This window comes from Clostridia bacterium (assembly GCA_017554615.1).
Lineage (GTDB): Bacteria > Bacillota > Clostridia > UMGS1840 > HGM11507 > SIG450.
The window spans coordinates 1-113,467 of sequence record JAFZHY010000022.1 but is presented as its reverse complement, the minus strand read 5'-3'; the positions used below and the strand labels follow the sequence as shown (position 1 = coordinate 113,467).

At 32.9% G+C, this 113,467-nt stretch carries 102 protein-coding genes, 2 tRNA genes, 1 other RNA gene and 1 other annotated feature; of the genes, 21 read left to right on the top strand and 84 right to left on the bottom strand.

Annotated features, from left to right (window positions below):
* Positions 1–137 precede the first annotated feature (137 nt).
* The 46 genes from IKZ35_05300 to IKZ35_05075 all read right to left on the bottom strand — a co-directional run bounded on the left by IKZ35_05300 (position 138) and on the right by IKZ35_05075 (position 48,441).
* The gene (locus tag IKZ35_05300) at positions 138–2,999 is read right to left on the bottom strand and encodes an S-layer homology domain-containing protein (protein ID MBR4893375.1); all 2,862 of its coding nucleotides are present in this window, start codon (positions 2,997–2,999) and stop codon (positions 138–140) included.
* A gap of 102 nt (positions 3,000–3,101) precedes the next feature.
* Complete coding sequence (locus IKZ35_05295; GenBank protein ID MBR4893374.1) at positions 3,102–4,091, bottom strand: ATP-binding protein; 990 nt, start codon at positions 4,089–4,091, stop codon at positions 3,102–3,104.
* A 17-nt stretch (positions 4,092–4,108) separates the two neighbouring features.
* Entirely contained in the window at positions 4,109–5,050 is a 942-nt protein-coding gene (locus IKZ35_05290; GenBank protein MBR4893373.1) for a DnaD domain protein, read from the bottom strand.
* A 1-nt stretch (position 5,051) separates the two neighbouring features.
* Entirely contained in the window at positions 5,052–5,651 is a 600-nt protein-coding gene (gene recR / locus IKZ35_05285; protein ID MBR4893372.1) for a recombination protein RecR, read from the bottom strand.
* A 23-nt stretch (positions 5,652–5,674) separates the two neighbouring features.
* Positions 5,675–6,028 (bottom strand): YbaB/EbfC family nucleoid-associated protein, encoded by a 354-nt coding sequence (locus IKZ35_05280; GenBank protein ID MBR4893371.1) that lies wholly within the window; start codon positions 6,026–6,028, stop codon positions 5,675–5,677.
* A gap of 12 nt (positions 6,029–6,040) precedes the next feature.
* Positions 6,041–7,879 (bottom strand): DNA polymerase III subunit gamma/tau, encoded by a 1,839-nt coding sequence (gene dnaX, locus IKZ35_05275; protein MBR4893370.1) that lies wholly within the window; start codon positions 7,877–7,879, stop codon positions 6,041–6,043.
* A gap of 34 nt (positions 7,880–7,913) precedes the next feature.
* An RNA gene (gene ffs / locus IKZ35_05270) (signal recognition particle sRNA large type) lies at positions 7,914–8,177 on the bottom strand.
* Positions 8,178–8,272: 95 nt separating this feature from the next.
* Entirely contained in the window at positions 8,273–9,790 is a 1,518-nt protein-coding gene (locus IKZ35_05265) for a 2,3-bisphosphoglycerate-independent phosphoglycerate mutase (GenBank protein MBR4893369.1), read from the bottom strand.
* Between the two features lie 18 nt (positions 9,791–9,808).
* Positions 9,809–10,558, bottom strand: coding sequence for a triose-phosphate isomerase (locus tag IKZ35_05260; GenBank protein ID MBR4893368.1), 750 nt, complete (start codon positions 10,556–10,558; stop codon positions 9,809–9,811).
* Between the two features lie 25 nt (positions 10,559–10,583).
* On the bottom strand, positions 10,584–11,771 hold the full coding sequence (locus tag IKZ35_05255; protein MBR4893367.1) for a phosphoglycerate kinase: 1,188 nt from the start codon (positions 11,769–11,771) through the stop codon (positions 10,584–10,586).
* 100 nt (positions 11,772–11,871) lie between these two features.
* Positions 11,872–12,360 (bottom strand): tRNA (cytidine(34)-2'-O)-methyltransferase, encoded by a 489-nt coding sequence (locus tag IKZ35_05250; GenBank protein MBR4893366.1) that lies wholly within the window; start codon positions 12,358–12,360, stop codon positions 11,872–11,874.
* A gap of 4 nt (positions 12,361–12,364) precedes the next feature.
* A complete protein-coding gene (locus IKZ35_05245) occupies positions 12,365–13,453 on the bottom strand; it encodes an aminotransferase class I/II-fold pyridoxal phosphate-dependent enzyme (GenBank protein MBR4893365.1) in 1,089 nt (362 codons plus the stop codon).
* 92 nt (positions 13,454–13,545) lie between these two features.
* The gene (locus IKZ35_05240; protein MBR4893364.1) at positions 13,546–14,040 is read right to left on the bottom strand and encodes an Lrp/AsnC family transcriptional regulator; all 495 of its coding nucleotides are present in this window, start codon (positions 14,038–14,040) and stop codon (positions 13,546–13,548) included.
* A gap of 9 nt (positions 14,041–14,049) precedes the next feature.
* Entirely contained in the window at positions 14,050–15,486 is a 1,437-nt protein-coding gene (locus IKZ35_05235; GenBank protein MBR4893363.1) for a nicotinate phosphoribosyltransferase, read from the bottom strand.
* Complete coding sequence (locus IKZ35_05230; GenBank protein MBR4893362.1) at positions 15,479–17,224, bottom strand: NFACT family protein; 1,746 nt, start codon at positions 17,222–17,224, stop codon at positions 15,479–15,481. Before IKZ35_05230 ends, IKZ35_05235 begins: the two co-directional genes overlap by 8 nt.
* 19 nt (positions 17,225–17,243) lie before the next feature.
* Positions 17,244–18,512, bottom strand: coding sequence for a transcription termination factor Rho (gene rho, locus IKZ35_05225; GenBank protein ID MBR4893361.1), 1,269 nt, complete (start codon positions 18,510–18,512; stop codon positions 17,244–17,246).
* A 15-nt stretch (positions 18,513–18,527) separates the two neighbouring features.
* The gene (locus IKZ35_05220) at positions 18,528–19,451 is read right to left on the bottom strand and encodes a magnesium transporter CorA family protein (GenBank protein MBR4893360.1); all 924 of its coding nucleotides are present in this window, start codon (positions 19,449–19,451) and stop codon (positions 18,528–18,530) included.
* 1 nt (position 19,452) lies between these two features.
* Positions 19,453–20,118: a CvpA family protein gene (locus IKZ35_05215; GenBank protein MBR4893359.1), complete on the bottom strand. Its 666-nt coding sequence runs from the start codon at positions 20,116–20,118 to the stop codon at positions 19,453–19,455.
* A 15-nt stretch (positions 20,119–20,133) separates the two neighbouring features.
* Complete coding sequence (locus tag IKZ35_05210) at positions 20,134–21,279, bottom strand: hypothetical protein (protein MBR4893358.1); 1,146 nt, start codon at positions 21,277–21,279, stop codon at positions 20,134–20,136.
* Positions 21,272–22,009 (bottom strand): tRNA pseudouridine(38-40) synthase TruA, encoded by a 738-nt coding sequence (gene truA, locus IKZ35_05205; GenBank protein ID MBR4893357.1) that lies wholly within the window; start codon positions 22,007–22,009, stop codon positions 21,272–21,274. Before truA ends, IKZ35_05210 begins: the two co-directional genes overlap by 8 nt.
* Positions 22,010–22,042: 33 nt before the next feature.
* A complete protein-coding gene (locus IKZ35_05200) occupies positions 22,043–22,831 on the bottom strand; it encodes an energy-coupling factor transporter transmembrane protein EcfT (GenBank protein MBR4893356.1) in 789 nt (262 codons plus the stop codon).
* Positions 22,828–23,688, bottom strand: coding sequence for an energy-coupling factor transporter ATPase (locus IKZ35_05195; GenBank protein MBR4893355.1), 861 nt, complete (start codon positions 23,686–23,688; stop codon positions 22,828–22,830). Before IKZ35_05195 ends, IKZ35_05200 begins: the two co-directional genes overlap by 4 nt.
* Positions 23,685–24,530 (bottom strand): energy-coupling factor transporter ATPase, encoded by an 846-nt coding sequence (locus IKZ35_05190; protein ID MBR4893354.1) that lies wholly within the window; start codon positions 24,528–24,530, stop codon positions 23,685–23,687. Before IKZ35_05190 ends, IKZ35_05195 begins: the two co-directional genes overlap by 4 nt.
* Positions 24,531–24,548: 18 nt before the next feature.
* Positions 24,549–25,418 (bottom strand): class I SAM-dependent methyltransferase, encoded by an 870-nt coding sequence (locus tag IKZ35_05185; GenBank protein MBR4893353.1) that lies wholly within the window; start codon positions 25,416–25,418, stop codon positions 24,549–24,551.
* An 87-nt stretch (positions 25,419–25,505) separates the two neighbouring features.
* On the bottom strand, positions 25,506–27,614 hold the full coding sequence (gene rnr, locus IKZ35_05180) for a ribonuclease R (protein MBR4893352.1): 2,109 nt from the start codon (positions 27,612–27,614) through the stop codon (positions 25,506–25,508).
* 85 nt (positions 27,615–27,699) lie between these two features.
* Entirely contained in the window at positions 27,700–27,933 is a 234-nt protein-coding gene (gene secG, locus IKZ35_05175) for a preprotein translocase subunit SecG (GenBank protein ID MBR4893351.1), read from the bottom strand.
* Positions 27,934–28,024: 91 nt separating this feature from the next.
* Positions 28,025–28,732 carry a ComF family protein gene (locus IKZ35_05170; protein MBR4893350.1) on the bottom strand — a complete coding sequence of 236 codons (708 nt, stop codon included), beginning with the start codon at positions 28,730–28,732 and terminating at the stop codon, positions 28,025–28,027.
* Between the two features lie 4 nt (positions 28,733–28,736).
* Positions 28,737–30,956 (bottom strand): ATP-dependent RecD-like DNA helicase, encoded by a 2,220-nt coding sequence (locus IKZ35_05165; protein ID MBR4893349.1) that lies wholly within the window; start codon positions 30,954–30,956, stop codon positions 28,737–28,739.
* 12 nt (positions 30,957–30,968) lie between these two features.
* Positions 30,969–32,609 (bottom strand): ABC transporter ATP-binding protein, encoded by a 1,641-nt coding sequence (locus tag IKZ35_05160; GenBank protein ID MBR4893348.1) that lies wholly within the window; start codon positions 32,607–32,609, stop codon positions 30,969–30,971.
* The gene (locus IKZ35_05155) at positions 32,606–33,064 is read right to left on the bottom strand and encodes a S24/S26 family peptidase (protein ID MBR4893347.1); all 459 of its coding nucleotides are present in this window, start codon (positions 33,062–33,064) and stop codon (positions 32,606–32,608) included. Before IKZ35_05155 ends, IKZ35_05160 begins: the two co-directional genes overlap by 4 nt.
* Positions 33,057–33,323 carry a PqqD family protein gene (locus IKZ35_05150; GenBank protein MBR4893346.1) on the bottom strand — a complete coding sequence of 89 codons (267 nt, stop codon included), beginning with the start codon at positions 33,321–33,323 and terminating at the stop codon, positions 33,057–33,059. Before IKZ35_05150 ends, IKZ35_05155 begins: the two co-directional genes overlap by 8 nt.
* Positions 33,324–33,336: 13 nt before the next feature.
* Positions 33,337–34,191 (bottom strand): hypothetical protein, encoded by an 855-nt coding sequence (locus IKZ35_05145; GenBank protein ID MBR4893345.1) that lies wholly within the window; start codon positions 34,189–34,191, stop codon positions 33,337–33,339.
* Positions 34,192–34,209: 18 nt separating this feature from the next.
* A complete protein-coding gene (locus tag IKZ35_05140; GenBank protein ID MBR4893344.1) occupies positions 34,210–34,884 on the bottom strand; it encodes a hypothetical protein in 675 nt (224 codons plus the stop codon).
* A gap of 11 nt (positions 34,885–34,895) precedes the next feature.
* The gene (locus tag IKZ35_05135) at positions 34,896–36,485 is read right to left on the bottom strand and encodes an S-layer homology domain-containing protein (protein ID MBR4893343.1); all 1,590 of its coding nucleotides are present in this window, start codon (positions 36,483–36,485) and stop codon (positions 34,896–34,898) included.
* A gap of 147 nt (positions 36,486–36,632) precedes the next feature.
* Positions 36,633–36,983: a hypothetical protein gene (locus tag IKZ35_05130; GenBank protein ID MBR4893342.1), complete on the bottom strand. Its 351-nt coding sequence runs from the start codon at positions 36,981–36,983 to the stop codon at positions 36,633–36,635.
* Between the two features lie 42 nt (positions 36,984–37,025).
* Positions 37,026–37,763, bottom strand: coding sequence for an amino acid ABC transporter ATP-binding protein (locus IKZ35_05125; GenBank protein MBR4893341.1), 738 nt, complete (start codon positions 37,761–37,763; stop codon positions 37,026–37,028).
* 24 nt (positions 37,764–37,787) lie between these two features.
* A complete protein-coding gene (locus IKZ35_05120; GenBank protein MBR4893340.1) occupies positions 37,788–38,432 on the bottom strand; it encodes an amino acid ABC transporter permease in 645 nt (214 codons plus the stop codon).
* Positions 38,433–38,527: 95 nt separating this feature from the next.
* Positions 38,528–39,346: a transporter substrate-binding domain-containing protein gene (locus IKZ35_05115; GenBank protein ID MBR4893339.1), complete on the bottom strand. Its 819-nt coding sequence runs from the start codon at positions 39,344–39,346 to the stop codon at positions 38,528–38,530.
* A gap of 145 nt (positions 39,347–39,491) precedes the next feature.
* Entirely contained in the window at positions 39,492–41,471 is a 1,980-nt protein-coding gene (gene ligA / locus IKZ35_05110) for an NAD-dependent DNA ligase LigA (protein MBR4893338.1), read from the bottom strand.
* A 13-nt stretch (positions 41,472–41,484) separates the two neighbouring features.
* Entirely contained in the window at positions 41,485–42,498 is a 1,014-nt protein-coding gene (gene holA, locus IKZ35_05105) for a DNA polymerase III subunit delta (GenBank protein MBR4893337.1), read from the bottom strand.
* Positions 42,495–44,495, bottom strand: coding sequence for a ComEC/Rec2 family competence protein (locus IKZ35_05100; protein MBR4893336.1), 2,001 nt, complete (start codon positions 44,493–44,495; stop codon positions 42,495–42,497). Before IKZ35_05100 ends, holA begins: the two co-directional genes overlap by 4 nt.
* A gap of 71 nt (positions 44,496–44,566) precedes the next feature.
* Entirely contained in the window at positions 44,567–45,442 is an 876-nt protein-coding gene (locus tag IKZ35_05095) for a C40 family peptidase (protein MBR4893335.1), read from the bottom strand.
* A 142-nt stretch (positions 45,443–45,584) separates the two neighbouring features.
* Complete coding sequence (locus tag IKZ35_05090) at positions 45,585–45,731, bottom strand: hypothetical protein (GenBank protein ID MBR4893334.1); 147 nt, start codon at positions 45,729–45,731, stop codon at positions 45,585–45,587.
* Between the two features lie 77 nt (positions 45,732–45,808).
* Complete coding sequence (locus IKZ35_05085) at positions 45,809–46,333, bottom strand: cysteine hydrolase (protein MBR4893333.1); 525 nt, start codon at positions 46,331–46,333, stop codon at positions 45,809–45,811.
* 19 nt (positions 46,334–46,352) lie between these two features.
* The gene (locus IKZ35_05080) at positions 46,353–47,399 is read right to left on the bottom strand and encodes a DUF3048 domain-containing protein (protein MBR4893332.1); all 1,047 of its coding nucleotides are present in this window, start codon (positions 47,397–47,399) and stop codon (positions 46,353–46,355) included.
* Between the two features lie 22 nt (positions 47,400–47,421).
* Complete coding sequence (locus IKZ35_05075) at positions 47,422–48,441, bottom strand: galactose mutarotase (GenBank protein MBR4893331.1); 1,020 nt, start codon at positions 48,439–48,441, stop codon at positions 47,422–47,424.
* Positions 48,442–48,702: 261 nt separating this feature from the next.
* On the opposite strand from IKZ35_05075, the gene IKZ35_05070 reads away from it, so the two are divergent.
* From IKZ35_05070 to IKZ35_05015, 12 genes are all read left to right on the top strand, one after another.
* On the top strand, positions 48,703–49,653 hold the full coding sequence (locus IKZ35_05070) for an L-lactate dehydrogenase (GenBank protein ID MBR4893330.1): 951 nt from the start codon (positions 48,703–48,705) through the stop codon (positions 49,651–49,653).
* A gap of 14 nt (positions 49,654–49,667) precedes the next feature.
* Positions 49,668–51,044 carry a class II fumarate hydratase gene (gene fumC / locus IKZ35_05065; GenBank protein MBR4893329.1) on the top strand — a complete coding sequence of 459 codons (1,377 nt, stop codon included), beginning with the start codon at positions 49,668–49,670 and terminating at the stop codon, positions 51,042–51,044.
* A gap of 33 nt (positions 51,045–51,077) precedes the next feature.
* Positions 51,078–51,863 (top strand): CoB--CoM heterodisulfide reductase iron-sulfur subunit B family protein, encoded by a 786-nt coding sequence (locus IKZ35_05060; GenBank protein MBR4893328.1) that lies wholly within the window; start codon positions 51,078–51,080, stop codon positions 51,861–51,863.
* A gap of 2 nt (positions 51,864–51,865) precedes the next feature.
* Positions 51,866–52,252: a 4Fe-4S dicluster domain-containing protein gene (locus IKZ35_05055; protein ID MBR4893327.1), complete on the top strand. Its 387-nt coding sequence runs from the start codon at positions 51,866–51,868 to the stop codon at positions 52,250–52,252.
* 14 nt (positions 52,253–52,266) lie between these two features.
* Positions 52,267–54,261 (top strand): CoB--CoM heterodisulfide reductase iron-sulfur subunit A family protein, encoded by a 1,995-nt coding sequence (locus tag IKZ35_05050; protein MBR4893326.1) that lies wholly within the window; start codon positions 52,267–52,269, stop codon positions 54,259–54,261.
* Positions 54,252–54,689 (top strand): hydrogenase iron-sulfur subunit, encoded by a 438-nt coding sequence (locus tag IKZ35_05045; protein ID MBR4893325.1) that lies wholly within the window; start codon positions 54,252–54,254, stop codon positions 54,687–54,689. Before IKZ35_05050 ends, IKZ35_05045 begins: the two co-directional genes overlap by 10 nt.
* Complete coding sequence (locus tag IKZ35_05040; protein ID MBR4893324.1) at positions 54,677–55,669, top strand: 4Fe-4S dicluster domain-containing protein; 993 nt, start codon at positions 54,677–54,679, stop codon at positions 55,667–55,669. The genes IKZ35_05045 and IKZ35_05040 overlap by 13 nt, the downstream gene beginning before the upstream one ends.
* A complete protein-coding gene (locus IKZ35_05035; GenBank protein MBR4893323.1) occupies positions 55,662–56,678 on the top strand; it encodes a 4Fe-4S dicluster domain-containing protein in 1,017 nt (338 codons plus the stop codon). Before IKZ35_05040 ends, IKZ35_05035 begins: the two co-directional genes overlap by 8 nt.
* Before the next feature lies 1 nt (position 56,679).
* Positions 56,680–57,510, top strand: a complete 831-nt coding sequence (locus IKZ35_05030; GenBank protein MBR4893322.1) for an FAD/NAD(P)-binding protein — start codon at positions 56,680–56,682, stop codon at positions 57,508–57,510.
* Positions 57,511–57,524: 14 nt separating this feature from the next.
* Positions 57,525–58,199: a 4Fe-4S dicluster domain-containing protein gene (locus IKZ35_05025; protein ID MBR4893321.1), complete on the top strand. Its 675-nt coding sequence runs from the start codon at positions 57,525–57,527 to the stop codon at positions 58,197–58,199.
* 13 nt (positions 58,200–58,212) lie between these two features.
* Positions 58,213–59,808, top strand: a complete 1,596-nt coding sequence (locus IKZ35_05020) for an FAD-binding protein (GenBank protein MBR4893320.1) — start codon at positions 58,213–58,215, stop codon at positions 59,806–59,808.
* A gap of 188 nt (positions 59,809–59,996) precedes the next feature.
* Entirely contained in the window at positions 59,997–60,356 is a 360-nt protein-coding gene (locus tag IKZ35_05015) for a four helix bundle protein (GenBank protein ID MBR4893319.1), read from the top strand.
* Positions 60,357–60,610: 254 nt separating this feature from the next.
* Here IKZ35_05015 and IKZ35_05010 read toward each other — a convergent pair whose 3' ends face one another.
* The 9 genes from IKZ35_05010 to IKZ35_04970 all read right to left on the bottom strand — a co-directional run bounded on the left by IKZ35_05010 (position 60,611) and on the right by IKZ35_04970 (position 76,591).
* Positions 60,611–61,042: an ACT domain-containing protein gene (locus IKZ35_05010; GenBank protein ID MBR4893318.1), complete on the bottom strand. Its 432-nt coding sequence runs from the start codon at positions 61,040–61,042 to the stop codon at positions 60,611–60,613.
* A gap of 18 nt (positions 61,043–61,060) precedes the next feature.
* Positions 61,061–62,368, bottom strand: coding sequence for a phenylacetate--CoA ligase (locus tag IKZ35_05005; protein MBR4893317.1), 1,308 nt, complete (start codon positions 62,366–62,368; stop codon positions 61,061–61,063).
* Positions 62,369–62,499: 131 nt separating this feature from the next.
* Positions 62,500–62,640: a hypothetical protein gene (locus IKZ35_05000; protein ID MBR4893316.1), complete on the bottom strand. Its 141-nt coding sequence runs from the start codon at positions 62,638–62,640 to the stop codon at positions 62,500–62,502.
* A gap of 21 nt (positions 62,641–62,661) precedes the next feature.
* Positions 62,662–63,963, bottom strand: a complete 1,302-nt coding sequence (locus tag IKZ35_04995; GenBank protein MBR4893315.1) for a hypothetical protein — start codon at positions 63,961–63,963, stop codon at positions 62,662–62,664.
* A 280-nt stretch (positions 63,964–64,243) separates the two neighbouring features.
* Complete coding sequence (locus IKZ35_04990; protein ID MBR4893314.1) at positions 64,244–67,669, bottom strand: DUF4962 domain-containing protein; 3,426 nt, start codon at positions 67,667–67,669, stop codon at positions 64,244–64,246.
* 13 nt (positions 67,670–67,682) lie between these two features.
* Positions 67,683–68,891 carry a copper amine oxidase N-terminal domain-containing protein gene (locus IKZ35_04985; protein MBR4893313.1) on the bottom strand — a complete coding sequence of 403 codons (1,209 nt, stop codon included), beginning with the start codon at positions 68,889–68,891 and terminating at the stop codon, positions 67,683–67,685.
* 13 nt (positions 68,892–68,904) lie between these two features.
* On the bottom strand, positions 68,905–71,796 hold the full coding sequence (locus IKZ35_04980) for an S-layer homology domain-containing protein (GenBank protein MBR4893312.1): 2,892 nt from the start codon (positions 71,794–71,796) through the stop codon (positions 68,905–68,907).
* Positions 71,797–71,812: 16 nt separating this feature from the next.
* The gene (locus IKZ35_04975) at positions 71,813–74,971 is read right to left on the bottom strand and encodes an S-layer homology domain-containing protein (protein MBR4893311.1); all 3,159 of its coding nucleotides are present in this window, start codon (positions 74,969–74,971) and stop codon (positions 71,813–71,815) included.
* 54 nt (positions 74,972–75,025) lie between these two features.
* Positions 75,026–76,591, bottom strand: a complete 1,566-nt coding sequence (locus tag IKZ35_04970; GenBank protein MBR4893310.1) for a glycoside hydrolase family 3 protein — start codon at positions 76,589–76,591, stop codon at positions 75,026–75,028.
* Between the two features lie 170 nt (positions 76,592–76,761).
* On the opposite strand from IKZ35_04970, the gene IKZ35_04965 reads away from it, so the two are divergent.
* On the top strand, positions 76,762–77,571 hold the full coding sequence (locus IKZ35_04965) for a helix-turn-helix transcriptional regulator (GenBank protein MBR4893309.1): 810 nt from the start codon (positions 76,762–76,764) through the stop codon (positions 77,569–77,571).
* Between the two features lie 56 nt (positions 77,572–77,627).
* Here IKZ35_04965 and IKZ35_04960 read toward each other — a convergent pair whose 3' ends face one another.
* From IKZ35_04960 to IKZ35_04930, 7 genes are all read right to left on the bottom strand, one after another.
* Positions 77,628–78,254 (bottom strand): manganese catalase family protein, encoded by a 627-nt coding sequence (locus IKZ35_04960; GenBank protein MBR4893308.1) that lies wholly within the window; start codon positions 78,252–78,254, stop codon positions 77,628–77,630.
* 20 nt (positions 78,255–78,274) lie between these two features.
* Positions 78,275–78,523: a spore coat protein CotJB gene (locus IKZ35_04955; protein ID MBR4893307.1), complete on the bottom strand. Its 249-nt coding sequence runs from the start codon at positions 78,521–78,523 to the stop codon at positions 78,275–78,277.
* 1 nt (position 78,524) lies between these two features.
* Complete coding sequence (locus IKZ35_04950) at positions 78,525–78,692, bottom strand: spore coat associated protein CotJA (GenBank protein MBR4893306.1); 168 nt, start codon at positions 78,690–78,692, stop codon at positions 78,525–78,527.
* A gap of 86 nt (positions 78,693–78,778) precedes the next feature.
* Complete coding sequence (locus IKZ35_04945; GenBank protein MBR4893305.1) at positions 78,779–79,345, bottom strand: indolepyruvate oxidoreductase subunit beta; 567 nt, start codon at positions 79,343–79,345, stop codon at positions 78,779–78,781.
* A 1-nt stretch (position 79,346) separates the two neighbouring features.
* Entirely contained in the window at positions 79,347–81,083 is a 1,737-nt protein-coding gene (gene iorA, locus IKZ35_04940; protein ID MBR4893304.1) for an indolepyruvate ferredoxin oxidoreductase subunit alpha, read from the bottom strand.
* A 14-nt stretch (positions 81,084–81,097) separates the two neighbouring features.
* The gene (locus tag IKZ35_04935; GenBank protein MBR4893303.1) at positions 81,098–82,735 is read right to left on the bottom strand and encodes an acyl--CoA ligase; all 1,638 of its coding nucleotides are present in this window, start codon (positions 82,733–82,735) and stop codon (positions 81,098–81,100) included.
* A 21-nt stretch (positions 82,736–82,756) separates the two neighbouring features.
* The gene (locus IKZ35_04930) at positions 82,757–84,292 is read right to left on the bottom strand and encodes a sodium:solute symporter (GenBank protein ID MBR4893302.1); all 1,536 of its coding nucleotides are present in this window, start codon (positions 84,290–84,292) and stop codon (positions 82,757–82,759) included.
* A gap of 85 nt (positions 84,293–84,377) precedes the next feature.
* Positions 84,378–84,619 (bottom strand) — a binding site (T-box leader).
* A gap of 227 nt (positions 84,620–84,846) precedes the next feature.
* On the opposite strand from IKZ35_04930, the gene IKZ35_04925 reads away from it, so the two are divergent.
* A tRNA-Met gene (locus tag IKZ35_04925) sits at positions 84,847–84,923 on the top strand.
* Positions 84,924–85,178: 255 nt separating this feature from the next.
* On the opposite strand, the gene spoVAE is transcribed toward IKZ35_04925, so the two are convergent.
* The 8 genes from spoVAE to IKZ35_04885 all read right to left on the bottom strand — a co-directional run bounded on the left by spoVAE (position 85,179) and on the right by IKZ35_04885 (position 94,116).
* The gene (spoVAE, locus tag IKZ35_04920; GenBank protein MBR4893301.1) at positions 85,179–85,535 is read right to left on the bottom strand and encodes a stage V sporulation protein AE; all 357 of its coding nucleotides are present in this window, start codon (positions 85,533–85,535) and stop codon (positions 85,179–85,181) included.
* Positions 85,536–85,548: 13 nt separating this feature from the next.
* Positions 85,549–86,550, bottom strand: coding sequence for a stage V sporulation protein AD (gene spoVAD, locus IKZ35_04915; protein MBR4893300.1), 1,002 nt, complete (start codon positions 86,548–86,550; stop codon positions 85,549–85,551).
* A 13-nt stretch (positions 86,551–86,563) separates the two neighbouring features.
* Positions 86,564–87,013: a stage V sporulation protein AC gene (gene spoVAC / locus IKZ35_04910; GenBank protein MBR4893299.1), complete on the bottom strand. Its 450-nt coding sequence runs from the start codon at positions 87,011–87,013 to the stop codon at positions 86,564–86,566.
* An 87-nt stretch (positions 87,014–87,100) separates the two neighbouring features.
* Positions 87,101–88,801: a [FeFe] hydrogenase, group A gene (locus IKZ35_04905; GenBank protein MBR4893298.1), complete on the bottom strand. Its 1,701-nt coding sequence runs from the start codon at positions 88,799–88,801 to the stop codon at positions 87,101–87,103.
* 3 nt (positions 88,802–88,804) lie between these two features.
* Positions 88,805–90,691 carry an NADH-quinone oxidoreductase subunit NuoF gene (locus IKZ35_04900; protein MBR4893297.1) on the bottom strand — a complete coding sequence of 629 codons (1,887 nt, stop codon included), beginning with the start codon at positions 90,689–90,691 and terminating at the stop codon, positions 88,805–88,807.
* Entirely contained in the window at positions 90,684–91,169 is a 486-nt protein-coding gene (locus IKZ35_04895) for an NAD(P)H-dependent oxidoreductase subunit E (protein ID MBR4893296.1), read from the bottom strand. The genes IKZ35_04900 and IKZ35_04895 overlap by 8 nt, the downstream gene beginning before the upstream one ends.
* A 222-nt stretch (positions 91,170–91,391) precedes the next feature.
* Positions 91,392–92,576, bottom strand: coding sequence for a stage II sporulation protein P (locus IKZ35_04890; GenBank protein ID MBR4893295.1), 1,185 nt, complete (start codon positions 92,574–92,576; stop codon positions 91,392–91,394).
* 7 nt (positions 92,577–92,583) lie between these two features.
* Entirely contained in the window at positions 92,584–94,116 is a 1,533-nt protein-coding gene (locus IKZ35_04885; protein MBR4893294.1) for a DUF3794 domain-containing protein, read from the bottom strand.
* Positions 94,117–94,229: 113 nt separating this feature from the next.
* Between IKZ35_04885 and IKZ35_04880 the strand changes: the two genes are divergently transcribed.
* The 6 genes from IKZ35_04880 (at position 94,230) to IKZ35_04855 (ending at position 97,624) form a co-directional block, all read left to right on the top strand.
* Entirely contained in the window at positions 94,230–94,556 is a 327-nt protein-coding gene (locus tag IKZ35_04880) for an N-acetylmuramoyl-L-alanine amidase (GenBank protein MBR4893293.1), read from the top strand.
* Positions 94,544–94,924, top strand: coding sequence for an N-acetylmuramoyl-L-alanine amidase (locus tag IKZ35_04875; protein MBR4893292.1), 381 nt, complete (start codon positions 94,544–94,546; stop codon positions 94,922–94,924). The genes IKZ35_04880 and IKZ35_04875 overlap by 13 nt, the downstream gene beginning before the upstream one ends.
* Before the next feature lie 59 nt (positions 94,925–94,983).
* The gene (gene lysA, locus IKZ35_04870; GenBank protein MBR4893291.1) at positions 94,984–96,285 is read left to right on the top strand and encodes a diaminopimelate decarboxylase; all 1,302 of its coding nucleotides are present in this window, start codon (positions 94,984–94,986) and stop codon (positions 96,283–96,285) included.
* Between the two features lie 43 nt (positions 96,286–96,328).
* Positions 96,329–96,403 (top strand) — tRNA-Arg (locus IKZ35_04865).
* Positions 96,404–96,476: 73 nt separating this feature from the next.
* Entirely contained in the window at positions 96,477–96,851 is a 375-nt protein-coding gene (locus IKZ35_04860) for a NifB/NifX family molybdenum-iron cluster-binding protein (protein MBR4893290.1), read from the top strand.
* A gap of 101 nt (positions 96,852–96,952) precedes the next feature.
* A complete protein-coding gene (locus IKZ35_04855) occupies positions 96,953–97,624 on the top strand; it encodes a peptidylprolyl isomerase (protein MBR4893289.1) in 672 nt (223 codons plus the stop codon).
* Between the two features lie 266 nt (positions 97,625–97,890).
* Here IKZ35_04855 and IKZ35_04850 read toward each other — a convergent pair whose 3' ends face one another.
* From IKZ35_04850 to serC, 3 genes are read right to left on the bottom strand one after another with little or no spacing between them, the layout of a single operon-like run.
* Complete coding sequence (locus tag IKZ35_04850; GenBank protein MBR4893288.1) at positions 97,891–98,340, bottom strand: CYTH domain-containing protein; 450 nt, start codon at positions 98,338–98,340, stop codon at positions 97,891–97,893.
* A gap of 49 nt (positions 98,341–98,389) precedes the next feature.
* Complete coding sequence (locus IKZ35_04845) at positions 98,390–99,547, bottom strand: phosphoglycerate dehydrogenase (protein ID MBR4893287.1); 1,158 nt, start codon at positions 99,545–99,547, stop codon at positions 98,390–98,392.
* Positions 99,548–99,573: 26 nt separating this feature from the next.
* A complete protein-coding gene (gene serC / locus IKZ35_04840; GenBank protein MBR4893286.1) occupies positions 99,574–100,656 on the bottom strand; it encodes a 3-phosphoserine/phosphohydroxythreonine transaminase in 1,083 nt (360 codons plus the stop codon).
* Between the two features lie 155 nt (positions 100,657–100,811).
* Between serC and IKZ35_04835 the strand changes: the two genes are divergently transcribed.
* Positions 100,812–101,255 (top strand): nucleoside deaminase, encoded by a 444-nt coding sequence (locus IKZ35_04835; protein MBR4893285.1) that lies wholly within the window; start codon positions 100,812–100,814, stop codon positions 101,253–101,255.
* A gap of 27 nt (positions 101,256–101,282) precedes the next feature.
* On the opposite strand, the gene hemW is transcribed toward IKZ35_04835, so the two are convergent.
* The 11 genes from hemW to IKZ35_04780 form a co-directional block, all read right to left on the bottom strand.
* The gene (gene hemW, locus IKZ35_04830; protein MBR4893284.1) at positions 101,283–102,380 is read right to left on the bottom strand and encodes a radical SAM family heme chaperone HemW; all 1,098 of its coding nucleotides are present in this window, start codon (positions 102,378–102,380) and stop codon (positions 101,283–101,285) included.
* Positions 102,377–104,179 (bottom strand): translation elongation factor 4, encoded by a 1,803-nt coding sequence (gene lepA / locus IKZ35_04825; protein ID MBR4893283.1) that lies wholly within the window; start codon positions 104,177–104,179, stop codon positions 102,377–102,379. The genes hemW and lepA overlap by 4 nt, the downstream gene beginning before the upstream one ends.
* 166 nt (positions 104,180–104,345) lie before the next feature.
* Entirely contained in the window at positions 104,346–106,103 is a 1,758-nt protein-coding gene (locus tag IKZ35_04820) for a Na/Pi cotransporter family protein (GenBank protein ID MBR4893282.1), read from the bottom strand.
* Between the two features lie 155 nt (positions 106,104–106,258).
* Positions 106,259–107,068, bottom strand: a complete 810-nt coding sequence (locus IKZ35_04815; protein ID MBR4893281.1) for a hypothetical protein — start codon at positions 107,066–107,068, stop codon at positions 106,259–106,261.
* A gap of 12 nt (positions 107,069–107,080) precedes the next feature.
* The gene (locus IKZ35_04810; GenBank protein ID MBR4893280.1) at positions 107,081–107,932 is read right to left on the bottom strand and encodes a hypothetical protein; all 852 of its coding nucleotides are present in this window, start codon (positions 107,930–107,932) and stop codon (positions 107,081–107,083) included.
* A 34-nt stretch (positions 107,933–107,966) separates the two neighbouring features.
* Positions 107,967–108,533: a hypothetical protein gene (locus IKZ35_04805; GenBank protein MBR4893279.1), complete on the bottom strand. Its 567-nt coding sequence runs from the start codon at positions 108,531–108,533 to the stop codon at positions 107,967–107,969.
* Between the two features lie 86 nt (positions 108,534–108,619).
* Entirely contained in the window at positions 108,620–108,886 is a 267-nt protein-coding gene (locus IKZ35_04800) for a hypothetical protein (protein MBR4893278.1), read from the bottom strand.
* Between the two features lie 318 nt (positions 108,887–109,204).
* Positions 109,205–109,813, bottom strand: a complete 609-nt coding sequence (locus tag IKZ35_04795; GenBank protein ID MBR4893277.1) for a hypothetical protein — start codon at positions 109,811–109,813, stop codon at positions 109,205–109,207.
* Between the two features lie 17 nt (positions 109,814–109,830).
* On the bottom strand, positions 109,831–110,094 hold the full coding sequence (locus tag IKZ35_04790) for a hypothetical protein (protein MBR4893276.1): 264 nt from the start codon (positions 110,092–110,094) through the stop codon (positions 109,831–109,833).
* Between the two features lie 49 nt (positions 110,095–110,143).
* Positions 110,144–111,883 carry an S-layer homology domain-containing protein gene (locus tag IKZ35_04785; protein ID MBR4893275.1) on the bottom strand — a complete coding sequence of 580 codons (1,740 nt, stop codon included), beginning with the start codon at positions 111,881–111,883 and terminating at the stop codon, positions 110,144–110,146.
* Positions 111,884–111,940: 57 nt separating this feature from the next.
* Positions 111,941–113,428 (bottom strand): substrate-binding domain-containing protein, encoded by a 1,488-nt coding sequence (locus IKZ35_04780; GenBank protein MBR4893274.1) that lies wholly within the window; start codon positions 113,426–113,428, stop codon positions 111,941–111,943.
* Positions 113,429–113,467 lie beyond the last annotated feature (39 nt).

Here is a 113,467-nt window from a genome sequence, read left to right as displayed (position 1 = left end):
TTCTATTATATTATATTTTAAATTTTAAAAAGTGTTAATTTGTATTATCAAAGTAAAATTTATATTTTAAATCCATATAGTGTTCAAAAATTACTGCACAAAAAAAGAGTGCATTTAAGCACTCTTTTTTAACTTTATTAATCTACTTTAATAATGTAAACTGCTTTAAGTGAATCATTTATTATAAATGTATATACATAATCATTAGAGTCCGGATACTCTTTGTAAGAGAAGATCTGTCCCATTGGATTTTCATCACTTGAAACGCCTTTTATAACTGTAATTTCATTTGAAGAATTGATAGTATAGAACATTGTTGAGGAGTTTGCAGCAAAACTTCTTATTGATGTTGGTTTATCAAAAATTCCATCTTCATCTTCATCGGTAGCAAATCCTGCATGACCTGGAATTAAATCAGTTAATTCAAAACTATTTTCAGAAACAGTATATGGTGTTGCATAAACATATGCATAAGCTGAAGAAAGTTCTTTTATAGATTTAATTTTATATGGATCTTTATAATCATCATCCATTACTACGCTACGAACAGGAGTTTTTGATGGCAATTCACCCTTATTGCTTACAACTTTAGGATGATTTCCGTCTTTTGCTTCGCTCATATCAAGATAAATATAAACGTTTTTATTAATATCCCCGTTTGTTTCTTTACCGAATCTGATAACATCCCCTACTTCTACATCTTTAACATATGAAGCATTTGCACAATAAGCTGTTGATTCAGCACCTGTCTGGAAGTTAATCAAAGTAAGTCTTGTTTTATCGTCACCATCAACTGAAACTACTTTCTTATCTTTAACGATATATGCTGGAGTGTTATAATAAACATCTTTGTCAACATTAGGTTCATATGCAAGAATTATACTTGCATAACCGGATTCTGTTTCTCCAATTGCATGAATTTCATAAGGATACTTATTTTTAAAGTAAGATACTGAACGCTTTGCATACCCTTTCGAATCAGATCTGTTAAGAGGTACTTCAATAATAACTGTTTTAGAGTCATCAATTCTGATTTCTTCATCATCTACATCAAAGTATTTATTTGTTGAATAATATACACTGTTAACATTATGCAATATACCCTGCATTGTTTCATCATCTGTTGACTTCACAGTGATAATGTCAGTAATTTTACCCTGATTATTCAAAATATACTTAATAGGCTGAGCATAATCAAGATGAGTACCTGAAGCATCTTCAAGTTTTGAAGCGGCTTCTTCTAAAGCGGCAAGAACTTTTTCAAAATCAGTTTCAGAGTCCCCTCCGTTAATTTTAACACGAGTGTGGAAATCTAATATTTTTACTGTTCCTGTATTATAATCAAATATTTTAATACTTGCTTCGCTTTCATCTCCGGCTGCATTGATTACATATCCATATTTATATGTTCCTCCGGCAGTAAACTCAGCATATGCTATTTCACCAAATGAATCTAAATAGAATGTTCCGCTTTGTCCATAGACAATTTTTGAACCAAGTTCTGTGCCTTTGATTGATGCAGAAATTGAATATTCTTTGTTTTCAATTTTTACATAAGATTCGTCTTCTTCTGTAATTTTACCTGTTGCTTTATTATCAGATACTAATACTTCGATATTCTGAATACCAACCTGTTCTTCAGGAATAGTTTTTTTAACTGAAATTATATTGCCTTTTTTAATACTTGAAAGAGCAATATCTTTATCATTCTTTTTAATTGAAACAGAATAATCTATTGTTTTATCAACAGGAACATATAATGTAGCCTCAGAAGTATTCACTACTGAATTATCAAGATAAATTAAGTATTCACTGCTGTCAACAGATTTAACAACATAGTTTTTATAACTTTCAATTTCAATGTAATCATATTCTGAACCTGAACCAACAAGTGTTACAGAACCGATCTCTGGAATCGCTAAGTCTTCTTCAAAAAGATAATCTTTATCAATAGATTTACCGTTATACATGTATACAGCAGAATCACTGATTTTATAGTCTGTTGTTCTGCCTGTATTTTCATTTAAAACTCTTAATTCAGAAGAATCAAAGCTAACTATATCTTTTGTCTCATCTTGTGTTGAAATTTCAATCTTTTCAATGTTAGATTTAGGCATCATATGCTGAATAATTTTGTTGATATTGTAGTCATCATATTTAACATATGCAATAATTGACAAACCAATCATATCTTTTGCTTCGTAAAAATTACCAACGATATATCTATTTGCAACGCCTTTTTGTGTAATTTCAATCTCATCATCTGAAAGTTGACTCTCTAAATTATCCAATCTTGTTTTAGAGTTGGCAGTAACCATACCTTCAATTTTTTCAAGTCTCATATAATCAGTCATAAGATTATGGCCATAATTTATATAATAAGATTTAGATTCATCATTCAAACTGTTTTTCTGTGCCATAAGGTCTACTTCTAATGAGTTGTATAAAATCTGAGCAATAATGCCACGAGGGGCTGGTTCAGATTGTGCCATCTGAGCACCTTTTAGAATACCTAAATCTCTGGCTTGTGCAATATATCCGTCAGGCCAGCCACCTTTATCTAAAGCCTGGATTTCATATCCCAACATACATACAACCATTTTAACTGCCTGTTCGTATGTAACTGAATCTTCAGGACCGAATAAACCTCCGCCGTAACCGTTTATAATCTTCATTGTACTTGCAGTTTTTATATCGTATACTGCCCAGTGGTTATTGGCAACATCTGTATAACCTGAGTCTAAAACAGAAGTACCTGAAATGCTTAAGTTAAGAAGTCTCATAAGAAGAGTTGTCATTTCAGCCCTTGTAATAGTTTTTTCAGGCATAAACACACCGTCTTCATAACCTTTGATGATACCTAAAGATGATAACACGTCAATCGCTTCGCTGTTTTTGTTATCACTTGTAACATCTTTGAATTCCAATGCAAAAACCTGCATTGAAAGCAGTAGAGATACACATAAAATAACTGATAAAACTTTTTTAATGTTTTTCATTTTTCTTCCTCCTTAGTGTATATATTATATAGGTCATATATTGTTATTTTAACATATATTTTTACCTTATTCAACAATTATTTTTAATTGGTAAAAATAATATTATTTGGCAAAAATGTTTTTAATTCTTAGGTCTTCGCCTGTAAATTCTAAAATTAAAAATTCGCCGATAAATCTTGAAAAAAGTCTTTCAGAATATACTTCTTTTAATTCAAGAACAGAAAGATTAGTTGAAATTATCATCTTTTTATTATTTATAAGTCTTGAATTTATAAGTTCAAAGAGTGCTGTTAGAGTATAAGAAGTTTTAAACTCTGTTCCTAAATCATCTATTATAAGTAAATCTATTTCGTATAAATCTTTTATAATACTTTTGGTATCATACATAGCGTTTTCACGGTTAAACTTGTATTCATCCAAGACTTCTGAAAGTTTTATGCAAGATTGGTATAAAACATTTTTACCGTTATCAATAAGTGTTTTTGCTATGCATCCTGATAAATAAGTTTTCCCCACACCTGTACTGCCTGTAAAGAGCAGTGATTTTGTACCGGCATTATCAAAGTTATCGATAAAATTTTTAGTATGATTTAAAATATTTTTCATATTATCTTTTGGAGAAATACCGCTATCATCCGGCTTGTCTGAAAACATATTTAAATCAAAATTTTCAAAGTTTTTCTTATCAAGAACATATGATAAATTCGATTCATCCGATGCAATTTCTTTTAGTATTTTTTCTAAACAACTGCATTTTTTGGATGCAATATACCCTGTATCTTTACATTCATTACATTCAAATATATCGTCAAGATAATCTTTAGGATAACCGTTTTTTACAAGTAATTCAGTCTTTTTCTGTTCGGCTTCTTTTATAGTTTTTTTAATTTCCTCATTTTTTTCGGGGCTGTAAACACCCATATTTTTAACACACTCACCAAGAAGTTTTATAACCTCTTTTTTAAGTGTTAAATATTCAGGGATTTTATTATAAATTTCTTCTTTTCTTAACTCAAGAATTTGCTTGTTTTTATCCCTTTTTTCCTGTAATTTTTCATAAGCCTTTTTAAAAATCTTACTGCTGTATGACATAAAAACACCTCATCAGTTTAACTGTTCTGTTTTTTTCTTAAAGCATTAAGTACATCTTTAGAATCATACTCTCTTTGTTTAAAATTATTTAAACCGATATTTTTACTTCCCCTCTTTAATTCAACTGTCTTATCATTTGTAAGAACTTTGTTAAGATACGGGAAAGAAAGTTTACCTGTATTTAAAATAGTTGATTCAAATGCTTTTTTTATATCATCTAAAGTTTTATGTTTGTTATAATACCAGTCTTCTATGAAAGTTTTTTCTACATCAAACAGTTCTCTTTTTAAACCGAATATTTTTTTAACATTGTTAAACAGTTTGTCAGAATCTAAATTTTCGTCTGTAATATATTTTTCACAACTTTCATAACTGTTTAGCCCCAACTCTTTCCAGTTTAGGGCAACCTTGGAAATATAATTAAAACTCTTTTTATTTTTAGAAGCAGAGTATTCTATTGCACATATTAAAACATCATACGGGATTTTATAATTGGTAAGTAAATCGTATATCTCCAAAATATCATTTTGGTTTAAGTCTTTTCCGTAAACGTCTTCTATAAAACCTATTTTTTTCTTGAAATCTTCATCAAATTTTATAGATTTTGATTTATCCTTGATTTCTTTTTTTACTTCTTTACTGCCCATCTTAAAATAGTTTTTATAAAACTCTTCAAGATTTACAAGTTCAAAATCATTTGTACTATCATTTAAAGATATAAGTCCGTATTCTTCAAGTTCTATGTAACATTCTTTTACAGAAGAAGTGTCAAGAGATAATTTCTTTGCGATATCTTCTTCACTTATTTCGACTTCTCCAAGAGAACAAAGATACATAAGGTACATATATATTTTAACAGTGTTGGCAGAAAGTAGTCTGAAATGGTTTTCAAAAAAATCAAAGGGTAATTTAAGCGAAGAAACAGGTTTAGATTTCCCAAGTTTAATTTTCGTTTGCATATTAAACTTTTCTCCTCCCCTCAAACGCATTAAGAAGCGTACTTTCATCTGCATATTCAATATCGGAACCAACAGGCAGACCATTTGCAAGACGGGTTATATTACTTACGAAATTAGACAAAAGTTTTGCAATATACATCGCAGTTGTTTCCCCTTCAACATTAAGATTGGTTGCAAGTATAACTTCTTCTATATTTCCCTTTGCTACCTTTTCAACAAGTTCTTTGATTTTTATATCATCAGGACCGATTTCGTTAAGAGGACTTATGACACCGTGAAGAACGTGATAGACACCGTTAAATTCATTTAAATTTTCCATTGCAATAACATCTTTAGGGTTTTCAACAACACATATCACATTCTGATTTCTCTTAGGGTCATGGCAGATATCACATACTGCTTTATCTGTAACATTAAAACACTTCTCACAAAAATTAACCTTTTCTTTAACCTCAATTAAGGCATCAGAAAAATTCTTCACATAAGAAAAGTCTTTAGAAAGAATATAAAAAGCCAGTCTTTGTGCAGATTTTTTACCGATACCTGGAAGTTTATTAAATTCATCAATTAGTTTTGCAAGAGGTGCAACAAAATAGTTCATAATATCCTCCGGTTATTTTTATTTTAGAATAAGCCCCCAAAATTGCCCATTCCTCCGGTTAGTTTACCTAATTTTTCACTCTTTTCTTTTTCAACCTTTTTAATCGCTTCGTTAAATGCACTCATAATAAGGTCTTCAAGCATTTCAACATCATCAGGGTCTACAACCTCTGGGTTGATTGAAATTTTTGTTATTTGGTTATTTCCGTTTATAGTAAGATTAACAGCACCGCCACCTGCAGAAATATCGTATGACGCTTCTTCTATTTCCTGCTGTGCTTTAACAAGATTTTCCTGCATTTTCTGTGCCTGTTTAATCATATTATTCATATTTCCACCGCCGGGAAATCCTCCCATTGGAAATCTTCCTTTTGCCATAATAGTTCACTCCTAATCTTCAAAATTAAATATTACCTGATTTTGTTCTGCAAGTTTAAATAAATCGTCTAACGGGTCAGAAGCGATTTCTTCATCTTCTGTAACATTGTCCTGTCCTTTAAGTTTAACAGAAACCTCTATACCGTATACATCATTTATTGCTTCTTTTATAAGTTTATCATATTTACTGCCAAGAGCAATATCAAGTTTTGTTTTATTGTCAAAATCAAATACAATGCCTGTATCATCAAGTGATATAACTGTTGAGAGCATTATATTGTCAAACCCTATATCTTTGTTTTTTATATTTACCAAAAAATCTTTAAAGTTAAGTTTGATATAAGATAATATTTCTTTACTATCAACTTTTTCTTCAATTTTTGTATCAATTACTTTATTTTCTGTATTATCATTTAAGATTGCATTTTCAGGCATATCATTAATAGTGAAATTATCAATATTAACTTCATTTGGAATTGTATAACCCTCATAGTCATCTTCTTCAGAGTACTCTGAAGAAAAATCATATTCTTCATCTTCTTTAATTATATCCTGTGCAATCTGGGTTATGGAACTTTCTTTTAAATCATCTGTTTCTTCTTTTTTGGTTTCTTCGTTATATTCTAACGGAAAAACTTGAGGTGCAGTATTTTTATTAAATTCAACTGACAAATTTTTACAAGGAATGTTTCCCTGTGATAAATCTTTTATTTTTTCTTCTAATTTTTCTAATCTGTCAAGAAGAGTTTCAATATCTGTGCTTGTGTTTTTTGATGCTATTTTTAAAAGTGCTGTTTCAAATGCAAGTTTTGGAGATGCAAGATATTTGGAATTATTCTGCGCCTCAAACAGATTTTCGATAATTTTAAGAAGACGGGATATTGTTAATTTACTGCATTGTTCGTTGTATTTTTTTATAACTTCTTCTTCGTTATTTATTATAAGAGAATAATCATTTGAAGTTTTAATCATCATAAGGTCTCTGAAATAATCAATAACGTCTGTAAAAAGCCTTAACGGGTCTATACCCATATTAACACCGTCGTCTAAAAGTTTATACGAGTCGCCTATTTTTTCATCTATGATAGCATCACAGAATTTAGATAAAAACTCAGGGTCAGAAGCACCTATAATATTGGCAACATCTTTATAATCAATTTTAGTAAGCCCTAATGCAAGGCACTGGTCTAATTTACTAAGCCCGTCTCTTAAAGAACCGTCTGCTGCTTTAGCAATAAGTTTAACAGCAGATTCAGTAACATCTATGTTATCTGCCATTGCAACTTTGCGAATTCTTTTAGCCGTGTCATTATATGTAATTCTCTTAAAATCAAACTTCTGGCAACGGGATATAATAGTTGCAGGAATTTTATGAAATTCGGTAGTTGCCAAAATAAAAATAACATACTGAGGAGGCTCTTCCAATGTTTTTAATAAAGCATTGAATGCTTCGGTTGTCAGCATATGAACTTCGTCTATAATATAAACTTTATATTTACAGTTTGCAGGTGGGTAAACAACTTCATCTCTGATATTTCTGATATCGTCAACCTTATTGTTGGATGCACCGTCAATTTCTATAACATCAAATATACTGTTATTTATAATGCCAAGACAAGTATCACACTCGTTACAAGGATTACCGTTAACAGGATGCTCACAGTTTACTGCTCTTGAAAATATTTTCGCTGTAGAAGTTTTACCTGTACCCCTTGAACCGCAGAAAAGATAGGCATGAGCTATTTTATTTGTATTTATCTGATTTTTCAAAGTATCAACTATATGATCCTGACCGACAACATCTTCAAACACTGACGGTCTCCATTTTCTGTATAAAGCCTGATATGCCATATTAACCTCCACAACAAGAATATTTAATAAAAAACCGTACAATCAGAACTCGAATATCAATAATATGCGGAACTTTTGCAGCCGGCTCGGATTCGGCTACCTTAGGGCACATACACGAAATTGCTTATCGCTGCTTCGTTCCCGACCTGACGAGGTTCACAATACAGTATTGCATAAGACCAAATCTTCATCACTACTTACAAACACCAGCCACACTATCAATACCCTCATAATGATATTCACCCCTGCTATAGCGGATTGCAGGTACAGGGCACCGCTAACTCCCCGGCTAGTACGGATTGGTATATCAACCTGAAAAAAAATTCAGGATAATATCATATTATAATTATACTATATATATAATATTTTTACAAGTTATTTTACCTAAAAAGTTTATTTTACAATCAAGGAATTTCCTGTCATTTCTTCCGGTTTTTCAATGCCCATAATATCAAGCATTGTAGGACATAAATCGGAAATTCTTCCTTCTTTTAATGTAATATCACCGGCACCGATTACGATTAGCGGAACAGGATTTGTAGAGTGCGCTGTAACAACGCCCTGTTCTTCGTTCCACATAAGGTCAGCGTTACCGTGGTCTGCTGTGATAAGCACAACACCGTCTTTTTCAAGAATTTTTTCAACCACCTGGCCCACACAATCGTCAACTGCTTTAACGGCTTTGACACAAGCATCAAAATCGCCTGTATGACCAACCATATCACAGTTGGCAAAATTTAAGATAATAACGTCATATAAGTCTTTTTCAATTCTTTCTATAACATTATCTTTAACCTCATATGCAGACATTTCAGGTTTTAAATCGTATGTTGCAACTTTAGGAGATGCGATAAGGCATCTGTCTTCCCCTTCGTATACTTCTTCTTTACCACCATTGAAGAAAAATGTTACATGGGCATATTTTTCAGTTTCGGCAATTCTTAACTGTTTTAAGCCTTTTTTGCTTATAATTTCTCCAAATGTGTTAACAAGTTCTTCAGGTTTAAATGCAACTGATACATTAGGCATTGTTGCATCATATTGTGTTAAGCACACATAGTAAAGAGGGAAAAATCCTTTTTCTCTTACAAAACCGTCAAAATTTTCGTCTACAAATACTCTTGTGATTTCTCTTGCTCTGTCCGGTCTGAAATTAAAGAAAATAACTGATGAATTTTCGCAGATTGCTTCAGCACCGTCTATAACGCAAGGAACAACAAATTCGTCAACTACTTCTTTTTTGTAAGATGCTTCAACTGCATCAACTGCTGTTTTTGCAGTATCTCCTTTTAAAAGAACCATAGCTTCATACGCTTTTGAAACTCTATCCCATCTGTTATCACGGTCCATTGCATAATATCTGCCCATAACAGTAGCAATTTTACCAACGCCGATTTCAGCAATTTTTTCTTCTAATTTTTTTACATATTCCAAGCCACTTGTAGGAGGAACATCTCTTCCGTCTAAAAGTGCATGAACAAAAACTCTGGTAAGGCCATTGTCTTTTGCAAGTTTTAAAAGTGCATAAAGATGCTCGTTATGAGAGTGAACTCCACCATCAGAAACCAAACCTATAAGATGTAGAGCACTATCATTTTCTTTGCAATTTTTAATTGCCATAAGGAATTCTTCCTTTTTAAAGAAATCTCCGTCTGATATAGATTTAGTAATTCTTGTAAGTTCCTGATATACTATTCTTCCTGCACCGATATTGGTATGTCCAACTTCAGAGTTCCCCATCTGACCGTCAGGAAGACCAACATCCATACCACTTGCTGAAAGTAATGTATTAGGATACTTTTTAACATATCCTGTAATATTACCTTCTCCTGCAGCAATAATTGCATTACCTTTTTCAGTTTCATTATACCCATATCCGTCAAGGATCAATAAGGCAACCGGTTTTTTCATATTACTATTTCCTTCCTGTTAGCAAAAATCTATAATAGTTACAAAATCTTCTGCTTTAAGTGATGCTCCACCAATTAAACCACCGTCAATATCAGGCTGTTTTAATAATTCGTCAGCATTTTTTGCATTCATACTGCCACCATATAGTATTTTTATATTGTCTGCTACATTTTTATCATATAATGTTTCAACGCAGTCTCTTATAAATTTACATACTTCGTTAGCCTGTTCGCATGTTGCAGTTCTTCCTGTGCCTATTGCCCAGATTGGCTCATATGCAAAAACTACTTTTTCCATATCGGAAGAAGATACACCCTCAAGTGCTTTTACTACCTGATTTTTAATAATATCAAGTGTTTTATTTGCTTCTCTTTCTTCTAAAGATTCACCAACGCAAACGATAGGAATAAGATTTTTTTCTATCGCTTTTAATATCTTTTTATTAACAGTTTCGTCTGTTTCGTTAAAATATTCTCTTCTTTCAGAATGGCCGATTACAACATATGTTGCACCTGTTTCGCATAGCATATCTGAAGAGATTTCGCCAGTATACGCACCACTTTCGCAAAAATGCATATTCTGTGCGCCGATTTTTAACTGTGTACCCTCAACAAGTTCTACTGCGCTTACTAAGTTTGTAAAAGGAACACACATACAAACATCACAGTTTAAAGTTGTGATTTTTCCTTTTATATCGTTTATAAGCGCTTTAGTTTCGCTTAGGGTTTTATTCATTTTCCAGTTTCCTGCAATAAGTTTTCTTCTCATTTTAATCTTCCTTTCCTTAAAGGTATTATTTATCGTTTAATACATCAATTCCTGGAAGAACTTTTCCTTCTAAGAATTCTAATGAAGCACCGCCACCAGTAGAAATATGTGTCATCTGGTCTGCATAACCTAACTGTTCAACTGCTGCAGCTGAGTCTCCACCACCGATGATTGTAACAGCATCTGCTTCTGCAACGATTTTTGCAACTGCTTTTGTTCCGTTTGCAAAGTTAGAAAATTCAAAAACGCCCATAGGTCCGTTCCAGATAATTGTTTTTGCATCTTTTAATGTATCTTTAAATAATTCAACTGATTTTTCGCCGATGTCAAGGCCCTGATATCCGTCAGGAATAAAGCCTGAATCAGCCATAACGATATTTGCGTCGTTACTGAATTCGTCAGCACATACGTTATCAATAGGAAGAAGAATTTTAACGCCTTTTTCTTCTGCTTTTTTAAGAAGTTCTTTTGCTAATTCAATTTTATCATCTTCGCAGATTGATTTACCGATGTTGCCACCCATTGCTTTTGAGAATGTGTAAGCCATACCACCACCGATAACCAAAGCGTCAACTTTTTCAATTAGGTTTGTGATAACGCCAATTTTATCAGAAACTTTTGCTCCACCTAAAATTGTAACAAAAGGTCTTGCTGGGTTAGATAATGCTTTACCCATAATATCAATTTCTTTTTTGATAAGATATCCGCAGGCAGATGGTAAAAATTCTGCAACACCTGCAGTTGAAGCGTGTGCTCTGTGAGCAGTTCCAAATGCATCGTTAACATATAAATCTGCCATTGATGCTAATTCTTTGGAGAATTCTCTGTCATTATCTGTTTCTTCCTTGTGGAATCTAACATTTTCTAATACTAAAACTTCTCCGTCTTTTAACTCGCTTGCAAGTTTCTTTGCAGATTCGCCTATAACATCGTCTGCCATTTTAACTTCCTGACCAAGAAGCTGGGATAATCTTTTAACAACAGGTTTTAGGCTGTATTTTTCGTTAAATTCTCCCTTTGGTCTTCCAAGATGGCTGCAAAGAATAACTTTTGCATTGTTATTTACTAAGTATTTAATTGTAGGAAGTGCTCCAACAATTCTGTTATCATCGGTAACGTTTTTATTTTCGTCAAGCGGAACATTAAAGTCCACACGAACTAAAACCTTTTTACCGTTAACTTGTAAATCTTCTACTGATTTTTTGTTTAACATAATATCACCTCATAATTTATTTACATAAAAATCATACTTTTTTATTTTACTATATTATTTTTATAAATTCAACATAATATGTTAAAAAATTAACATCTTTTTAAAATTTTGTAAGTTTTCCTGTATTTTTAAGCATCCTAAAATTATTTTGTCTCATGGCTTCATATGCTACTATTGCAACCGAATTAGATAGATTAAGACTTCTTGCATCTTCTACCATAGGGATACGAAGAGTATATTCCATATTGTTATATAAAAGTTCTTCGTCTAACCCCTTTGTTTCCTTACCAAAGAGAATGAAACAATCTTCTTCATATTCTATATCGCAATATGTTTTATCAGCCTTAGTGGTTGCAAAATACATTTTCTTACCTTTATTAACATCGAGAAATTCCCCTATATTTTCATATGTTTTTATAGTAAGAAGATGCCAGTAATCAAGACCTGCTCTTTTAACATGCTTTTCATCTATTGAAAACCCTAAGGGTTTAACAAGATGCAGTGTTGCACCTATTGCAGCACAGGTTCTTGCTATATTACCGGTATTCTGCGGAATTTCAGGTTCTACGAGTACAATATTTAAAGACATTTTATCATTCCTTATTTAATGAATTAACAAAAGATTCTATTTTAATTAATGCTTTCTTTATTTTTTCAAGAGAATATGCATAAGAAATTCTTACAAACCCTTCTCCTGATTCCCCGAATGCAGAGCCAGGGATAACTGCAAGTTTTTCTCTTTTTAATAGTTCTTCACAGAATTTTTCCGAAGTTAAGCCCGTTGATTTTATAGACGGGAACACATAAAATGCACCCAAAGGCTCAAAACATTCAAGACCAATTTTATTAAGCCCGTCAACAAGAACTCTTCTTCTTATGTCATATTCATTTTTCATCATTTCAATATCGCTGTCTCCGTTTTTTAAGGCTTCAATGGCAGCATACTGGCTTGTTGTAGGAGAAGACATTATTGCATACTGATGAATTTTAATCATAGCACTTATAATATCCTTATGGCCCAGTGCATAGCCAAGTCTCCAGCCTGTCATAGCGTAAGCCTTGGAAAAACCGTTAATGATAATAGTTTTATCTTTCATTTCAGGAAACTGAGCAATTGATGCATGTTTTTTTCCATATGTAAGTTCTGAATATATCTCATCAGAAATTACCATTATATCTTTATCCTTTATAACATCCACAATTTTTTCAAGGTCTTCTTTAGTCATAATAGCACCCGTTGGGTTATTAGGATAAGAAAGAATTAAAAGTTTTGTTTTTGGTGTTATTTTTGAAATAAGATTTTCTGGTGTAAGTTTAAAATTATCTTCCTGGGTTGTAACAATAGGAACAGGAATTCCACCTATTAAATTTACGCAAGGTTTATAACACACAAAGGAAGGCTCAGGAATTAAAACTTCATCTCCCACTTCAACAAGTGCACGAATTGCAGCATCTACTGCTTCGCTCCCCCCTACGGTTACAAAAACTTCATCTTTAGGGTTAAATTTTAAACCGTATTTTCTATCATAAAATTTAGAGATTTCTTCTCTTAATTCAATAAGTCCCCAGTTGGATGTATAATATGTATGCCCGTCTTTTAAAGATTCAATTCCTGCATTTCTTATATGCCACGGTGTTACAAAATCAGGCTCACCTACACCAAGAGAAATTGCATCTTCCATTTCGTTTACTATATCAAAGAATTTTCTTATGCCTGACGGTGGGATATTTCTTACCACTGAAGAAAGAAAATCCTTAGGTGTTTTAGAATTACTCAAAGGGAAATCACTCTTCTTTCGTCATTATTTTTTTTATTAAGGATTATCCCGTCCTGTTTATATTTTCTTAGTACAAAATGAGTTTTTGTTGAGATAATACCGGGCATAGGAGATATTTTTTCTGCAACAAATAAAGCAATCTCTTTCATACTGTTTCCGTCTATTTCTACAAGTATATCAAACCCGCCTGACATTAAAGTTACGCAACTTACCTGAGGAAATTCTCTTATAATGTTATCGGCTACTTTTTCAAAGCCCATTCCCTGCTCAGGTGTTACATTAAGTTCAATATACGCAGTAACTCTGTCTTCTGCGATTTTATCCCAGTCAATCAAAGTTTTAGAGCCGAATATAATCTTTTCCTTTTCAAGTTCTGCCATAATTTTACTTACATTTTCTTCATCAGAACCTACCATAACTGCTATTTCGCTATTTGAAAGTTTTGCGTCTTTTTCCACGATAGAAAGTATTCTTTTTTTAAGTTCCATAATATTCTCTCCTTATTTAGAATTTTCTTCTAAAAGTTTTTGTTTTATAGTCCATAATTTATCTGATAAATCTACATAATATTTATGAGGATTTTCAAATCTTTTTACTTCATCCCAGATTTTATCAAGTTCGTTTTTGGAATACTCTTTAATATCTTCAAGTTTTGGTAAATCGTATACAAGTTTTCCTTTATCCATTATTTTAACAAGCAGTTTTTCTGCTTTAAAATCTGTAATTGTTTTCTTCTTCCATGTGTATTCAGGGTCAAACAACACATAAGGCTCGTTTTCGCAAATTTCCTCATCGTGCAGGGTTATTACATCGGCAATCGCTTTGCCTGTACTTTTATCATAAAGCCTGTAAAGATTTTTAAATGACGGGTTAGTAATTTTCCCAACATTTTCGCTTATCTTTATTTTAGGGTATTCCCTGCCATCTTCAAACACTGACACCAACTTATACACTCCGCCGAAAACCGGCTCTGATTTTGATGTGATAAGCCTTTCGCCTACACCGAATATGTCAATACATGCTCCCTGATACAAAGTATCACGGATAATATTTTCATCGAGTGAATTGGAAACAATAATATTAACATCAGAAAATCCGTTTTCATCAAGCATTTTACGAACTTTCTTGCTAAGATAGGTTATATCGCCACTGTCTATACGCACTCCCTTAGGCCTGAAACCTTTAGGCAGGATAACTTCATTAAATACTTTTATAGCATTTGGAAGACCTGATTTTAATACATTATAGGTATCTATAAGCAAGGTACAATCTTTCGGAAATGCATTTGCATATGCCTTAAAGGCATCGTATTCTGTATCAAACATCTGAACCCAACTGTGCGCCATAGTTCCAAGGGCAGGAATGTTAAACATTTTATCGGTTATAGAACAGGAAGTGCCGACGCATCCTCCGATATATGCTGCTCTTGCACCGTAGACTGCTCCGTCTTTCCCCTGAGCACGTCTTGAGCCAAATTCCATAACTGCTCTTCCCTTGGCTGCTCTTACAATTCTTGATGCTTTTGTAGCGATAAGGGACTGATGGTTTATCGATAATAAAACCATTGTTTCAATAAGTTGCGCCTGAATAACAGGTCCTTTTACAACCAAAATAGGTTCATTCGGGAATATAGGTGTACCCTCTTTGACTGCCCATACATCACATTCAAATTTAAATTCTTTAAGATAATTTAAAAACTCCTCGCTAAATAAGTTTTTACTTCTTAAATATTCTATATCGTCGTCATAAAACTTAAGGTTTTTCATATATTCTACAAGTTGCTCAAGCCCTGCGGCAATAGCATATCCGCCATTATCAGGAACTCTTCTGAAAAACATATCAAAAACTACTGTTTTATCTTTAAGGTTATTTTCAAAATAACCCTGAGACATTGTGAATTCATAGAAATCGGCTAACAGTGATAAATTTTTAATCATTAAGATCTTCTCCGTTTTGTTTGTTTACAATTATTGTTTTATAGTTTGTATAGTTAACCATTCCCGGTTTTCCACCAGGCATTTTTTTAACAAATTTTATCATAGTATAATCAACAGCCACCTTAGCATTTGAATCTTTTGAATAACAGGCGGCAAACTCTGCGGCTTTTAAAATTGCCTTATCGGAAAATTCTTTATTTGTTTTCTTTAATACAACATGAGAACCAGGATAGTCTTTTACATGAAACCAAAGGTCAGACCCTTTGGATAACTTAAAGGTTATATTCTCATTCTGTCTGCTGTTTTTACCGATAAGTATTTCAAAACCTTCATCTGTAATATAGGTTGTACACTCTGATTTTGTCTGTTTCTTTATTCCCTTATCAGTTTTTTTATTATCTATATACCCTTCCTTTGAAAGTTCATCTTTTATATCGTCGATATCTTTCTGAGAACGGGCATTCTCTAAAAAGGTAAGTTCGCTTTCAAGGTAATACAACTCTTTTTTTGCTTTTTCTATTTGCTCTAAAGCCATTTCCATTGCTTTCTGGCCTTTTTTATACAGTTTAAAATATCTGTCAATATTCTTTGCAGGTGAAAGAGTTTTATCAAGGTCTATTAAAATATCAGAGTTATCATAATAATTGAATACTTTAATTTTATCTTCATTGCCTTTTATAAGATATATATTGGCAGATAATAACTCCCCTTTTAATCTATATTCTGAATATTTATCTTTATTTAATAATATATCATTATGAATTTCTATTTTCTTTCTTATTTTGTCTATATGATTATTTATAGTTTTTACAAGTGATAAACTTCTTAATTTAATTTTTCTTGCAAAGTGTAAGTCGTTATAAAATAAATCTATCATTTTACTCGGACTTTCAATATAAACTTTTTTATAAAGGCTTCCGTATTGCTCTAAATCAACTACCGAAAAGAATTTTGGCATAGATTCCTTATCATACAAAATGTTTGGACTAAACTCAAACTTAGATACTTTTTCAAAAAAATTATTTATGTTATTTAAAAAGTCTGCTTTAGGTATCAGGTCTGATTTCAATAAAAACGTTTTTGAAGCCTTAAATGTTTTAAATGCAATTTCTCGTGATACTATCGGTGAAATACCTACAAAATTATCCATTAAAAATGAATCTGCATTTATTTCATCATAAGAGTACAGTTTTTCTCTTAAACTGTTAATATCAAAACTATTAAAATTCTCTTTTTCCTGAGCAGGTGCACTCTCATACAAAAGGCCCGGTAGTAACTGACGCTTTGATGAAACAGTAAAGTCAACACGCTTTATGGAATCTATAATAACATTCTTTTCGTCAATTAAAATAATGTTACTGTGTCTTCCCATAATTTCAACAATAAGATGTTTTTCAACCATATCTCCAAGTTCATTATACGAACTTACAGAGATTTTTAAAATTCTGTCTGACCCTTCTTGAGAAAAGGATAAAATCTTGCCGGATGCAAGATGCTTTCTTAAAAGCATACAGAATAAAGGTGGTTTATCAGGATTTTTAAAATTATTTTCTGTTATATTTATTCTCGGATAATTGGAATCGGCACTTATAAATAATTTATAAGTTTCTTTAAACCCTCTTAAAGATAAGACAATTTCATCCTTTTCAGGCTGATAAATTTTATCTATTCTAAGGCCTGAAAGTTTATTATCAAACTCATTTATAAGCGATTTTAATACCAATCCGTCAAATGCCACCTAAGTTTTCTCCTTATCTTTAAAATTCTTTTGAAATTAAGTTTACCAATTCGTCATTATTTTTAGTAGAAATAATTTTATTTATAAAGTTCTGGGTTACATCAGAAGTATTCTGCTCTGACAACGCTCTTCTTAAATTCCATGTTGCAAGAAGTTCTTTTTTTGTAAGAAGCAAATCCTCTCTTCTTGTACCAGATTTATTTATATCTATTGCAGGGAAAATTCTCTTTTCAGAAAGTTTCCTGTCAAGATGAACTTCCATATTACCTGTGCCTTTAAATTCTTCAAATATTACATCATCCATTCTGCTTCCCGTTTCAATCAAAGATGTTGCAAGGATGGTAAGCGAACCACCGTTTTCTATATTTCTTGCTGCGCCGAAGAATTTTTTTGGTTTGTGAAGTGCTGCAGGGTCAAGACCCCCAGACAGAGTTCTTGCAGACGGTGTAATTGTTAAATTATACGCTCTGGCAAGTCTTGTTAAACTGTCAAGTAAAATTACAACATCTTTATTATGCTCAACCAAACGCATGGCTCTTTCAAGCACCATTTCTGCAACTACTGTGTGATTTTCAGGAAGTTCGTCAAATGTTGAATATATAACTTCTGCGTTTATACTTCTTTTAATATCCGTAACCTCTTCAGGACGCTCGTCTATTAAAAGCACAATTAAAGTTATTTCAGGGTTATTGGTTGTTATACTGTTTGCAATATCCTTTATAAGGGTTGTTTTACCCACTTTAGGAGGAGCAACTATCATTCCCCTTTGCCCTTTTCCTATCGGCGCAATTAAATCGATAAGACGCATAGGATATCCGTTTTTTGATACTTCAAGTTTTAATCTTTCGTCAGGGAAAATGGGAGTAAGAGAGTGAAAGTCCTGCCTTTTAATTGCAACAACCGGCAAATCGTCATTTATTTTATCTATATAAATAAGTGCTGCAAATTTTTCTCCGTCTCTTTGCATTCTGCTTTTTCCAAGTATCCAATCCCCTGTTTTTAAATTGAATTTTCTTATAAAAGTAGGCGAAACGAATACATCATTTGCACCTGAAAGATAATTATCGCTTCTTACAAAACCATAACCGTCGTCTAAAACTTCAAGTATCCCTTCGACAACCGAATGTGATTCATTCTCTGTCTTTATTTCTTTTGATGATTCGCAATTTATTATTAAATCAATTAGGTCATTCTTTTTACATTTAGTGATATTCTCAATATTAAGTTCTTTGGCTATTACCTTTAAATCGTTTACTGTAAGTTTTGACAATTCACTTTTTGTTTTCATCTAATAAATTCCTTTCTATAACATTCCTCTTTTATTAAGAAAGAATGCAACTACAACAGTTGTTACTACTGATAATCCAAACGGAAAATAGAAGTTTGCAAAAGGAAGGCTTGAAACATTCATTCCGTAAAATGAGGCAATCATAGTAGGCACTGCCATAAGAATAGTTATTGAAGTAAGAACTTTCATTACGATATTTAAGTTATTAGATATAACTGATGCAAAAGCATCCATTGTACCACTTAGAATACTGCTGTAAATATTAGACATTTCAATAGCCTGTTTTGTTTCTATAAGTACATCTTCAATAAGTTCTTCATCTTCTTCATACATATTTACATAAGATGCTCTTTGTAATCTTTTTATAGTAGATTCATTCGCCTTTAGGGAAGTTGAAAAGAACACCAAACTTTTTTCAAGGTCAAGAAGCTGGATGAGTTCTTTATTTTTAAGTGATTTATGAAGTTCTTTTTCTATATTTGCACTTCTTCTGTCAATCTGTTTTAAATAGAATAAAAATCTTGTTGAAACTTTATAAAGAATCTGCATTAAAAAGCGTGTTTTTAAATTGGTATAAACATTTCTGACATTACCTTCTATAAAACTGTTTATAGAAGAAGTTTCTTTAGTACAAACCGACACAAAACAGTCTTTAGTAATAATAAGCGCTAAAGGAAGGGTTTCAAACACTACTTTATTATCGTTAGTTTCAGTAGTTGGAACGTCAATAACCACAAGAGTCTGGTCGTCTTCTGCTTCCACACGCGAAGTTTCTTCAATATCCAAAGGTGCTTTTAAAAAGCCCATATCAATATTATGAGATTCGCTTAAATATGTGAGTTCTTCATGAGTAGGATTAACAATGTTGATCCAGCACCCAGGCTGAAACTCATCGATTTGTGTAATTTTTGAGTCTAAAGTTTTATAATATTTATACATTTTACTCACCAAGCCTTTCCGGATATATTGGTTGTATGCCAAACAGATTTATCTGCTCATTAAACATAAATTTTGAAATATAAGATTTTTCCATATCTTCTGCCACATATGTATATATTTTGGAAGCGGGAAAAAAAGATATAACGCATATTATGAGATAGGATATTAACACTCCCTGAAAAAAACCTAAAATCGCTCCCAAAATCTTATTGATATGCCCTACTATTATTATCTTGTTTATAAACTTTGCTAACTTCTTAATAAAGAATGAGCAAATAAAAAGGGATATAAAAAGAAGTATTATACTTATTACATTGACGACAAAAACTGTAAAAATCTCTGCCATTGATGTTGCAGTATGACCTATTATATTTTCTGTTGATAAAACCACCGTATCGTGTATAAATGATGGCAGATTAACAAATGTTTCTTCTGATATATTTACACTGCTTGTAAAAGTCGTAACAAAATAATCATAAATTGTATCTTTTAAACGAGTGTTCATAAGTATTTTTGCAAGATGGGGATAAAACGCACCTGTTAACCCCATTACCAACACCAGAGAAAACACATCAAAGACGGTTTTTATAAACCCTGACTTCCATCCCCACACAGTAAAAATTAAAATAATAAGAAGAATAATCAAACCTACTAAGGATATATTCATATTAAATCACACCTTTTAGTCAACAATTCTAATTTCTGAATTTGCGATAAATACAAATTTATTATTTAAAAAGAATGCCTGTTGCAAATCTTTATTATACTCTATTGTTCTTATAACTCTTCCTCTTTTGGTAAGCAGTGTAACATCTCTTAGGCCACTTAGAAGAATATGATTTTTTGTTGCATCGATGCTTATAATTGCTTCTTCGGTTTCATATCTTCCAAGAAGTTTCCCGTCTTTATTTATAACTTCTACAACCGAGCCGTTACCACTTTGACTGCCAAATACAAAAGCCATATTACCGTTATTTATCTTTTTATACGAATTAAGCATTTTATTATCAAACGAATATGTATGTTTATGCTGGCCTGAGTCATTAAAATAATATGTTCCCATATCGCTTAAAACAACTAATTTGTTTTTTGAATAGAAATTTACATTTGTAAAAAATGTATTCTCAAATATCGTTTCACTATACGGATCCTCACTGCCTATATCAAAGAAAATTATTTTAGAATTAAGCACCCCTGTTGAAAGTTCAGTAGTAATAATTACAAGTTTATTGGTTTTATCCATAAATGCTGCGTCAACTATATTATTAACTCCTGAATGCCATATAAATTTCTGGTTACCGTCAGAAGAATATAATATAACCTGATTTTTAGCATCATCATCTTCAGCGATTACTATAAACTCTCCGTTGTTAAACGGTTTTGCAAATATGATATTCGATTTTTCTGATAACTGGGTTATTATTTTATCATTATTAAAAAGCACCAAGTTTGTACTGCCTTTATCATAAGCAATAATATAATTATCACATGATTTTATATTAAGATTGGTATAATGAGATGTTAAGGCAGTAATTTCAGAATATTTATTAAAGTCAACATTCTCGCCTTTAATATCATATGCGGATATATTATTACCAGAATATTTAATAAGAAGGTTTTTGAATGTTAAAAATTTAGGGGTTGAGCTATCGCTCAAATTAATAACTGTATTATTTTCCGATACAGGGTCGTTATACTTATAATACAATGATTTTATAAACTGATTATTTACTAAACAGTATCCGCAAAAAGCAATAAATAAAACTAACAGGATACTTATTAAAAGTCTTTTTTTATTTTTATCGTTTTGTACTCTTTTTTTAGTCATAAATAACCTCTTTAAGATATAATCCGTGGGCAGGAACTGTCATCCCTGCGTTTTCCCTGTCTTTACTTTTTATAATATAATCTACATATTCAGGATCAAATTTAGAGTTTCCAACATTTATAAGCGTTCCAACAATAATTCTTACCATATTGTATAAAAACCCGTTTCCGCATACTTCAATTTCAATTAAATCGTCTTTTTTATTTATATCAATACCGTATACTGTACGGACTGTATCAACAATGGGACTTCCCTGTGCCATAAAGCATTTAAAATCTTTTGTGCCCTCAATGTATTTTTTTGCTTCTATCATTTTATCTATATCAAGTGGAATTTTATAATTATATGCAAATCTGTTATAAAACGGATTAGGATATTTGGATGTATGAATAAGATATTTATAAGTTTTTCTTTTTGCTAAAAATCTTGAATGAAAACTATCGTCAACTTCAACACATCTTAAAAAAGAAATATCATAAGGTGTAACGGTATTAAGAGCGATGGGAAATTTATCACACGGGATACTGCTGTTGGTTTTAAAATTAAGTGTATAATCTATTGCATGGACTCCAGCGTCCGTTCTTCCGCAACCGATAATATCAACATTTTCGCCTGTTAATTTATAAACACCGTCTTTTATAACTTTTTCTATTGTTATATAGTCTTTCTGAATCTGAAAACCGTGATAACAAGTTCCGTCATAGGATATATTAAACCTTAAATTTCTCATATCCGTAACCTTTCATCAGTAGTAAATTAAATCTTAGAAAATAATTGCCAGAGCCATAAAAAGAGAAAATATCAAAAGTGCGTATAAATCTTTTATACCCGGTTTTGAATTTCTAAGCCTTGTTCTGTTAACTCCACCGTTATAACATCTTGACTCCATGGCTATTGCAAGTTCATCGGCACGTCTGAATGCGCTTACAAAAAGCGGAACAAGAACAGGGATAACTGCTTTTCCTCTTTTTATAAGACCGCCTGTTTCAAAATCTGAGCCTCTTGCTTTTTGTGCTTTTATTATTTTATCTGTTTCTTCTATTAAAGTAGGGATAAATCTTAATGCAATACTCATCATCATTGCAATTTCATATGCAGGAACACCTAATTTAACAAACGGTTTTAGCATTTTTTCTATTCCGTCTGTCAACATAATATGAGATGTAGTATATGTTAAAAGAGAACTGCCTATCATTAAAAATATTATTCTTAATGCCATAAAGGCAGACATATATATTCCCTCATAGGTAATATCCCAGATAATAAATGTAAATGCCTTTTCCCCTGTTGTCATAAAAAGATTAAGAAGTGAAGTTAAAACAACAAAGAATAAAATGGGTTTTAACCCTTTTAAAAGAAACATAAATGGTACTTTAGATGCTTTAACTGTTACAATTAAAAACAAAAGAATAATTCCAAAGCCCAGAAAACCTTTTACAAAAAATATGGTTACCATAAAAATAAGGGTTATAAGTATTTTGGTAAGAGCATCTAATTTATGCACAAATGATGAGACAGGATAGTATTGACCTAAAGTAATATCTGTAATCATATACTTCCCCCCCTTTTAAGGAGATTTAAAATGACTTCCTTTGCTCTGTCAATGGTATACACATCATCAGGAATATCATACCCCTTTTTTTTAAGTTTTGAAAAAACTTTTGAAACTTGAGGAACACTAAGACCGATTTTTTCAAGTTCTTCACTTCGTGAAAACACTTCTTTTTGAGAAGCGTCCATAACAATTTCTCCATTATTCATTACAACAATTCTGTCAACATTGTTTGCAATGTCTTCCATACTGTGAGAAACTAAAATAACCGTCATATTTGTTTTTTTATGAAGTGTTTTTATACTTGATAATATCTTCTTTCTTCCTTTCGGGTCAAGCCCTGCTGTCGGCTCGTCAAGTATAAGAATCTCAGGCTTCATTGCGATAACACCTGCAATTGCCACTCTTCTTTTTTGCCCACCTGATAAATCAAAAGGCGATTTATCAAGATGCTCATCTTTTATTTCACATAAAGAGATTGCCTCATTAACCCTTTCTTTAACTTCTTCCTCGCATAGACCCATATTACGAGGGCCGAATGCTATATCATCAAAGACTGTTTCTTCAAACAACTGTGCTTCGGGATACTGAAAAACCAGCCCAACTCTAAAACGAAGACTCTTGAGTGTGTTTTTATTTTCAAAAATATCTTTACCGTCAAGTAAAATTTGACCGTCATTACCTTTTAAAAGACCGTTTAAATGCTGTATTAAAGTAGACTTACCTGACCCACTGTGTCCTATGAGTCCGATAAATTCTCCCTGATTAACGGTAAGATTTATATTTTTTACAGCGCTTGTGGAAAAAGCAGTGCCGGGCATATATGTGTGAGATAAATTTTTAATCTCTAATATCACTTTGTTCCCTCCAATAATTTTGTAAGTTCCATAACGCATTCATCAACTGTGAGATTTTCAAAAGAAACTTTTACACCGTCTTTATACAGTTCGTATAAAAGTTCTGTTGTCTGAGGAACATCTAAACCAACCGATTTTATCAAAGCCACATTTTCAAATATCTTTTTAGGAGAGTCATCAAGAAGTATTTCACCGTTATCTAAAACGACAACTCTGTCTGCTTCTATTGCTTCCTCCATATAGTGAGTTATTAAAATAATAGTAAGCGAATATTCTTTATTAAGCCTAATCAGTGTATCTATAACTTCTTTTCTGCCTGACGGGTCAAGCATAGCAGTAGGCTCATCAAGAACAATGCACTGAGGACGAAGTGCAATTACACCTGCGATAGCAACTCTTTGTTTCTGCCCTCCTGATAATTTATGCGGGGCATCCTTTTGCCTGTTAAATAAACCAACCGACTTTAACGCCTCGTCAACCCTTTCTCTTATAACTTCAGGCTCAACACCAAGATTTTCAAGAGCGAAGGCAACATCATCTTCAACTGTTGTAGCAACAAGTTGATTATCAGGATTCTGAAAAACCATTCCCACATTTTTTCTTACATCAAAGATTTTCTTTTCGTCTTTAGTGTCAATACCGTTAACATAGCATACTCCGCCACTTGGAAGAAGTATACCGTTAAAATGCTTGGCAAGTGTAGATTTTCCTGAACCGTTATGACCTAAAATACAAAGGAATTCTCCTTTTTTTACCGATATATTAAGTTTTTCAAAAACAGTGGTATATTCTTTTTCGTTATACCCATATGTTAAATCTTTGGTTTCTATGATATTATCCAATTTATAAGCCTCCGGTTTTTATAATGCTTCCCATCTTCCGGTTGAACCGCAAGGAAGTATATAAGGGGAATTTTCAACAGGAATTCCAAGTTCCTTAGCAGTAACTTTGCCTTTATATTTTTTATTAACTGTCATTGATAAAATATTGTAGAGCACAGTAGGTGCAAAACCTGTTGTGTATGAATTTACAATAAAGAACAACGGGTTGTCTGAAAGAACATCTGTTAAAAGCGCTGTTAAGTCATAAATTTTATCTTCCAGTTTCCAAATTTCTCCGTTAGGCCCTCTTCCGTATGACGGAGGGTCCATAATAACTGCATCATATGTATTGCCTCTGCGGATTTCCCTTTCAACAAATTTAACTGCATCATCAACAATATATCTTATTTTTCTGTCTTCAAACCCATTAGCATATACGTTATCTTTGCACCAGTTCATAATGCCTTTTGATGCGTCAACATGACATACACTTGCGCCTTTGGATAGTGCTGCAACTGTTGCTCCGCCTGTATATCCGAATAAATTAAGAACTTTAACTTCCCTGTTGGCATTTTCAATCTTTTCCATAATGAAATCCCAGTTTGCTGCCTGTTCAGGGAAAAGCCCTGTATGTTTAAACCCAGTCGGCTTAACAATAAATTTAAGGTCTTTATAGGATATCTTCCAACTGTCAGGAAGTTTTTTTGCGCTTATATCCCAACTGCCTCCGCCTTTACTGCTTCTTATATATCTTCCATGAGCACTTTTCCATAAAGATTCGTTATTTTTTAAGTTCCAGATAACCTGAGGATCAGGACGGATAAACACATATTCCCCCCAACGCTCAAGTTTTTCTCCGTTACATGTATCAAGTATTTTATAATCATTCCAATTATCTGCCAACCACATACAAAAACCTCTTTTTTAAATGGTAATATATTGATAAAATATTATAACATAAAAAAGCCTTAAATAAAAGGCTTTTTTAAAAAATTCTTATATTTTTTTTATAAGTTCAAAGTCTATTTCCATAAGTTGCGGATTAGAATTTATAACTTTAATTAAAACCCTGTCTCCTATGGTATATCTTTTGCCTTTTCTCTCTCCTGTTACCGAGTGGTTTTTTTCGTCATAAATGTAGAAATCGTCATATATATTTTCGTATCTTACAAGCCCTTCAACAGTATTATCAAGTTCAACGAAAATTCCAAAACCTGTAACAGAGGAAACAATCCCTTCAAATTCTAAGCCTATTCTTTCGCTCATATAAATTGCTTTCTTAATATCTTCCGTTTCTCTTTCGCTTTGCTCTGCAATTCTCTCTCTTTCAGATGTGTGCTCGGCTGCTTTATCTATATATGAAGTGTACCTTTCAATTTCATTTTCATTTAGTTCATTATTTAAAATTTTCTTTAAAATTCTGTGAACTAAAAGGTCAGGATATCTTCTTATAGGAGATGTAAAATGACAGTAAAATTTACTTGAAAGGCCGAAATGCCCTTTATTTTCAGGCGAATATCTCGCTTTCATCAAAGACCTTAACATAATTGTCTGAATAATTTTTTCACTCTTATCCCCTTTGATTTTTTCCAATAGTTCCAATAGAGTTTTTGGATGAATACCGTCATTGCCACCCTTTAATGTGTAGCCTAAATTTTTAATAAAAACCTTGAATTTATCAATTTTTTCAGGGTCAGGCTCTTCGTGAATTCTGTAAATCATAGGTTTATTCTGCCAGTAAATATACTCTGCGACAGTTTCGTTTGCGAGAAGCATAAACTCTTCGATTATATAGTTTGCAATAGTTAAATTATACTTTGTAATCTCCACAGGGAAATTATTTTCATCATATATAATTTTACATTCAGGAAAATCAAAATCAAGGCTTCCTCTCATTTTTCTTTTTCGCCTTAGAATTTCAGCCAATGACTTCATATTCGAAAGAAGAGAATAGAGTTTTTTATCACACTTTTTCCCGTTTTCCAAAATATCTGTAACTTCTTTATAAGTCATTCTGTATTTAGAATTTATAACAGTTTCTTTAAAGTCATAATTTATTATATTACCCTTACTGTCAACCGTCATAAAAACTGACATAGCGAGTCTGTCAACCGACGGATGAAGACTGCATATTCCATTGGAAAGTTCTTTGGGAAGCATAGGGACAACTCTGTCTGCAAGATATACACTTGTTCCCCTTTTATACGCTTCTTTATCTATTTCGCTTCCCTCTTTAACATAGGAACTTACATCTGCTATATGAACGCCAAGGATATAGGTGTTATCTTCAATTTTTGATATGGATATTGCATCGTCTAAATCTTTTGCATCTTCTCCGTCAATAGTAATTATAAGTTTATCCCTTAAATCCAGTCTTTCTTTAATTTTATCAACGCCAACTTCTTTATTTATAATCTTTGCATCTTCTATAACTTTTTTCGGGAATATATACGGTAAATCATACTTTTTAATAACCGAGAGAACATCATTTCCTTTATCAAAAAAATCGCCAATAACTTCAACAATTTTCCCTTCAGGTTTTCTTCCCTCTTTACCAAAATCAATAATCTGACACACCACTTTATCCTTGTCTTTTGCATAGGAACAATTCTTTTTTGATATAAAAATATCCTTATCAAATTTCTTATCGTCTGCTATTACAAAGCCAAAATTTTTATTCTTGCAAAATGTGCCCACAACTGATTGGTTTTTTCTCTCTAAAACGCTTACAATTTCTGCTTCTGCGCGTTTTTCGTCTGATGCCTGTCTTATAATTTTAAACTTTACAACATCTTTATTTAAGGCATTCTTTCTGTTTTCTTTAGATACAAAGAAATCTTTTTCAAAGTCTTTTGATACAATAAAGCCATACCCTTTATCGTGGCCTATAAATTCTCCATCATATAAATCGTTTTCTTCATTGTATTTATATCTTTTCTTCTTGGTAAGAGTTACCTTTTTATCGGAGAGAAGTTCATCTAAAAGTCTGGTAAGTTCATATAAATCTTCTTCTCTTACATCAAGCATCAAAGCCAGTTCATTATATGAAAAAGGTGTAAACTTATTATCTTTTATAAAATTTAATAATTTTTCTTTTCTTGTCATATTTCTCCTTATTTTTTAAAAACAAAAAAGCTTCATCAGGACGACGAAGCTTATAAACACAAAATTATTTTTCCGGACTTATAAATTATTTAGAAATTAAAGTTAAAACTAAAGATAAAACAACAAATAAAACGGCAAAAACTTTTGTAAAAGATTTGAAAATACCGTTTAATGTTTTACTTTTTCCTTTGCCGAAAAATGTTTCAGCGCCGCCAGCAATACTTCCGGATAAACCAGCTGAATTACCTTCCTGTAATAATACACTGATTATAAGAACTAAACATACTACTATCTGAATAACATAAAGAGCAGTTACCATAATATATACCTCCATAAAAATTATCAACTTAAAGTATTTTATCACACAATTTATAAAAATACAAGTAATTTTTAAAAATTTTTACATTTTTTTAGGATGCTATACATAATGTTGACGATACAACCGAAAGTGCTCCTGCTTTTTTAAGCATTTTTGCACATTCGTCGGCAGTTGCGCCTGTTGTTAAAATATCATCAATAAAAAGGACACGCTTACCTTTAAGTTCATTTTTATATTTTTCATCAATCTTAAAGACGCCTTTTACATTCTTATATCTCATTTTACCACTCATAAGACTTTGCTTTTCATTATCTCTCGTTTTAAGAATACATTTATTTAACATTTTTATATTAAGTTTTTGGGATAGTTCTTTAGCAATAAGTTCTGATTGATTATAACCTCTTTTATAAAATGTCTTTTTATTTATTGGTGGATATACAATACAGTCAATATTACTTACCTTATCCTTTATTTCTTCATATAAAAAGCAAGAGAAAGGCTTAAAATACCACATTTTACCCTTGAACTTATATTTTAAAAGAGCCTCTTTGATAAGACCTTTATATACAAATACAGGATAGTTTGCATCTATATATCTTTTATGCTCCTTACAATGAGCGCAAAGTTTACTTTCTCCAAATAACTCTCTTCCGCATATAAGGCATCTTTTCTCCTCAACAAACGGTAATTTATAGTAACATTTTAAACAGTAGTATTCTTCATTATTATCTATAAGTTTACCGCAAAACATACATCTTTTCGGATAAAATATATTAAGGAAAAATTTAAAAATATTCATACTTTTACTCTGCTCCAAAAATTTTGTTATTTATTATTTTATCCTTTAAGGAAGTAAGTCTTTTTGCTTCAATGTTATTATCAATCATAAGTTTTACGACATTTTCGCTTCCAACTACTACAACAAGGCTTTTAGCCCTTGTAAGTGCTGTATAGAATAAATTTCTGTACATAAGATTTTTAGGCCCGTAATATGACGGAATAATTATAGCGTCAAACTCACTACCCTGACTTTTATGAACAGTTATAGCGTATGCAAGGTCTATATCTTCAAGATTTGAAAATTCATATTCTGCAATTTTCCCGTCATAAAATTCAATAACAATATATTTTTCTTTATTATTTATTTCTTTTATTGTCCCTGTATCTCCGTTAAATACACCGATACCTTTTTCTCCCCACGGAGTTTGCCATGGGATATCATAGTTATTTCTTGTCTGAATTATTTTATCGCCCTCTCTTAAGATATATTTTCCCCACTGTTTTTCTTTTTTATATTTGGAAGGCGGGTTTAACTCATTTTGCAAAATATTATTAAGAGATATTGTGCCAAGATGAGTTTTTTTCATAGGCGATAAAACCTGAATTGACAGTTCTTTTTTTCCTTCAAAGTAATTAGGAAGCCTGTCCTTACAAAGAGAAATAATTTCTGAAATTATATCTTGTGTTTCGCTTTTTTTAATCATAAAATAATCAGAATTTTTACCTGATGTTTCAGGATACTCTCCCTTTAAAATACCGTGTGCATTATTAACTATCATACTTTCTTTTTCCTGACGGTAAATTTCGTCAAGATATACACAATTAAATTTATCTGAATTTATAATATCTTTTAATACATTACCTGCTCCTACTGACGGAAGTTGGTTTATATCTCCCACAAGAACAAGGCGTGTGGTGTTCTTTACTGCTTTTAAAAGAGAATTAAAAATAAGAACATCCACCATACTCATTTCATCAACTATTAAAACATCTGTATATATAGGATTTTTTTCACACTTAACAAACTTATCATTTGATAAGCCATTATTAAATGTTACCTCCAATAGTCTGTGAATAGTTTTTGCTTCTTTATTACATATCTGCGCCATTCTTTTTGCTGCTCTGCCTGTCGGAGCAGTTAATGTAACCTTTTTGCCTAACTTTTCAAATATGGAGATTATAGAATTTATAACAGTTGTTTTACCTGTACCAGGGCCTCCTGTAATAACTGTTATTTTATTAGACAATACTTTTTTTACTGCATCTTTTTGTTTATCGGCAAGTGTTATATTATTAAGAGAATATATATCATCATACACTCTTTCATAAAACAAATTTTTAGATTTTGTGATATTCATAAAAAGAAGTTTATTAGCAATATCATTTTCTGCCATATAATAAAGAGGAAGATAATAAAGTGCTTCGTCTTTTACTTCTTTTATAATTTCCCCCTCGGTAACAAGAGTAAAGAGAGCATTTATAATTTCAGTTTCTGACACATTAAGCTGACTCTCACAATACGAAACTATCAGTTCTTCATTAAGGTATGTATGCCCATTTAATGCGCCTTTATGAAAAACATATTTTACCCCTGCTTTTATACGCTTTACATTGTTTTTTAAAAAGCCCATTTGAGAAGCAATAGAGTCTGCAGTTAAAAAAGATATACCGTCAATTTTTTCGCATAATATATACGGGTTATCTTCAATTTTATTTATAGGAGAATTTCCTAATACTTTGCTTATTTTCATCGAAAGGTTAATTGATATATTATATTTTTGCAAAAACATTATTATATCTGTAACGCTTTTTTTCTCTTTGTATGACTCGCCAATCTGCAAGGCTTTATCATATGATATTCCCTTTATTTGAGATAAAAGCCCTGGATTTTCTTCTATAATATCCAAAGTTTTTTCTCCGAATTTATCCACTATTTTTTTAGCAGTAGCGCATCTTATCCCGCGAATTATTCCTGAGGATAAAAAGGCATATATAGAACTTTTGGTTTTAGGCATATTTTTTATATAGTATTCAACCTTAAACTGCTCGCCATAGTCCTGATGGTTTGTAAAATTACCCATCACTTTAAGGTTTTCTCCCTCGTAAATGTAGGGCAGAATTCCTACAATGGTAATCGTTTCATCCAATGTTAAAAATTCTGCCACAGTGTATCCGTTTTCTTCATTTGTATATATAATTTCGTTAACTATGCCTTCAAATTCTTCTAATTTGTTTGCGGTCAAAATATCACCTTGTTAAAATTTAATTGTTTTATCACATATATCAAACGCTGCTTGTTTGTGGGATATAATTATACAGGTTTTACTATGTAATTTTTTAACTTCACATAGAAAGTCTTTTTCTGTTTGTTCATCAAGTGCAGAAGTTGCTTCATCAAGCAGTAAAAACTGAGCATCAGAAATAAGCGCTCTTGCTATTGCAACCCTTTGAATCTGCCCTTCAGAAAGCCCCACGCCTTTTTCTCCTACTATGGTTTTAAGACCGTCAGGTAAATCACATAGAAAATCATCCACTTTTGAAATTTTACATACCCTTTTAATTTCATCTTCTGATACAGAGTCGTTAAAAAATCTTATATTATCTTCTATTGAGCCTGATAAAACCATATTCCCCTGAGGAACATAGGAGAATAAGCCTCTTGTTTTTTCGTTTATATAAACTTTTTCGCCATTTTTAAGTAAAAAATAAATTTCCCCTGTCAGTGGTTTTATAACACCTAAAAGAAGTTTTAAAAGTGTACTTTTACCTATGCCTGAAATTCCGCTTATGGCAACAAATTCGCCCACACCTATTTCATATGAGAAATCTTCAATTACTGTGTTTCTATCGTCATATTTAAAGTTTACAGACGAAAATACTATTGACTTGATTTCGTCTTTAAAACTGTTTATATATTCGTCAGAGAATGATATTTCATCTTCTTTTAAATCCTCGATTTCCATAATTCTTTCACTGGATGCAATAGCATGGAAATACTGAGGAATTATTCCTGAAAGACCTTTTAGAGGAGTTTGCACCTGCGATACTAACTGAAGCATCGCTGTTAGAGTACCAACAGAAATTAAATTTAAAGATAATTTATATGCACCCCAGCCAAGAGCAAAATAATATCCGAATGTAAATGCTATATATACAAATATATTGGCAACTATACTGATAGTGTTTCTTTTTAATTTATAATTGTAATTAACCTTCTGAATATCCAATGTTTCTTTCGATATTGCATTTTCTGTTTTAAACGCTTTAATAACAAGAATGTTTGAAAGCGCTTCCTGAATGTAAGACTTAACCTTTCCATCAGTTTCCTGACATTTTTTATGAAGAGATTTCATTTTTTTGCTGTAAATCTGAGTGGTAAGAAAGAATAATGGACCACAAACAAGATAGATAAGTGCAAAATATTTATCCAGCCAGAATAACATTATAAATGCACCTGTAAGCCTTGTAACAAGAGAAACAAGAAGAGGAACTATATTAACAAAAGAATTTGTGATAACTAAAGTATCCCCTGTAATTCTGTTTAATAAATCGCCTGTATGATAATTGTAGATAGCCGAAATATCCTTTTTAAGCAATTTATTAAAAACATTGGTTTTAATATTCATTTCAAGTTTACCGCTTATTTTAATACTAAGACGGCTGTATGCAACATGCAATATAAGTTCTAAAACAATAAGGAATATAAGACATATGATATTATTTAAAAAATTCCCATGAGATGACTTGGTAGCAATATCTACAACCTGCTTACTAAAATATGTAAAACCTACAAGGCAGACAGCAGTCAGTGCGCTTATCAATGTTAACAAAACCAGTTGAATTACAACTGATTTTGAATTATTTATTATCCATTTTAGCGCAGATTTACTTTTCATCTTTTAATAAACCCCCAGATTTTTAACAATGCTTTAATAACAGGTTTTCTTACTTTAAGGAGAAAACACCAGAAAACTGCATAAAACTTACTAATAAAACTATCGGCTTTAATGCTTTTGCCTTTTCTTACAAAGGAAGTAACTTTTCCCATAATCTGGTCTTTGTAAATCGGATATTCTATGAGTATTTGATTATCTCCGCAAAGATAAAAAATCTCATCTTTTACTTTTACCACACGGTGAAGCACTAATTCCCCATTTTTTCTAAGATAAAGAATTATATCATATTTCTTATAATCATCAGTTCTCTTTACTGTAACCGAATCTCTTAAATGTTTAAATAAAGGGAACATACTGTTCCCTGTAACTGTAAGTTGAACACTTTTATTATTTTCCAACATTTCTTTAATAAACGGTGCCAGTTCTTTTGTTGTTTTATAAATTCTATTATTCACAAATTGCTCCTATTGTTTTAAGACTACTCACAAACTCGTCTATATCGGCACTGACAACTTCCCTGTCAACATTATATTCTTTTAAAAATTCATCTATAAGTTCATCTTTTGTAATATCATTTTGCATTTTATTCCACATAAAATATCCGGTTTCGTTAAGGGTAATCATTCCGTTTAAATCTACTGTTTCAACACCTGTCGGGATAACTATATAACTACCGCCTATTTCACTTAAAACAAATGTATCTTTTATTTTCATTTAAATTCTCCTTTTATATTAAATCAAGTTCCTTAGCAACCACTTTCGGTGCTTCGTCAGATATTGTGCATTTTAATCTGTATATAGGCACTGATTCAACCATTTTGGAAATATTTCCAAGTGCTTTTTTTGCAATATCTTTATATGAAGCAACAATAGTTTGTGAAATTATTTTAAACACAGATTCAGGTGCATAAATTCTTTCAATTTCGTTTGTCTTGCCTCTTTCGAGAAAAACAAGTGCTTTAAGAGGAACTCTTTTATTAACGTTAATTTCCGTTTTACCGCTCCAAGGGCATCCGTATAAATACCACACACCGTCAACCATACGGATAACAGGCATATCATCATTTATTATTTCCACTCCGTCAAAAACCTTCATCCATAGCCTTGTATGAGTGGACTTACCTGTACCCGAATCGGCAGAAAACATAATACCGTTATTTTTATATGATATTGAAGAAGAGTGAAGAGACATTCCTAAGTGGTTTATCATAATATACTTAACAATATGCCCTATCATATTAAACTGACGGATATTAAGCGATGCACCACCCAAATCTTCAACATCGAACAGTTCACAATCAATACTTGTCCAGTTTTCGTTAAAGCGAATTATTGCAGAACAGGTTTCTTCTTTTAATAAGTCGTAATAATAATAGCAGTTATCCCCTTTGGCAAAGACTTTGTAATCTTTTTTTTCCATAATTTCGCCGTCAGGAATATCAATTTTATCACTTTGTTTATATCTTACAATAATATCGCATTCTTTATCTTCAGGAATAATATAGTTTCTTAATCTGTATTTTAAATAGTCATACATTACTCCTTCAAGTTGGATATTAATATCCGCTATACATATCTTCATATTTTTTACCTTTTTAATTTATTTTTCGGCATTATTATCAGCGTCAGAATTTTCTTTAGATTCATCACCCTGTTTAGGATTTTCGCCCTCAATTAAAGACTGCTGGAATTTCTTTTCAGCACTCTCAACACAATAAATACCAACAATAACAAACACCTGAGAAACCATTGCAGAAATAAGAAGTGTAACATTATATACAGTTGACTGAACTCTTATCGCAATTGGAATACTAAGCCCTACAAGTACAACAGTAAACGCTATGCATATACGAATTAGTGCATCTAATTGATACAACTTATCTGCATAGTTCTTTGCTCTTAGTGCAAATCTTTTCTGGTTTATAAGATTGGACATAAGAATAAGAACCAAAAGTGTAATAGTAGAGTGGAAAAGGAAATAATAAGCCATTTCCTTATCTATAAGCAATACTATAATACTTATAAATATGTACGGAATAAGGTATTTCGAGAATGTTCTTGCTGACCTGTCATACTCATAACCCATTGCAAAATATAAGCACCAAACGATAAGTAAAAGTCTTGATATAATACATGGGATAAGTGCCTGAGTAACATAGTAAAAGTCAACTCTTAAAATTCTTGTACCGATACATAAAACTACAAAATTGGTTATAATTGTGGTAATACACGCTAAAACGCCAAATAGTTTGTTAGTCTTTTTTAAAAACTCCATATTTTTACTCCTTATCTAAAAAATAAATCTGTTTTATTAAGTGCAACTTCTACAAAGTATGATGAACCTGAAACAATCTTTTCATCAACCGGTATAACAAGGTCATCACCGAATACTTCGGTTGTGGTTGCATCCTTTGCAATATAAAGCACCTTACATTCTATTCTTAATACGAACTCGTTTTCTGATGCCCATACCAAAGACGGATAAACAAGAATTTCTGATTCAATTCCATAATTTGTTCTTAAGTATGATGCATAATTTAAAACTTTTGAAATAAAAAGTTCTCCATACTCTCTTGCAAAATCATATGTTTCTTCAGGGTTATCTCCCTCAATAGCCTTTTCATATATTCTGTTATCTATACCGTCTACAATACAGGCAAACTTGTCCTTTGTTGACGGATATAAAGAAATGTTTTTATTTAATTTTGCATCATATTTAATAAACTGATTTATTCCGTTTCTGTTTGTAGAAAAAATTGTTTCCAAACCAATCAGTGCGTCATACTGAATAAGCAACGCTGCTATATCCTTGTGAGTAACATCCCTTAAAGCGCCGATAGTATCGTCTGCTTTAAGTTTAATTCCTTTTTCATACGCAAAGGTTAAAAACATATTCTTTTTGATTTCAATATCTTTCGATACATCTTTATATGTATTATTAATATTACCGTAAGTGATAAGTTCATTTGCTTTTTCTAATGCAGCGAATGAAAATGCAGCAACAGTATTTTCAATATTTGCATTTAAATCTGCCATTTCTTTATTTGCTGCACCTTTTTTAATACAACGGTCAAATATAATTAATAAATCTTTATAATACTTATGGTCAAAATAGGTTGATACAGGATAAGAACTGTATGTAAGATTAAATTCATCCTCTAAAAGTCTTAACGCTGCTCTTGCCATCTCGCCGTTTGTAATAGTTGCATCGGGCGAGTAACTTCTATTGTCATCAAATAAATTATAACTTTCAAAAACAGTTTTCATTGTGCTTTCTGAAACAATATCTTTAAAATCAGACTGCGGTTTGGTAAAATCAGTTTCCCTTGTTCTTATAATAAGTGTTGCCGTTTCTGCTCTTGATAAAGTATCATTAAGCCTTAAGTTAAGACCGTCATCCCCTATCATAACTTTATAGTTATACGCCCAGGAGATGGCATCTTTATTTTGAGGATACTGCTCAGTAATAACACTTGGTGCTAAAACTCCTGTTTTTGAGCCATGTCTTTTCCATAAAAGTTCAATAGTTTCTCCTCTTGTTATAGGTAAAGACGGATAAAAATTATTACCTTCTGTTTCAAAACCTGATGTCATAATATATTCATATGCCCAATGAGTTTTTGAAACATCTTCAAAATCTGAGTCTCTTCTGTCTGGACCACAGCCTATCATTTTAACAAATTCTGCTCTTGTAACAGTATTTGCAGGTTTAAAAGAACCATCTTCATATCCTTTGACAGTTCCGTCATTAACCAGTTTAATAACATTAGGATACGCCCAGTGATTTTCATCCATATCGTTAAAAGAAACTTCTGCCGCTACCGGTATAGATATAAATGAAATCATAAGTATTATTGAAAGTATTTTCTTAAACAAAAAACCACCTCATAATATCAAATTTAATCTTCAGTTTATTATAACAAAAAAAATATTTTATTTCAATATATAATACTAAATTATTTATATAATTTAATATACTAAAAAATATCCTCCGAAAGTATTATGCTTTCGGAGGTTTGGACTCTATTTTTTTATTTCATCAACAAATTCTTTTATACTGTAAACATTAAGATACGGTTTATCATTTTTTAATATTTCAAGTAATTCCATTGTTTTATCGGTTGAGCCTAAATCTATTACTGATATTTTTCTGTTGTAAGCACCGTTATCGTCTTTTAGCACCTTTAAAAGCAGCGAATGAACAATATTTTCGACACGGTTTTCCTCATTTTTTACTGCAACAACGGTATAAACTGTTTTATCTTTAAATACTCTTCTGTCCCCTATGTAAGAAAAAATGTTGATTATAGTCTGCACAAGACCGTAGATTGCAAAAAAACTTAAAAATACTCCAACCAAAAAATCTAAAAACATAAAATTACACCTCCATATTTTAATATATGAAGGTGAAATTATTTAAGTTACTCGTTTTAAGAATTGTCTTGTTCTTTCATTTTTAGGGTTATCTATAACCTCACTCGGAGTGCCGTCTTCTATTATATACCCTCCGTCCATAAATATTACACGGGTTGCAACCTCTCTTGCAAAATCAATTTCGTGAGTAACAACTATCATAGTGTTTTTTTCCTTTGCAAGATTAGTCATAACATTTAAAACTTCGCCTGTAAGTTCAGGGTCAAGAGCACTTGTAGGCTCATCAAAAAGAAGCAGTTTAGGATTCATTGCAAGTGCTCTTGCAATGGCAACCCTTTGTTGCTGCCCTCCTGAAAGTTGAGACGGATATGCATCAATTTTAGATATAAGCCCCACTGTATCAAGTATTTTTTTTGCTCTTTCTATGGCTTCTTCTTTATTTTCGCCATTTACCTGAATCGGTGCTTCAATGATATTCTGAAGAACTGAAAGTTGAGGGAAGAGATTAAAATTCTGAAAAACCATTCCCATCTTCTTGATAGTTTTTCTTATTTCTTTATCGCTTTTATATATACCGTTTTCGCAGATAACATCTCCATCAACATAGATAGAGCCTTTATCAACCTTTTCAAGTTTGTTTAAACATCTTAAAAATGTACTTTTACCTGAGCCTGAAGGGCCGATTATAGCGACAACTTCCCCTTGCCCGATTTCTAAATTTATTCCTTTTAAAACTTCAAGTTTCCCGAAGTTTTTATATATATTTTTTGCAACTAACATCGACATAAATAAATCTCCTGATATTTAATCATAGTAACTGAGTTTTTTCTCTATGTATGAGAAGAGTAATGTTAATATACCGTTAAAGGCAAGGAAGTATAACCCCGTAGAGAAAAGCGGCCATATAAGCCCTTGTTTTGAAAAGCGTTCTGCAACCATTAAAATTTCAATAACGCCTATAACTCTGGCAAGTGCTGTATCTTTTACAAGAGTAATAATTTCATTCCCCATAGGAGGCACAATTCTCTTAACTACCTGCATAAAGATAATTCTGAAAAACACCTGTACTTTTGACATTCCAAGAACATGCCCTGCTTCATACTGCCCTTTAGGTATGCTTTCTATTCCGCCTCTGTATATCTCTGAAAAATATGCAGCATAATTTATTGAAAATGCAATAAATGCCGCCATAAGACGATCTCTCATAGGAACATCAAAGAGAAGTCCAGGAGCATACAAAACAACAAATAACTGAAGCATAAGAGGTGTTCCCCTTATTATCCAGACAAATGTTTTCATAAGATATCTTAAAGGAGTAAACTTAGACATTGTGCATAATGTAATAAGAAGCCCTAAAGGTATTGCTATTATCAATGTTACAACAAACAATAAAAAATTTGTTTCAAACCCCAAAAAGAGTGATGAAACAATCATAGATACTTTATCCATAAAAATTACTTATCCACTTTCTTAAAACATAAAATTTTTCAGTGGGAGATATTTTCTCCCACTGAAATAATTATAAACTTATTGGGTTATAAAAGTTATTTACTAACCATAACTTGTTTATTCTGCATATAAGGAACTGAAATACTCATATTTTCCTGTCTTTCAGGTGTAATTGTCATACCATTCCAGATACAGTCAATATTTTTAGAGTTAAGTTCAATTTCTTTTGAATTCCAGTTGATTTCAACAAATTTAGGAGTAACGCCTAATTTTTCGCAAACTGCTGTTGCAAATTCGGTTTCAAAACCGATTAATTTACCGTTTTCATCATTATAGTTCATTGGAGCAAATAGTGTGATACCGATAATAAGTTCGCCTTTTTGTTTAATATAATCTAAATCACCTGCAACAACTGCATCGTCATATGCTTTGCCATCTTTAATAATTAAATCAGCAAGTTTATAAGTAGATGCAATTTTATCCATTGTTCCTTCATTTGCAAGTTCTAAAATCGCTTTGTTAACTGCAGGAACGATATCACTGCCTTTTCTGAATGCAATACCGTATTCTTCAGGATTAAAGTCTTTACCTTCTACAACTTTAAGGTCAGCAAAATCTGTGCCTTCTCCGATAGAGCCGATAGATGTAACATAGTCAACTATCGCTATATCTGCAGAGCCGGATTTAACATCCATAAGCGCTGTTGCCATAGAATCAACTGCTGTAAATGTTGCGTTTTTAAAGAATTCATCTTTTGTTGCCAATTCTTCCCCTGCAGAACCTGCTTCAGCAACAATAAAAGCATTATCAACTGATTTTGAATAATCATTTAAACCGTTTTGTGCCTGATTGTTACAACCTGTAATAGCAACGATAAGCACTAAACTTAATACTAACGCAATAACTTTTTTCATTTTAAATAACCTCTTTTCGTTTTTTTGTTATATTTACATTATACTTTATCAATTTAGCAAAGTAAAGTGTTTTTTGAAATTTTACTTAATTTTGTAAAAAATGCACAAACGACTTTTAATCATTTGTGCATTTTAATATAAAGATTTATTTAATCATATCTAAGAAAGCATCTTCGTCTATAATATCTATACCCAACATTTTTGCCTTTTCAAGTTTGCTTCCTGCCTCTTCCCCTGCTAAAACAAAGTCTGTTTTTTTAGAAACGGAGGAAGAAGTTTTACCGCCGAAACTTTCTATAATCTTTGTTGCTTCATCTCTTTTTAAAGTTGGAAGCGTTCCTGTTAAAACAAAAGTTTTACCAATAAACCTGTCATCTTTTATCACATCGGTTGACTCCATATTTACTCCTGCAACCTTAAGTTTTTCTATAAGTTCCAAATTTTTATCATCACTAAAGAAATCAATAATACTTTTTGAAACCTTTTCGCCGATATCGTCAATGGATATAAGGGTTTCGTAATCGGCACTAATAAAGTTATCCATATTTTTAAAATACTTTGACAATGACTTTGCAGTTTTTGAGCCTACAAATCTTATACCGAGTGCAAAAATAAGTTTAGATAAGTCGTTATTCATTGATTTATTTATAGCAGATATGATATTTAATGCAGATTTTTCTCCCATCCTGTCAAGAGGCGATATGTCTTCACTCTTTAAATAATACAAATCAGCAAAAGAGGATATAAGATGATTATCTATAAGCGAAGAAACAACAGACGGACCCATACCTTCAATATCCATAGCATCACGGGATGCAAAATGAATAATTGTTCTTAAAAGTTGAGCAGGGCATGAAGAATTTATACACCTTGTTGCCGCTTCATCTGAAAGCCTTAATGTTTTTTCGCCACAGGCAGGACAAAATTCGGGCATTTTATATATAGGTAAATCCTCTTCTCTTTTTTCTTTACTTGATGAAACAACTTCAGGAATAATATCCCCTGCTTTTCTTACAACAACAATATCACCTATTCTTATGTCCTTATCAATAATATTATCAATATTATGAAGTGTTGCTTTTCTTACTGTTGTTCCTGCAAGTCTAACAGGCTCTAATATTGCATTAGGGGTTAATACTCCTGTTCTTCCCACCTGAACTATAATATCCAAAAGTTTTGTTTCTTTTTCTTCTGCAGGGAATTTATAAGCAACTGCCCAGCGGGGAGTTTTTGCTGTGCTTCCCATTTTTTCTCTTTGAATAAGGGAATTTAGTTTAATAACTACTCCGTCAATTTCAAAAGGCAATTCCCCTCTTAATTCGCTTATTTCAAGTATTCTTGTATAAACATCTTCAATATTATTAAAAACCCTATAATGCGGAACAACCTTAAATCCGCATTCTTCCATATACTTTAATGTTTCATAATGTGTTTTAAAAGAAGGCAAAGAAGTTCTCTGGATGTTAAAAACAAACATCGAGAGGTTTCTTTCCTTTGTAATCTTAGAATCAAGTTGCCTTAAAGAACCTGCAGCAGCATTTCTCGGATTGGCAAAAAGTTTTTCTCCGTATATTTCCTGAAGTTCGTTAAGTTTATTAAATACATTTGTACTCATATAAACTTCCCCTCTTACTTCCAAAGAGGAGGAATTATTTATATTCTCGGGAACATCCTTTATTGTTCTTAAGTTTTCGGTAACATTTTCTCCTGTTAAACCGTCGCCCCTTGTTGAGCCTGTTACAAACTTTCCGTTTTCATATTCTAACGATACGGAAAGACCGTCAATTTTAAGTTCCACCACATATTCATAATCTTCGTTAAGATATGATTTAACACGCGCGTCAAATTCTATCAGTTCTTCTTTTGAAAAAACATCCTGCAAACTTTCCATTGGAACGATATGCTTAACAGGACCAAATTTTAATGATGCTTCTCCCCCAACATGCATAGTAGGAGAATTACTCGATTTATATTCAGGAAACTGTTTTTCTAAATCTTCTAATTCGCGAAGAAGTTTATCATACTCCATATCGCTTATTTCTGGAGCGTCGTTATTATAATATAAGTTATTATGATATTCTATTGTTTTTTCCAATTCTCTTATTCTGGACTCAAAAAAATCCATAACGTTTCTCCTTTTAAACTATTGCTATTATTTGTTCAATTGCATAATAAGGGTCTGTCATTCCGTTTTTTACTTTGAAATCTAAATCACTAAGAAGTTTTATAATTTCTCTTAATTTCTTAATTTCTATTTTGCCCTTTTGTCTTAAATATTTATTTATAAGAAAACTTCTACCGTTAAGTTCTAACATAGAAAGTGTAACATCCTGCGAAACTCTGTCATTATTATTTAAAATAACAACATATAAATTCATAAAATGGTCACATATTATAGAAAATATTTTTCCCGGAGGATGCTGATTCTTTAAAAGTTCAAGATCTGATAAAATTTCATATGCATTCTTTTTATCTTTATTTATTATGGCATCAGACAAGGAAAACACACGGTCTTCTATTGATTTTTTAACGAGTAAATCAATAACATTACGCGTTACTTCTTCCTCTTCATTAAGATATGCTGATATAACCTCAACCTCTCTTAAAAGACTGTTAATAGACGGTTCGCATATAGAAATAAGATATTCAAGGTCTTCCTTTCTTATTCTTTTTTTATTATTTGCAAACTGACGGTTAATAAAAGTCATCATATCTTTTAAATCAAGTTTATCGCATAAAATATCAACACCGTATTTTTTAATAAGAGTTAACATCGGTTTTGATATTTTCTTAGTATCAGTTTCCTTTTCTCTAATGATTATAACTGTATATTCCGGAATATCCTCAATAATTTCACATACAGTATCTTTAACTTCCTTTTTAGAAGATGTTGACACAATATTTAAACCATTTAAAAACACTATCTTTTTCTCACACATAACAGGGGCTGATTCAACTGCTTCTATAAGTTCGTTTTTATCCGGCATATCGTCAAACTGAGTAAAATTCATACCCATAATATCATTTTCAAGAACAATAGATTTTATCTTTTCGATATATGTGTCTTTAATATAATCTTCTTCTCCATAAAAAAGATAGAGATTATCTATTTTACCATCAGAAAGTCTTTTAGATAGTTCTTTTGAGTTCATATTTTTATCCTTTCAACATCATAAGAAAAGTTATTTAAAATAGATTTATCAGTTAAATATTTTTCAATCATATAGTAATTTACAATGTATTTAGCGCCATATTTATACTCGTCAATATCTTCCATAACAGTTATATATTCTTTAGAGTTTGCAACTAAAGATACCTTAGAAATATTATACTCATCTTTAGGTTTAAGTGTCAAGTTAAAATCATAAATTTGTACACTTATTGTATCGTTTACAGGGATTATTTCTCTTGCCTTTTTATCCATTATATCTGTAAAATACGGGTTAGTTAAAAACTGTGCAGGAACGTATATTTTATCTATGGTAAAGTCTTTATTTTTAATATATTTTATACACTCTCCGTTAAACGCCACATAAATATCAAAATGAGAGTTACACTCATTTTCTATCAGATTATAATTATACTGACCCTCCGTTGAAGAACCGTTTATAAAAATAGATTTATCCTTATACAGCATTATAGATTTACCACTGTTTTCCCCCTGGAAAACATACATATACCCATAAGGAAGTACTGCTCTTTCCAAAGGATAGAATAAATTAACCAGAATATATAAAATAAGAACAGATGATATAACATATTTTAAAACCCCTGACGGTTTTATAAGTATAAAGAAAAGTGCTGTATAATATATACTTATATAATAGACGCTAATGGATAAAGTTTTAAAATAACCAAAAGGAATAGTACCCATAAAGTTAATTAAATTTACACATACACTTAAAATTATATCAAGGGGTACACCTATAAAATATCCAAGTTTAATACTTATTAAAGATATAAGAATAAGTATTATACCGTATATCATAACAACAGTGATTAAAGGCACTATTAAAAGGTTTGCTAAAACTGACATTAAGGGTAAGCCTCTGAAATAATATAAGATAAAGGGAATGGTTAAAACAGTTGCCGAAACTGAAACTGAAATATTATCTTTAAAAAAGCGAGGAATAAATTTTATTTTGTCATTTATTTTTTGGCTAAACAGTAAAATACCCGCCAAAGATGTAAAGGAAAGTACAAATGCAACATTATGTATATAATAAACATTAAATAAAAGCATTATAAGGGCTGTTAACATAAGAAGATAAATATCCATTATTTTCTCTCTGTTGGTTAAATCTGCAAAAGAAAGGATAACAGTCATAATAAGAACTCTTATTACAGACGGTGTAAACCCTATAAAAACAGCAATAAAGAATGATATTATAACAATAATTGCAGAGGACAATTTCCTGTTAATCTTAAGTCTTCTCATTACATAGATAAGCACCATTGAAATAATACTAAAATGCATACCAGACACGCTTACTATATGAGACAAAGAAAGTTTATTAAGCGAATCGTTAAACTCATCCGTTCTTAAATCATCATCCCCAACAAGTACGCCTTTTAAAAACATTGCACCGTTAAAAGAAAGAGTGTTATCTAAAATGTATATAACCTTATTCTTAAAATCATAAATAGATTTTAAAAAGCCTTTTCCACTAATAATCTCAGAGTTTTTATCATAGGATATAACATTATAATATAACCCTTGAGAATATCTTGACTTATAGTTTTCTTCTAATGAATATATATCCCCTTTGATTCTTATAGTGTCATAGTATGAAATATAGGGCGTATCATACAGGGTAACCCTTGCTTTTTTATTATATTCTTTAACATAACCATTAAATGTAATAACTGAAGTATCATATTCAGGCTCTGATAAAACTGTAATATTAAGTGCTACATCTTTATCATTTATATCTTTTACACTGTTTAGAGTATAAAAATCATAAACTATATAATAAAAGAAGCCTATAATAAAAAGAATCACAAAAACGAGAACTTTTTTAAAATTAAGTTTCTCTTTATATTTAATTAAAAGATAAATTAAAATAATAATTGCCAGACAAAAAGAAATTAAATCGTTAAATATTCCAGCAAAAATTATACCAAATAAAACTGACAAAATGCCAAACATATCAAACTCTCCAAAAAACAAAAAGGACTTTGCACTCTATTAAAATGCAAAATCCTAAAACTCAAAAAACTTTATAAAACTCTACGCGCTGTATAATAATGAGTATTGTGATATCCTGATGTAATCGGTGTATATGTAACATTACCAGCACCACTTGATGCGTGAATCATTATTCCGTCTGCAACATATATACCAACATGGCTTACAACCCCACCGTCTTTAAAGAACACAAGGTCTCCTGCCTGAAGATTTTCACGAGGAACATAATACCCTGCATTAACCTGTGTGTAAGAAGTACGAGGAAGTGAAATCCCAAACTGAGAGAATATATATTTTGTATATCCTGAACAGTCAAAAGAATTAGGACCGTTTGCTCCGTATACATAAGGTTTTCCTAAAAACTGTTTAGCAAATTCAACAATCTGATTTGATACACTGCTTACATACTGAGGAACTTCCCCAATGGTAAGATATTTATCTGATATGTAACCATACTGACCGTTATATAAAACTTTTACCCATCCGTTAGTATTTTCATATACACTAAACTGAACATACTGAGGAATCTGACAGATAACTGAAGAATCCTGAGACGGACCGCTTCTGAAATTTAGAGAAGTAGCAGTTGTGTACCCTTTTTGTTCATATGATGCATCGGGACGCTCAACACTGCTTCTGTCCACAGGGTTATCATTTCTAACATTAAGATATCTTGATGCAACATAACCTGTAAGACCGTTATATTCAATTTTTGACCATTCACTGTTTATATTTTCTGTAATATTAACAACTGTTCCATAAACCACTGTTGTTGAAATACCGTAATTTGTACCAGGACCGGTACGAACGTTAAGCACATCGGCATTAACAGAGCCACTTGCTGCATACGCAGATACGCCAACTGACATCAATAATAAAACAGAACAAACTAATTTTTTAAAATTCATATTTTCCTCCGTAATAAATAACTGCCACAACACATATGTACTGTAAAAAATGTTATTTGTAGTATTATAAAAAATGTTAGTTAAAATAAATTATAAAGTATTCACATTAAAATACGACGATAAAGTTACCGTCGCATTAAAATTATTTCTTAGTAGATTTAAGTCCAAAAGTAGTGATACCACTAAACAAGCCCTCTATATCCTCCCATTCGTCAAAGGAAAAAGCGCTTGTGCATTCAGTAGTAATAATGTCGTTTAATTTTAATTCAGGTTTAATATATTCTTTCATACTAAAACTCCTTAACAAACATCTTCGTCATCATTATACATCATATATTTTTATATGTCAATACAATTTTTAAAAATCTATAAAATATTTATCTGGCACGATTTTAAAACTTCTATTGCCGCTTCATGCTTCTCCGGTGTAACCCCTGCCATACAAGATTTATAAGCCGAAATTTTTAATTCAGGATAGAATGCTTTTAACAAAAGTGCATTGGAAACAACGCATATATCAGTGCATATACCGATAAATTCAACCTCAATATTATCAGTATTAAAATTATCTTTTAAAAATTGAGGAAGGTCTTTTGAGCCAAAGGTTGTCTTTTCAATTACATCATAATTTTTACCGTTTAGGGCATTTTGAATTTTTGAGTTTAATTCCCAGCCTCTTGTGCCTTTTATACAGTGTGCAAAAGGAAGATTTCTACCCTCCTGGGTATCAAGATAATTTTCAAAATGGGTATCATAAGTAACTATAATATCCCCTTTAAAATTATTTATTTTTTCAACGCAGTTATCCACAATAAGTTCTGCTTCCTTTGTTCCCAGCGCACCGTCAATAAAATCATTTTGCATATCAACAACAATAAGAACTTTCCTCATTTTTTTACTCCTTAAAAATTTATTCTATAACTAATTCATACGACGGACTTATAAGATTTATAATTGTTTTTCCCGGATTGATTACAAGTTCACTTCCGTCATTCTTTTTATATACAGTGTTTGCTCTTCTTGAAGATTTTGACCAGGTTATTTCCTCTACCTGTCCGTTTGTTATGTAATATCCTTTGCCTGTTCCCACAGTATTTATATTTCTTCTTGCAGTACCGTCTCCTAATGCTGTATCGTGTATAAGTTCAATAATAATATTTTTAAATTCAACAGGGTTTGAATTCTGCATTTTATAAATCTTGTTGTCTACTATTTTTGAATACACCTTTTTTCCTTCATTATATTCATATCCTGTTTTGTAATTATATGAATAATTCAATATAATTTTTGTAGCATTTTTTGAAGAATCTAAATCAAAATATTTATCGGCATATTTTATAGAGTTTTTATGCTTTGTTGTAAGATTGTAATTTTTATCTTCAGCAATTTTCAAGATTTTTTCCATATTGGTATAAGCACTGTGCCAGTCGCCTTTATACTTTTCTTCACGCCAGAAAATATGCCCGTCGCTTCCTAAAACACCGTTGATGTTATTTATGCCGAAACTTGATATATCAGTAGTAGCCTGAGGGCTCCATCCAAAGTGGGTATATATTGCATCATTTTCCATAACAAAATCTAAGAAATAATGTCTGGAAGAACGAACAGGCCCTATTTTTTCTATATTTGTGTTGTTATATAATGCCATAAATCTTGTTGAACCGCCTTCAACAACCATCTCATATACTAAATATGCTTCGTCAAGCCCTGCCTGAGGACGCGCACTCTTATCATCATTATCTATCATAACTGCAACAGGACGGCTGTCAGTGTCAACATATTTACTGAAAAATTCTTCTATTTCGGCATCTTTTTCATCAATGATATTAACAACAGGCTGGTCCGAATTATTTTCAGCACCAGGCTTATTTCCCTGTTCATTTACATCTTTTGGTGCACATCCTGAAATTAAGCATAATGATAACACCAAAATTAACGCAGTAATAAATTTTTTCATAGTAATTTCCCCTTTTGTAATTTTATATAAATTTATATTCTGTTTTGGTTTCATACACTTCCCCTTTTTTTATAACAGAATATGGAAAGTGAGAAAATTTTAAATTGTTTGGAAAAGCCTGAGTTTCCAAGCAAATACCACCGTGCACCTTATACCTTGACTTATCCTTATAAACTCTATCTGTTTTTATATGATTTGCCGTATAAACCTGTACTGCAGGACGGTCAGTATACATATTCATTTTAATACCTGTAATATCCCCCGTAAGCGCAGCACATTTTCTATAACCTCTCCCAAAGAGAGCAAAATTATGGTCAAGTCCTCCAAACATCGATATCTGCTTATCCTGACTTTTAATACTCAAATTTAGTTCTTTTTCCTTAGTAAAATCAAAAGGTGTATCTTTAACCGATAAAATTTCGCCATAAGGAAGACACTCCTTAGAGTTAGGAGTATAAAATAAACTGTTAAGCCATAATTTATGAGAATAAACATCTCCGCTGTTATGTCCGTTTAAATTAAAATAACTGTGGTTGGTAAGATTTATAACAGTATCTTTATAGCTTATCGCATGATAGGATATTTTTAGCGAATTATAACTTGTAAGAGTATACGTTACATTAACCTTAACCGTTCCTGGAAACCCCTCTTCATTATCAGGGCTTATACTAAAAAGAGTAATTGCAGGTTCATTTGAATTTAGAATTTTTACATCCCATATCTTTTTATCAAAAGATAAAATGCCCCCATGAAGATTGTTATTTTTGTCATTAGCATTTAATTTATACTCTGTACTGTCAATAGTAAACCTTGAATCTTCAATTCTATTGGAATTTCTGCCTATCATTGCTCCGAAATATCCGTAGTTATCCAAATAATCATTAAAATTATCAAAGCCAAGAACAACATCTATGTCTTTATATTCAAGTCTTTTGATTATTCCGCCATAATTTATAATCTCAGCCTTAAGCCCCTTTTTATTATCAAGCGTATATAAAAAAACTTCTTTTTTTCCTGAAATACCCAACAGCGTTTTTTTCACATACATAATATTTCTCCTTTTATTGTATACAAATATTTATATATAGTCAACATATTTATTATATGTCATAAAATGAACTAAATGACATTTTTATTGCATATATATACTTTATTAAAAAAAATAGAAAAAAAGATTGTTAAATACTTGTCAAACCTTTAAACATATGATATAATGTTGTAAGTTTTCGCAGAAATATGCGAATTTGATAATTTTTTAACAAAGTGTATTAATTTATTTCATTTTGGAAAGAGGTAAAAAACTATGAACAAAATTACTATCATCGGAAGCGGAAGTGTTGGGGCAACAATAGCATATACACTTACAGTTTCAGGAATCTCATCTGAAATCGTGCTTATAGACATTGCGCAGGAAAAAGCACACGGTGAAGCGCTTGATATAAAACAAGGTCTTCCCTTCTTAAATCCTTGCACTGTAAACGCAGGAGGTTATGAAGATGCAAAAGATTCTGACATTGTAATTATAACATCAGGTGTAGCAAGAAAACCCGGTCAGACAAGACTTGACCTTGCTAAGACAAATATAAATATATTAAGAAACATTATGCCTCAGATTACAAAGAGCGCTCCGAATGCAATATATCTTATCGTAAGTAACCCTGTTGATATTTTAACATATGTATTCTGCAAAGAATCAGGAATACCTGAAAACAGAATTATAGGTTCAGGAACAATTCTTGACACATCAAGACTTCGTTCCCGTCTTTCTGAATATTTTTCAATCAGCCAGAAAAATGTTCACGCATATGTATTCGGCGAACATGGAGATTCATCTTTTATACCATGGTCTTTAGCGAATGTATCAAACGTTCCTATTGCTAACTGCGATAAATCATTCGGCTTAAGAAACGAAGAACTTCCTGAGTTTTCCACCGAAGCAGTTGAAGACTATGTAAGAAAAACTGCAGCAGTTGTTATAGAAAGCAAGGGTGCAACATTCTACGCAGTATCAGCATCCGTTTGTTATATATGCAAATGTATCTTAAGCGGAATTGATACAACAATGACTGTATCAACAATGATGCACGGTGAATACGGAATTGACGATGTATGTTTAAGCACACTTTCTATTATAGGAAGCACAGGTATAAGAGGAATGGTTAACCCTCCTCTTACAGATGAAGAAATTGCTAAACTTAAAAACAGCGCTGATAAATTAAAATCAATAATCAAAGATGCTGAAATAAATAAGTAAGGAGAATAAAGATTATGGAATACCGTATAGAACACGATTCAATGGGCGAGGTTAAAGTACCTGCCGATAAATTATGGGCTGCACAGACACAAAGAAGCCAGGAAAACTTCCAGATAGGCGTTAATATAGAAACAATGCCTAAGGAAATTATCCACGCATTCGGCATACTTAAAAAAGCAGCGGCTCAGGCAAATAACGAACTTAAAAAAGAAAAAATGACAGATGAAAAACTAAGCGCAATAGAAAGTGCTTGTGATGAAGTAATTATGGGAAAATTAAATGATAACTTCCCTCTTGTTGTATGGCAGACAGGTTCAGGCACACAGTCTAATATGAATGCAAATGAAGTAATTGCCAACAGAGGTAATATGATTTTAGGCAAAAAACTTCTTCATCCGAACGATGATGTTAATATGAGCCAGTCTTCAAATGACACATTCCCTACTGCTATGCATATTGCAGCAGTTCTTATGTTAGAGGATAAACTTATCCCTGCTGCAAAAACACTTATAGAAACATTTAAAAGACTTGAAAAAGAAAACGAAGGTATTGTTAAAAGCGGAAGAACACATCTTCAGGATGCTACTCCTATTACATTCAGTCAGGAAATAAGCGGATGGAGATCAAGTTTGGAACGCGATGTTGAACTTATTGAGCGTTCAATATCCCCTCTTTTAGAACTTGCGCTTGGTGGTACAGCAGTTGGAACAGGTCTTAACGCGCCTAAAGAATTCGGCGAAGTAGTTGCTAAAAAAGTTGCACTTCTTACAGGTAAAAACTTTGTTACAGCAGAAAATAAATTCCATGCACTTACATCAAAAGATGAATTGGTGTTTGCACACGGTGCAATAAAGGCTCTTGCTTGTGATATGCTAAAAATTGCAAACGACATCCGTTGGCTTGCAAGCGGACCAAGAGACGGTCTTGGCGAAATATTTATTCCTGAAAACGAGCCTGGTTCTTCAATTATGCCTGGTAAAGTTAACCCTACACAGTGTGAAGCAGTTACAATGGTTGCTGTTCAGGTAATGGGTAACGATGTTAGTGTCGGTATGGCTGCATCTCAGGGTAATTTTGAACTTAATGTATTTATGCCTGTATGTATCTATAACTTTTTACAGTCTGCAAGACTTTTATCAGAAGCGATTATTTCCTTTAACAATAACTGTGCAGTTGGCATAAAAGCAAACAAAGAAAAAATGCATCACAATCTTCACAATTCACTTATGCTTGTTACTGCTCTTAACCCATACATAGGATATGAAAATGCAGCAAAAACTGCAAAAAAAGCATTTAAAGATAACATTTCTTTAAAACAGGCTTGTGTAGAACTTGGTTTCTTAACCGAAGAAAAATTTGACGAAGTGTTCCATCCTGAACAGATGGTTTAAAAAATTCTGCTTACTTATGAGGAGGAAAGGTAAATGAAAGTATCCTACTTTCCCGGATGTACTTTAAAAACAAAAGCGAAACAATTAGATATATATGCAGTAAAATGCGCCGAAAAACTTGGCGTTACTTTAGAAGAAGTTGAAAACTGGCAATGTTGCGGCGGTGTGTTCACAAACACTAACGACGAAATTGCAACAAAACTTTCTTCAGTAAGACTTCTTACTTACGCAAAAGAAAAAGAGCAAATGCTTGTTACTGCTTGTTCTGCATGTCATAACGTAGTTAAACAGACAAACTACGCAATGAAAGAAGACAAGGACTTTAATTTTAGAGTAAACCAGTATATAAAAGAAGATAAAGAGTATAACGGGGAAACTCAAGTTATACACTATCTTGAACTTTTAAGAGATTACATAGGGTTTGACAAAGTAAAAGAAAATTCAGTAAATTCTTTAAACGGTAAAAAAATTGCCGCATATTATGGATGTTTACTTCTTCGCCCTGGCAAGATTATGAAAACAGACGATGTAGAAAACCCTTCAATAATTGAAGAGATGATAAAAGCAATCGGTGGCGAGGCTATTATTTACCCTATGAGAAACGAATGTTGCGGAGGGTACATATCTTTAGAAGATAAAGAAAGTGCGAACAAAAAAAGTTCAAAAATATGGGAAAGCGCTGTTAAATTAGGTGCCGAAATGATTGTTACCCCTTGCCCTCTTTGCAAGTATAATCTTGAAAAAAACGGTTGCCCTGTGCCCGTTAAATATTTTACAGAAATTCTTGCAGATGCATTTGGCATAAAGGAGGATAATTAAGTATGACAAATAAAGATATACAAAACGAAATTATCCGTACAAGCAAAGTTAATGTGAAAAAATGTATGCGTTGCGGAAAATGCAGTGCCACCTGCCCTGCATATGACGAAATGGAATATCATCCGCATCAGTTTGTCTATATGGTTGAATCAGGCGATATTGAACCGTTGATGAATTCAAAATCTATATATAAATGCTTAACCTGTTTTGCGTGTATTGACAGATGCCCAAGAGGCGTAGAACCTGCAAAACTTGTTGAAGCAATAAGACTTTCTGTGATAAGAAAGCAAGGCAATAACCATCTTAAAACAGATGACATTCCCGCTTTAATTGACGACAAAACACCTCAGCAGTTAATCGTGAGTGCATTAAGAAAATATACTAAGTAAAGGAGGAGCAACTTATGCAAAGAATAGGCGTATTTGTATGCTGGTGTGGTACTAACATAGCAGGTACAGTTGATGTGGAAAAAGTGTCCGATGCCTTAAAAAATGAACAGGGCGTTGTATTTTCTACAAATTATCAATATATGTGTTCTCAGGCAGGTCAGGATATGATTATTGATGCTGTTAAAGAACATAACCTTACAGGAATTGTTGTTTGCTCCTGCTCACCAAGAATGCACGAAGCAACTTTTAGAAAAACTGCTGAAAAAGCAGGTATAAATCCATATATGGTTGAAATTGCAAACATAAGAGAACAATGCTCATGGATACATAAAGATATGGAAGATGCAACCAAGAAAGCAATAATATTAGGTAAAGCAGCAGTTGCAAAAGTTAATCTTAACGCTCCTCTTACACCAGGGGAAACTCCTGTAACCAAAAGAGCACTTGTAATCGGCGGAGGTATTGCCGGTATTCAGACTGCACTCGATATTGCAGATGCAGGTTTTATGGTTGACATAGTTGAAACAAAGCCGACAATAGGCGGAAAAATGGCTCAACTTGATAAAACATTCCCTACCCTTGACTGTGCTGCTTGTATTCTAACACCGAAAATGGTGGATGCAGGTCAGCATGAAAACATCCGTATTTTTTCTTACAGTGAAGTTGAAGAAATCGGTGGGTTTGTAGGTAATTTTGATGTAAAAATAAGAAAAAAAGCGCGTTTTGTTGACGAAACAAAATGTACAGGCTGCGGTCTTTGTACTGAAAAATGTCCGCAGAAAAATGTTCCTAACGAATTTAATATGGGAATGGATAAAAGACGTGCAATATATATTCCTTTTGCACAGGCTGTTCCAAAGGTTGCAACCATTGATGCTGACTATTGCACAATGCTTAAAACAGGTAAATGCGGAGTATGCTCAAAACTTTGTACTGCAGGTGCAATAGACTACACACAAAAAGACGAAATAATTGAAGAAAAATACGGTGCTATTGTTGCAGCGACAGGGTTTAACACAATAAACCTTGATAAGTTTGACGAATTTGCATATAACCAGTCTAAAGATGTTATAACCTCTTTAGAATTTGAAAGACTGACAAACGCAGCAGGTCCGACACACGGAAAACTTCTTCGTCCGTCAGATAATGAACATCCTCATACCATTGTGTTTGTTCAGTGTGTTGGTTCAAGATGTTCTTCATGTGCCGAAAAAGGCAAAGAATACTGTTCAAAAATATGCTGTATGTACACTGCAAAACACGCAATGCTTGTAAGGGATAAATATCCTGATACAGAAGTTTATGTATTCTATATCGATGTTCGTACTCCTGGTAAAAGTTTTGACGAATTTTACAGACGAGCAGTTGAAGAATACGGCGTTCATTATATTAAAGGTATGGTTGGTAAAGTTTGCCCTGAGGGTAATAAACTTATGGTTCAGGCGTCCGACTTACTTTCTAATAAACAACTTCATATAGAAGCAGACCTTGTAGTTCTTGCAACTGCGATAGAACCTGATAAATCTGCACGTTCACTTGCAACAAAACTTACTGCAAGTATGGACACTAACGACTTTTTCACAGAAGCGCATCCTAAACTTCGCCCTGTTGAAAGCCCTACTGCAGGAGTTTTTCTATCAGGTACATGTCAGGGGCCTAAAGATATTCCTGAAACTGTATCTCAGGCAAGTGCTGCAGCATCAAAAGTTATAAGTCTTCTTGTAAAAGATAAACTTAAAGGAAATCCTTGTGTTGCAAGTTCTGACGAACTTATGTGTAACGGATGTTCTATGTGTGCTAATGTATGCCCATATGGTGCAATTACATATAACGAAAAAGAATTCCGTATGCCAGACAGAACAACGAAGATGCGTCGTGTAGCAAAAGTTAACCCTGCAGTTTGCCAGGGATGCGGTGCTTGTACTGTTGTTTGTCCGTCAGGTGCTATGGACCTTAACGGATTTAAAAATTCACAAATTATGGCGGAGGTGGATGCAATATGCAAGTAAATAATGAATTCAAACCAAATATAGTTGCTTTTTGCTGTAACTGGTGTTCATATGCAGGGGCAGACCTTGCTGGTAACAACAGACTTAACTACCCCGACAATGTAAAAATTATAAAAGTTCCTTGTTCATGCAGAGTTAACCCTATGTTTATTCTTCGCGCATTCCAGAAAGGCGCAGACGGAGTAATTCTTTGCGGATGCCACCCAGGAGACTGCCATTACACATCAGGAAATTACTATACAAGAAGAAGAATGGCGCTTTTATTCTCTATGCTTAACTTTTTAGGAATTGAAAAAGAAAGATACCAGGTTGAATGGGTTTCTGCAGCAGAGGGTGCAAAATTTGCAGATACAATGAATAATTTTACCGAAAAGGTTAAAAAACTTGGAAAAAATAAAAGACTGGAGGACTTACGATGCAGAAAATAACACGCGAAATGCTTATAAATAAAGCAACATCACTTTTATCAGATGGCACCGTAAACCGAGTTCTTGGCTTAAAGGCCGGTGAGTTTGGCTATGATGTTACTCCATATGTCTTTTATGATAAAAACTCTATTGAAAAGGACTTTGTGTGGAACGATTTTTGCGCAGCAAACCTTTCAAAATATCTTATAAAAGAAACGCTAAATTCAGACGGTAAAATTTTAGTATTTTTAAAGCCATGCGATACATACAGTTTTAATCAACTTCTTACAGAACACAGAATAGACAAAGAAAAAGTATATGTTATAGGCGTTGGCTGTGATGGAATGGCAGATATCAAAAAGGTTAAAAATCTTTCAGGCGACGGAATTTTAAGCATTACTTCAGAAAACGATAAAATAAAAGTATCTACTCTTTATGAAGATGATAAATATATTGACATAACTGATGTATTATGCGAAAAATGTATGTCATGCAAAAGCAAAAAACACGTTTACTATGACGAACTTTTAGGCGACGACGGAGAAGTTTTAGATTCTGACCGTTTTGATATGGTTTCAAAATTAGAAAATATGACAGAAGACGAACGCTTTTTATTCTGGCAAAATGAACTTTCAAAATGTATAAGATGTAACGCTTGTCGTGATGTCTGCCCTGCTTGTACTTGTGAAAACTGCGTGTTTGACAACCCTAAATCAGGAATTGCCAACAAGGCTGCAGCAGACAGTTTTGAAGAAAAAATGTTTCATATTATAAGAGCATTCCACGTTGCAGGAAGATGTACTGACTGTGGAGAATGCTCAAGAGTATGTCCTCAGGATATCCCTCTTCACTTATTAAACAGAAAGTTTATTAAAGATATAAACGAATTTTATGGCGAATATCAGGCAGGAGAAGAAGTGGGTTTACGAGCTCCGCTTGTTAACTACACCGTAGATGATGTTGAGCCATCAGATGCTGTAAGGAGGGAAAATAATGTTTAAATGCAGTTTAGATAAACTTAATGATGTGTTTTTTACTATCAGTAATAATTACTCTCTTTACCTTCCTGTTGACAACAAAGACTATGCAGAATATAAAAAATGGGAAGAAGGCGTTAAATTAAGCGAAAGACTTAATACCAATAAAAGCCCTAAAGACTTTTTCTTCCCACAGACAGAAGATTTGGTTAATTTTAAAACTCAGGGTAAAAACATAGAGATTTTAGATTTAAGAGAAGAATGTGAAGATTTTGTTATATTCGGTGTAAGAGCGTGTGATGTAAAGAGTTTTGAAATTCTTGACAGAGTGTTTTTAACCGAGCCTTTCGATTCATACTATGCAAACAGACGAAATCACGCAGTTATAGTTTCTCTTGCTTGTACAAAGCCAAGCGAAAGTTGCTTTTGTAATACATTCTCAATAGATGCAACTTCCCCTTCGGGCGATGTTGTATGCTATATTGAAAATGATGAAATTTTCTTTGATGCAAAAACAAAAAAAGGCGAAAAACTTATAAGTTTAATTTCTTCACTTCTTACAGAATGTGATTCTTCAGTTGTTGAAGCACAAAAAGAGCGTACAAGAGAAATTATGAAAAAACTTCCTCTTGCTAATTTGAGCGCCGAAAAATTCGGAAGTGGAAAAACAAACGAATTTTTTGATTCTCCAAAATGGGATGAACTATCCCAAAGTTGTTTAGGTTGCGGAACTTGTACATTCGTCTGCCCTACCTGTCAGTGCTATGACATTAAAGATTTTAATACAGGAAATAAAGTAATAAGATACCGTTGCTGGGATTCTTGTATGTACTCTGACTTTACAAAAATGGCTCACGGAAATTCAAGAAACTCTCAGAAAGAGCGTTTCCGTCAGAGATTTATGCATAAACTTGTATATTACCCAACAAATAATGACGGTATGTTTAGTTGTGTAGGTTGCGGAAGATGTCTTAACAGATGCCCTATCTCAATGAATATAGTTAAAGTAATGAAAGAGTTAGGAGGAAATTAAAATGAATAATTTTGAAGCATTGATTCCAACAATCGGTGTTATAACTGATGTAAGAATTGATACACCTGATGTAAAAACATTCAGAGTTGTTACTCCTGACGGTAAAAAAGCATTTGACCATAAACCAGGTCAATGTGCAATGCTATCCATTCCAGGCGTTGGAGAAGCGATGTTTTCTATCACATCATCCCCTACCAACACCGAATATATGGAATTTTCTATTAAAAAATGTGGTTGTGTAACCGAATGGCTTCATCAGGCTGAAAAAGGTCAGCAGATTACAATAAGAGGTCCTTACGGAAACCCTTTCCCTGTTGAAGAAGTATTTAAAGGTAAAGACTTATTATTTATTGCAGGTGGTATAGGTCTTGCTCCTCTTCGCTCGGTTATAAACTATTGCAGACATTATAGAGAAAACTATGGCAAAATAGATATTGTTTACGGTTCAAGAAGTAAAGAAGATTTGGTAGATTATGATGAAATAATCAACGAATGGATAAAGGATGACGGTATAGACGTGCATCTTACAATAGACCGTGAACAGGATGGCTGGGACGGACATGTCGGCTTTGTTCCGAACTATGTTAAAGAATTAGGTTTTGATACCAATAAAACAGTTATCGTATGCGGTCCTCCTATAATGATAAAATTTACATTAGAAGGTCTTATTTCCATGGGTTATGATAAAACTCAGGTTTATACAACTATGGAACTTAAAATGAAATGTGGCGTAGGAAAATGCGGAAGATGCAACATTGGAGATAAATATGTGTGCAAAGACGGCCCTGTTTTCCGTTGCGACCAACTTGACGAATTACCTGATGAATATTAAGGAGGATTACCAAAATGGAAAAAATGGTTAATATATTCTTATTCGGCAAAAAGTATCAGGTGCCGGAAAATCTTACAATTATGACTGCTATGGAATACGCAGGTTACCAGCTTAAAAGAGGTTGTGGATGCCGTAACGGTTTTTGCGGTGCTTGTGCAACTATATACAGAGTTTATCCGCAGACTGAATTAAAGGCTTGTCTTGCTTGTCAGACAAAGGTAGAAGACGGAATGTATATTGCAACTCTCCCATTCTTCCCTCTTGTAAAGAAAGTATATGATATGGATAAAATTTCTGTAAATGAACAGATAATGATGCAACTTTATCCTGAAATATATGCTTGTATCGGATGTAACGCGTGTACAAAAGCGTGTACTCAGGAACTTAATGTTATGCAATACATAGCATATGCGCAAAGAGGCGAATTTGAAAAATGCGCAGAAGAATCTTTTGACTGCGTAATGTGCGGAGTGTGTTCTTCCCGTTGCCCTGCAGGTATCTCTCATCCTCAGGTAGCAATGCTTGCAAGAAGAATTAACGGAAAATACCTTGCTCCAAAATCTAAACATCTTGAAAACAGAGTTAAAGAAATAAAAGACGGTACATTTAATGATCTTATAGAAGCATTGATGGATAAACCTATTGAAGAAATAAAAGAATTATATAACAACAGAGAAATAGAAAAATAAGGAGGTGGATGCAATGTATAGCGAAAAATTTACAGAGTCTTTAAAATTGGTTGAGAAAGCAAGAGAAAATAATATTAAACTTGAGCCAACAAGAATGACTGCCAAGGAAAAAGAAGATTTACTTAAGGCATTCCATCCCGATTATAAAGAAAACGAATTTGCAACTTTAAAAATCGGCCCTAACAAAGGCGAAAAAGTGCCAAAAGAACTTGCAGCATCATTATCTGCACACAGCAGAATAAAATCAGACAGTGTAGACCTATCTAAACCTGACTACGATGTTGATGTTCTTATTATAGGCGGAGGCGGTGCAGGAACAAGCGCCGCAATAGAAGCGCACGAAGCAGGTGCAAATGTTATGATTGTTACCAAACTTCGTATGGGTGATGCCAATACTATGATGGCAGAAGGCGGAATTCAGGCAGCAGATAAGGAAAACGATTCCCCTGCTATTCACTTTGTTGACGCTTTTGGCGGAGGACATTATGCAGCAAAAAGAGAACTTTTGTCAAAACTTGTTTGCGATGCTCCTGATGCTATATACTGGCTTAATAATCTTGGCGTTGAATTTGATAAAGATGAAGAAGGTAATATGATTACTACTCACGGTGGAGGAACATCAAGGAAAAGAATGCATGCGGCAAAAGACTACTCAGGTGCAGAAATTATGAGAACTCTTCGTGATGAAGTTATAAACAGAGAAATTCCGGTTGTTGATTTTACTTCTGCAATAGAACTTATACTTGACGAAAATGGTAATGCTGCGGGTGCTGTTCTTTTAAATATGGAAACAGACGAACTTCTTGTGGCAAAGGCTAAAACTGTTATTATTGCAACAGGTGGCGCAGGAAGAATGCACTATCAAGGCTTCCCTACTTCTAACCACTATGGCGCAACTGCAGACGGTCTTGTTATCGGTTACAGAGCAGGTGCAAAACTTCTTTATGCAGATACTCTTCAGTATCATCCAACAGGTGCAGCATATCCCGAACAGATTTTCGGAGCGCTTGTTACAGAAAAGGTGCGTTCACTTGGTGCTAAACTTATAAATGCAAAAGGCGAAGCATTTATGCACCCTCTTGAAACAAGAGACGTTTCTGCAGCATCAATTATCCGTGAATGTTACGAAAGAGGAAACGGAGTTGAGACAGGTAACGGTCTTGGCGTTTGGCTTGATACACCTATGATTGAAAAAATCGGAGGAGTTGGTACAATAGAAAAAAGAATACCTGCAATGCTAAGAATGTTCGGTAAATACGGAATAGACATAAGAAAAGAGCCTATTATAGTTTACCCTACACTTCATTACCAGAACGGTGGACTTGATATAAATAAAGACTGTATGACAACCAATATAGAAAACCTTTATGTTGCAGGAGAAGCAGTTGGCGGAATTCACGGAAGAAACAGACTTATGGGTAACTCTCTTCTTGATATTATCGTATTCGGAAGAAGTGCAGGAAAAAATGCCGCACAAAAAGCAAAAAATGTTAATTTAGGTAAACTTACTCTTTCTCATATTGATAAATTTGAGCAAGAAATTAAAGACGCAGGAATAGAAACAAATGATGTTTCTCCTAAACTTTTACCAGATTACACAAGAAAATAAAATTTATATGCCGAGTGTTAATACACTCGGCAGTTTTATTTGACTATCGTCAAGTGATATTTACTATGTAAGCGATATTTGCTTCGCAAGTGGTATTTGCATACGCAAGTTGTTTTCTTTAATAGTTTGTAATTATTACTTGAAAAAGCAATATAACTAATTTATAATAATTATTGAGGTGGAGTTATATGGCAAATAGTATTTTAAGAGATAAAGCAAAACAATTTGCAAAAGATATAGTTTATATATGTAGAGAAATTAAAAAAACTCAGAAAGAAACTATATTGGCAAATCAACTTTTACGGTCTGCAACATCAATAGGAGCAAATCTTCATGAAGGTCAATATGCACAAAGTAATAAAGATTTTATATCAAAACTTGAAATTGCTCAAAAAGAATGTTATGAAACGGAATATTGGTTAGAACTTCTCTTTGAAACAAATTGCATGAATGAAGAAACATACAAAAAAATGAGAAATGAATGTGGAACAATTCGTAGAATGTTAATTTCATCATTAACAACAATTAAATCTAAAACAGTATTGTGAAATTTATCCTATACTTTTACCTGATTAAATAAAAATTTATCAATGGAAGACACTTATTAAAGAAGTTGTCTTCCTTTTTTACATATAAAAAACTTATTTCAACTGCTTGAAGTAATATTATATTCGCCTAAAACTCGGCGTAGCCGATATATCACGAGTCGCAGACTCATATCACTGCAAAGCAATATCACTCGCCATATGGCGAATATAACTGAGGCACCATTCTTACGAATGGTGCCTCAATAAATTTAATATTATAGTTTACAAATATCACTTTCGGTAATAAGATGATAACCTGCATCAACAAGTGCTTTTTCTGCCAAATCATTATCTTTAACCCTTAAAACAACATAAGCGTGTTTTTCAGTTCTTGCCATAAAGGCATAGAGATATTCCATATTTATTCCTGCTTTATACAAAACATCAAGAGCGCCTGTTAATTTACCAGGAGCGTCGCCAATTTTTACGCCTACAACATCTGTTTCCTTAATAAGATATCCTGCATCTTCTAAGAATTTTTTAGCATTCTTTTCGTCATTAACAATCAGTCTTAATATACCAAAACTTTCAGTTTCTGCAATGGATAATGCACGGATATTGATATTATTAGAAGCAAGAATATCTGTGATAGAAACTAATGCACCCTGTTTATTTTCTACGAAAACTGTAAGTTGTTTAATTGCCATAATAAACTCCTCCTAAGATTAAATAAGTTTGCGTTTATCAATTATACGAACTGCTTTGCCTTCACTTCTTGCTATTGATTTTGGTGCAAGAAGATGAATTTTAGGGTTTATTCCAAGAATATTCTTCATTGCTTCTGCAAGGCTCTTTTCAAGAGCAATAATATCGCCTAATTTATCGGTAAACTGCTCAGGATTCATTTCAACATTTATATCAAATGTGTCAGTATTATTTACCCTGTCTATAATAATCTGATAGTTAGGCTGATAGCCTTCGGATAAAAGCACAGTTTCTATCTGGCTAGGGAAAACATTAACACCGCGAATAATCATCATATCATCGCTTCTGCCCATAGGTTTTGACATTTTAATTAATGTTCTTCCGCATGAGCAAGGTTTACGATTAAGTACGCATATATCCCTTGTGCGATATCTTAAAAGAGGAAATGCCTCTTTATCTAAAGATGTAAACACAAGTTCCCCTTTAGAGCCTTCAGGTAAAACTTCGCCTGTGTCAGGGTCAATTATTTCTGCTATAAAATGGTCTTCATTAATGTGCATACCTGTCTGCTCACTACATTCAAAAGAAACCCCAGGGCCTGATGTTTCTGTAAGCCCGTATATATCATACGCTTTTATTCCAAGAGTTTTTTCTATCCCCTGCCTCATTTCTTCTGTCCAAGGCTCTGCACCGAATATCCCTGCTTTAAGAGGAATATCTGACGGACCATAACCTTTTTCTTTTAAAAACTCGCCTATATATGCGGCATAAGACGGTGTGCAACATAGAATTGTTGCATTTAAATCTATCATAAACTGAATCTGGCGCTCGGTATTGCCTGATGACATTGGCAAAGTTAAACACCCTACTTTGTGAGAGCCACCGTTTAGCCCCGATCCACCTGTGAAAAGCCCATATCCGTATGCAACCTGACAAACATCTTCTTTTGTGCCACCTGCTGCAACTATTGCTCTTGCACAACAGTCTTCCCAAAGGTCAATATCACTTTGAGTATAAAAAGCGACAACTCTTTTACCCGTTGTGCCTGATGTGGAATGAATTCTTACACACTCGCTAAGAGGTTTTGCCAAAAGACCGTATGGATATGCGTCTCTTAAATCGCTCTTTGATAAAAACGGAAGTTTATGCAAATCTTCTATTCCGTTAATATCTTCTGGTTTAACGCCTTTTTCATCCATAAGATTACGATAATATTCAACATTTTCGTAAACATGCTTAACCTGTTTTTTTAGTTTTTCTGATTGAAGCTTTTTAATATCTTCAACAGGCATTGTTTCAATATCTTTTTGATAGTAATTTAAAGCCATTTTCATCTTCCTTTTATGTATATATCTATATATATAATAACATTTTTTTAATATTTTGTCAATTTATAGATTTATAATAAAAAAACAAAAAGGACAGATTATTTCTAATCTGTCCTTAAAGTTATCTAAAATTATTCAGATACGATTTCGTAAGAAGCAAGTGCAACTCCGTTATAAGTGTCATTTACTTCTAACCATCCTGATAAGGAGGCAATATTATTTGTGTTTTTGATTTCTGAAACGTTTAATTCAGGTTTAACATAATTTTTCATATTCAAATTTCCTCCTTTATATTATTTAACAAGTAGAACTGGTCTGTAGTTGTTTGTGTATGTCATATATGTGATAGTCCAAGAAGGAACAACAGCACAACCATCAGCTTCAGCGTCAATAATCTGAACAGCTATATCAACACTGGTTTGATCAGCATCAATAGCATCTTTAACTAATTCTGTAACATCTAAGAAAATGTTAGATGTAGCATAAGATGTAGTGTTGTTTTTCATAACAGTAGTATCAGGAACAGTAAATGTACCGCCGATTTTACCTACAGTGTTATTTGTTGCATCAAATGCTCTTGCAGCAATTGTAAGGTTTTTGAAACCATTTGCATAGCTGATGTTAGTAGCTCTCATGTTAAGAGCGATATTATCAGTTGTAGCCATATTAGCTGTGATAGGGAATGACATAACAGCATATTTGTTATATGTTGCACCAACTGAAGGTTTAACTGTAAGAGCAGCACCAGTTGCTGGAGCAGCAGATTTTGTTACATTAGCACCGTTTACTTCAACGTTGTAACCAGAATTTAGTGTCATATAAGAAACATTCTGTGCATCGTTTTTGTAAATGTTGTTTGTGTTGATATTAAAGATGTAAGTTTCAGTATTTGATTTGTCAGCTGAAGTAACTGTAACGATTTTTTTGTTATTAAATGTGCCAGTAGCAACATCTTTACCATAAAGAGCAGCACCGTTACCAGAGTTCCAGCTTGTGAAACTGTCTACGATATCGATATCAGCAGCAGGGTCAAATGCTTCACAGTATAATTCTACTGATGTCATGTTAGCATTACCTGCTCCAAAGTAACCGTATACTTCGTATTCTTTAACTTCTGGGTCAAATGCAGGATACATACCTGTTAAAACGTTAACGTTAGCAGCAATATCTCTGTGAACGAAAACATTTTTTAATAAAGCGTTGTTAGAAACTTTGATTTCGTTGCCTAAGTTATCAGCAGTTAAATCTAATTCTCTTTCAAAGCCTAAGTGTTCGCCATAAGAGTTAGTTGTGTATGGCTGAACTTTAAATTCGCTTGGTGAACCAGTAAATTCAAAACCAAATTTTGCTTCAGCAGCATTTGGAACTGTGATACCATCCTGAAGGTATGTGAATTTTTCACCGTTAACGTATACACCAACGTCAGAAACTTTGTAAGCACCTGAACCAACTGTATCGTTAGCATAAGTACCAAATACATAAAATTTGCTGTCGTCTTCATCGTACCATGCATATTCAACATCAGATACAGCATAAGCAGCAACTGAAGAGAAAAGCATTACGATTGCTACAAGTAATGAAATTCTTTTTTTCATAAAATCTCTCCTTTTTTTTTAAAATATATAAATTTCATAAACTACACGAAAATTATACCATATTCAATTTTTAATATATATGGAAAAAACGAATATGAATAAACAAAACGAATATTTATTAACCTATATATTTATTGTTTATTTGTTATTAAAAAACAATATTAATTATGATAAAAAACTAAAATAAATTTTAAAACTTTTTATTTTTTTATACCTGTGGTTACAAAAATTGCAACCACAGGTATATTTAAATTTAAGAAGTTAAAATAAACTTTATAATTTATTTATCAGCAGGGATTAAACCTACCCAGTCATGAATCATTGAACCTGCACCTGTTACATAAACTGTAACTTTTGTTTCGCCTTTTTCTAAGTAAACATTAGTATCGAATCTGTAACTGTCAAGGTCGTTATAGATATCTGTCTGGAATCTTGCATCAAATGTTAAGTCGCCAACTGAGATTAATCTGTCTGCAGTTAAACCTGATAGAGTTGAGCAAGACATTACAAGGTCATAGTATCCGCTTTCAGGAACTTCAAGTGTCCATGTAACGATATCGTTAATGTTATTGATTCTCTGAAGAGTTGTATCATTATGAGGAGTACCGTCCTGAAGATTTGTCCAGTAGTTTGTACCAGGTGTACCGATTACTTCTGTATATTCGATAGCAGGAACGCTTGAAACAAGTTCGCCTTCAAGAATATTGTTATTATCATCACTTACAAATGGTACAGTATTGTTTTTAACTCCTTTCAATACGATAGAAGGGTTTTCTTTATTTAATATTAAAGGTGTGTCTTCAGATACTGAAAGAAGTCTGTCTTTATTTGTTAATTTTCCTGATACACCGTATGAGCTAACCATTAAGTAGTTATGTTTACCACTTGTTGGACCTGCCCATTCAGCGTAAATCTGGTTACCGTTTATGTATCCTTTTACAGGATATACTGTTGTTACTCCGTCAACTGTTACTTCAAAGTTAACTACTGTTTCAGCGCCAGGTAACGGTTTGTCATTTAGATATATATTATATGAATTATAGTACATATCAAATATTACATAGTCGCCGTCGATTTCAGGCTTGATTGTATATTTCTGTTCGCCTACTGTAAGAGGAAGTCTTTCTTCGTCTCTTATTAAAGTAAAGTCTGTTACATTTGGAAGATATACTTTTGCTCTTGCTTCATTATCCTGAGAAGATAAAGATACTTCGTTATTACCGAATGCGCAAGATGTTGGAACATCTGCTTCAAATAGTAACATACCATTCTTTGTAAGACTTGTTTCACGAACTACCATATAACGATCGCCTTTAACTGCAAGTGCACGACCGAAGAATGTGAAACCATCGATTGTTACTGATTCTGCATCGTCTATTTTAACATAAACAACAGTACCGTCTTCAAATTCTAATTTAACTACATTATCAATAGTAGTTTCTTTAATATATGCCTGACCATCTCTTACTTTATGAATATTCATAGTAGTAACCATTTTGGTTCCTGCTGTTTTTTCAGTTTTAAAGTAAACTCTGTTTTCAAAGTCAGTTGCTGCATTATTTTTAAGTGCACCAGCATAAGCACCGTCTGGACCTTCAAATGCATTGTTATAGTATGCTGTTACATTATCAGGGTAAGCAACTTTTAAATCAAGGGCTGCTTCGTTTTTAACAGACTGAAGACCATTGCCTTCATTATAAAGACTGATTTGACCTGAAGAGTTAATCCACCATTCAAATTCAGATTCTTTACCTGCTCTTGCTGCTAAATCGTCGATAACGATAAATGTGTCAGGTCTTACATAGATAATATCTCTCTGGAATTTACCAATTCCGCCTTTATATGCTTTTGTAGCATCCCCTGCTACTAAGTCAAAGTCTGAGAATGTTAAGTAATCTGTGATATGGCCCTGAGCAGTTTTATCGTCATAAGGCTGACCTGTACCGATATCATATGTGATAGTGTTATGTGCGTATGATTTTCTGTTCCAGTTAAGGTCGAAATCACTTAGGTATGAATCATAGTAGTCAGAGTCGATAACTAAGTTTTCGCCAAGAGCCTGGATAAAGAAACTGTTATTATCAGGATGCATATGACCTAATGAACCGTGGTCACTTGAACGGAATATCATAGCAACTTTATTATCATCAGTTACATCTGAGAATAAAGATACGATACCTGCATCTTTAAATAATTTTGCTTTTGGAAGCATTGTTGGTGCGATGTATTCTACATCTGCATTATTATTTCTGATTGCTGTTGCAATTGAGTTTGTATGGTAATAGTCATCTTTATCTTTACCACTCTTCTTCATCATCCATGCGTTGATACCTCTTTGGATGCTGTTATAAGAATCTGTAGCAACGATAGCCTGAATTGTTGGGATATACATATCAGCAGTTATTGATGTCTGACGGTTCTGGTCTCCTAAGATAGAGATGAATCCGCCAACAGGCCATTGATATGTAAGATAGTAGTCTCTGTTCTGGAAAGCAACATTCTTTCTAACATTGATTACGCCATTTGTAGCAGTATATAATGCGTCTGAGAATTCAGCATCCTGTGTAGCAGAAGATGTAGAATAGAACGGGTTATTTTCAAATGAACCGTCATCCCCTGTCATTGGAAGCGCATTAATATATAATGGTAAAATATTTGCTATAATATTTCTTGCAAGTTGAGAATCTTCATAAATTGCAAGAGCACCAAGAGAAATCTGACGACCTCTCCACTGGTGAGATGCGGCAGGTTTAGCATATAGTGAATTCATATTCGCTCTTGTGCTTCCGCCACCGTAGTATTCATACCATCTTTCGATATGGTTTTCAATAAGTTTTTTACCTGCTTTTCTTGCTTCGTCTGATAGGTCATTATATAACCAGTCATAAACATAAGCAATAGCATTTACAAAGTATGGAGATGTTGTATCTGAGTTAGAATTGAATACGAATAATTCTTTTGGAACCCATGTTTGCATATGAATTAATTTTTCTTCAACAAAGTTAAGATATTTCTGATCCTGTGTAACAAGATACATTAAAGCAACATTACCAACATCCATTGCATATGCCCAGTAGTTAGCACCGTTTGTACCAGCAGCACCAGCATCAAACATTGCTTTAACTTCTTCTTTTGATGGAAAATCTTTAGCCATTGCAAGTTCAGTTTTATTTTTTAAAGTTTCCATCATATTTGTTTTTTTGCCTTTAAGACTTCTTAACTGAGCGATTATATCGTCATTTAAGATTAGTCTTGGATGCTTATTGTAATCAATTAAAGAATTGATATATTCAGGAGTGAATTCTTCCATTCTGAAATCAACTGCGTCAGCATCAATCATAAATTCTCTGGTTTCTGACCATGTAGAATAGTTAGAACCTTCTTTAAATCTTACTGCCCAGTAATATTTTTTTTCAGTTTCAAACATAACGTTAAAGTTATAAACGTTACTTGGAATACCTATTTTTTCAAATGCAACATTCTGCATTTCTTTATCTGTGCAAATTCTTAGTTCATATAAAGCAGTGTTGCTTACAAGAGGCCAAGAAAATGATGGTGGGTTATTCTGGGATACATAATTATGGTCTGGTCTAAATGGCATTGCTGTATCTAAGATGTTTCCCCAACTAACTTCTGCGGCAGATACAGTGATTCCTGCAGGAATCATCATTGAAATAATTAAAAGTAAACATAAAAACTTTTTCATACTGTACCCCTCCTTACTTAATTATTACGCATTTAGGGTCATTCTGCCATAGAACTTCGTCCCCTAAAGCATTTGCAAAACTTTTAACCGGTACATATACACAACCTTTGATTTCGCTTGGTGCTACATCAGTTGTATACGCTACACCGTTTACATTAAATGAATAGTCGTTTAAATTAAATGTTAATGTGCCTTTATCCCCTGTTAGTTCATAAGATGTACCATTCTTTGCTACTGTATATCCATACCATGATGCAAAGTTATTAACATCAACTAATGAACGACCATTTACTACTGTAATAGGGTTTGCAAGGTATTTAACTTCGTCTTTATATAGTAAGTTAATAATATTAGGAACAAGACGTACAGAAGGCGCTGCTACATAGTCAACAGTTTTGCTTTCTGCTCTTTCTTTTACAGGTTCAAAATCTTCAGCAGGAACATCTTTTGTAAGTTTAATATAGTCGATGAAGTATTCACCACTTGTTGAACTACCGTAAGACTGAAGTCTGATAGAGTTAACAGATTTACCTGTGAACTCGTTAAACCACTGCTGAGAATATGCCATTACACGTTTATTTGCTTTATCGTGCCATGTATTTTTTGCTCTTTGAAGGTCTAATGCTGCTTCTCCAAAGTTTTCATTTTCTAATATTACGCCTGTTGTTCTTGTTTCAGGGTCAATTCTTACTTTTAGTGTAAACCACTGGTTATTGTAGTCAGCACCTCTTGAGAAAAGGTTGTTACCTGCAGAGTTTACAAAACAAAGTGAGTCATTTGCCGCTGAGAACTTGATAATTCTGAATGCGTTTACGCCATTTTCCTGGAATTCCATAATGAAACCATAACCAGGAGTAGTTGTAGGCTTAAATTTAATTCTTACTTCGAATGTTACAGCACCGTCAACCTTTGGAACTGCAATATCAACATAGTTAGTTGATGTTGTATCAACCATTTTTAAAACATTCTTTTTCTTTCCTTCGGAAACTTCATACTCCGCAACTTCGATAGGGTTTGCTGCATCAGCATAAACAGTTGTAAAGCAAGAAGGAATTGCTCCTTCTTCGTAGGAGGTAAAGTCTTCAAAGAATATGTCGTTTGCGCCTTTAACCAAACCTGTATTTTCTTCATATCTTGGTGCTCTTACTGCCCACGCAAAAGAATTTACGCTGTAAGTTAAGCTCAAGGTAAGAATAGTAAATAGTATAAATAACTTTTTCATTCTTTTTCCTCCTTTACTTTAAGATAAATATGTCGATAGGTCTGTTATAATTACCGTATGAGTGGATAAATACTCTTGTTACAATACTTTCGTCATTAGTATCTTCGATTATATCTTTAAAATCACGATATGCGGACATATCAGAAGTTGAACCAGGACGAACCATTCTGCTTTCTATTTCTGATGGTTCATATACTGTAACTGCGCCCATACCTAATTTTGCTGCTTTATAAGCAAATGTTTCAATTTTTCCTTCAATATAATTACTAATTGAAGAGTCTCCTAAAGTATCAGCTGTATATGGTACATAAATGAAACCATCTTTCTGAACTTCATATACAAAACCAAATTCTCCAGGATGACTGTTTTTGATACGGTTTGTAAGTACAAATGTTGTGTAACCTTCGCCCTCTATATCACGAAGAACTAATTCAAATTTTGAAATGTTTCCGCTTATAAAGTCAGCTGAGAATGTTATTATATCCCCTACCTTTAAGTTTGCTAATGTAAATTCACCAGAAACAAGGAAATCGCCTTCTGCGTTTTTAATATTGGCAGAGTTCATAGCAACAAGTGAAAGGTCAGAAGCAATATATTCTTTTACTGCATTTGCACAGGAAATATAGAATTTACGTGCAGGTTTACCTTCAGAGTCAACTGCTGTAGTAATTTTCTTAATTAAACCGTAGTTATTAGAAACTGTAGGGTCAAAGTCAGAATCTCCATCGTTCTTTGCCATAAATGCAGTTGGATAGATACTGTCTAAATCAGAATAGAATGCATAACCTTCTACCTGACGAAGTGATGGTGCAATTGATGTTATAGGAACTACACCGTATAAATCTGAATCTTCTCCGTTATATAAGAATGCTTTAGTAGAAGAATCACCATAGAATTTTGTACCGATATGTGATGAACCTGCTGTTGCAACCCATGCAATATCAGCGGCTACAGTTTTAGCGTATGTATCAAAATATACAGAGTCATTTTGTTTAACTGTTAATCTTGTTGCACGGCCGCCGCCATTTACAAAAGCAGTATCGATATATGTGATTTTAGCATCATTATTAGTTCTGTATCTAATTAACTGGTCTAATTTCTTATTAGTAATCTTTTCTGCAATTTCTTCAGTAGTAAATCCAAAAGCATTTACTGATACTGCAACATCTTTTAATGTTTGCACCATATTATCCATTGCAAATTTGTCATTAGACTTAATTTTTTCAGTGTTACCGTCTAATGTAATATTTTTTGCAGCAGGGAATTCTTCTAAAACGCCTGATTCATTCATGATGTGGAATATATATTCATCAGCTTCGTCTTCATGATATGTAACTGCACGAAGAAGACCCCATTTTTCACCTGACTGGTCAGCATCTTTGATAGAAACTATCTGCCCTAAAGCGTTTAAAAGAACTTCAACATTTTTGCCAAGATATATTTCATCATATTTCATATCTTCTGCATATGTAGATAATTCGTATTCAGTATCACCAATTATACAAATATCTTTATTTTTATCATTTTCTCCAAAAGATGAAAATGTACCTGTAACTTTTTCTTCACTGAAATATGCTTTTATATAGCCCTGATAAGCATCTTTTGATTTGTAAACAACAACGCTGCCATCTGTTTTTAATTTACCAATATTTATTTCTTCGCCTTCCATATTATAAATGATTGTATATGGATCATCAACTTCTACATCAAGTACAATATTTCTAGAAAAGTCATTTGCATCGTAAAGGATATTGTTGGTTCTGTCAATTTTACCAACAATATATTCTTCATAGGCATCAACAAATATTACATCATATACTCCGTCGCTATTATTATCAAGAAGTCTTAGTTCTCCCTGAAGTTGTTCGCCGTCTTCGTCGTTGAAGATTGAAATATTAAAGTTTGCATCTGTTGCTGCTCCATTATATATAATAGATGCACCACGCATATATTTATATAATTTCTGTTTTCCACTATCATCTGCTTTATATACTGTGTAATCGGAAATATCTGCAACATCATTAATATCAATTGTAACAACATTGTTTTCGCCTTTTGCTTCACAGATGTATATTAAAACATTTACATCTTCTGTTACTTTATAATAAGCACTTACATTGTAACCTAAGAATGAGTTAGGAGAAAGAGTGCCAACATCGATTAGCGCATCGTTAACCTTGATGTGATAAGGTTCAACATCGTTAGGACCAACAAGGTTTGTTATGTCAACCCCTTCAACTATACCTTCTGCTTTAAGAACTTTAAAGTTTTCATACATTAAAGTATTACCTGTTGATATTTTATAACTATCAGATGATAAACTATCAACCATAAGCACATTAGCATTTAATGCATTGTAAATAAGGTTTATAGCACAACTTACATCAACATAACTGTCTAAAGATACTTTAATGCTCTTCATAAGGTCGATTGTGTATGCAAGTGTCTGATATCCACCTGGATATCCGCCATTTGCTTCTGCAACACTCTGATAACCAAGCAGTCTTGTTAAATAAACAATTGCTTCTGTTAATGTAATGCTTTCGTCTGGTTTAAATGTACCATCAGAATAACCGAAAGCAAGTCTTTTGCTTTTTGCAAATTCGATATATGCAGCATATTCATTATCAACTGCAACATCGCTGAATGGAGGAACCAAAACATTTGCTGTTACATATTCTGCAAGTCCTGAAGCGTTTACAACAAGTTTTGTAAATTCGCCTCTTGTAATGTTTCTGTTAAGATTTACAAAGTTTGCATCTGCAATATTAAGTGCAGTAATAATTCCTGCCATTTCATCATAGTTAGATGGTTTTTCATAAACATCTGCAGCAAAGGCAAAAGTAAATGAAAAGCTACTTAATAAAATTGTTAAACTTAAAATTAAAGATAATATTTTTTTCATACTTTCAACTCCTTTACTATTTGATTAGTTCGTAAACTATTTTTGCACATTCTCCACGGGTAACTGCTCTTTTTGGTTCAAAGTTGCCGTTGCCTGTACCGGATAATACGCCCATATCTTTTAATGTATATACAGCATCTTTTGCATAATCTGAAATTTCAGCATCATCGCCAAAAGCTTCTGTTTCTGCAACATCAGCATTTAAAACTCTTGCAATTATAACTGCGATATCTTCTCTTGTTAAAGAATCGTTGCCACCAAATGTGCCATCGCCTTTACCATTTACTGCACCAGCTTTAACTGCTGCTTTTACATACTGGCTGTACCACATAGAGTCGTTAACATCACTGAATGTGATTTCTTCGTCTGTTAACTCTAAATTAAATGCAAGACATAAGATTTTAACAAATTCGCCTCTTGTAACTGAACGAGCAGGTTCAAAGTTACCATTTCCAGTACCTGTTAAGATACCTTTTTCGTTTAAGTATTTAGTAGGTTCATATGTCCATGAATCTTTAGCAACATCGCCAAACACCTGAACTTTAGATTGTTCAACAATAACATCAACATAATAATCTGATGAAGAACCTTTTCCACCTACGATAGCGCCTAAAAAACCGTCGTTTCCAGAAACAACTATACCGCCGCCACCGCCTTGTGGTTTGTTAGCATCTTTTATAAGTTTATCAAACTTAGTTTTAAGTGCGCTTACTGTTTGGTAAGGGCCCTGGTCAACAAGTTTCTGAACAAATGTTGATTTGTTTTTCAAATCTTCATATTCTTCAATATCAAGTCCTATATCTTCGCCGAAATCTTCGATAACATTTTTAGAAACGGAAACGTTTTCAGGATATGATATTAAGTCTAATATGATATTTGTTTTAATTAATTCAGGAAGTTTACTAAATGTAACATCCTTATTGATTAAAGAAGCATCAAATTTTGCTTTACGCTGGTTTGTAAGCTTAGAATATAAATCTTCTAATTCTGAGAATCCAAATTTTTCAATAATGTATCCTGCAGAAAGCTCAGCACCTTCGTTTAATGTGTTAACTAAAACTGCTTTTTCAAATGCTAAAATAATATCTTCATAATCAGCATCGTCTAAGTCTTCTTCAGTTATAATATCGTAGAATGATTCTATAACATCTTCTTCAGAAAGATAAGAATAAACACTACTATCTAAACCTAAAACATCATAAGATATTGAATCTATAACGCTTTCAATTTTAGCATCTTCATCTAAATCAGAATTAAGTATATCTAAAATTTCGGATGCTGAAGCATTTTTTGCATCAGTATCTGCATATAGACAATCAACTGATTTAATTTCATCGTCTAATACGATATATGCTTTATATGCTGTATCATTATTTGTATCAATTTTAACATCTGATTTCCAGATACCGTTTGCATTTGTTTTAACAACATCGAATGCTGCAAGGATATCTGTCATATCGCCTTCTGCCAAATCGGCATAATCTGTGCCAGGTTTTGTTACAAAGAATGGATAAGAAGCATTTGCTTTTGCCTTACCATAGAATTTAACATTACCATCGTCATCTAAAATATCGTATGTGATTTCTTTTGCTGAATCAACAAGTGTTTTGTCATCAGTTATATTTGAAAGAGATATTTTGTCTGTTAACAATTTTTCTGCATCTGTATCAAAAAGATATGCTTCAACTTTAGCATCGGAAATATTTGCTGGTGTTTCTACGCTATCATAAATCTTTTTAACACCGCTGCCGATTGCTTCAGTTGTGATTTTTGCGAATGTAAGTTCATTATCTTTTTTAACAGTTGAAACTATTGTTGCATTCTTTTCAGAGGTGTTATTATTAGCTAAGATTGCACTTATTTCAAGAGTTTCACTTGCATTAAGTTTTTTATTGCTATATTTGAATTCCCCTGCTGTAAGTTTCCCGTTTTCTGTAATACCTGCATCTTCTAGTGAAACAAGTTCAAATGTATATTCAATTGGACGAACTTTTGAATCTTCTGCAGTAACTCTAAGTATTGCAGTATCTCCAATTCCTTCTGCAGGAATATATTCAACAGTTGAATGACCACTGCTTCTTACATAACTAATTTCAGGAACTTCTCCTTCTTCAACACCGATTTTATATGATGTTTCATCAGGGTTAAATAATTTATCAAGAGCACCGTTTGTAACTGAAACATCTTTTAATTTAGCATCGGTATCTTTTGTGTTTGTTGCATATGAAATATATGTATTAGAAGTTGTAGGCTGTAAACGAGCAATAAAGTTAGTAACAAAGTGTTGGTTTTCACTCTTTGGCATATATACTGCTAAAGTAAATTGTTCACGGCCATTAACAAGCATATTTCTAACTGGTTCTGTAACATCCAACACAATATTTGACGCTGCTGCTGATGGAGCCACGGGAGCCTGATATGTTTTATCAAAAATCAATCTGCCTGTATCAACTAAGTTTGTATACCATGCGTTTGGTTGTATATCACCAGGCTGATATTGTTCTTTAAAATATTCCCAACCTTTCCAACCTTGCCAACTATCATTATATGGTGCTTCATAAGCTGCAAAAACAGAAATATATCCTGTTCCTTCTGCATTAGCTGTATGTTCATAAACAGTTAACTGAAAGTCTTCAAATATATTATAGTCCAGACCTCTGAAGTCAAATCTTAGAATTGTGAAATAATGCTGATCTCTTGTGTTCATTCCATTAAAACCAATTCTTGAGTATTTAGAAGCTTGGTCATTACTAGCTGCAGTAACAAACTCCATATAACCCATAGCATTATTTACACCGTCATTCAATGTTGCAGAGTCTAATATATAACTTGTTTCCATTCCCTGCTTTTCGTGTTTTGCAACGAATTTAAAGGAATAAACTTTTGGTTCTCCGCCATTTACAACGGTAATGGTTGTTGTTTCATTAAAGTCGGAAGCTTTTTCTACTGTAACATCCGCATTTCCATTTGCGAGTTCATATACTACATCAGGTATTGACGCATTTGGCGAAATACCAACCCAATAGTTATAAACGTCTGATCTAAAAGAAGGTATTACTGTCCCTCCTTCAACAGATACATCTAAAATATCAGCAGAACCGGCAGCCATAGCAGGCAGCTGAACCATGCTGAGAATAAATGTAACTGCTAATAAAATTGATAGCCATTTTTTCATTTTAATCTCTCCTTCTGTTTTAATACTTTATAATGACTAATAATGTTAACATTTTTATAATACATCTACGGTTAGTTTACCGCAAGGTGTAAAAATTCCCTTTAACGCTTTAATAATATATTCATCACAATCTGTACCGTAAGTTGTGGTTATTATTCTTTTTGCGCCTTTATATTTTTCAAGCTCATAAGGATTGCCGACGTGGATAATGGCAGATGCTTTATCAAGGTTTGCTTTAATTAAACTTTCTGCTCTTTGTGTAATCGAGTCACTTCCTAAGTAACTTGTTGTTTTACAGAATATGTAGAAAACTGTTTCGTCTGCTTTTGATATAAGGTTGCAGACTTTTTCAATTTCACTCTGGTTTGGAAATTCGTTTATTAAAACTACTTCCGAACCAGGGAATGCTTCCAAGAATTTTTCTTTCTTCTTTAAAACATTTTCTTTAGAATACAGATAACCATCCTGAAGTTCACGGCTTATTCCGACATCCTGATAGGAATTTTCGTGGAACATAACAAACAGTTTCTTACTATTTTCATCTATCTTAGAGGTAACACCATCTTCGTTACCTATAAATATAATACTTTTTTTCTTTGCTTCTTCAACGATATTTTCAAGTTCTTTAGGAACTTCTGATAAAGATGCAGGTTTAGATGCTTTAACCTGTGCTTCAAGTACTCTTCTTACTGCTTCGTTAAGCCTTTCATCTGTAATCACTCCGTCTTCATATGCCTGCATCAGATAATCGAAACTTTCTTTATATGTAAGACGATAGTTAGGAAGCACCATATCGCATCCTGCTTTAATTGAGAGACCTAAACATTTATCTTCACCATAATTCTGAACTATTGCCATCATTGCCAAAGAGTCTGACATTATGATTCCGTCAAAGCCAAGGTTTCTTATAATTCCCAAAACCTTAGGCGATAATGTGGCAGGATAGTCAGGGTCTATCTTTTCAAAAATCTTATGAATTGTCATTATTCCTGACAAGTCCATATTCTTCATAATTTCTATATAAGGTTTAATATCTTTTTCAATAAGTTCTTCTTCGGTATACTGCGATGCTCCTATCTGCATATGAGTATCACACTTAACATCGCTTCCGTCAGGGAAATGTTTAGCAGTAACAATCATCCCTTCGTCCTGAAAGCCTTTAATCATTGCACCTGCAAATTTTGCAACATACTCAGGGTCATCCCCGAAACATCTGCCTATTTTACAAACAGCGCCTTTAACTGCCATATCCAGTACAGGGCCCCATGCAACGTTGACACCGTCTTTCTTTGCTTCTATGGCTGTAACCCTGCCTAAGTTATAGGCAAAATCAAAATCCCCTGATGATGCTATTCCCATCGGATAAGGAAACTTGAATTTACCTGCAGGATAACCGTTTTCCATATCGGCGCAGACAAGAATCGGATAGTCGGCAGTTTCAATCACTTTATGGACAAATTCTTTATAGTCTCCATGAAAAGACATCTGAATTCCGCCAACTGCTCTTTTCTTAACCATATCTAATATAAATTCTTTATCTTTATCATTACAAAAACCTCGCGCACAGATAAGCTGACCTATCTTCTGCTCGAGAGTAAGTTCGTCAAGGTTTAGAAACATAAATGACCACTACTCCATTCTTAGTTATAATACATCATACCATATATGGTATTCCATAGGCATAAAAATTTAGAAACAATATGAACTTTACGAACATCTGGTTGGCAAATTTCAAGTTGACTTTTGGGGGTGGTATATTATATAATAATATAAGATTTGAGGTGGATTTTATGAAAGAAAACTACTATGATATTATTGTGGGCAAATATATTGAAGTTTACAAACCTTCATACACAGGTTTTCAAGATTGGTCTAACAAAAGTACTTCAAATAATTTTGCGCGTCTTGATTTTGTTACATCCGGTCAGATGACTGTTACCTGTGATGGCAAGACTTTTATTGTGTCGAAAAATCAGATATTGATTTTACCAAAGAACAAGATATATTCTATCAAAGTTTTCGGTAATTTTTCATATTATTCTATTTTATTTGACTATGAAACTGAAAATGACGATAACTCTTTCCCATTTCCTTTATGCTTTGAGACAGAGAACACAGACTACTTTATTGACAAGTACAAGGCTGCATATAATTTAAGCATTGTTGAGCCATACGGGTACAAGGTTAAAATAAGAGAAATTCTATACGATATAATTGCAAAGATAAGCGAAGAAAATTACACGAAAAACTTTTTTAACAAGATTTGCTATTCGATAAGAAAATCGGTTGAATATATTGATGTTAATTACAGCGACCCTGAGATTTCCTTAAAGGTTATTGCAGACCAGTCAGGAATTACTGACACACATTTTAGAAGAATTTTCAAACAGTTTTACGGGGTTACACCGATTACTTATATTACCGATTTAAGACTGAAAAAATCGAAAAATCTTCTTTCCACCACTAACTTGTCGGTTGAAGAAATTTCCAAAAGATGCGGATTTAACGAATATACATATTTCACAAAACTCTTTAAGAAACATATTGGAGAATCTCCTAAAAAATGGAGAGATGAAAATAAGACAAAAGATATTGTTTAAATTAAACCCCGAAACAAAGACATGTTTCGGGGTTTTAAAAATTTAAAAGACTTTATTTAGCATAAATCGTTACAATTTGGTTTGCACTCATTTGCATTCATCATACCACAGCCGATAATTTTTTTGGATTTGATTTTTTCCTGAATTTTATCAAGACATTCACCGAATCTCTGGAAGTGGACTACTTCCCTTTCTCTTAAGAATCTGATTACTCTTGTAACATCAGGATTATCACACATTTTTAAGATATTATCATAAGTTACTCTTGCTTTTTGTTCTGCTGCTAAGTCTTCCACTAAATCGGCGATAGGGTCGCCTTTAACACCTATATATTCTGCTTTCCAAGGATTTCCAGATGCAGCAGCAGGATACACGCCTTTTGTATGGTCGATATAATATGCAGCCATTGGGCTGTTTTCAATCTGAGTTGTAGTTGCATTTTTTGTTAGTTGATGGACAATGGTTCCTACCATTTCCAAGTGAGCAAGTTCTTCAGTACCGATATCGGTAAGAAGACCTTTTGCCATATCATCTTTCATTGAATATCTTTGAGACAGATATCTCATAGATGCTCCTAATTCGCCATCAGGACCACCATACTGGCTTACTATAAAGGCTGCAAGTTTAGGGTCCGGATTTTTAATATTTATCGGAAATTGTAATTTTTTCTGATATTCCCACATAATTTAGTTTCCCCTTTCCATTAACAATTTTCCCATGGCCATGGACCGCATATCCATTCCCATGTTTCAAGATTATTATTTGCCGACGGAGTTAGAGGACCAAACATTTTTTCATATTCATAAACAAGTTGTTTTAATTTTTTCTCAAACTTATCAAACATACTTAATGCTTGTTTGCAATCAGGATGAGTATCTAAATAAAGATTTAAATCTTTAAGCACAAAATCTGTTTCTTTTATTTCTCTTAAAAGTCTTTTTCTTGATATCATTTCAGCCATTACACTTATCCTCCTTAACCCCATTTAAATATTCACACATACTAAGGCTTAGTTCAGGAAATAGAGTGCCGCATTCCAATGCTTTTTCAGGAGTGAAGGTATTGAATGTTGTCTGATACGGAACAAAGGCGTATCCTACAATCTGATTAACAAAATCCATTTATATTTCTCCTTTTTTACTTAAAGTTAAAAAGCAGACAGATATAAAACCTGTCTGCTTTATTATATTCTAAAAATCTTTAATTGTTAAATACCGTATCCTAAATCAAACGCTTTTAAGTTTACTTGAAGGAACTTTTCAGGAACTGTTTTTTTAATTATTTCCACCCATTTTTCATAAGGGATATCTGTGCTTTTTGCCATTACACCGATTAACACAACATTAACTGCTTTTATATTTCCCGCTTCTTTTGCAAGTTTTAATGCATCAATTGGAAGCACATCAATTTCGGCTGATAATTTTTCGACAATATTTTCAGGATATTTTGCAACACCTGTTATAACAGGCATAGGGTCGATAGACTGAGTATTAACAATCATTTTACCCCCTTTTTTAAGATAAGGGAGTGCTCTGTATGCTTCTAAAAGTTCAAAGGCAAGGATAATATCCGCTTCCCCTCTGTCGATTATCGGAGAATATACTTTTTCTCCGTATTTAACATAGGTTACAACGCTTCCGCCTCTCTGGCTCATACCATGCACTTCTGATACTTTTACATCATAGCCTTCTTCTATTACAGTATTGCCTAAAATTCTGCTTGCAAGTAAAGTTCCCTGCCCGCCGACTCCGACAATCATTATATTTTTAGTCATATCAGTTATCCTCCTTTTTAATCGCACCAAAAGGACAAACATTTACACACAAACCACAACCGTTACACTGAGACTGGTCGATAACCACCTTATCGTCTTTAACAGTTATAGCAGGGCATCCTAATTTCATACACATTTTGCAGTTTTTACAGTTATCATTTATTTTACAGTGGCCTGTGTATTTAACTGTTTTAAGTAATGCACACGGTCTTTGAGAGATGATAACAGATGGTTCTTCCCTCTCTGTTTCTTCTTTGACAACCTTTTCAAATTCTTTAACATCAAACGGGTCGCATACTCTTATATTATCTATGCCGACTGCTTTGCAAAGTGCTATTAAATTAACCTGCTTTGTTTCTTCGCCACGAATTGTATAACCTGTGGTAGGGTTATCCTGATGGCCTGTCATACCTGTTATAGAGTTATCTAAAATAATAACTGTGTTATTGCCTTTATTATAGACAATATCAACAAGTCCTGTTATACCTGAATGCATAAATGTAGAGTCGCCTATTACAGATACTAATTTTTTATTAAATTCCTTACCTCTTGCTTTTGCCATACCGTGAGCAGCACTTACTGATGCACCCATACAGATAGTTGTATCAACCGACTGAAGAGGAACTGTTGCACCAAGGGTATAACATCCTATATCTCCTGACACAGTTAAGCCTAATTTTTTAAGAACATAGAAGGCTCCTCTGTGAGGGCATCCTGCACACATTACAGGAGGTCTTACAGGTATTGGTTCACTTGCTTGTAATACTTCTGGTTGCTCTTCTCCAAGCACTGCTTTTTTTATCATAGATGGTGTATATTCGCCAAGAAGAGTTAGCATATCTTTTCCGTATACTGTAAGTCCAAGAGATTTACAGTAATCTTCAATAAACGGATCCAATTCTTCTATAACAAATACTTTATCGTGGTTTTTACAGAATTCTTTTATTTTATTTTCAGGAAGAGGATATACCATACCTAATTTAAGATAGTCTGCCTTATCCCCTAACACTTCTTTTGAATACATATATGCGATACCTGCAGAGATAACACCTATTTTGGAATTATTATCTTCAACTACATTCAAATCGCTTTTTTCTGCATATTCTTTTAATTTATTTATTCTTTCTTCAACCACTACATGCCTTTTTATTGCATTACCAGGCATCATAACATATTTTCCGATATTTTTTTCATACGGTTTAATATCTATATTTTCTCTTTCTGATAATTCTACCATACTCTGAGAATGAGATACTCTTGTAGAAAGACGGATAAACACAGGTGTATCCATTTCTTCTGATAGTTTAAATGCAAGTTTAGTAAATTCTTTACATTCAGAAGAATCTGCAGGTTCAAGCATTGTTATTTTAGATGCTTTTGCATAGTGTCTTGAGTCCTGTTCATTCTGTGATGAATGCATACCAGGGTCATCGGCAACACATAACACAAGCCCTCCGTTAACACCTGTATAACTTACTGTAAACACAGGGTCTGCCATAACGTTTAAGCCGACATGCTTCATACAACTCATTGCTCTTGCACCGCCTATGGATGCTCCTATTGCCACTTCCGCGGCAACCTTTTCATTAGGAGACCACTCTGCATATATTTCGTCATATTTTACTATTTCTTCTGTTATTTCTGTGCTGGGAGTTCCGGGATATGAGGCAACCACGTTAACACCGGCTTCATATGCGCCTCTCGCAACTGCAGCATTACCAAGTAATAACTTTTTCATCTATATCTTCCCTTCTATTTTATTTCGTTCTGTTTTGCCACTACGCTTTCACCACAATAAATCTCTCTTAATTTAGGTTTTTCTATTTTACCAGTCGGATTTCTTGGCACATCTGCAAAAATAACCTTATGAGGACGTTTATACCTTGGAAGGTCCATACAAAAATCGTTTATATCCTCTTCTGTTAGTTTTAAACCGTCTTTTATCTGAATTATGGCTGTTGCAATTTCTCCTAATCTTGAATCAGGAAGACCAATAACCGCAACATCGCTTATACTATCGTGTTTTCTTAAAAAGTCTTCTATCTGGACAGGGTAAATATTTTCGCCGCCTGAGATGATAACATCTTTCTTTCTGTCAACAAGGAAAATAAAACCATCTTCATCTTCCTGCGCCATATCCCCTGTGTAGAGCCAACCGTCTTTTAACACTTCGTTGGTTGCATTTTCGTCTTTATAATACGCAGTCATAACACCAGGGCCTTTAACTGCAAGTTCACCGACTTCGCCTTTTTTAACTTCGTTTCTTTCTTCGTCGACAATTTTTGTCTGCCATCCGAAACCTGCTTTACCTATTGCGCCCACTTTATGCTCGTTTTCAACGCCAAGGTGGACACAACCTGGGCCAATGGATTCAGAAAGACCGTAGTTTGTATCATAACTGTGGTTAGGGAAAACTTCTTTCCATCTTTTAATAAGGCTTGGAGGAACAGGCTGTGCTCCTATATGCATAAGCCTCCACTGGCTTAATTCATAGTCTTCAAGTTTTATATCCCCACGCTCAATAGCATCTAAGATATCCTGAGCCCATGGAACTAAAAGCCATACTATTGAACAGTGTTCTTCTGACACTGATTTTAATATCCATTCAGGTTTTATACCTTTTAGAATAACTGCTTTTCCACCCACTAAGAAACTTCCGAACCAATGCATTTTCGCCCCTGTATGATATAGAGGAGGAATACATAAGAACACATCATCTTTTGTCTGAGAGTGATGGTTCTGCTCGGTCATTGCAGAGTGTGTAAGGCTTCTGTGTTTATGGATAATGGCTTTAGGAAAGCCTGTTGTTCCTGATGAGAAATAGATTGCCGCATAATCGTCATCTGTAAGTTTTATATCAGGGTTAAGTTCTGAAAAATATGTAGTAAGTTTATCATAACTTTCTGCAAATGTAGGACAGTCTTCTCCGTGATATAACCATAATTTAACCTTCTTTGATTTAAAGCAGATTTCTTCTACTCTGCCTGTAAATTCAGGACCGAATACAAGGGCATCTGCATCTGCAAGGTCAAGACAATATCTTATTTCTTCGGCTGTATATCTGTAATTTAGGGGAACTGCCATTGCTCCTGCTTTTAATGCTCCAAAATATATAGGCAGCCATTCAAGACAGTTCATAAGAAGTATTGCAACTTTATCGCCTTTTTTTATTCCTCTTGACAATAAAAGATTTGCAAATCTGTTTGCCTTTTTATTAAAATCACTCCAGGTGATTTCCTTTCTGTATGCTTCAGATGGATTAGACTCAATAAGAGAATATTCTCTCCATGTCATACGGGCTTGATTTTCTAATTTAGGGTTAATTTCTACAAGACTTACATCATTAGGATAAAAGTCTGCATTTTTTTGCAAAATATCGGTAATAGGCATTTATTTCTCCCCTTTCTTTTTCTACTTTCCTAAAGATTCTTTTACATGAACTACAACTTCTTTTTCATAGCACATAAACATATTTTCCACTTCGTTTTTATCCATTTTTTTAGTAATCAGACTTACTATCGGAATAACTACAAGACCTGCCACCATTGCACTTACACCACAGTTAATTGGTGATTGCAATATTATAGGGAACGAACTTCTAAAGAACATATTTAAAACCATTATTCCTGAGCCTAAAATAAAGCATACCCAGACTGAAAGTTTTGTTGTTTTCTTAAAGTAAAGTCCGTATAAGAACGGTGCAAGGAATGCTCCTGCCAATGCACCCCATGATATTCCCATCATATCGGCAATATATCCTAATTTATCTTTATTAAGTGCTATAACTGCTGACACAGTAATAAAGATAACTATAAACACTCTCATTATAAAAACTTGTTTTTTATCTGTCATATTTTTAATTATATGACCTTTTATCATATCAAGAGTTAATGTTGAACTTGAGGCTAACACCAATGATGATAAAGTTGACATTGATGCTGACAATACTAAAATTATCACTATTGCAATAAGCACATCGGGAAGGCTTGAAAGCATTGCAGGAATTATAGAATCAAAGCCACCTTCAGGTAAACCGTTTATTACATTTAATTTACCTGAGTAGAGTCTGCCAAAACCTCCTAAGAAGTAGCATCCACCTGCAACCACAACTGCAAATAATGTTGAAATAATTGTTCCTTTATTTATATCATTTTCGCTCTTTATTGCATAAAACTTTTGCACCATCTGAGGAAGCCCCCATGTACCGAGTGAAGTTAATATAACCACAAACATAAGGCCTAACGGGTCAGGACCGAAAAATGAATTATACACTCCAGGAACTGCGTCTTCTACCATAGCAAGACCTTTTAAAGATTCTAAAAAACCACCGTTCTGAGAAAGAACTGTTAAAATAACTGCAACTATACCAATTATCATTATTATTCCTTGAATAAAATCGTTAATTGCAGTTGCCATATATCCACCTGCAATAACATATATTCCCGTAAGAATTGCCATAACTATTACACATACAGAGTAGTCTATACCTGGAAATGCCATTGAAAACAGTCTTGATAAACCGTTATATAAAGATGCTGTATACGGAATTAAAAATATAAATACAATAACAGATGCTGTTATTTTAAGTGGTGTGCTTAAATATCTTTTACCGAAAAATTCAGGCATTGTAGCAGAATGAAGATGCTGAGACATAAGCCTTGTTCTTCTGCCTAATATTATCCACGCCATAAGTGAACCGATAACTGCGTTACCTATACCTATCCAGGTGGATGCTATTCCGAATTTCCAACCGAACTGACCTGCATAACCAACAAATATTACTGCGCTAAAATATGAAGTTCCATATGCGAACGCTGTAAGCCAGGGACCAACTGAACGCCCCCCTAATACAAAACCGTTAACATCGGTTGAATTCTTTCTGCAGATAAGCCCGACTGCTATCATTACTGAGAAGAAAACTATCAGCAATGAAATTTTTAATAACATTTAAATACACCCTTTCAAGTCTTACAAATAAATTAACAAAATCATTATATTAAATCACAATAAAAAAACGCCCTCCGACTAAAACGCTGAGGACGAGATTCTTCCCGTGGTACCACCTCTGTTCACCATGATTTTACAACCATAGCCTTAACAGGTACTATCATACCCTTGTTCTGTAACGGGAACGCCCGGCGCAGCCTACTAAATAAACTTTCGGTACGCAGTTAACAAAATGTATTCAATAATGCTTTGCCATTGCCTTGCACCAAACGGCAACTCTCTGGAGGCTTATACATTACCTACTTGTTTTTGCTCAAACACTTTTAAACATTATTATTTTATCAAAACATTTTGTTAAAGTCAACATTTTTTTACTTTTTGTGTTAATAAAATATATTTATTAAAAGATATTATTTTAATATGCATAAAATTCTTTAAAAATGTAATAATTTCAATGTAGTTTATCATATAATCAAAGTATCATATAGAAATAATTTCAAATATTTATTGACAAACTTAATTTTGTGTGATATAGTAATACCATAATATGTTGACGCGGAGTGGAGCAGCTTGGTAGCTCGTCGGGCTCATAATCCGAAGGTCAGTGGTTCAAATCCGCTCTCCGCAACCAAAAAAAAGCACTTGCAATTTTTGCAGGTGCTTTTTTTAACTAAATCCGTCTTTCGACGAAAGAAATCTGCTAATGCAGATGAAATCACTTCGTGATGAAATCCGACGAAAGTCGGAATATTGAAGACGGATTTAATTTCATCAAAGACCAAAGGCTTTGATTTCATCCAAACTTGTTTGGATTTCATCGTGAACAACGTGAACGATTTCATTAAAATATTTTTATTCTCATAAAACTAAACCCCACTTACAATCTTTATTTCTTCTCCTTTGGTTTAAAAATAAGAGAAACTAAAAATCCGAAAAAGATTGCTGCGGCTATTCCTCCGCTTGTTGCTTCAAGGCCTCCTGTGAATACGCCGAGAAGACCTTTTTTATCTATACCCTCTAACACTCCTTTTCCCAGTGAATATCCAAAACCTGTAAGTGGTACTGTTGCCCCACATCCTGCCAAGTCCACCAATGGCTGATATAATCCCAACACGGTAAGAATTGTTCCTGCCACAACATATATGACAAGTATTCTTGCAGGAGTCAGTTTTGTTAAATCTATGAGTAACTGACCTATAATACAAAGTATTCCCCCAATAACAAATGCCCAGAAATATTCCATCACTATTCCTCCGTTATTTAATAATTTCCACTAAGTGTGCAATACCAGGAATGCTTGAACCCTGCTGAGTAGTTGTTGTACTCATTAATGCTCCTGTTGCAATAAAAAGCACTTTTTTATATTTACCGCATATTATCTGAGGTAATATAAAACTTGTTAGAACACTTGCAGAGCATCCGCATCCGCTTCCCCCTGAATGAACATCCTGAGTTTCTATATCATATATCAAAACCCCACAGTCATTTAAGTTATTTAGTTTATATCCGTTTTTCCTAAGAATATCATTTAAAATCTCAGAACCTATCTTCCCTAAATCTCCTGTAATTATCAAGTCATAACTGTCAGGGTCTTCCTTGGTATCTTCAAAAAATGTGATAATAGTGTCTGCTGCTGCGGGTGCCATTGCTGCACCCATATTATTTGCATCTTTTACACCTAAATCTACAATTTTTCCTGTTGTTAATCTGTTGATATAAGGACCATCTCCTGCATCAGAAACAACGACTGCGCCAGAGCCTGTTACTGTCCATTGTGAAGTTTCCGGTCTTGTTCCTCCGTATTCTAAAGGAAAACGGAATTGTCTTTCTGCTGAACAATAGTGTGATGAGGTTACTGCAACTACATTTTCAGCAAACTCTCCGTCAACAGTCATTGCGGCAAGAGAGAGGCTTTCTGCCATGGTTGAACACGCTCCGTACAAACCAAAGAAAGGTATTTCCATATCCTTGATTGCAAAACTGCTTGACGCACATTGATTTAAAAGGTCGCCCGAAAATATATAATCTATATCGTTTACGGTTAAATTTGCCTTTTTAAGCGCATTTTCTATGGCAGTTTTTACAAACTTACTTTCCGACTTTTCCCATGTGTCCTCGCCGAATTTTGAGTCTTCTAAAATCTTATCAAAATATCTTGCCAAAGGGCCTTCCCCTTCTTTTGGGCCGACTATTGAATAATGGCCTGATATAACAGGTTTATTTTTTAATTCTACTGTTTGTTTGCCTATTTTTTTCATAATTTACTCCTATTTAAAATACCATTCTTGATAAAATTACAAGTAATCCGCATACTATTGATGCAGTTACACCGTAAACTAATACCGGCCCTGCAATTATGAACATTTTTGCACCAAGACCAAGTATATAACCTTCTGATTTAAATTCCAGTGCAGGAGATACGACTGCATTTGCAAAACCTGTTATAGGAACCAATGTTCCTGCGCCTCCAAACTTTGCCATTTTATTATAAAGGCCAAGCCCTGTAAAAAGCGCTCCTAAAAACACCATTGAGATTGATGTAAATGACGAAACTGTTTTTTCGTCAAGTCCGATACTTAACATAAGATTAAAAATAATTTGTGCCACTGTACAGATTAAGCCACCTGTTACAAACGCTTTTAAACTTTTACTTATCAAAGATGAGCCGGGTGTTTTTTCATTTACCAGGTCATTATATTGATTATTTGTTATTTTTTTCATATATTACACTTCCCTTTTTGGTTATTATTATAAAAATATAAAAAAAAATACTGACAAGATTTTCTTGCCAGTATTTTAGTAATAAAATTATTTGCCAAAATTATAGTGAACATGTAATAATTCATGGGTTCTGTTTTTAAGAACTCCATCGTATAAACTTAAAACTGTAGGATTGCTTTCAGAATGTTTAATCTGAGAAACTTTATCTGCATTATATAACCCTTTTGCTCTTTTTACTTTTTCAGGAGTAAAGCCAAGAGGCTGACCTGCTCCACCAACACATCCTCCAGGACATGCCATAACTTCTACAAGGTCATAATATACTTCATTATTTTCTAATTTCTTTAATAATTCCTGAGCATTTTTAAGCCCGTGAACTACTGCGATTTTAATTTCTTTTTCTCCTACATTCAATGTTGCTTCTTTAACTGCTTCCATGCCTCTTACGCCACAGAACTCAATTTCAGCAAGTGCATTTGAAGTTTTTTCTTCGTGGCATCTTCTTATAACTGCTTCAGCAACACCGCCAGTTGTACCAAAGATTACCCCTGCACCACTGCCTATACCGAATGGCATATCAGGTGCTTCTTCTTCAAGTTCGGTAAATCTGATACCACTTTCTTTAATCATTGTTGCAAGTTCCTGAGTTGTAATTACGCAGTCAACATCAGGCACATTATTTCTTGTAAATTCTTCTCTTCCTGCTTCTATTTTCTTAGCAGAACATGGCATTACTGCAACAACATATAAATCTCTGCCATCGTTATTTTTCTCTTCCTTATAGTATTCTTTAAGCACTGCGCCAAACATTTCCATAGGAGATTTACAAGAAGAAATGTTATGACTAAGTTCTGGTTTTCTATGTTCAATAAAGTTTATCCAACCAGGACAGCATGAAGTAAACATTGGGAATTTACCGTTATTTTCAAGTCTTTCAATAAATTCGTTTGATTCTTCAACAACTGTAAGGTCGGCAGCCAAAGTTGTATCAAAAACTTCGTCAACACCCATTCTCTTAAGTGATGCAACAAGTTTTCCCATAACATTTAAGCCTTTATCCATATGGAATTCTTCGCCTATTGCAACACGAACTGCAGGGGCAATCTGGAATACAACTCTCTTATTTTCGTCATGAAGAGCATCCCATACTTTTCCGATATCTCTTTTAACAGTAATAGCACCTGTCGGACACACTGCAGCACACTGACCGCAACCGATACAATCAGTATCGATAATATTTCTGTTAAAAGCAGGGGTAACTTTAAGTTCAGAGCCTCTGTATGCAAAGTCGATAACTCCCATACCCATAATTTCATCACACACACGAACACAGTCGCCGCATAGGATACATTTGTTAAGGTCTCTGTCTATTGCAAGGCTTGTTTCATCTAATGGTTCTATTGTTCTTGTATCGTTAAATCTTACTTTGCTGATACCGAACTGAACTGCAAGTTTCTGCAACTTACATTTTCCGTTGCGGCTGCATATTGTACAATCTCTGCAGTGAGCAGCAAGTAAAAGTTCAAGAATCATTCTTCTGTGTTTTAAAAGTTTTTTGGTGTTTGTTTTAATTTTTAACTGGTCTTTAGGCTCCATTGAACAGGATGCTTCTATTCCTCCCCATTCATTTTCAACAACACACATACGGCAAGCACCGTGAACAGATAATTCAGAATAATAACAGAATGTTGGAATTTCTATACCTGCATTTCTAATAACCTGTAAAACATTTTTTTCTCCGTCAAAAGGCACTCTTCTGCCATCGACATACATAATTCCTTTAGCCATTTATTATCCCTCCTTAACTGCATTAAACGCACAATTTTCTACACAAGCACCACATTTGATACATTTAACCGGATCTATAACATATGGTTTCTTGATTTCTCCTGTAATTGCATTAACAGGACAGTTTCTTGCACATTTTGAACAACCTTTACAAAGATCTTTATCAATATAGAATGTTTTAAGAGCCTGACAGTCTCCAGCAGGACATTTCTTATCAACAACGTGAGCAAGATATTCATCTTTAAAATATTTCAGTGTGCTCTGGATAGGGAATGAAGCAGTTTTACCAAGACCGCAAAGAGCAGTACTTGAAATCATATCTGATAATTCTTCAAGTAAATCTATATCTTCTACTGTACCGTTTCCGCCAACAATTCTTTCTAAAATTTCAAGCATTCTCTTTGTTCCTTCACGGCATGGAACACATTTACCGCAAGATTCGTTCTGAGTAAAGTTCATAAAGAATCTAGATACTTCAACCATACATGTACTGTCATCCATAACAACAAGACCACCAGAACCTATCATTGCTCCAACTTTTTTAAGAGAGTCAAAGTCCATAGGTAAATCAAGATGCTCGTCAGGTAAACATAAGCAACCACCTGAAGGACCACCAATCTGAACAGCCTTAAATTCTTTTCCGCCTTTGATACCACCACCGATATCAAAGATAACTTCTCTTAATGTTGTTCCCATAGGAACTTCTATAAGACCTGTGTTAACCACATTACCTGTCAAAGCAAATGCTTTTGTACCAGGGCTGTTTTCAGTACCAATCTTTTTAAAGTTTTCTGCACCGTTTGAAATAATTATAGGAACATTTGCAAATGTTTCAACATTATTTAAAACAGTAGGTTTTCCGAAAAGACCTTTTTCAACAGTTCTTGGAGGTTTAACTCTTGGCATACCTCTTGAACCTTCTATTGATGCAGTAAGAGCGCTTCCTTCACCACATACGAATGCTCCTGCACCTTTATTAACATGAATGTCAAATGAGAAATCTGAACCTAAAATATTTTTACCAAGAAGTCCGTATTCTCTTGCTTTATCGATAGCAATATTAAGTCTGTTAACTGCAAGAGGATATTCTGCTCTAACATATACATAACCTTCAGAAGCACCTGTAGCAATACCTGCAATCATCATACCTTCAAGCATTTTGTGAGGGTCCCCCTCCATAATACTTCTGTCCATAAATGCTCCAGGGTCGCCTTCGTCCCCATTACATACAACATATTTGATTTCTTCTGTTTGTCTTTTAACCTGTTTCCATTTTCTTGCTGTAGGGAAGCCACCGCCGCCTCTACCTCTTAATTTGGAAATTTCAACTTCTTCGCAAATTTCGTCAGGTGTCATTTTAAACAATGCTTTTTCCAAGGCAGTATATCCGCCTTTTGCTATGTATTCTAATATATCTTCTGCATCGTTCTGACCACAGTTTGCAAGTACCATACGAGTCTGTTTTTTATAGAAAGGTATTTCTTCCTGACTCTGATATGTTTTATCGTTTAGTTTATATAAAAGTCTGTCAATTACTTCATCGTTTAAAATTGTTTTTTCAACAATTTCTGCAACATCTTCAGGCTTAACTTTTATATATAAAATTCCTAAAGGCTCAATTTTTAGAAGCGGACCCATTTCACAAAAACCATGACATCCACTCTTCTTTAAGCCGATATTATCTTCATGAGGTTCATGCTGAAGTTCAACGCAAACATCAATGTTTCTTTCTTCACAAAAAGCCTTGATTTTATCGTATATAATAAGTGAACCACCAGCAACACAGCCTGTACCACAACATACAAGAACTTTTTTCTTCTGTTTATTAAGAGTTTTAACTGCCTGTTCTCTTAAAGCAGTTAATTCGCTTAGTGAATTTATTTTAGCCATTGTTTGCTTCCCCCTCTCTGATTTCAGCCAGTAAGGCAATAGCTTTTTCCGGAGTCATAGAACCGTAAACTTTTTCATTAACCATAACTGCCGGTGCAAGACCACAAGCCCCTAAACATGAAACTGTTTCAACAGTAAACATCATATCATCGGTAGTATGCTTTTTATCTGATAATCCAAGTTCTTTTCTCAATGTTTCTAAAATTGGAATAGATTTTCTTACATGACATGCAGTACCATCGCATATTTTAATTATATATTTTCCTTTTGGCTCTAAAGAAAAGTTTTCATAGAAAGTTGCAACACCGTATACCTTTGCAATACTGATGTCAAGCCCTTTTGCTATATATTCTAAAATTTCCTGAGGCAAATAATGAAACTCTGCCTGTAAATCTTGCATAATAGCAATTAAAGACGACTGTTTTCTTCCATATGAGTCAATAACTTTGTCAGCAATACTGTAATCAATTTTACTCATATCCTATCCTCCTAAACATCTTTAAAAAATTTTAATGTTACATATTTAACAATCACTCCAATTATAACAAAATATTACAAAATAGTAAATATTATTTTTATTTTATAAATAACATAATCGAAATATATCAATTTAAGTCAGTTTTAGGTATAAAAAAAGCAGTTTAAATGGTTGGCATATTATTCTTTCCAACCACTTATAACTGCTTTTTAAGATTTGTGATTATTTTGTAAAATTTTTAATAACATCAGATATTGCCTGTGCAGTGATTTTTCCTGAAATTAAAGATTCTTCCATTGTATTTCCGTTTGTGCCGATTTCTATTATTAAAGACCCGTTTGTTGCATGTTGATTAAACCTTTCGCCTCTTATATTGATAGGTCTTGCAATATTAGGGAATAAGGCATTTAACCTTTCCTGACAGTGAATTGCAAACTTAAGGTTAGTCTTCCAGTTATCGTGTTTTAAGCCGCCACTGTTTGTTCCTACAACAAACATAACCTGAGATGCTTTTACATCATTAAAAGTATTGACTACTTTAAACACTTCCCCTTTATCCGTTATCATTGCATCTCTGTGTATATCAAGCACTATATTTATTGACGGATATTTATCAAGATAATAGTTTATTGTTTCTAAAGAATTTTTATAAGAATTATTAAATTTAGGAATATCATGCATTTTTTCCGAGTGAATTACATTTATTCCGTTCTCGGCAAAGATATTTTTCATTTCTTTACCGACTAACACGATATTTTTATTTACATCTTCGCTTCTGTCTGTAGGATTATAACTTTCGCTTCCGTGAGTATGAACTATCAACACCTGTGGTAATCCATCAGTATTTTTAATAAAAAAATCTTCGTTATACAAACTGTCAAGATTTATATTATAGGATGTTTTATTATCTATTCTTATTCCCTTTTTATCAAGATAATTACCCTTTTCATTTATTGATTTAACCGTAGTTTCAGTTGCAGGGTTATACTTTATATTTTCACTATCCTTTTTACTGCTTTCAAAAAATTCCTTTATTATTTTAGGAAGATAGTAATTATTACTTTCGTCTATATTTAAATATTCACTTTGCAAATAACTTTTTACGCTATGTATAAAACTTATTTTATCTGAAAATATTGCTCCTGGGTTAGATATATCTTCATTTAATAAAATACTTAAAACCTTTACAAACGAAATATTATTTTCTTTATTTGTATAGTCAAAAATAAGAGGAAAATTCTCAGATATTATAGACTTATTTAACGGATAACTTATAATCTTATCCAGAAACTCTTCCTTTTTTAAACTAAAAAATGCGCTTAGTATCAGTAAAAATGATAAAACTGTTATTAAAAAATAAGATGCTATTTTTCTAAGACTTATTATATAAGTTCTTGTAGTTTTCATATTACCTCTATGGAATTAGTAATTTCATTCCTTTTTTTACTTCGTTGCAATTTTCCATATTGTTTACTATAAGAATATCATCAACTGTTGTTTTATATTTTTTTGCAATATCCCAGAGTTTTTCATCTCCTGAACAGAAGAATACTTTTATTCCCTGCCCCATACTTTGCCCTGATGCTTCTTCTATATCAATATTTTTAATTATTTCCTGAGAAATACTTTTTTTGGCAGTTATTCTGTAATTAAAATTAATTCTTAACTCTATAACATTATCCGAAAGGATATTGTAAGAATGAGAATCTAATAAAAGTTTTAAATCACATACCGAGTTTTCCGTTTTGTCATTTAAAGGTATATTCTGCTCCATATTAAGCATTGCCTTTTCAAAATACATCTTATTATCGGTTGACATATATAAAACAGTTACATGTATATCCCCTTTTATTCCTGCAATCTGATTTATATTGGTTAACTTTTTAATTTCAGGCTTAATGTCTAAAAACAGTATTTTTTGAATGTCGCCTTTTGATTTTAGGGTAAAACTGTCCTTTGTAGAAAACTGACCTGATGTGTCGCATAAAATCAAATCATAGTCGTATGGTGCTTTTTCTAATTTAAGGTTATTGGTTAAACTGTATGCATCCACTATCGGTCTTATGGTCATCATTTCGTAGATTTTGCCACAAACAAGCAAATCACAACACACTTGTATTATTCTTTTTTCGTTATCGCTGTTTTCTTTTAAAATATAATTTAAGTTGCAAACTTCAACATCAAAATCTGACAATAAGTCTTCTTTTATACAGTCGCAATCTATAATTTCATTTACAGGAATTCCTAAATTTATACACTCTATCTCTTCTAAATCATCCCCGCTTCTGTACATTGTAAGAAACTCAAGGTTTGTACGAAGCGCAAATTTATTATTCATAAGTTTAAATTCTTTATTGGAAAGTTCAGGCTTGATTTTAAGTATTTCCGTAATGCTCATTTTTCCTGACGGAACTTCAATATTCTCATTTAATGAAATCTTTTTTTCAAAACAGTCAATAAGTTTTAAGGTGCTTATTTCCTTAGTATAAAATTTTATATCGTCTTCTTCTATTTTACTTATAAAATCTGTTTCCTCTTCGTTATAGGCTGTTGCAAAAAATTCAAGCATACATGCCACATTTATTTTTCTGCTGTTTAAAATTTCAGACGAAATTTTAACTATGTCGGTATAAAGATTTAAAATCATATTCTGTCTTAAATCCTGAAGTTCTAAAACATAGTTAAAACTCTTTATATTTTCTATGCTTTTTACACATTCAGGCTCTGTTGAAGATACATATAAAATTGTGAGTTTAACATTTCCGTTAATCACTGCCCTGTCCTGCATTATTTCCTTACCTGTAATACTTACAACCCCGTCAGTTGTAATTATAGATTTAATATCCGGTTTGGAATCGGGAACTATAATATCCCAATCAAAATTCTGGCTCTGGTTAGTTTTGGACTTACTTTTCAAATTCTTTATACTTTCATTTTGAAAATTCATAATAATACCTCCATTTATTTTTTATTAAATAATATGATGGACAAATTATAAATATTCAAAAATAAAAGAATTTAGAGAGCATTTAATCATATATTTATTTTAGAGGTGATTAGATGATATATGTGTTTGGAAAGAAAAATTGTATATTAGTAGGTTCGTTAGTAATACTCTTTGTTTTAATATCTGTAACCTATAACAGTGTTTTAAAAAGCACTTGCGCAAATATTATATCAAATACAATTATAATTGATCCAGGGCATGGTGGAGAAGACAGTGGTGCATTAGGAATTACCGGTGTAAAAGAAAAAGATTTAAATCTTAATATTTCAATAAAATTAAAGGAAGAACTATTAAAAAGAGGCTTTAATGTTATTATGACAAGGGATACAGACACAATGTTAAATGACAGGATGCCAAAAAGAAGAAAATTTCAGATTTAAAAAACAGGGTAAAACTTGCAAACAACTATCCAAATTGCATTTTTTTAAGTATACATATGAATTACTTTGATGATAAAAATCAAAAAGGTGCACAGGTTTTTTATTCAGACAACAATAAGGAAAATTTACTTATTGCAGAGTGTATTCAAAAACATTTAAAAGAAAATCTTGATAAGAAAAATAACAGAGAGGCAAAAAAATCAAAGGATAATATTTATATCTTAAAAAAAATTGAGTCCCCTGCCTGTTTAATCGAATGTGGTTTTATATCCAACCCTAACGAAGAACAAATGCTTTCAAAAGACGAATATCAGTTAAAAATTGTAAAAGCAATATCAGACGGTATTTTTGAATACATATCTTTATAAAAAAATATTGTATAATTTTATTTGCTGTGTTATAATAGGTAATTAGCGAGGTGAAACCAATGATAAATAACATATTCAATATAAATTCCTTAAACCACCTTACTATGTCAGGTGTAGATTTATGTGATATGGCAAACAAATATAAAACTCCTTTATATATAATGGATGAAAACCTTATCAGAAATAATATAAGAAGTTATAAAAACGCTTTGGATAAAAATTATGATGACGGTTTAGTTCTTTATGCTTCAAAAGCCTTTTCCTGCCTTTATATGTATAAACTGGCAAAAGAAGAAGGCATTGGGGTTGATGTTGTTTCAGGTGGAGAACTTTACACTGCTCTTAAGGCAGATTTTCCTGCTTCTAAAATATACTTTCACGGAAACAACAAAACCGAAGATGAACTGTATTTTGCCATAAGTAACAATGTAGGAAGAATAGTTGTAGATAATATATACGAACTTGAAAATATAGATAATATTGCAAAGAAACTAAATAAAAAAGTTTCTGTTCTATTTAGAATCAAACCTGGAATTGATGCACATACTCACGATTTTATTATGACAGGTCAGATAGACTCTAAATTTGGCTTTGCATTAGAAAACGGAGAAGCATTAGAAATTATAAAAGAATCTAAAAAATTCACTAATATAGATGTGTGTGGAATACACTGCCATATTGGTTCTCAGATATTTGATTTAGAGCCTTTCGAAAAAACTGCAGAGGTAATGCTTAACTTTTTTGCAGATATTAAGGAAGAATTATCTGTTGAACTTAAAGAACTTAATTTAGGTGGCGGATTTGGTATAAAATACACTGAAAATGACGACCCTATCGAATATGGCGAATATATAAAGAGTGTTGCAGTTATTATAAACAAAATATGCAATGAAAGGAACATCAATAAGCCAAAAATAATTATGGAGCCTGGGCGTTCAATAGTCGGCGAAGCAGGTGTTACACTTTATACTGTCGGTGCTGTTAAGGATATTAAAAATGTAAGAAAATATATATCTGTTGACGGTGGTATGGCAGATAATCCAAGATATGCACTATACGAAGCAGAATATTCAATGGCTGTTGCAAATGCGATGGATAGGCTTCCTTTTGAGAAAGTTACTATTGCAGGAAAATGCTGCGAATCGGGAGATATAATTGCAAAGGATATTTTAATGCCCAAAATTTGTGTCGGTGATTTATTATGTGTATTCTCTACCGGTGCATATAACTATTCTATGGCAAGTAATTATAACCGTATACCTAAACTTCCTGTTATAATGATTAAAGACGGTAAAGACAAAGTAATTATAAAAAGAGAAACATACGAAGATATTATTAAAAATGATATTTTAGAAGACTGATTTTATCAATTAATCGAACTTATTTTAAAGTTCGATTATATATGCCCTCATAGTTAAATGGATATAACAGTCCCCTCCTAAGGGACAGTTACAGGTTCGATTCCCGTTGAGGGTGCCATATGCCGACAAGAAAATAAAAAATCTTGTCGGTTTTATCTAATAATTTTTACAATTAAGAAGAGGTTTTAATTATGAGAATTGCAGTTACTTTTAAAGACAATCAGATATTTAATCATTTCGGACATACCCAATACTTTAAAATTTATGATGTGGAAAATAACTTTATTACAAACTCTTTTATACTACCTACTGACGGTGCAGGTCATGGGGCGCTTAAAGATTTTCTTAAGATGAACAATGTTGACATTGTTATATGCGGAGGAATTGGTTCGGGTGCTCAGAATGCTTTAAAAGAAGCAGGAATTACTTTTTTTGGTGGTGTAACAGGCTCTGCTGACGATGCAGTTATGGCATATCTTGATAAAAAACTTATATTCGACCCATTTGTTAAATGCAATCACTCTCACGACCATAATCATTCATGCGAATCAGGAACTTGCAAATAATATAAAATTACATAAAAGGAGAAATTAAAATGGAAATTAAAATACTTGCAAAAGTTAATGGCTCCCCTATTACATCACAGGATGTTGATACAGAGCTTAAAATGCTTGGCCAGAGAGGTCAGGATTATGATAACCCTCAGGGAAGAGAAATTATTTTAGAACAAATCATATCAAGAAAACTTTTCTTACTTGATGCTATGAAAAACAACTATGAATATAACCCTGTATTCAAAGAAGAACTTCAGAAATTAAAGGAAGACTTACTTGCAAACTTTGCTATTACAAAAGCAGTAGAAAATGTTAAAGTTACCGAACAGGATGTAAAAGATTTTTATGAAAACAATAAAGAAAAAATGATAAATCCTGAAACTGTTTCTGCAAGTCATATTCTTGTTGAAGATGAAGAAAAAGCAAAAGAGTTATTAGAAGAAATAAACTCAGGAAAAATATCATTTGAAGAGTGTGCTAAAGCGAACAGTTCCTGCCCATCTTCTCAGAATGGCGGAAACCTTGGCCAGTTTACAAAAGGACAGATGGTTCCTGAATTTGATAATGCTGTATTCTCAATGAGCGTTGGGGAAATTTTGGGCCCTGTTAAAACTCAGTTCGGATATCACATAATTAAACTTAATTCTAAAAACGAAGCAGCAAAAATTCCTTTTGAAGATGTTAAAGACAGTATTTTTGTTCAGCTTACAACAGAAAAACAACAGGCGGCTTATAAATCTAAAGTAAATCAACTTAAAATTATGTTCCCTGTTGATAAATTTTAATCTATATAAAAACCTCTGAAATTATGCCGAGTGTTCTTTGGATCACTCGGCAGTTTTATTCGCATTGTTGCGAGTTATATTGCTTTGCAGTGATATTTGACTAACGTCAAGTGATATTCGCTCTGCGAGTTATTAAGGTGAATAAAATATGACACTGACCAAGTCAGCATATCACTATACAAGCAAAAATATAAACCTCACAATATTCTTAATTCTTAACTTTTAAAAATATCGTGAGGTTCCTATCTTAAAAAATTTATATTTTCTTACCTTTTTGCTAAATTGTGATTAGAGTATCTGTTATCATTTGTTACTTCGCATATAACAAATTCAGGAATTTCAAATTCTTCATTTTCGTTTTGAAGTTCTATCTCGGCTAAGATTATACCTGAGTTTTTCCCTTCAAAAACATCAATTTCCCACTTTTTATCCTTGTAATAATAAATATACCTTGTTTTTTCTAAAACTTTGCCATCGCAGGTATTTTCAAGGAGGGATAAAGCATCATCATACGGAATTTCATATTCATATTCTAATCTTTTTATATTAGTCTTTCTGAACTTAACGGTTATATATCCTTTATCGTTAAATGTTCTTACTCTGACAACTTTACCATTTCCTGAAAGAATATATCCTTGCTTGATTTTAACTTTATCTTTGGCAAGTTTTTCATCAAATTCTTTTACTAAGAATTTTCTTTCTATTTCATAATTCATAACGCACCTCATACAAAAGGGTTGAACCTTCTGTTCAACCCCATATATATTATTTAATAACTCTTACTCTGATAACACCATCAATGCTTTCTATATCTTTTATAACAGCATCGCTCACATCAGTTGTAACGTCTAACATAGTATATGCAACATCATTTCTGCTTCCGTTAATCATACTTTCAATATTAAGTCCGTCTTTTGCAAGTTGATTTGAAATCTGGCTTAACATATTAGGAATATTCTCATGGATAACAGTTATTCTTACATCTGTTGTTCTTGGCATAGAAACTTTCGGGAAGTTAACGGAATTAACTATATTACCGTTTTCCAAAAAGTCCATAATCTGTTTAACTGCCATAACTGCACAGTTATCTTCTGCTTCAGGAGTAGATGCTCCAAGATGAGGAATAGAAACAACATTTTTATATGTACTAAGATTATTATTAGGAAAATCGCATACATATTTTGCCACTTTTTCATCATCTATTGCAGATTTAATTGCTTCAGGGTCAACAAGTTCTGCTCTAGAGAAATTAAGAATTCTCACTCCGTCTTTCATCTGTGCAATAGTCTGTGTGTTAATCATTGATGCAGTATCTTTATTATATGGTAAATGAAGAGTGATATAATCACATGTTTCATAAATTTCTTTTAAATCAGTTGCTCTTTTAATAGATTTTGAAACGCTCCAAGCCGCTTCAACTGAAATGAACGGGTCGTATCCTACAACTTCCATTCCAAGATGACGAGCAGCATTAGCCACAAGAACACCAATAGCGCCAAGACCCACTACACCAAGTTTTTTACCTAAAATTTCAGGGCCTGTGAAAGCACCTTTACCACTTTCAACATCTTTTGCAATCTGATCAGAATTAAGTGTTTCTGCCCATTTAACCCCTTCAACAATGCCTCTTGATGCAAGGAACAACCCTGCAAGAACAAGTTCTTTAACTGCGTTGGCATTTGCACCAGGAGTGTTAAATACAACAATACCGTCTTTCGCACATTTATCAACAGGGATATTATTAACCCCTGCCCCTGCTCTGCCTATTGCAAGTAAAGATTTAGGCATAGTATAGTCATGCATATTAAAACTTCTTAATATAATTCCGTCAGGATTTTCTATATTATCAGAAATTTTATAGTCAGATGAAAATTTACTAAGACCAACCTTAGAAATTTTATTTAATGTTAAAATATTACTCATTTTTTATCACCACTTATAATTTCAAACTATTTATTTTCCATTTCAAATTTCTTCATAAAGTCAACTAATTTACTAACACCTTCTATTGGCATAGCATTGTAGATACTTGCTCTCATACCACCAACGCTTCTGTGCCCTTTAATGTTAACAATTCCGTTTGCTTTTGCTTCTTTTACAAATTTATCGTCAAGTTCAGGATTACCTGTAACAAAGGTTGCATTCATTAAAGAACGGTCTTCTTTTTCGACACAGCCTTTAAACATATTTGACTCGTCAAGGTAATCATATAAAATCTTTGCTTTTTCAATATTTATTTTTTCAATATTAGATACACCACCAATGCTTTTTATCCATTCAAGAACAAGGCCGCACATATAAATACTGTATGTAGGAGGTGTGTTATACATTGAATCATTTTTAGCATGAACACTGTAATCAAGCATTGTAGGAGTTATAGGAAGAGCGTTTCCTATTAAATCTTCTCTGATGATTACAACGGTTAAACCTGCAGGGCCGATGTTTTTCTGAGCACCTGCATATAAAAGGCCAAATTTAGAAACGTCAAGGCTTTCAGATAATATACATGATGAAATATCTGCAACAAGCGGAACACTTCCTGTATCAGGTATGTAATTATATCTTGTACCGTAAATTGTATTATTAAGTGTTATATGAACAAAGTCAGCATCTTTGGAAAAATCGCTGTTTGTTAACTTTGGAATATATGAAAATGTTTTGTCCTTACTTGAAGCAACAATATTGGCATTACCGAATTTTGCGCCTTCTTCTGCTGCTTTACCTGCAAACTGACCTGTAACAACATAGTCTGCTTTCATATTCTTTCCGTATAAATTAAGAGGAATCATAGCAAACTGAGTTGATGCACCACCCTGTAAGAATAAAACTTTATAATTCTTAGGAATGTTCATCAGTTCATAAAACATTTCATTTGTTTTATAAATTATTTCTTCATAATCTTTTGAACGGTGGCTCATTTCCATAACCGACATACCACTATTTCCATAGCATGTAAGTTCAGAAGCTGCTTTTTTTAGCACTTCAAGAGGTAATGATGATGGGCCTGCCGAAAAATTAAATACTCTTTCCATAAAATATCCTTCTTTTCTTAATAAAATTATTCTTTATTATACACCAAATAAAAAGTATAGTCAATCAAAAATGTAATATTTTGACTAACTTAATAACCCAAATGTTTAGTTGACTTTTAAAGTTAAAATATGTAAAATATAAAAAGGTGATAAAAATGAACCAAAACTATATGAAATATGCAATAGACGAGGCAAAAAAGGCATATAACAAGGGAGAAATTCCTGTTGGTGCAATAATAGTAAAGAACAATAAAATTATAGCATCTTCCCATAACCTTAAAGAAACAAACAATAACCCTCTTCATCATGCGGAAATACTTGCCATTAAAGAAGCAGTTAAAACAACAAAAAACTGGAGACTAAATGACTGCGATATGTATGTTACCTTAGAGCCTTGCGTTATGTGTGCAGGTGCTATTTTAAACGCAAGAATAAGAAATTTATATTTTGGCGCATATGATTATAAATTCGGAGCGTGTTTTTCTAATGATAATATATTTATAACAAATAAAAATATGTGCTTAACCACTGTTTACGGTGGGATAATGGAAGAAGAATGTAAAAAAATTATAGATGAGTTTTTTAATAGCATAAGATAAGCCGGAGGTTACATCCCTCCGGCTTTATTATATTAAATTTGATAAAATATGATTTGATACTGAAATTCCTTTTTTGGTAAAAGAAAGAGTGTTGTTATTAAACTTCATATATCCTGAATCTATATATTCCTTTATTAACTTATCTTTTTCTTTAATTAAGTCAATACCGTATCTATCCTTTAAATCATCAGTTTTTATTCCGTCTATCTTTCTTAAACCTGTTATAATATAATCTTTATAAAGTTCTTTATTATCTTCCTTGTTTTCTTCAAAAATCGGCTTTTTTTCCATTTTTAAACTTAGTATATAACTATCTAAATCAGAGTAGTTTGACCATCTTTTATTTTCAAAAAACGAATGTGCACCAAGACCGAAACCTAAATAATCTTCCATAGACCAGTATTTTAAATTATGCTTACACTCATATCCAGGTTTTGAAAAATTTGATATTTCGTATCTTTTATATCCACTAAGCATTTCATCAAGACTCTCAAACATTCTTCTTTCCACATCTTCGTCAGGATAAGACAAGTCCATAGTAAAAAAAGGAGTGTTTTCTTCTATAATAAGAGAATATGAAGAAATATGTGCAGGGTTTAGTTTTTTAACCTCATCCATTGTATAAGAAAAACTATCAAATGTCTGATACGGTATGCCAAACATTGTGTCAACATTTATATTTGAAAAACCACAGTCTGTTACCATTTCATAACTTTTTAAAAAGTCGTAATGATTATGAATTCTTCCTAAAATTTTAAGTTCATTATCATTTGCAGACTGCATACCGATACTTATGCGGTTTATTCCATAGTCTTTATATGCTCTAAGTTTCTCTTTAGTTAGTGTTTTAGGGTTAGCCTCAATAGTAACTTCACATTCTTTGTCTAAATTTATTAAAGAAAGAATTTCGCCTATATATTTATAATCTGCGACAGTAGGTGTGCCTCCACCAATAAACACAGTATCAATTTTTTTGGTTTTTAATATATCTGAATACATTAAAATTTCCTTTTTAAGCATTTTAAAGTATTCGCTGTGGTCATTTAAAGGAAAAGACGCAAAATCGCAATAATTACATTTTTTAATACAAAACGGAATGTGGATATAAACTCCAAGATTCATCATAGTTTAAGAACCGACATAAATGCTTCCTGAGGAAGTTCAACAGACCCCACCTGACGCATTCTCTTCTTTCCTTCTTTTTGTTTTTCCAAAAGTTTTTTCTTTCTTGTGATATCCCCACCGTAACATTTAGCAAGAACGTCTTTTCTCATAGCCTTAACAGTTTCACGCGCTATGATTTTATTTCCTATCGCTGCCTGAATAGGTATTTCAAAAAGTTGGCGAGGGATAACTTCTTTTAGTTTTTCTGCCATTCTTCTTCCTCTGCCATATGCTTTTTCAGTATGAACAATAAAAGAAAGAGCATCCACTACATCACCATTTAACAAAATATCAAGTTTTACAAGTTTTGATTCCTTATATCCACACAACTCATAATCAAAAGATGCAAAACCTCTTGTTTTTGATTTTAAGGCATCAAAGAAATCATACACAATTTCATTAAGCGGCATTTCATAGTGCAGTTGGGTACGGGTACTGTCTAAATATTTCATATCTATATAAGTACCTCTTCTGTCCTGACAAAGTTCCATTATATTTCCTACAAATTCGGTAGGTGTTATAATAATTGCCTTTACAATAGGCTCTGCCATTGATGCAATTTCTGACGGGTCAGGTAAATTGGTAGGGTTATCTATATCCATTTGGGTACCGTCAGTTTTATTTATTTTATAGATAACGCTTGGAGCAGTTGTTATAATATCAAGGTTATATTCTCTTTCTAACCTTTCCTGAATTATCTCCATATGAAGAAGACCTAAAAATCCGCATCTGAAACCAAAGCCTAAAGCCACAGATGTTTCTGCTTCAAAAATAAGTGCTGCATCGTTAAGTTGCAACTTTTCAAGCGCATCTCTTAAATCGTTGTATTTTGAACCGTCTGCAGGATAAATACCACAAAAAACCATAGGGTTAACTTTTTTATAACCAGGTAAAGGTTCTTTTGCAGGGTCTTGAGAAAGTGTAACAGTATCGCCCACACGGGTATCTTTAACATTTTTGATACTTGCAGCAATATATCCAACTTCTCCTGCTTTTAGGGAGCCACTGTTATATGTTCCGTCAGGCTCTAAATATCCTGCTTCTGTAACCACAAATTCTTTTTTGGTATTCATAAGTTTTATAGTCTGCCCAACGCTCACGCTTCCGTCAACCACACGGACCATAATTATAACGCCTTTATAACTGTCATAATAAGAGTCAAAAATAAGTGCTTTTAACGGTGCATTTTCATCCCCATCCGGTGCAGGAACATACTCTATTATTTTCTCAAGAACTTCCTCGATATTTGTTCCCATTTTAGCAGAAATAAGGGGTGCGTGTTGCGCCTCTATTCCAATAATATCTTCTATCTCGTCTTTAACCTCCTGGGGTCTTGCGCTCGGTAAGTCAATTTTATTTATAACAGGTACAATCTCAAGGTTATCTTCTACTGCAAGATAGGTATTTGCAAGAGTCTGCGCTTCTATTCCCTGAGATGCGTCAACAACCAATATAGCACCTTCACATGCAGCAAGGCTTCTTGAAACTTCATAGTTAAAGTCAACATGCCCCGGTGTATCAATTAAATTAAGAACATATTCTTTACCGTCTTTGGCTTTATAGTCCATTTTTACTGCTCTTGCTTTAATTGTGATGCCTCTTTCCTGCTCTAATTCCATATTATCTAATAGTTGCTCTTTCATATCTCTTTTTGCTACCATTCCGGTATGCTCTAAAAGCCTGTCTGCAAGAGTAGACTTCCCATGGTCTATATGAGCAATAATTGAGAAATTTCTGATATTTTCCTGATTAACTGACATATTAAATTCCTTTCAAAGTTATATAAGTAAATAAGCCAGGTTTTTTATCGTCCGACTTTTTATTATTATAAGATATTCTATATTATTATAACAAAATAAAAAACAAATGTAAACAAAAAATTAGACGGTAAATATGTTAAAACACTTTACCGTCATTGATACACTACTACTCTATATAGTGCTTGGTTTTATATATCTGATATAAATCGGCGAACTCTTTTCCACCGTCGTTCTTAATATGGTTAAGATATTCATGAACTTCAAAGGAATCGTTTGAAACCTCGATAACACATACACCGATATTGGAACAATGGTCGGATATTCTTTCAAAACTGTTAAGTAAATCGGATAATATAAACCCTAATTCCATTGTGCAATCGCCATGTGTAAGACGGGATATATGACCTGCTTTGATTTTTCTGTTAATTCTGTCTATAACCTGTTCCAAAGGTTCAACATGCTTTGCAAGTTCGGTATCTTCTTCGGTAAGAACTTTAAAAGTAAGTTCAATAATTTCAGAAACTGCACCTATGATAATTTTTAAATCTTTAATTGCCCTGTCGGAAAAACTGATTTTTTTATCATCAATTTCCTTTAATGTTTTTGCAATATTAAAACTGTGGTCAGATATTCTTTCAACATCTCCTATTGAGTGAAGAAGCTGAGTTACTGACTGGCTTTCTTTAACTGACATCTGCTTAGCAGATATTTTTACAAGATATGTTCCTACCTTATCTTCGTATTTATCAACTAAAGTTTCTAATTCCTTTATTTTATCATACTTTTTAGCGTCATATTTATCAAGTAGTTCAGTCGCTATTTTATATGTATCATATGTGATTTTTAACATATCACATACAAGGTCTTTACTTTTTTCAACTGCAAATGCAGGAACGGATAAAAATCTTTCGTCAAGTGTATCGAATATATCTTTTTCCTTTTCTTCCTTTTTGGATGTTACTGTTTTAAGAGCAAGTTTTTCTATAAAACCACAGAAAGGAATAAGTACTATTGTAGAGAAGATATTAAACAATGTATGAACAATAGCAATATCAGTAGCAGAAGCATTTAAATTCATAAATTCAAATGGGAAGAAAATATGAAGTATATAAAATATACCCATAACTATAACAACGCCAAGCATTTTAATATATAAACATGACATTGCCACTCTTTTTGATTCAGTATTTCCGCTTATCGAAGATATAATCGGAGTGATAGTTGTACCGATATTCTGCCCCAATACAACAGGAATGGCAATAGCAAAAGGAATGTTACACGATATAGCCAAAGCCTGAAGCACACCGACAGAAGCCGATGAAGATTGAATTATCGCTGTAAAAACAGTACCTACAAGTATGCCCATAACAGGGTTTGAAAACATAGTAAGTATATTTGTAAAACTTTCATTTTCCTTAAGGCCTGATACTGCACCACTCATAGCATTCATTCCAAACATTAAAATAGCAAAACCTATAAGAATATTTCCTGTGTTTTTCTTACTGTCAGTCTTCGCAGTCATACTCATCAAAAGCCCGACAGCAGCAAGTACAGGTGTAAAAGATTCAGGTTTAAGAAGTTTAAAAAGCATTGCTGTACCACTTATTTCAGCAGTACTAAGCAGCCATGCAGTAACAGTTGTACCTATATTTGCACCCATTATAATACTTATAGTTTGCCTTAGTGTCATAATTCCGGAGTTAACAAACCCAACCAACATAACTGTTGTTGCAGATGAAGACTGAATTATGGCTGTAACAATAAAGCCTAAAAAGAACCCTTTAAATCTGTTGGATGTAAGTTTTCCTAAGATTGATTCTAATTTTCCCCCTGCAAGTTTTTTAAGACTGTCTCCCATAAGTTCCATTCCATAAAGAAACAGTACCAATCCTCCTATAAGACTGAGTATGCTGTAAATATCCATTTTTATCCTCCGTGCTATTTCTCGTTGCTTGAAAATCGAAGATATTATAGCATAAATAACTGTAATAATCAATATAAAGGATGAATTTATTACATTTTTTTACATAAAACTTCAAAGTAATAGCCTATCTCTTAAAAAAGTGATAGGCTAATTTATCATTTATTTGAAATTTCTATGTCTATATCAGTTGAACCAATGTAAACATCACGGTTTGAGTCAATGGTGTGGTATTTTATAATTGTATAGTCAGGATATTTATATATCTGGCTTCCCCCATCCTTATAAACAAGTTCAGGAATAACGCCATCAGATACATCCTGATTTGCCTTTGCAATTAATCCGTGTAAAGTAATTCTTCCATTGGCTATTGCTTTTTCAAGCGGCATTGTAAAGCCTTTAATGGTTATCATCACTTTATCCAAACCATAGTAATAAAGGTTAGTATCCACTATATGACCAAATGAAGTAAAACTCTTAATATCATCCTGACTTAATATAAGTCTTTTATGCTTTTCTCCTGATGGATAAACTTTTATTTCAAACTCACAAAAACCCTCTGTTGATATATCTTGAGTTTTTATAAGTTTCATACCGTCATTTATTTGTTCGGGGGTACCCTCAAAATATATAACAACATTTCTGCCTTTTCCATAGAGAAAATCTATATGGTCTGTTCCATATTCAACCTTAACTTTTTCGCCCATATCTATATCGGCTTTGTCTTTTACAGGCTCTACTATCATATATGTCGTTGTTTCTTCTATAACCTTACCTACAAAACTATGTTTATATTCTTTGTTTGATAAAGGATAATCATTCACAGGAGGAACATACTGTTTACCCCACGTTGAAAAAACAACGGGTTTGTTTTCATCCATTCTTTTATGGTCTATTATATAGAGTGTACCAAAAACAACAGGAAATATTAAAACAAAGCACAGTATCGGATATAAAACTTTTTTCACCGTTTTTCCTCCTTATGAAATGGCATGTCCGCCGACATTATAATCTGTCCATGTTCCCATTTGTGGCCAGGATGCAGAGCAATCTGTAAATAAGTATGCACCAAGTCCGCTACGCCATTTTACTGCATCAAATTTAATCACACGAAGTCCGTTATACTTCTCTTCAGCCTTCATGCTATCTGTAATCGAAAAGAGGATTCCATCTTCAAAATAATATGGCATATCTCCCTTTAGATACCCTTGTTCAGCGAGTTCTTCATACGAAAGCTGTAAACATTGTTTATCGTGTGCTTTTGCAAATATATAACTGATTGCCGACTTTTCGCCCTCTGTCAGTTCTCCGGGCGCCTTGCTTAAATCAACACTAATATATTTTATATCGCCATTAAGTCCTGCATCAATTTCCCATAAATCCTCAAGCACTTTTAAGTAAAGACCACTCAGGTCATAAAGTGAACCACCAGGATTTCTTTGAGTTCCGATAGAATGACCGTTAATGAATTTACAGAAAGATATAATATCAATGGGTACACCTTGCTTTTGAGGAACGTTATCAAAATTGCCCTCATAATAAACATCTATCGGCATACCATCTTCTAAATCTTTAAGTTCTGCCTTTTTGCCATCTATTAAAATATCAACTTTGTTCGCATCAAGAGCATATATAAAACTATTTTCTGCTCCGGCAAGGATAAGGTTTCCGCTTTCTACACCATCAATAATTTTAAATGTTTTATGTTCGTACTTTTCATCTAGATATGATACCTGATTTTCCACAGGTCCATTTACACCTATTTTCGCACCATCACATCCTGATAGAATTACAACGCATAAAATCATGTATAGAATAAAAAACTTTTTCATCAACCTCACCCTTTCATTTTTAGTAATATTACTTTTAACCATCAATACCGTCTTCAATAATAATTTCATTTATAATATCATTATCTATATAAAAAAATATTCTCTTAAATCCAATATCATTTTGGGGGTCAAATACGTAGTAACTTTTTTCTATTGACCAGGAATATTCCAAATCATTTTTGTATGAATCTATTAGTTTTGACACACTATCTCCTACACCGATATCTCTTATAGTCTTATAAACAGGAGATTTTGTAGATATTTTATTTATCACGCTTTTATTGTTGTCAGAAAGCAAAGTCTTAATTTCTATATCACTATATTTGTGTATTGTCCATTTAAAACCATCTCCTGCCCCATATTCCACGCTTAATGGCTCTATATTTAACTTTTCTATATCTGAATTTAACTCAATTATATTAGTTTTTGAAACAAGGCAAAATTCAGATTTTGTTTCTAACTGTTTTTCTTTGCCACCAATAGTGGTATATATTTTATCATTGGTTGCTTCGGGAAGATATAAATTCTTTTTATCCTCTTTACATCCTGTAAATACTATCAAGACTATTATTGTAAAAATAATTATTGCATATCTTTTCATTATAGCCCCCCTTTTCTAAAATCGGCTTAATTAAAATATAAATAGCGTATATACTGCTATTTATATTGAGAATAAACTAAGTCAAATTACTTCTCATACTCATCAATCAGTAATTTTCCACACTCAGGACAATGTTTTGGAATTTCTCCGCGAACATTCATAAGAGAATATCCACAATAGGGGCAAATGCAGTAAATAAAGGCTTGAATTAAGGCAAGAATAAATATAATAAAACCAACTGCCATAAAGCCACCTGTTATCTTTTCATTTTCAAAACCTATTCCAAGAGCCATAATAAGAATACCTATCGCAAAGCCTATCCACATTAAAATTCTGCTTTTTCTAAAATTCATATAATTAGCCCCTTGTTTTCAATTTAATAACAATAAATTTAACTACTTCAAGAATAGAAAATGCTAAAGATAAAAAAGAATACATCCACAATATTAAACCTGGTAATTCACTACCGTGTGTATGTATGTTGGGAATAATACACCATAATATCATACAAACAACAATCATTAGCATAGTTAAAATATATGTCTTTCTTCTTTTCCAACTCATTATGCCAAATATTAAGCCAATAATTATTGGCAAAACGTAGAGACAAAAAACATTAAAGTAAATTTGTGCCATTTTGTTCAGCTCCCTTTTAGAGTTTTATCCTTTGATTATTTATCTTTCTTCTTTGATACCAGATACCTTGTGATGGTAAATACAAGTGTAAACACAATTACAAATAAGACAATATAAAATATCTTTCCCAAGTGAGGTTTTTCAAGAAAAGGCAATCTTCCCATTGCCAAGGGATTATCAATCATCAGCGGTAACCCAAGCCTTTGACGGCGTTCCTGTTCTGCTTCAAAATATTTTCCCTCATTAAGATATTTTTCAAAGCGTTCCCACATATCCCCTTGTATATTTTTCAGTTTAATGCCTGAAATTTGACTATTTTCAACTTCAAATATGTCTGTGGGGTTGTGTTCATCAAAGTATGTAAAAAGATAAACATTACCCTCTTTAACCTTAAAATTGCCAACTGTATTAGGGTTATAATATGTAAGTTTACCCCCTGTTTTAACGTCTCCTTTAATTACAAAAATGGGCGATAATTCTATATCGGGTTTTTCCTTATCAGGATGGTAATAAACAACCTCTGCAAAGAAAATCTGCGCATCGTCTGAGTGCAATAAATCTTCAGGAATACTTCCTGCAAAAGCGCTTATTGGCATTGATAATAAAAATATTGTTATAAATATAAAACTAATTAACTTTTTCATAATCAGACCACCCTATCTTAAAACTTTGTTTTTGTAGCAAATGAGATTATTATTTCAATTACCCCGCAAAAGCGTATAAATAATCTGCATTGTTTTGGTGTATATTTTGTTTCTAAATTATGTGGATATATAGGATATATCAGCAATATAATACCTAAACTTGCCAAAATCAGATTATGTAAAATTGAAGATTTAACAAAGAACATATTTAACGAGCCTAAAATCAAGGAAGTTACAAACCAATATACAAACAGTTTAGAAAATGTTATTTTATTTTTCATATTGCATCCCTCCTTATTCAGTGCAGTAGAAGTATATCGTTACTAATTTTTAATTTGCAACATTAAATTCACCATAGTATCTTCTGACACCTAATCCACTTTGTCCGGCAATCATTTCACCATATTTGCCTTGCATTAACTCTAAAAATAAATCAACTTTCTGATTATTTTCGCCATCACGAATTACTGCATAGTAATTTGTTGTATATGGGTAGGTTCCATCTGAAATAGTTTCTTCAGTTGGTGCTATACCGTCGATACTTAAGAATTTTAAATCAAGCGGACCAAGCACAGAAGAATTTACTAAATAGTAATAGAACAAACTATACCCCATAGCATAATTACCATCATTATTTCTGTTATAATCATCAACATCTGTAAGAATACTTGACATCATAATAGAAGTGCGTTCCTTTAATATATTTTCATTTATTTGTTTTCCGTTAAGAATAAACTTTTCCATTTGAGCATGGCTTCCGCTATCTTCATTTCTGCAATAAGCAGCAAGAATACCATCATCTCCGCCAACTTCATTCCAATTTGTTATTTTGTTATCAACATAAATATCGTGAAGTTGATTAGTGGTAATATTATTAACCTTATTATTTGTTCCGGTAAAGAAAACAAGTGCCTCTTTTGCAATCGGTACAAACTTAAGTTTTACATTCTTTTCTTTTGCATATTTTAATACCTCTTCTCCTGCGTCAGGAACGAATATCATTTCAACCTCTCCGTCAATCAGGCGTTTATATGATGCAACTGTTTTACTGTGTGCTTTTGGAAAATCGGGATGATTTTTAGAGTTATGGTAATATGAACTATATATATTCTGTGTTATTGGATAGGTTGATGTAGACCCATCTAAAACGGGTATTTCTATTTGAGGAGCATCTTCACGCTCTATTGCCGGTGCATTATTATTAAAGAATATACGAATAAACTGATATAAGAACTCACAACATTCAATTCTTGTTACACTTCTTTTTGGATAGAAATAATATTCATCATCAGAGGTATCCATAAAATCATGGTCAATAAGGTCATACCAGATATGATATCCGTTAGCCTTGAGTATCTTAAAAGACTCTTTGGCATAATCTGTAATTTCCTCATAGTCTATCCACATAGAGTAATCATAATCTTTTTCTTCATCAATCATTCCAAAATCGGAAAGCATACAAAAAGCCATATCAACAACTTCTTCACGGGTAACAGATGAATCGGGATTAAAATTTTTACTCTTTTTAAATATGCCCCTTTCCACAAGAGACATAATTTGTTCTTTTGCCCAATGGTTCTCAGGCACATCTTTAAAGCAAGATTTAGTGTCTGTTCCCGTAATATTGAACAATTTTGCAAAGGCTGATGCCATTTCAGCTTTTGTAAGTTCATTATCAGGCTTAAAGCCACCGTCTTCAAAGCCTGTTAAAAGTCCTCTTGAAGTAATTTCGCCTATATAGGAATCATATTTATATTTTTCTCCCAAATCGTTATAAGGTGAATTATACGGTTCTTTGGTAATAGTAAAGTCTCTGTTTTTTTGAATAAAAGCATAACTGTATCCGTCAAGAGGTCCTATTGCAAAAGGAATCAACTCATTCGTTTCCTTATCCCTTGCAATATATACAGTATCACTGCCATAGTCATAGCCTTCTTCTGATTTTATGTATTTGATAGTATTTTCATTTTGCACATTTGCGCCTTCATCCATATTTATAACAAAATAGGCTATACTACCTATAACCAAGATTATTACACCTAAAACTATGATCAATATTCTTTTTTTCATAAACAACACCCCCTGTTATTTATTAGACTTAAAATTTACGGTAAAAGTTTCCACTTTTTAAAAGTCAGATAAAATCCCTACATATCCAGTTTCTTCTATAATATATTGTCCTTCGTCTGATAATATAAAATCAAGAAGTTTATCTACATTTTCATTTATTTGCTCTTCATATGTAACTGCATATATTGGAGTTACTACCGAGTAACTTCCGTTTTTAATATTTTCACTACTTGGCTTTACACCGTCAATAGAAACCATTTTAATATCAGGGTTTTTTATAATACCCTCAACATAAAATCTAAAAGAAAAACCGATAGAATTAGTCCTATTCTTATAGTTGGAAACTCTTTCTATAATACCTGCCATTAAGTCGTTTATAAGTTCTTTTGGTGCATCCATTATAGGAACATCTCCCATAAATCTTTTAAGCATACTTTGGCTTCCGCTTCCTTCGTTTCTCTGGAACGCTTCAATTTTTTCATTTTTTCCGCCTACTTGTTTCCAGTTTGTTATCTTGCCTGAATAGATACCCTGAATTTGCTCGGTTGTAAGATTTTCGACAGGGTTATCCTTATGCACAAAGAAAACAAACGCTTCATTACCTATAGGTGTGTATTTAAATGTTGTATTACATTCTTTTGCATATTCTTTCTGCTCATCCGACGGGTACACACCGATAAAAACATCCGTTTGTTTTTCGGCTAAAAGTTTGTAGCCATCAGGTGTGTTATTATATTGAAAAGCCTCATTATCGTAAAGTCTTACTGTATCAGGATAAACAGCATGTACAAATGCTGAATACACAGGAAAAAGTGCCGCTGCACCATCAATTTTCGGCAAATTATCTTTCAACTTTAATGTTTTACTGTCTATCTTTACTATTTTTGAATCTTCCTCAAACGGAAAATACTCAGAAACTTTTATGTTTGGAGATGTGTTTATTGTAATGCTTTCATCATATTTTATCATCCCATAGTTAATACCAAGTGCTATAAGATAAATAACAAAAATTATCAGCCAGATAAGAAAAATTTTCTTTCTCTTTTTAAACCAGATTAAAGCAAAAAGTAAAGACGGAATAATAAACGCTCCGATAAGTGCTATAATCATATTTATTCCCTCTGAGGAAAGGATAAGCATTGATAACAAGGCAGAATACGCACTGACAAAAATTACGCCTATTGTTAAAATAACTTTAAGTACCATAATAAATATCTCCTTATTCTCTGTCTTTAGTTCATCTCGCCTTTTCCATACATAAACGCCGTATATTCCATAAAAGAGTATCAGTATAACACCAAGAGGAAGTTCAATGTTAATAACTTGCCCCGTATACTGTGTACTCATATAAATCATATATATTGCAGGAATTAACCCTAAAACACTTCCTAAGAAGAACCCTTTATGAAGTAATAAAGCAGATAACCAGAAGCAAATCATCCAGAATAAAATCATCGGCATTATTAAACTTGCTCCTGTTAAACTCATAATAAGATAAAAGGCTGTAAATAAAACTGCAGGAATATATCCTATAAATTTTTTCATATCTAATCTCCTTTCGACAATATCCGATATCCTTACTAT

Coding starts and splice junctions, on each gene's coding strand:
- IKZ35_05010 (MBR4893318.1), bottom strand. CDS start 61,042: ATGGCAATTAAACAACTTACAGTTTTCGTAGAAAATAAACAGGGTGCA.
- lepA (MBR4893283.1), bottom strand. CDS start 104,179: ATGTCAGTTAATCAGGAAAATATCAGAAATTTCTCAATTATTGCTCAT.
- IKZ35_05055 (MBR4893327.1), top strand. CDS start 51,866: ATGACAAATAAAGATATACAAAACGAAATTATCCGTACAAGCAAAGTT.
- IKZ35_05290 (MBR4893373.1), bottom strand. CDS start 5,050: ATGCAAACGAAAATTAAACTTGGGAAATCTAAACCTGTTTCTTCGCTT.
- IKZ35_05090 (MBR4893334.1), bottom strand. CDS start 45,731: ATGAAAGAATATATTAAACCTGAATTAAAATTAAACGACATTATTACT.
- lysA (MBR4893291.1), top strand. CDS start 94,984: ATGATAAATAACATATTCAATATAAATTCCTTAAACCACCTTACTATG.
- IKZ35_04945 (MBR4893305.1), bottom strand. CDS start 79,345: ATGACTAAAAATATAATGATTGTCGGAGTCGGCGGGCAGGGAACTTTA.
- IKZ35_04880 (MBR4893293.1), top strand. CDS start 94,230: ATGATATATGTGTTTGGAAAGAAAAATTGTATATTAGTAGGTTCGTTA.
- IKZ35_05045 (MBR4893325.1), top strand. CDS start 54,252: ATGCAAGTAAATAATGAATTCAAACCAAATATAGTTGCTTTTTGCTGT.
- fumC (MBR4893329.1), top strand. CDS start 49,668: ATGGAATACCGTATAGAACACGATTCAATGGGCGAGGTTAAAGTACCT.
- IKZ35_05035 (MBR4893323.1), top strand. CDS start 55,662: ATGTTTAAATGCAGTTTAGATAAACTTAATGATGTGTTTTTTACTATC.
- IKZ35_05040 (MBR4893324.1), top strand. CDS start 54,677: ATGCAGAAAATAACACGCGAAATGCTTATAAATAAAGCAACATCACTT.
- IKZ35_04900 (MBR4893297.1), bottom strand. CDS start 90,691: ATGGCTAAAATAAATTCACTAAGCGAATTAACTGCTTTAAGAGAACAG.
- IKZ35_04850 (MBR4893288.1), bottom strand. CDS start 98,340: ATGAATTATGAAATAGAAAGAAAATTCTTAGTAAAAGAATTTGATGAA.
- IKZ35_05300 (MBR4893375.1), bottom strand. CDS start 2,999: ATGAAAAACATTAAAAAAGTTTTATCAGTTATTTTATGTGTATCTCTA.
- IKZ35_05265 (MBR4893369.1), bottom strand. CDS start 9,790: ATGAAAAAACCGGTTGCCTTATTGATCCTTGACGGATATGGGTATAAT.
- IKZ35_04995 (MBR4893315.1), bottom strand. CDS start 63,963: ATGAAAAAAAGAATTTCATTACTTGTAGCAATCGTAATGCTTTTCTCT.
- IKZ35_04790 (MBR4893276.1), bottom strand. CDS start 110,094: ATGAAAAATAAAATAACATTTTCTAAACTGTTTGTATATTGGTTTGTA.
- IKZ35_04860 (MBR4893290.1), top strand. CDS start 96,477: ATGAGAATTGCAGTTACTTTTAAAGACAATCAGATATTTAATCATTTC.
- IKZ35_05220 (MBR4893360.1), bottom strand. CDS start 19,451: ATGTATAAATATTATAAAACTTTAGACTCAAAAATTACACAAATCGAT.
- dnaX (MBR4893370.1), bottom strand. CDS start 7,879: ATGGCATATCAGGCTTTATACAGAAAATGGAGACCGTCAGTGTTTGAA.
- IKZ35_05145 (MBR4893345.1), bottom strand. CDS start 34,191: ATGAAGATATGTATAGCGGATATTAATATCCAACTTGAAGGAGTAATG.
- IKZ35_05125 (MBR4893341.1), bottom strand. CDS start 37,763: ATGTTAGTTGCAAAAAATATATATAAAAACTTCGGGAAACTTGAAGTT.
- IKZ35_05000 (MBR4893316.1), bottom strand. CDS start 62,640: ATGAAAAATTATGTTAAACCTGAATTAAACGTTTCAGAAATCAAAAAC.
- IKZ35_05160 (MBR4893348.1), bottom strand. CDS start 32,609: ATGAAAAGTAAATCTGCGCTAAAATGGATAATAAATAATTCAAAATCA.
- spoVAE (MBR4893301.1), bottom strand. CDS start 85,535: ATGGAATATTTCTGGGCATTTGTTATTGGGGGAATACTTTGTATTATA.
- IKZ35_05100 (MBR4893336.1), bottom strand. CDS start 44,495: ATGTTTGGCATTTTGTCAGTTTTATTTGGTATAATTTTTGCTGGAATA.
- secG (MBR4893351.1), bottom strand. CDS start 27,933: ATGGTAACTGCTCTTTATGTTATTCAGATAGTAGTATGTTTAGTTCTT.
- recR (MBR4893372.1), bottom strand. CDS start 5,651: ATGAACTATTTTGTTGCACCTCTTGCAAAACTAATTGATGAATTTAAT.
- IKZ35_04820 (MBR4893282.1), bottom strand. CDS start 106,103: ATGGATATTTACAGCATACTCAGTCTTATAGGAGGATTGGTACTGTTT.
- IKZ35_04895 (MBR4893296.1), bottom strand. CDS start 91,169: ATGAGTAAAATTGATTACAGTATTGCTGACAAAGTTATTGACTCATAT.
- IKZ35_05005 (MBR4893317.1), bottom strand. CDS start 62,368: ATGGCTTTAAATTACTATCAAAAAGATATTGAAACAATGCCTGTTGAA.
- IKZ35_05260 (MBR4893368.1), bottom strand. CDS start 10,558: ATGAGAAGAAAACTTATTGCAGGAAACTGGAAAATGAATAAAACCCTA.
- IKZ35_04855 (MBR4893289.1), top strand. CDS start 96,953: ATGCTTGGCCAGAGAGGTCAGGATTATGATAACCCTCAGGGAAGAGAA.
- IKZ35_05250 (MBR4893366.1), bottom strand. CDS start 12,360: ATGTCTTTAAATATTGTACTCGTAGAACCTGAAATTCCGCAGAATACC.
- IKZ35_05085 (MBR4893333.1), bottom strand. CDS start 46,333: ATGAGGAAAGTTCTTATTGTTGTTGATATGCAAAATGATTTTATTGAC.
- IKZ35_05015 (MBR4893319.1), top strand. CDS start 59,997: ATGGCAAATAGTATTTTAAGAGATAAAGCAAAACAATTTGCAAAAGAT.
- IKZ35_04835 (MBR4893285.1), top strand. CDS start 100,812: ATGAACCAAAACTATATGAAATATGCAATAGACGAGGCAAAAAAGGCA.
- IKZ35_05235 (MBR4893363.1), bottom strand. CDS start 15,486: ATGATTAAAAATTTATCACTGTTAGCCGATTTCTATGAATTCACAATG.
- IKZ35_05070 (MBR4893330.1), top strand. CDS start 48,703: ATGAACAAAATTACTATCATCGGAAGCGGAAGTGTTGGGGCAACAATA.
- truA (MBR4893357.1), bottom strand. CDS start 22,009: ATGAGAAATTTAAGGTTTAATATATCCTATGACGGAACTTGTTATCAC.
- rho (MBR4893361.1), bottom strand. CDS start 18,512: ATGAAAACAAAAAGTGAATTGTCAAAACTTACAGTAAACGATTTAAAG.
- IKZ35_04805 (MBR4893279.1), bottom strand. CDS start 108,533: ATGAAAAGATATGCAATAATTATTTTTACAATAATAGTCTTGATAGTA.
- spoVAC (MBR4893299.1), bottom strand. CDS start 87,013: ATGAAAAAAATAACAAATAATCAATATAATGACCTGGTAAATGAAAAA.
- IKZ35_05130 (MBR4893342.1), bottom strand. CDS start 36,983: ATGTTTTTAGATTTTTTGGTTGGAGTATTTTTAAGTTTTTTTGCAATC.
- IKZ35_05210 (MBR4893358.1), bottom strand. CDS start 21,279: ATGACTAAAAAAAGAGTACAAAACGATAAAAATAAAAAAAGACTTTTA.
- IKZ35_04975 (MBR4893311.1), bottom strand. CDS start 74,971: ATGAAAAAATGGCTATCAATTTTATTAGCAGTTACATTTATTCTCAGC.
- IKZ35_05095 (MBR4893335.1), bottom strand. CDS start 45,442: ATGAATTTTAAAAAATTAGTTTGTTCTGTTTTATTATTGATGTCAGTT.
- IKZ35_05280 (MBR4893371.1), bottom strand. CDS start 6,028: ATGGCAAAAGGAAGATTTCCAATGGGAGGATTTCCCGGCGGTGGAAAT.
- IKZ35_04980 (MBR4893312.1), bottom strand. CDS start 71,796: ATGAAAAAAATATTATCTTTAATTTTAAGTTTAACAATTTTATTAAGT.
- IKZ35_04885 (MBR4893294.1), bottom strand. CDS start 94,116: ATGAATTTTCAAAATGAAAGTATAAAGAATTTGAAAAGTAAGTCCAAA.
- IKZ35_05150 (MBR4893346.1), bottom strand. CDS start 33,323: ATGAAAATAAAAGATACATTTGTTTTAAGTGAAATAGGCGGTAGTTAT.
- IKZ35_04780 (MBR4893274.1), bottom strand. CDS start 113,428: ATGAAAAAATTTATAGGATATATTCCTGCAGTTTTATTTACAGCCTTT.
- IKZ35_04970 (MBR4893310.1), bottom strand. CDS start 76,591: ATGTTTCTAAACCTTGACGAACTTACTCTCGAGCAGAAGATAGGTCAG.
- IKZ35_04985 (MBR4893313.1), bottom strand. CDS start 68,891: ATGAAAAAGTTATTTATACTATTTACTATTCTTACCTTGAGCTTAACT.
- IKZ35_04785 (MBR4893275.1), bottom strand. CDS start 111,883: ATGAAAAAAAGAATATTGATCATAGTTTTAGGTGTAATAATCTTGGTT.
- IKZ35_05245 (MBR4893365.1), bottom strand. CDS start 13,453: ATGGAAGATGCAATTTCTCTTGGTGTAGGTGAGCCTGATTTTGTAACA.
- serC (MBR4893286.1), bottom strand. CDS start 100,656: ATGGAAAGAGTATTTAATTTTTCGGCAGGCCCATCATCATTACCTCTT.
- IKZ35_05170 (MBR4893350.1), bottom strand. CDS start 28,732: ATGAATATTTTTAAATTTTTCCTTAATATATTTTATCCGAAAAGATGT.
- ligA (MBR4893338.1), bottom strand. CDS start 41,471: ATGGATTTTTTTGAGTCCAGAATAAGAGAATTGGAAAAAACAATAGAA.
- IKZ35_04905 (MBR4893298.1), bottom strand. CDS start 88,801: ATGGCTAAAGGAATTATGTATGTCGATGGCAGAAGAGTGCCTTTTGAC.
- spoVAD (MBR4893300.1), bottom strand. CDS start 86,550: ATGAAAAAAATAGGCAAACAAACAGTAGAATTAAAAAATAAACCTGTT.
- IKZ35_05200 (MBR4893356.1), bottom strand. CDS start 22,831: ATGATTACAGATATTACTTTAGGTCAATACTATCCTGTCTCATCATTT.
- IKZ35_05115 (MBR4893339.1), bottom strand. CDS start 39,346: ATGAAAAAAGTTATTGCGTTAGTATTAAGTTTAGTGCTTATCGTTGCT.
- IKZ35_04890 (MBR4893295.1), bottom strand. CDS start 92,576: ATGAAAACTACAAGAACTTATATAATAAGTCTTAGAAAAATAGCATCT.
- iorA (MBR4893304.1), bottom strand. CDS start 81,083: ATGAAAAAGTTATTACTTGGTAATGCTGCAGTTGCGAGAGGCGCATAT.
- rnr (MBR4893352.1), bottom strand. CDS start 27,614: ATGACAAGAAAAGAAAAATTATTAAATTTTATAAAAGATAATAAGTTT.
- IKZ35_05295 (MBR4893374.1), bottom strand. CDS start 4,091: ATGTCATACAGCAGTAAGATTTTTAAAAAGGCTTATGAAAAATTACAG.
- IKZ35_04845 (MBR4893287.1), bottom strand. CDS start 99,547: ATGAGTAATATTTTAACATTAAATAAAATTTCTAAGGTTGGTCTTAGT.
- IKZ35_05080 (MBR4893332.1), bottom strand. CDS start 47,399: ATGAAAAAATTTATTACTGCGTTAATTTTGGTGTTATCATTATGCTTA.
- IKZ35_04955 (MBR4893307.1), bottom strand. CDS start 78,523: ATGATATCAAGAAAAAGACTTTTAAGAGAAATAAAAGAAACAGATTTT.
- IKZ35_04930 (MBR4893302.1), bottom strand. CDS start 84,292: ATGTTATTAAAAATTTCATTGCTGATAGTTTTCTTCTCAGTAATGATA.
- hemW (MBR4893284.1), bottom strand. CDS start 102,380: ATGATGAATCTTGGAGTTTATATCCACATTCCGTTTTGTATTAAAAAA.
- IKZ35_04810 (MBR4893280.1), bottom strand. CDS start 107,932: ATGAAAAAGTTTTTTATTCTATACATGATTTTATGCGTTGTAATTCTA.
- IKZ35_05215 (MBR4893359.1), bottom strand. CDS start 20,118: ATGAATATATCCTTAGTAGGTTTGATTATTCTTCTTATTATTTTAATT.
- IKZ35_04935 (MBR4893303.1), bottom strand. CDS start 82,735: ATGCCTATTACCGATATTTTGCAAAAAAATGCAGACTTTTATCCTAAT.
- IKZ35_05025 (MBR4893321.1), top strand. CDS start 57,525: ATGGAAAAAATGGTTAATATATTCTTATTCGGCAAAAAGTATCAGGTG.
- IKZ35_04990 (MBR4893314.1), bottom strand. CDS start 67,669: ATGAAAAAGTTTTTATGTTTACTTTTAATTATTTCAATGATGATTCCT.
- IKZ35_05050 (MBR4893326.1), top strand. CDS start 52,267: ATGCAAAGAATAGGCGTATTTGTATGCTGGTGTGGTACTAACATAGCA.
- IKZ35_05020 (MBR4893320.1), top strand. CDS start 58,213: ATGTATAGCGAAAAATTTACAGAGTCTTTAAAATTGGTTGAGAAAGCA.
- holA (MBR4893337.1), bottom strand. CDS start 42,498: ATGAACTCAAAAGAACTATCTAAAAGACTTTCTGATGGTAAAATAGAT.
- IKZ35_05185 (MBR4893353.1), bottom strand. CDS start 25,418: ATGTGGTTGGCAGATAATTGGAATGATTATAAAATACTTGATACATGT.
- IKZ35_05030 (MBR4893322.1), top strand. CDS start 56,680: ATGAATAATTTTGAAGCATTGATTCCAACAATCGGTGTTATAACTGAT.
- IKZ35_05140 (MBR4893344.1), bottom strand. CDS start 34,884: ATGGAGTTTTTAAAAAAGACTAACAAACTATTTGGCGTTTTAGCGTGT.
- IKZ35_04950 (MBR4893306.1), bottom strand. CDS start 78,692: ATGGATTTTGTTAATCAGATTGTAGGATACGCCTTTGTTCCGTATCAG.
- IKZ35_05060 (MBR4893328.1), top strand. CDS start 51,078: ATGAAAGTATCCTACTTTCCCGGATGTACTTTAAAAACAAAAGCGAAA.
- IKZ35_04795 (MBR4893277.1), bottom strand. CDS start 109,813: ATGAAAAAGTTAATTAGTTTTATATTTATAACAATATTTTTATTATCA.
- IKZ35_04800 (MBR4893278.1), bottom strand. CDS start 108,886: ATGAATTTTAGAAAAAGCAGAATTTTAATGTGGATAGGCTTTGCGATA.
- IKZ35_04965 (MBR4893309.1), top strand. CDS start 76,762: ATGAAAGAAAACTACTATGATATTATTGTGGGCAAATATATTGAAGTT.
- IKZ35_04960 (MBR4893308.1), bottom strand. CDS start 78,254: ATGTGGGAATATCAGAAAAAATTACAATTTCCGATAAATATTAAAAAT.
- IKZ35_05255 (MBR4893367.1), bottom strand. CDS start 11,771: ATGTTAAACAAAAAATCAGTAGAAGATTTACAAGTTAACGGTAAAAAG.
- IKZ35_05120 (MBR4893340.1), bottom strand. CDS start 38,432: ATGGATAAAGTATCTATGATTGTTTCATCACTCTTTTTGGGGTTTGAA.